Origin of the sequence: Pseudomonas koreensis (assembly GCF_036668835.1) — a bacterium.
GTDB lineage: Bacteria > Pseudomonadota > Gammaproteobacteria > Pseudomonadales > Pseudomonadaceae > Aquipseudomonas > Aquipseudomonas koreensis_I.
In genome coordinates this window covers 625,295-740,637 of record NZ_JAZEVW010000003.1, presented here as the reverse complement: position 1 = coordinate 740,637, position 115,343 = coordinate 625,295, and the positions used below count along the sequence as shown (strand labels likewise).

The following is a 115,343-nucleotide window of genomic DNA, read 5'->3' as shown; positions in this document are numbered from 1 at the left end:
AAGGCCCTGAAAAAGCACGGTCGCAACAACAAGGCAGCGATTGCCGAGTTGCTCGCACTGGCCGAGCTGTTCATGCCGATCAAACTGGTACCGAAGCAATTCGAAGGCCTGGTCGAGCGTGTTCGCAGCGCCCTGGATCGTCTGCGTCAGCAAGAGCGCGCAATCATGCAACTGTGCGTACGTGATGCACGTATGCCGCGCGCCGATTTCCTGCGTCAGTTCCCGGGAAACGAAGTCGACGAAAGCTGGTCCGACGCTCTGGCCAAAGGCAAGAGCAAGTACGCCGAAGCCATCGGTCGCGTGCAGCCGGACATCATTCGTTGCCAGCAGAAACTGATCGCGCTGGAAACCGAAACCGGTCTGACCATCGCAGAAATCAAGGACATCAACCGTCGCATGTCGATCGGTGAGGCCAAGGCCCGCCGCGCGAAGAAAGAGATGGTTGAAGCCAACCTGCGTCTGGTGATCTCGATCGCCAAGAAGTACACCAACCGCGGCCTGCAATTCCTCGATCTGATCCAGGAAGGCAACATCGGTCTGATGAAAGCGGTGGACAAGTTCGAATACCGTCGTGGTTACAAGTTCTCGACTTATGCCACCTGGTGGATCCGTCAGGCGATCACTCGCTCGATCGCCGACCAGGCCCGCACCATCCGTATTCCGGTGCACATGATCGAGACGATCAACAAGCTCAACCGCATTTCCCGGCAGATGTTGCAGGAAATGGGTCGCGAACCGACTCCGGAAGAGCTGGGCGAACGTATGGAAATGCCTGAGGACAAGATCCGCAAGGTATTGAAGATCGCCAAAGAGCCGATCTCCATGGAAACCCCGATCGGTGATGACGAAGACTCCCATCTGGGCGACTTCATCGAAGACTCGACCATGCAGTCGCCAATCGATGTCGCCACCGTTGAGAGCCTCAAAGAAGCGACTCGCGAAGTGCTGTCCGGCCTCACTGCCCGTGAAGCAAAAGTACTGCGCATGCGTTTCGGTATCGACATGAACACCGACCACACGCTCGAAGAGGTGGGCAAACAATTTGACGTAACGCGTGAGCGGATCCGTCAGATCGAAGCCAAGGCGCTGCGCAAGCTGCGCCATCCGACACGAAGCGAGCATCTGCGCTCCTTCCTCGACGAGTGATACCAGAACCCCCGGCCCAGGCCGGGGGTTTTGTTTATATGGCAGATTAAATTCTCCGCACCGCCCCTGCCCTGCATACCCCGTCTACACTCGAACCAATCATCCCCGAGCCATAACGAGAGCGTTATGCACAGATTGGCGCCCGTGCTTTTTTTGCTGTCACTGATGATCTGGACCGCAACGGCTGACGCGCTGACTCTGACCGATGAAGAACGCAGCTGGCTGACGGCGCACCCGGACTTGCGCCTGGGTGTCGACGCGTCGTGGCCACCTTTCGAGTTTCGTGACGATCAGAACCGCTATCAGGGCCTGGCCGCCGACTATATCGGCGTGATTCGCCAACGCCTGGCGATCAAATTGACGCCAATCGAACCGGTCAGCTGGACCGTGGTGCTGGAACAGGTGAAAAGCGGCAAGATCGATCTGCTGCCCGGCATCATGTCGACCCCTGAACGCCAGACCTACCTGTCGTTCACCCGTCCCTATCTGGATTTTCCGATCGTTATCCTCGCTCATATCGGTGGCGCGCAGCCGCGCAAGATTGGCGATCTGTACGGTTTGAAAATCGCTGTGGTGGAAAATTACGCGCCCCACGAACTGCTGCGCACTCATCATCCGGATCTTAATCTGGTGGCAATGCCCAACGTCAGCTCGGCGTTGCAGGCACTCGCCACCGATGAAGTCGACGCGGTCGTCGGCGATCTCGCGTCCAGTGTCTGGAGCTTGCGCCAGCTCAAGCTCGACGGCCTGTATGTCAGCGGTGAAACCCCTTATCGCTACCAATTGGCGATGGCCGTGCCGCGCGACAACAAAGTGCTTGTGGGGATTCTCGACAAAGTGCTGGCCGACATGAGCCCGGATGAGATCAGCAGTATTCAGGAGCAGTGGGTCGGGAACGTCCTCGATCATCGGACATTCTGGTCCGATCTGTTGATCTACGGTTTACCGGGGCTGCTGCTGTTGATGACGATCCTTGCCGTGGTGATCCGCATCAACCGCCGCCTCAGCTCGGAAATCTCCCGTCGCATCGATCTCGAACAGGAGCTGCGCAGCAGCGAATATCACTACCGTGGCTTGGTAGAAAGCTTGTCGGCCATTGCCTGGGAAGCGCGGATGAGCGACTTCACCTACAGCTATGTCTCGCCCCATGCCGAGGACTTGCTCGGCTATCCGCAATCTCACTGGCTGATACCCGGGTTCTGGCACAACATCATTCACCCGGCGGATCTGACCCGCACGCAAAACTATTGCAAAGAGGCCCTGCGTGAAGGTCGTGATCACATTGTCGATTACCGGGTCATCACTGCCGACGGCCGCTGTCTGTGGGTGCGCGACATCGTCAGCCTGATTGAACATGGTCACGAACCGGTGATGCGCGGTTTGATGATCGACATCAGCGAGATCAAGCGCACTGAAGAAGCGCTACGTCTCTCGGAGCAGAAATTCGCCTCGGTCTTTCAACAGTGCCCGGACATTTTGGTGATCGCGCGGCTGTCCGATGGCTGCCTGCTGGAAGTCAACGAAGCGTTTGAAGAGCAGATCGGACTGAAAGCCAGGGACGTCCTCGGGCAGACCGCGACCGATCTTAATATCTGGGGAATTCCCGGCGTCGGCCCGGGACTGCTCCAGCGATTGCAGGCGGGCAGCATCCGCAACCTGGAGATGCCTTTTCGTCGCAACAACGGCCAAGTGTTCACCGGTCTGATTTCCGCCGAGCCATTCGATCTGGACGCCACCGCGGCGCTGGTGGTCGTCGTCCGCGACATCACCCAGCTCAAGGAAACCCAGCAGCAGCTGCAAACCTCTGAAGAGAAATTCGCCAAGGCTTTCCACGCTTCACCGGATGGCTTGCTGCTGTCGCGCCAAAGCGATGGTCTGCTGCTGGAAGTCAACGAGGGCTTCAGCCGCATTACCGGCTTCAACAGCGCCATGTCAGTGGACCGCTCGACACTTGATCTGGGCATCTGGGTCAATCTCAATGAGCGCAAGCAGATGCTCGACCTGCTGCAACGCGACGGCTTCGTCCGCGATTTCACCTGCCATATCCGCCGCAGTGACGGGCAGATTCGCCTCTGCGAAGTGTCCAGTCGGCCGCTGCCGATCGGCGAAGAAGACTGCATGCTGACCATCGCCCGTGACATCACCGAGCGCCATCTGATGCAGGAAAAACTGCAGCAGGCCGCCACCGTGTTCGAAAGCACCGCCGAGGGCGTGCTGATCACCGATACCCAACAGCACATCAGCGCGGTCAACCGCGCCTTCACCGAGATCACCGGTTACAGCGAAAGCGAAGCTCTCGGCCATACCCCACGCCTGCTCGCTTCCGGCCTGCATGACAGCGCCTTTTACGCGGCAATGTGGCACCAGTTGACCGCCGAAGGTCACTGGCAAGGCGAGATCTCCAACCGGCGCAAGAACGGCGAGTTGTACCCAAGCTGGCTGACCATCAGTGCGGTGCGCAATCGCGACAAGTTCATCACCCACTTTGTCGCGGTGTTCGCCGACATTTCCAGCCTCAAGCATGCCCAGGCCAAGCTCGATTATCAGGCGCATCATGACCCGCTTACCGGTCTGCCGAACCGCACATTGTTCGAAAGTCGTTTGCAGATGGCGCTCAATGGTCAACAGGAGAACGGCGGTCAGGGCGCCGTGCTGTTTCTCGATCTCGACCGCTTCAAACACATCAATGACAGCCTCGGTCACCCGGTTGGCGACCTGCTGCTCAAGGGCATCGCCATCCGCTTGAAAGAGCAATTGCGCGATATCGATACCGTTGCACGTCTGGGCGGCGATGAATTCATCATCCTGCTGCCCGGCCTGCAGCAAGCCAGTGATGCCGACAATATCGCCAGCAAGCTGCTCAACTGCTTTGGCGCACCGTTCCAGGCGGGTGAGCATGAGTTTTTCATCAGCGCCAGCATTGGCACCAGCCTGTATCCGCGCGACGGCAGCGACGTCGCCACGCTGGTCAAGAACGCCGACGCGGCGATGTATCGCTCCAAGGCCAAGGGCCGCAACCGCGTCGAAAGCTATACGCGCGACCTCACCGCCCAGGCCAGCGAACGCATTGCGCTTGAACACGAACTGCGCCGGGCCATCGAGCGGGACGAACTGCTCCTGTATTACCAACCGAAAATCAGTCTGGCCGACCATCGTCTGGTTGGCGCCGAAGCGTTGATCCGCTGGCGTCACCCGACTTTTGGCGACGTACCACCCGAGCACTTCATACCGCTGGCCGAAGAAAACGGCATGATCCTGCAGATCGGTGACTGGGTGCTCGAGACGGCGTGCCGGCAGATGTTCGAATGGAATCAGGTCTACGACAGCCTCGGCCCGCTGTCGGTCAACCTCGCCGGCGCGCAACTGCGCCAGCCGAATCTGCTCGGACGCATTGAGCAACTGCTCAAGGACAACCGCCTCCAGCCGGATTTACTGCAACTGGAAATTACCGAGAATTTCATCATGAGTCAGGCCGAAGAGGCGCTGGCCGTGCTGCACCAGCTCAAACACCTCGGCGTGCAACTGGCGATCGACGACTTCGGCACCGGTTATTCCTCGCTCAGCTATCTCAAGCGTCTGCCGCTGGACATCCTCAAGATCGATCAGTCATTCGTCCGCGGCCTGCCCGACGACCCCCACGACGCGGCGATTGTCCGAGCCATCATCGCATTGGGCCGAAGCATGCAATTCACCGTCATCGCCGAAGGTGTCGAAACCCAGGCACAACAACAATTCCTCGCCGCCGAAGGCTGCGAACAGATCCAGGGCTACATCGTCAGCCTGCCACTGCCACCGGAAGAATTCGCCGCAACGTTTCTGCGTGTAACCGTATCGGATTTTTCGGATAGCACAGCCGAGAAACCGTCGCTATAATCCGCGACCTACTGAGGGCCTATAGCTCAGTTGGTTAGAGCAGAGGACTCATAATCCTTTGGTCCACGGTTCAAGTCCGTGTGGGCCCACCAAATTGAAAGCCGCGCTATATGCGCGGCTTTTTTGTGGGCGGGTGATCAGGCTGCTACCTCACAAACGCAAAGCTCGGAAGACTTCCCCGAGACTGTAGGTAAATTCTGAATTCGCGATATTGAGCGCTTTGATGCCTGTTGGGATTATGTTCCCAGGGATACTCTCCAGACGTCGCGGCTTATCAGCGACTAGGCTTGGAAACCCGTCGAAATCAGTGAACAGCAACAGCGCTTCGCTCTTTAGCTATGGCGCCCGTAAATAAGACGCCTTAGACGTGCCGGTTCCTGGTTTCCGTTTTCCAACCTACGCATGGTTGCCATTCGACTCAAACGAACGTGGTGACTCCCCACATCGCGCTCGTTGCACGTTCGGCGACAATCACTATGGAATGGAAAGACCTGCTTATTGGCGGACGCAAATACTGCATGGCGCATTTACAACCCTTTCAACTTGCGTTCGACGTCGCTGAGCACAGCTTGTCGTCAGATTTGAATTCGGCTTCCACTGTTTTACCGATGACAAAGGTAACGGCCAGCCGCTCAGACACAGAGGAGAGGTTCGGTATTTTTGTGCGGACCGCCATTACCGCAGCAGCCAGATTACAGACTACCTGCATAAACGTTTTTTCAAAGGTCTGGCTGTGCCCTTCTACGTAGAAAACAGTCAGCGCTACTACTGCCTTGATTTGCATGACTACGCGCTCTTTTTTTCGATCAGCAAGCCGCAGAACACGACGAACCGTCTGAAACTCCGAATCATTTCCGCCTACGAGGTCGCTGACTGGGGACGAGCGAAGCTGCCGAAAGGAAAACCTCATAACGTCCGCTACATTCTGGAAATGCGTAACGCGGGGAAATCCGTTTGAGAGAAAGCAAAAAGCCCCGATGCTTGCGCATCGGGGCTTTTTGTAAATCTCAATATCGGCCTGTCCTTTCACGGTTTCCCGTTTATCCCGCTCACTGGCTAGGAGTAGCTCGCGCCACCGAAATCAACACCCTTTGCTTGCAAAGTTCCGGTCTGTGCTGACGTGCCGATAATAGCCCTTGAACTTGACAAGAGCAACCGTCCCATCCGTTCGCATCTTCGTCGACGACGATAGGTGCCGCCGTATGCTCCAACGTGATTGACCCTGTAACATCCGAACCTCATTGCTCATGCTATCGGAGCCACCTTTGCCAGATACCCGCCCCCCCACCCTCGACGAAATCGACCGCCAGCTGATCGCCGCCCTGCAAATCAACGCTCGCGAAAGCGTGGCCATGCTCGCCCGGCAGCTGGGCATCGCGCGAACCACGGTGACTTCACGGTTGGCACGTCTGGAAAAGGCCAAAGTCATCACCGGTTATGGCGTGCGCTTGGGTCAGCGTGTGGTTGATGGTGGGTTGCAGGCCTATGTCGGGATCAAGGTGCAGCCGCGTTCCGGCAAGGAGGTGTTGCGTCGCTTGAGCGCGATGGCGCAGGTGCAGCAGTTGTGTGCGGTGAGTGGCGAGTTTGATTATGTGGCGTGGTTGCGGACCGATTCGCCGGAGCAGCTGGATCAGTTGCTGGATCAGATCGGCAGTGTCGACGGGGTGGAGAAGACCACGACTTCGATCATTTTGAGTAGCAAGATTGATCGGGGGCAGCCGGTTTGAATTTTCCCGCTGGGGTTTCTCGGTTGAATGTGCAGGCCTCTTCGCGGGCAAGCCCGCTCCCACAGTGATCGAAGTGAAGCCCGGAATCGTCGTTCTGCACAGCCTAATAGCAAAACGACGACACATTGCGTCTTATTAACGTGTTCCATGCTCCCTAGAATGGCTGGCATCTTTTCCTATACTCAGACGCGCATTCCGCGTCGGGTCGCCAGCAAGGTCAGCCATGAACAAGAACAATCGCCATCCTGCAGACGGTAAGAAACCAGTCACCATTTTCGGCCCGGACTTTCCGTTCGCTTTCGACGACTGGATCGAACATCCGGCCGGTCTGGGCAGTATTCCGGAGCACCATCACGGCGCTGAAGTGGCGATTGTCGGCGCGGGCATTGCCGGTCTGGTGGCTGCATACGAGTTGATGAAGCTTGGCCTTAAACCGGTGGTGTACGAGGCGTCAAAACTGGGCGGTCGTCTGCGCTCGCAAGCCTTCAACGGTACCGACGCCATTGTTGCGGAACTCGGCGGCATGCGCTTTCCGGTGTCCTCCACGGCGTTCTATCACTACGTCGACAAGCTCGGCCTCGAAACCAAGCCTTTCCCCAACCCGTTGACCGGCGCCTCCGGCAGCACCGTGATCGATCTGGAAGGCGAAACCTATTACGCAGAAAGCCTGAAGGATCTTCCTCCGTTGTTCCAAGAGGTGGCTGATGCCTGGGCGGATGCGCTGGAGGCCGGTTCGCAGTTCTCCGATATTCAACAAGCCATCCGCGACCGCGATGTGCCGCGCCTCAAAGAGCTGTGGAACAAGCTCGTTCCATTGTGGGACGACCGGACCTTTTACGACTTCGTTGCTACATCGAAAGCCTTCGCCAAATTGTCGTTCCAGCACCGCGAAGTGTTCGGTCAGGTCGGTTTCGGTACCGGCGGCTGGGACTCGGACTTCCCCAACTCGATGCTGGAAATCTTCCGTGTGGTGATGACCAATTGCGACGATCACCAGCATCTGGTGGTTGGCGGCGTCGAGCAAGTGCCGCAGGGCATCTGGCGGCATGTGCCGGAGCGCTGCGCGCATTGGCCCGCCGGCACCAGCCTGAAGTCCTTGCACCGTGGCGCGCCGCGTTCCGGCGTGAAGAAGATTGCCCATGCACCGGAAGGCCGTTTCGCGGTCACCGACAACAACGGCGACACCCGCGAATATGCCGCCGTGCTGACCACCTGCCAGAGCTGGCTGCTGACCACCCAGATCGAGTGCGACGAAACCCTGTTTTCGCAGAAGATGTGGATGGCGCTGGACCGCACGCGCTACATGCAGTCGTCGAAAACCTTCGTGATGGTCGACCGGCCGTTCTGGAAGGACAAGGACCCGGAAACCGGTCGCGACCTGATGAGCATGACGCTCACCGATCGCCTGACTCGTGGCACCTACCTGTTCGACAACGGCGATGACAAGCCAGGGGTGATTTGCCTGTCGTATTCGTGGATGAGCGACGCTTTGAAAATGCTCCCGCACCCGGTGGAAAAACGTGTTGAGCTGGCGTTGAACGCGTTGAAGAAGATCTACCCCAAGGTCGACATTGCAGCGCGGATCATTGGCGACCCGATCACCGTGTCGTGGGAAGCCGATCCGTATTTCCTGGGTGCCTTCAAAGGCGCCCTGCCCGGCCACTATCGCTACAATCAGCGCATGTACGCGCATTTCATGCAAGACGATATGCCGGCCGAACAGCGCGGGATCTTCATTGCCGGTGACGACGTATCGTGGACACCAGCGTGGGTCGAGGGCGCAGTGCAGACTTCGCTGAATGCGGTGTGGGGGATCATGAAGCACTTCGGCGGTTCGACACATAAAGCGAACCCGGGCCCGGGTGATGTGTTCAAAGACATCGGCCCTATCGCCCTGCCCGAGTAAGAGGATTCTTCGATGCGTGTAGCCCTTTACCAATGTCCACCGCTGCCACTGGAGCCCGCCGCCAACCTGCACCGCTTGCACCGGGTGGCGATGGAAGCCAACGGTTCGGACCTGCTGGTGCTGCCGGAAATGTTCATGACCGGCTATAACATCGGCGCCGAAGCGGTCAGCACCCTGGCCGAGGTCTACAACGGTGAATGGGCGCAGCAGATCGGCCGAATTGCCAAGGCTGCGGGCATGGCGATCGTTTACGGTTATCCCGAGCGCACCGCAGACGGGCAGATCTACAACGCCGTGCAGTTGATCGACTCGACGGGCGAGCGCTTGGCCAATTACCGCAAGTCGCATCTGTACGGTGACCTCGACCGATCGATGTTCAGTCCGGGAGAGGCGAATTTGCCGGTGGTCGAGCTGAACGGCTGGAAGCTCGGCTTTCTCATCTGCTACGACCTGGAGTTTCCGGAAAACGCCCGCCGTCTGGCGCTGGCTGGCGCCGAACTGATCGTGGCGCCGACAGCCAACATGATTCCGTTCGATTTCGTTGCCGATGTCACCGTGCGCTCACGCGCCTTCGAAAACCAATGCTATGTGGCTTACGCCAATTACTGCGGTCACGAAGGCGACATCCAGTATTGCGGACAAAGCAGCATTGCTGCTCCGGACGGCAGCCGCATTGCCTTGGCCGGTCTCGACGAAGCGCTGATCGTTGGCGAGCTGGATCGTCAGTTGATGAACGATTCGCGAGCCGCCAATCGCTACCTCAGCGATCGCCGCCCCGAACTTTACGCCGCGCTGAACCAGCGCTAATCCGCTAGCATTGGCACTTCACCGTTCTGGAAGTGCCCATGCCCGCGCCGACTCACCCCCGCTCTCACACTGAAACTCTGGCCAACGGCTTGCGCGTGACCCTGCGTCATGCGCCCGGCCTCAAGCGTAGCGCTGCCGCTTTGCGCGTGGCGGCCGGTAGCCACGACGTGCCGCTGGCGTGGCCAGGGCTGGCGCATTTTCTAGAACATTTGCTGTTTCTCGGGACCGAGCGTTTCCCGGCGGCGGAAGGGCTGATGGCCTACGTTCAGGGCCACGGCGGCCAGGTGAACGCCAGCACCCGCGAGCGCACCACCGACTTTTTCTTCGAATTGCCTGTGCGATCTTTGAACGGTGGGCTGGAGCGTCTGTCAGACATGCTCGCGCAACCGCGTCTGAATCTGGACGATCAATTGCGCGAACGGGAAGTGCTGCAAGCGGAATATGTCGCCTGGTCGCAGGATCCGACAGCGCAAAAGCAGCTTGCCCTGTACGAAGGTTTACCGGCAGAACACCCGCTGCGGGGTTTTCATGCGGGCAATCGCGACAGCCTGAAAGTCGAACTGCCGGCGTTTCAACAAGCGATGAAAGATTTCCACCAGCGTTTCTATCGCAGCGGGCAGATGACATTGAGCCTGACCGGGCCACAAAGCCTGGAACAGTTGCTTGCACTGGCCGAGCAGTTCGCCGCCGCGCTACCGACTGGGGATAAAGTCGCGCAGGCAGCGCGTGTGCCGTTGGCGGTGAAAAGTTATCAACAGGTCGACGGGGCGCACGGTAATTTGCTGTTTGCGCTCGATGCATTACCGCAATCTTCTGCTGAAGCGCTGGCGTTTCTCTGCCATTGGCTCAATAGCGCCAAGCCCGGTGGGTTGCTGGCGTATTTGCGCGAGCAAAACCTCGCTGAGGGATTGAAGGCGCTGCCGCTTTATCACTTCGATGGGCAGGCGCTGCTGCATCTGCAATTCAATGCGGGCGCCGAAACGTTGAGCGTCATTCACCAGCAATCGCTGGATTGGTTGAGCTTCTTCGCACAACAGGACTGGGCGCCGCTGCGTGAGGAATATGCAGCTGTGCAGCAACGGCAGCAGCAAATCGGCGGTGCGCTGCAACTGGCGCGGCTGGACAGTGAACAGTTGCAAAACGGCCTGCCTGATTGCGCCGTCGAAGCACTGAAAAACATTCTGCGCGAACTCGGTGCTGTGGATAACTTCAGCCCGCATTGGCACTTGCCAGCCGCCAACCCCTTCCTGCGCGCCGATGAGCCGCTGGCCAACGCCGGACTGATCCGCGGCCAGACCAGCGCGCACCGTGGCCTGCGCACGTTCGCTCAGGACCGCTCACGCGGCCGCCGCGAACGCTCGCCGATGCAGTTCAGCCAGGCATTGCCGGGCACCGGTGATGAAGGCGCGTTATATCTGCGCTGGCAACTCGCCGCCGCCGCCAGCGTTGACCTGCAAGCGCGACTGCAGCGCAGCCTTCAGCAGATCCGGCAAGACGCCGGCGAGGCCGGGGTCGAGGTGTCGTTCAGCGTAACGGGCAACCAATGGCTGCTGAAACTCACCGGCCTGCAAGAGCCCATGCCCGGCGTGCTGGAGCACGCGCTGAAATGTCTGACATCGGTCTCCACCGATTCCCCGCGTGGCGAGCCGGAAACGCCGTTGATGCCGATCCGCCAATTGCTCAAGGCTTTGCCGCAGAGTTGCCTGGAGCCTGTCGGCGCATCGGATGACGCTGCACCTTTGTGGACAACGGCACGTTGGGACGGCCTCGCGCTGGGGTTCAGCCCGCAAAGCCAATCTGCCATGGGCCTGGCCTTGAGTCGCATCCCCGGCCAACCGGACCATCATCTGTCTGCGCCTTGTGCCATCAACGGCCGATACCTCTGGCAACATATCGACACGGCGTCCACCGAACACGCCGTGCTGCTGCACTGCCCAAGCCCCAGCCGGGACGTGGCCGATGAAGCCGCCTGGCGCTTGCTCGCTCAATTGCTGCAGACGCCGTTCTATCAGCGCCTGCGCGTCGAGCTGCAACTGGGCTACGCGGTGTTCAGCGCCTTGCGTCAGATCCATGGCCGCATCGCGCTGGTGTTTGGCGTGCAATCGCCCAACGCGCAGCCTGACGAACTGCTCGAAAACATCCAGCAGTTCCTCAATAGCCTCCCAGCGCTGATTGAGCAGATGAATGAAGCCAGCCTCAGCCAGCAACGGCAGAGCCTTGCCGATCAATTCGATGCAACTGAGCTCGGCTTTAAAGAAGCGGCCGAGCTGCTCTGGCAGGCCCGGCTTGCCGGCCATTCGTCGGATTATCTCGAGCGGTTGGTCGCCGCCATTGCCGCGCTGGACCGCCCGACACTGCTCGGCGCCGCGCAACGCCTGCTCGACGCCGAAGGCGGCTGGCTCTGTCTCGCCAGCGCTCCGGCTCCCGCCGCCCCCTGGCAAGCGGCGAAATGATCATTACCGAGGCTGCAAGGAGCTTTCTCAAAGATTCACGGGTCATCGCGTTGAAATTTTGAGTAACATAGCCGCCTAACTAATTGGAACATCACCGCGCTGCCGTGGACTATACCTATGGATAGCGCTATCCCAACCCACAGAAGGAGACATCTCATGGCCTGGACCAAACCTGCTTACACCGACCTGCGTATCGGCTTCGAAGTCACCATGTACTTCGCCAGCCGCTGAGTTCTGCTTACGCACAATCGCAGTGCAACGCCTCGGCTCGCCGGGGCGTTTTATTTTCCGCGTTGAAATGATGGAGCGTTCATGTTCGTCCAGATTCTGGGTTCGGCCGCCGGTGGCGGTTTTCCGCAGTGGAACTGCAATTGCGTCAATTGCGCAGGCTTTCGCGCCGGCAGCCTGAACGCCAAGGCCCGCACCCAATCGTCCATCGCGATTTCCGATAACGGCGTGAACTGGGTGTTGTGCAACGCCTCGCCGGACATCCGCGCGCAATTGCAAAGCTTCGCCCCGATGCAACCGGGCCGCGCCCTGCGTGACACCGGCATCAGCGCGATCATTCTGATGGACAGCCAGATCGACCACACTACCGGCCTGCTCAGCCTGCGCGAAGGCTGCCCGCATCAGGTCTGGTGCACGGACATGGTTCACGAAGACCTGAGCACCGGTTTCCCGCTGTTCAAGATGCTCACCCACTGGAACGGCGGGCTGGACTGGAACCGCATCGAACTCGATCAGAGCTTCACCGTCGCCGCGTGCCCGAACCTGCGTTTCACCCCGCTGCCGCTGCGCAGTGCAGCACCACCCTATTCGCCGCACCGTTTCGATCCGCATCCGGGCGACAACATCGGTTTGATCGTTGAAGACCTGAACACCGGCGGCAAATTGTTCTACGCGCCGGGTCTGGGCAAGGTCGATGCGCCGCTGCTGGAAATCATGGCTGGGAGTGATTGCCTGCTGGTCGACGGCACGCTGTGGGACGACGATGAAATGCAGCGTCGTGGCGTCGGCACCCGTACCGGTCGCGAGATGGGCCATCTGGCGCAGAACGGCCCCGGCGGCATGCTCGAAGTGCTGGAACAGCTTCCCGAGCAACGCAAAGTTCTTATTCACATCAACAACACCAACCCGATTCTCGACGAGGATTCGGCCGAGCGCGCAGAACTCGCGCGGCGCAATGTTGAAGTGGCGTTTGATGGCATGAGTATTGTGTTGTAGCGACCGGCCTCTTCGCGAGCAAGCTCGCTCCCACACTGGATCTGTGGCGTACACAAATCCTGTGGGAGCGAGCTTGCTCGCGAAGGCGTCCGAACAGACACCAAAGATTTCCAGGGTTGTTTCCGGAGAACCGCAATGACCGACACCCCGCTGTCTCCCGCCGAATTCGAAGCGGCCCTGCGTGCCAAAGGCGCCTATTACCATATCTACCACCCCTACCATGTGGCGATGTACGAAGGCCGCGCCACACGCGAGCAGATTCAGGGCTGGGTCGCCAACCGCTTCTACTATCAGGTGAACATCCCCTTGAAGGACGCGGCGATCCTCGCCAATTGCCCGGATCGGGAAATTCGCCGTGAGTGGATTCAGCGCCTGCTCGACCACGACGGTGCTCCCGGTGAAGACGGCGGCATCGAAGCCTGGCTGCGTCTCGGTCAGGCGGTCGGCCTCGACCCGGATCAATTGCGCTCGCAGGAATTAGTGCTGCCCGGCGTGCGCTTCGCCGTCGATGCGTACGTCAATTTCGCCCGCCGCGCCAGTTGGCAGGAAGCCGCCAGTAGTTCGCTGACCGAACTTTTCGCGCCGCAGATCCACCAGTCGCGTCTCGACAGCTGGCCGCAACATTACCCGTGGATCGACCCGGCCGGTTACGAATACTTTCGCACCCGCCTCGGTCAGGCGCGGCGGGATGTCGAACATGGTCTGGCGATCACACTCGAACACTACAAGACCCGTGAAGGCCAGGAGCGCATGCTGGAAATTCTCCAGTTCAAACTGGACATTCTTTGGAGCATGCTCGATGCCATGAGCATGGCCTATGAACTGAACCGTCCGCCGTATCACAGCGTCACTGATCAACGGGTCTGGCATAAAGGAATCAGCTTATGAGTTTCGACCGCAGTAAAGTCCCGAGCTGGCGTCCCGGCTACCGTTTCCAGTACGAACCGGCACAAAAAGGCCATGTGTTGCTTTACCCGGAAGGCATGATCAAGCTCAACGAAACGGCCGCCCTGATCGGCGGTTTGATTGATGGCGAACGCGATGTCGCAGCAATCATCGCCAAACTCGACGAGCAGTTCCCCGGCGTGCCGGAACTCGGTGACGACGTCGAGCAATTCATGGAGGTTGCCCGTGAGCAACACTGGCTCATTCTTGGCTGATCTGCCGGCCAAACCTGAAGTCGGCCTGCCGCTGTGGCTGCTCGCCGAGCTGACATACCGCTGCCCGCTGCAATGCCCGTACTGCTCCAATCCGCTGGATTTCGCCGAGCAGGGCAAAGAGCTGACGACCGAACAGTGGATCAAGGTCTTTCGCGAAGCGCGGGAGATGGGCGCGGCGCAACTGGGCTTTTCCGGTGGTGAACCGCTGGTGCGTCAGGATCTGGCCGAGCTGATTCACGAAGCACGGCAGCTGGGTTTCTACACCAACCTGATCACCTCCGGCATCGGCCTGACTGAGCAGAAGATCAGCGATTTCAAAAAGGCCGGGCTCGATCACATCCAGATCAGTTTCCAGGCCAGCGACGAGCAAGTGAACAACCTGCTCGCCGGCTCGAAAAAAGCCTTCGCGCAAAAGCTGGAAATGGCCCGCGCGGTGAAGGCCCATGGTTACCCGATGGTGCTGAACTTCGTCACTCACCGGCACAACATCGACAAGATCGACCGCATCATTGAGCTGTGCATTGCGCTGGAAGCCGACTTCGTCGAGCTCGCGACCTGCCAGTTTTATGGCTGGGCGCACCTCAATCGTGTCGGCCTGCTGCCGACCCAAGAGCAACTGGTGCGCGCCGAGCGCATCACCAACGAATACCGGGCAAAACTGGAAGCCGAAGGGCACCCGTGCAAGCTGATTTTCGTCACCCCGGATTACTACGAAGAGCGCCCGAAAGCCTGCATGAACGGCTGGGGCAGTATCTTTTTGACGGTGACACCGGACGGCACCGCCCTGCCCTGCCACGGCGCGCGTCAGTTGCCGGTGCAATTCCCCAATGTGCGCGATCACAGCATGCAGCACATCTGGTACGACTCGTTCGGCTTCAACCGCTTCCGCGGTTACGACTGGATGCCCGAGCCGTGCCGCTCGTGCGACGAGAAGGAAAAGGACTTTGGTGGCTGCCGCTGCCAGGCGTTCATGCTCACCGGCGATGCGAGTAATGCCGACCCGGTGTGCAGCAAGTCCGACCATCACGGCGTAATCCTCAAGGCTCGCGAAGAAGCCGAGAGCGCCACGCAGACCATCGAACAACTGGCCTTTCGCAATGAACGAAACTCACGCCTCATCGCCAAGGGCTGAGCCCTTCAGCGCCGCGCAAGCCGTCGCCGCCGGCGTGGATTTTGCCGAGTTGCAGCTCGGCACCAACGGCCTGTTCTGGAATGAATATCGCCCGCAGGATGCCGCGTGCCGAATCTGGCACTGGCGCGATGGCGTGGCGCAATGTCTGACGCCGGATGGCTTCAGCGTGCGCAGCCGCGTGTACGAATATGGTGGTGGTGCGTTTTGTCTGACGCCTGACGGGGTGGTATTCGTCAACGAGGCGGATCAGCAGTTGTATCGACAAACCTTGAATGGTGCGCCTGAATCACTGACCTCCGGCGATTGCCGCTTTGGTGATTTGCAGTATGCGTTCGGCCAGATCCTGGCGGTTGAGGAGCAGCGCGATCAACATCGATTGGTGGCGATTGATCTGACTGACGGCGCTCGGCACGTATTGGCTGAGGGCGCAGATTTTTATGCATCGCCCCTCTTGAGCCCGGACGGCAAGCGCCTGGCGTGGATCGAGTGGAGCCGGCCGCATCAGCCGTGGACGTCGACTCGGTTGATGACCGCCCAGCATTTGCCCGATGGCGGATTCGCCTCGCCGCGCTGCGTGGCTGGCGATGACATTGAAGAGTCGATTCAACAACCGCGCTTCGATGCCGAAGGTCGCTTGTATTGCCTGACAGACCGCGGCGGGTTTTGGCAACCGTGGATGGAAACTTCCAACGGCTTGAAACCATTGACCGCAGCTCCCGCTGATCATGCACCGGCACCGTGGCAACTGGGTGGCTGCACCTGGCTGCCGCTAGGCGACGACTTTTTAGCCAGTTGGAGCGAAAGCGGGTTTGGTCGTCTGACCTTAGGCGACAAGGATTTCACCGGCGACTACAGCCGCTTCCGTCATCTGGCCGCAGATCAGCAACACATTTACTGCATTGCTGCCTCGCCGATCAGCCCCTCGGCGATCATTTCCATTGATCGAACGACGCACCAACTCGCCGTGCTCGCCGGCGGCGCAGCGCCGTTGCCCGCCGAACGCATCAGCCGTCCGCAAACCCTGCGCTATCCAAGCGGTTCGGGTGAAACGCATGGCTTCTTTTACCCGGCCATGGGCGCCGAGAAGACACCTCCATTGGTGGTGTTTATCCACGGCGGCCCGACATCAGCCTGCTACCCGATGCTCGACCCACGCATTCAATACTGGACCCAGCGCGGCTTTGCCGTCGCCGATCTCAACTATCGCGGCAGCAGCGGTTACGGCCGGCAATACCGCCAGGCTTTGCATTGGCGCTGGGGTGAAGTGGATGTCGAGGATGCGTGCAACGTCGTCGCGTATCTCGCCGACCAAGGCTTGATCGACGGGCAGCGCGCGTTCATTCGGGGCGGCAGCGCCGGCGGCTACACCACGTTGTGCGCGTTGGCGTTCATGCAAGTCTTCCGCGCAGGCGCGAGTTTGTACGGGGTCAGCGACCCTGTTGCATTGGGCCGGGCAACGCACAAGTTCGAAGGCGACTATCTGGACTGGCTGATCGGCGATCCCGAGCGGGACGCCGAACGCTACGCCGCACGCACGCCCTTGCTGCACGCAGACCATATCAGCGTGCCGGTGATTTTCTTTCAGGGTGAACTGGATGCGGTGGTCGTGCCGCAGCAAACCCGCGACATGGTCGCCGCACTTGAACGTAACGGCATCCCGGTCGAAGCCCATTACTATTGCGATGAACGTCACGGCTTCCGCCGCGCCGCCAATCAGGCGCATGCGCTGGAACAGGAGTGGCAGTTTTATCGGCGGGTGATGGGATTGGCGAACTGATCACCGCGCCCCGTTCAAAACCGAGTAGCCCCATTCGCGAGCAAGCTCGCTCCCACAGGGTTTTGTATTGATAACACGATCAAATGTGGGAGCGAGCTTGCTCGCGAAGGCGATCTATCTGGCGCCGCAGTCCTCAGCGCTTGGCGATGATATACACCGCATGCACGATCCCCGGAATGTACCCGCACAGCGTCAGCAGAATGTTCAACCAGAACGCCCCGCCAAACCCGACCTGCAGAAACACACCCAGTGGCGGCAACAGAATAGCGATGATGATGCGAATAAAGTCCATGGGGCAGCTCCTGAATGGGGGTTGGCTCACTTGAGCCATACAAGCTAATCGACCTGCGCCGTTCGTCAGGGTTCAGTGCTTCTGTCATTTCATCGCCACCCTCCTCAAAAAAACACCCCACGCCAAAAGCAATCAGGCGTGGGGCGTGCGTTATACCGCGAGACGGTTCTGGGAATCGGGTAGGAATGTCAGCTCAAACGGCAATCCCTTTGCGGCATTGCAGCTGTGCCGTGCGCACTCGCGAGAACGCGCGGCCCAGGCGCAGGAGCATTTCGTCGATGTTGGTTTTGCTTACGGTGAGGGCCGGGGTGAAGCGCAGGCAGTTGGACTGCGGGGCGTTGAGGAGCAGGCCTTCGCGTAGGGCCGCGTGGACTACAGCGTTGGCGCAATCGTCTGACAGGGTCAGTCCGTAGAACAAGCCTTGGCCGCGCAGGTCACCGTGCTCGTAGCGGTGTGCCAATCGCGCCAGGCCTTCGCGCAGATGCTGGCCGTTCTGTTTGACCTGCGCGAGAAAGCTGCGGTCCTGAACACTGTCGAGTACGACCAGGCCCGCCGCCGTCATCAAGGCGTTGCCGTGATGGGTACCGCCCAACTCACCGGCGTCAAAACAACAGGCCTTGCCCCGGGCCAGTAATGCCGCCAAAGGCACACCACCGCCGAGGCCTTTGCCGAGCACGACGATATCGGCGCGCACGCCGTAGGACTGTTCCGCGAGCAAACTACCGCAGCGGCCGATGCCGGTTTGCACTTCGTCAAGAATCAGCAGAATGCCCAAGTCACGGCACAGCCGTTCGACACCTTTGAGGTAATGCTCGGTGGCCGGAATCACTCCGGCATCGCTCTGGATCGGTTCAAGCATGATCGCCACGGTCTGCGCATCGATCGCCGCGTGCAGCGCCGGCAAGTCGTTGAACGGTACCTGATCGAAACCCGGCAGCAATGGCGCAAAACGGTTCGCCAGATTGCAACTGTCCGAGGCGGAGATCGTCGCCAGACTCCGGCCATGACAGCCCTGCTTGGCAACAATGATTCGCGAAGCACCGCCACGATGCAGTTGGCCCCACTTGCGCGCCAGTTTGATCGCCGCTTCACAGGCTTCGCTGCCGCTGTTGAGCAGATAGGCCTGATCGCTGCCGGTGCTGGCACACAGACGCTCGGCGAGGCTGAGCATGCCGCGATTGTGCAGATTGAAACCGGGGTTGATCAGCGCCTGCGCCTGGTTGGCGATGGCTTTGACCAGCGCCGACGGACTGTGCCCGAGACTGTTGGCCCCGCCGGCCTGAGAAAAATCGAGGTAGGCACGATCATGGCTGTCCCACAACCAGGAACCCTGCCCGCGCACGAACACTTGCTGTGGACGCTGGATGCTGGGCATCAGACGCTCGGCGCCGAGGGCACCGTCAGCCTCGGTTGCGCAGTTGTCCATAACAAGGTCATCGAGATCCGGCGCCTGGCGCCGAAGATTGAACATATTCATCGAAAAACACCTCGCTCGAGATGTTTTGAACTGCCTATGCAAACCCTGTCGAAGCGAACGCTGATCATCGCGCTTTCTGACCCTGCAAGCCCTGTGGATGCGGTTAGACTAGGCTCACCGGAGGCTTCGGGCCATTTCGATTTATCAGCCATTTCGATAAGCATTACTTATGGATTTCAAACAACTGCGTTATTTCGTCGCGGTGTACGAAGAAGGTCATGTCGGTCGCGCCGCCGAGCGGCTGTCGATCTCACAACCGGCGCTGTCGCAACAGATCCGCCAGCTTGAACAAAACCTCGACGTGACCCTGTTCGAGCGCAGCAGCAAGCGCCTGCTGCCGACGCTTGCCGCCCACACCTTGTACAACCACGCCTTGCAGCTGCTCGACGGTTTGCAACGGGCGCGCGAGGCGCTCGGCAACTTCAAGGGTCAGGCTTTGCGCACGCTGGCGATCGGCGTGCTGCAAACGGTGCACACCAGCTTGGTACCGCAAATGCTTGAGCGGGTACGCAAGGCGCAACCGCATCTGGTGGTGCAGATCTACGAGCTGACGGGACTGGAAATCGAACGGCGTTTGCTCAATGGTTCGCTGGACATTGGCATCAGCTATCTGCCCCCGCGCCAACCGGGTCTGCACGGCGTGATGCTTTACGAAGATGAACTGACCCTGGTGATTCCGGCAGACCATCCGTTGCGCGAATTCAAGAAAGTCTCGATGCGCCAGGCTGCCGGGCTGCCGATGTTGCTGCTGGGTGAGGAATTTCAGATCCGCCAGATCTGGCAGGCGCAACTGGCCAGCCTCGGTCGGCGCCCGCAGGTACAGGCCGAATTGAACAATATGGTGGGGATTCTCGACAGCCTGCCGCATACCCGACTGGCGACAGTGCTGCCGGGGCAATCACAGCGGCAGTACGAGGATGAGGATCTGCTGTGGAAACCGCTGAGCGAACCGCGAGTACCACTGAAGGTCGGCCTGGTGTGTCGCGATGTGCAACGCCAGCAGGCGTCACTCGCGCTGCTGCGCGGTTTGCTCGAGGAAGTACTGGAACGCGAAGTGAAACCGGCGCTGGATCCGCTGGCCTGAAAACTTTTCTTCAGGCAAAAGAAAACCCCGCCGAAGCGGGGCTTTGCAGACTGTTTCCCTGACATCCATTTCACTCCGCCACCCTGGCAGAATCCTACGTGTCCGTGTTGTTGCTTTGCGCTTCCTGCGCGACGTCCATGAAATGTAGATTAGCCGTGGATCCAATTGGCGACTATGGGAGAACAGCAGCACGTCATGTAAGCGAATGCTTACATGACGCTATCGCATCAGAATTGTGCGGCATCCAGCAGGAACAACGACTCGCTGCCGGCTTTCACTGAGGCGCTCAACGAGTGGATACGCGGCAGCAAACGGGCGAAATAGAAGCGTGCGGTACCCAGCTTGCTCGCATAAAAATCGTCCTGCGCTTCTTTGCCCAGTGCGGCCTTGGCCATCAGTGCCCACATGTAGGCGTACGCCGTGTAGCCGAATGCTTGCAAATATTCGACAGAGGCCGCGCCGATTTCGTTCGGATTATTTTTCGCTCGGTCCAGCAACCATGAAGTCAGCTCGTCCAGGGTATCGACTGCGTCGTTCAGCGGCTTGGTGAACTCGCTCAGATCGGCGCTCGCGGTAGCAGTGAAATGGCGGATCTCATCGGCGAACAATTGATAGAACGCACCGCCGCTGCCGACGATCTTGCGCCCGACCAGGTCCAGCGCCTGAATGCCGTTGGTGCCTTCGTAGATCTGCGTGATGCGCACGTCACGCACCAGCTGCTCTTGGCCCCATTCGCGGATGTAGCCGTGGCCGCCGAAAATCTGCTGGCCATGCACGGTGGTTTCCAGGCCCAGATCGGTGAGGAAGGCCTTGGCCACCGGTGTCAGCAATGCGACCAGATCTTCGGCACGTTTGCGCGTCGCCGGGTCTTCGCTGAACTTGGCGGTGTCGAGTTGCATCGCCACATACGTGGAGAACGCCCGGCCGCCTTCGTTCGAGGCTTTCATGGTCAGCAGCATGCGCCGCACGTCGGGGTGGACGATGATCGGGTCAGCAACCTTGTCCTTGTTCTGCGCGCCGGTTGGCGAACGGCTTTGCAGGCGATCACGCGCATATTCAACAGCGTTCTGGTAAGAACGCTCGCCGGTGGCCAGGCCCTGAATGCCGACGCCCAGACGCTCGTAGTTCATCATGGTGAACATTGCGGCCAGGCCTTTGTTCGGCTCGCCGACCAGATAACCCACGGCTTCGTCGAAGTTCATCACGCAGGTCGCCGACGCCTGAATGCCCATCTTGTGTTCGATCGAACCGCAGTTGGCCGGGTTGCGCGCACCGAGGCTGCCGTCGGCGTTGACCATGAACTTTGGCACGAGGAACAGCGAAATGCCTTTCGGCCCCGCCGGGGCGTCCGGCAGTTTGGCCAGCACCAGGTGGATGATGTTCTCAGTGAGGTCGTGTTCGCCGCCGGTGATGAAGATCTTGGTGCCGCTGACCTTGTAGGAACCGTCGGCCTGTGGCTCGGCCTTGGTGCGAATGATCCCCAGGTCGGTACCGGCGTGCGGCTCGGTCAGGCACATGGAACCGGCCCAGACCCCGGCGTACATGTTCGGCAGGTACGCCGCTTTCAGCTCTTCGCTGGCGTGGGCGTTGATCGACAGGCAAGCACCGGCGGTCAGCATCGGATACAGACCGAACGCCAGGCTGGCGGAGTTGACCATTTCTTCGACCTGAGCCGATACGGCCTTGGGCATGCCCATGCCGCCGTAGGCCGGATCACCGCCGACGCCGACCCAACCACCTTCGGCATAGGTCTGATAAGCCTCGGGGAAACCGGCCGGCGTGGTCACGGCACCGTCGGCCCAGTGGCAGCCTTCTTCGTCAGCGGCGCGGCTCAGCGGCGCGATGCTCTTGCTCGTGACCTTGCCGGCTTCTTCGAGAATCGCTTCAACGGTTTCGGCATCGACGGTCTCGGCCAACGCCGGGAGTTCGGCCCAGAGTTTGGCGACTTCGAACACTTCATTGAGGACGAAGCGCATATCGCGCAGCGGCGCTTTGTAGTCGGCCATGGCAAACCTCGCAGGATCTGGAATCGGGATTCGTGGAATGATGTTTTTCTGTGAGGCCGAGTGTACCTCAACAACTTTTGCGACACATAGGGTCAGGCCATGACTAATTTGTTATTTTTAGTCATCGATAATTCTTAATAAAGAAGCCCGCAATCAGCGGGCTCTTTTTTACCGTCAAGGCTTAAAGCGCAAACAGCTCCGCCGGCAATTTCATCAGGCAATCGCTGCCCGCCTCGATTGCTGCACGGTGCGCCGCGGTGCGTGGCAACAGGCGCTTGAAGTAAAACTCGGCTGTCGCCAGTTTGCCGCGCAGGAAATCCGCCTCGCCTGTGCCCTCATCCAGTTGTGCCTGCGCCACCAAGGCCATGCGCAACCACAGATAGCCGAGGATGATGTAGCCGCTGTACATGAGGTAATCGACAGACGCGGCGCCGACTTCGTCGGGATTCTTCATCGCGGCCATGCCGACCTTCACGGTCAGATCGCCCCACTGCTGATTCAGCTCGTTGAGCTGCACAACGAAAGCGCCCAATTGCGCATGCTCGGCGTTGGCGGCACAAAACTTGTGGACGATTTTGGTAAAGCCGCGCAGCAACTTGCCCTGGCTGCCGAGCACCTTGCGCCCGAGCAGGTCCAGCGCCTGAATGCCGTTGGTGCCTTCATAGATCGGGGCGATGCGGCAGTCACGCACCAATTGCTCCATGCCCCATTCGCGAATGAAACCATGGCCACCAAACACCTGCATGCCGTGGTTGGTCACCTCCAGCCCGGTGTCGGTCATGAACGCCTTGCAGATTGGCGTGAGGAACGCCAACAGGTCTTCGGCGTCCTGACGAGCCTCGGCGTCGCTGCTCAAATGCGCAGCATCAAGCAGCTGTGCGGTGAAGTAAGTCAGCGCTCGATTGCCTTCGTTGAAGGCTTTCATGGTCAGCAGCATGCGCCGTACGTCCGGGTGAACGATGATCGGATCAGCGGCTTTGTCCGGCGCTTTGGCACCGGTGAGCGAGCGCATCTGCAAGCGGTCGTTGGCGTACTTGACCGCGCCCTGGAAGCTCGCCTCACCCAGACACAAACCCTGCATGCCGGTGCCGAGGCGTGCATGGTTCATCATGGTGAACATGCAGTTCAGGCCCTTGTTCGCCTCGCCGATCAGATAGCCTTTGGCGCCGTCGAAATTCAACACGCAGGTGGCCGAGGCCTTGATGCCCATCTTGTGTTCGATCGAACCGCAGGAAACACCGTTGCGCTCGCCCGCTTCACCTGCTGCATCAGGCAGGAACTTGGGCACGATAAACAGCGAGATGCCCTTGGTCCCGGCCGGCGCATCCGGCAGTTTGGCCAGCACCAGATGAATGATGTTGTCGCTCATGTCGTGCTCGCCGGCGGAGATGAAAATCTTGCTGCCGGTGATCGCGTAGCTACCGTCGGCCTGCGGCACGGCGCGGGTCTTGATGATGCCCAGATCGGTGCCGCAATGCGCTTCGGTCAGGCACATGGTGCCGGTCCATTGCCCTGCGGTGAGTTTGCTCAGGTAGGTGTTTTTCTGTTCGCTGCTGCCGTGGGCGTGGATCGCCGACATGGCGCCGTGGGTCAGGCCCGGGTACATGCCCCAGGATGTGTTGCTGGAGCCGACCATCTCGCTGATCACCAGTCCCAGCGAACTCGGCAGGCCCTGGCCGCCGTAGGCCGGATCTGCGGCCAGACCGTGCCAGCCGCCCTCCACGTATTGTGCGAAGGCTTGCTTGAAGCCTGCAGGCGTTGTCACCACACCGTTGTCGAAATGGCAGCCTTCTTCGTCACCGCTGCGATTGAGCGGCGCGAGCACGTTCTCACAGAATTTCGCGCCCTCCTCAAGGATCGCGTTGATCATGTCCGGGCTGGCGTCATGGGCGCCGAGGGCAGCGTAATTGCTGTGAAAGTCGAAGACGTGGTCGATCAGAAAGCGCATGTCGCGCAGGGGAGCTTTGTACTCAGGCATGGTGGCTTCTCCGTCAGCAGATCGATTCAACCTACTGCCGGCCACCGCGCCCCACAATCATCGTGCAGGCGCTGAATGCGTCGTCATCACTCAACCCGCAGCGGTGTCCATGCGCACCGCGCCACGGCGGTTCTGCCCGAACGCCATTACGCAGTTACGCCCGGCGCCCTTGGCGCTGTACAGCGCTTGGTCGGCGGATTTGAGCACTTCTTCCGGCGTGCGCTGCTCGAGCCGCTCGGCGACGCCGATACTGACCGTGACCGACACCGCGGACGCTCCTGAACCTGCGCGGCGCTGCCGACCTTGCTGGTCGTCCTGCGGGCGGTTTTCCTGGTTGCGCAGCTGGATGCTGTAGGACGCAATCGACTCGCGAATCACCTCCAGATGCGGCATGCATTCCTCGAGAGTCTTGCCTGCGAACACCAGGGCAAATTCCTCACCGCCATAGCGATACGCCCTACCGCCACCGCTGATTTTCGCCAGTTTGCTGGCGACCAGACGCAACACCTGATCACCGACGTCGTGACCGTGGGTGTCGTTGAATTTCTTGAAGTGGTCGACGTCGCTCATCGCCAACACATAATTGCGCCCCAGGCGCTGCATGCGTTCGTTGAGCGCACGACGGCCCGGCAGACCGGTGAGCTCATCGCGAAAAGCCATTTGATAAGCCTCATGCGCAACGGCGGCGGCGATCATCAACATTACCTGACTGCACATGATGTTCAGGGTGAACGGCAGGATGAAGGTTTTCGGCAGCATCCAGAACACGCCGAGCAAGCCCACCAGTTGCGCCGCGTGCAAAGGACGGGGGTTACGCCAGTATTGCCACGCCAGCAAAAGGAAGGCCGAGATGAATACCGGGTAGGACAACTGGATCAGGCTCATCCACGCGCCGTGCAGCGCCGGCCAGCGGATTTCCGACAGCCACATCAACAGCGCCTGTGGGTAACTTTGTTCGAGCCCCAGCGCCACGCTGCCGAAGGCCAGCAGCACGGCGAATCGCGCCACCATGTCCTGAAACAGGTGCGTGCGTTCCTGCCACGCCGCAAACAGGCCGAACAAAAGCGGCAAAAGCAGACACACCAAATGAAACACCACCGCAGCGTCTTCACGGACCTTGCCGTTGTCGCGGTAATAATCAGTCTGGGTATCGAGCAGAAAGTAGGCGATGTACACCGTGAGCATCAGAAACAGTTCACGCTGACGTCGGTAAACCGCGCAATACGCACCGCCCAACAGCAGCACCAAGGTCGGTAGCACATTGAACAGGGAAGTGAAGAACACACTGAGGTCTTTGACGTACGCAGCCGCCAACCCCGCCAGCAACAATAGCAGTGAGGGGAGGAAGTGACTGAAACGTACAGCGGAAGAACGCGGCAAGGGTAAAGCTCCGACCCGTCATGGCAAAGAGATAGCATTGTGCCTGCAATGGCACCTGTGAAGCACTCACAATGTGATCCAGATCACATGCACCCTCTGTAACGGCAGCAGGCCTGAGTATCTGAGCAATTCAGCGAGATTTTTAGTACTGACGGGACGCTGGCCATCAACAATGATGGCCAGCGTCTGCAACTGCGCTTAGAGATCGTTGTTGAACGGCAGTAGTGGCCCCTCCGCCGGCGCCCGCCCCTCGGCACCGTAAGGCTTGAGGTAGAGCAAGGCATCCGTCGCTTGCCGGGTGGTGATCTTCGGACTGGCCGGACGCTGGGTCACGGCATTTTCATCACCGATCTCGCCCTGCGCGATGGCCAGCGATGGGTGATCGAACGGCGCCCGCTCCCACGCCACACGCGGATCGGTCAGACCGACTTCCATGAATTTCACCAACGCGTCGAGTTCGTCGGGCGTCAGGCTGAGGCTGGTCATGTCCGGGTCGAGGTTGGAAGTGTTGTGCTGATTGACCGCCGGGTGTTCGAAGCCGCTAGTGTTGTTGGCATCCTCGCCACGGCGGTCGCCGCCGCGATTGTAAAACTCCATCACCTGCTTGAGCGTTGCACGGCTGCCGTTGTGGAAGTACGGCCCGGTCAGCGCAATGTTGCGCAGGGTTGGGGTCTTGAAGGCGCCGTCAACCGAATCACGGAAACCGACGTTGGGTTTGAGCGAGGCGTCGCAGGGGATCGCGGCGCTGAGCGGGACTTCGAAGGTGCAGACGTCGACATCCAGCGGGTCGGGAATGCTGCCGCCCTGCAGCAGCTTGTTGTACTGGCGGCTGAATGACCACGGATTGCCCCAGGCATCGGTGCCGCCCAGCGCCAGGTCTTCGGAAGTCGGACGCACGCCGGTATTGTAGAAACCGTTGTCGTACAGGGTGGTCAGGTTGTCTGCCATGACCATGCGCTCGATACGCTCGCGCGGGTGCATCAGCAAACGGCTGGCGGCGTTGGTCAGTTCCGGCCCGCCGTGGCAGTTGACGCACTTGCCCTTGCCGAGAAACAGTTTCATGCCTTCCACTTGCTGGCCGTTCATGGCACTGGCGTCACCTTGCAGATATGCGTCGAGCGGCGCTTGATCCGAGACCAGCGTGGCTTCGTACATCTGAATCGCCAGGCCGAAGAATAGCGGGAAGTTGGCTTCCATCTGGGTATACGGCGCGCCCCCGACCAATACGTTCTGCGTAGCGTTCCACAGCCGAGGCTGGAAGGCATTTTTGATCAGTTCGCGATAGGTCGGACGCCGCGCGCCTGACACCGAGGCGAGCACCGAATCGGTGGAAGAGATGCGCTGTTGCTTGAGCATCAACTGGTCGAGCATGCGCCGGCCGATGTCAGCAAAGGTGCGTCCACCGCAGGACATTTCCACGGCGCTGCCCGGCGGGCCTACCGCTTGCGACGCAGCCGAGGCGTCATTGAGCGCCAGCCTGACTTTGCTGGCGACGGTGCTGCGCTCGCTGGTCACGTAAATGCCCGCATCAGGATCGCGATTGCCGAACGGCGAAAACCCGTTGAAGACGTTGTTGGCCCGACCGTCCCAGAAGTTGCGCACGTTGAACGCGGCGTTGATCACCGACGGCGCATTACGCCCGGTGCTGCGCCGCACATTGATGCCACCGACCTGAAAGATGCCATCGGGCTGTTGAGTGCATTTGTCGAACCGCGGCTGATTGGGTTTGACGAAGTTGGCGTCGAACACGCCTTGCGAGCCGACCACATCGTCGCTCGAATAGATGATCGGCGAGTTGCGCTCCAGTGGATTGCTCAACACATGGGTGGGGAAATCGGTTTTCTTCAACGTGTAGTTCGGCCCGCCTTTGCCGCCGGACAGCGTCGCATAGGACGCGACGTCGCCAGGAATGTCCGCTGCCACGAACGGCTTGTTGAAGATCGAGGCCACGTTGGCGTTGGTGTGGGCCTGGCCGGGGTTGAGCTGATTGGTGATGCGGTGATCGACGCCGGCGTGGTAGTGGCAGGACGCACAAGCCGTGGCGCCGTCGCTGCCGACTTCCATGTCCCAGAACAGCGCCTTGCCAAGCAGGATCGCGGCCGAGCGGTTGAGGACATAGTCGGTCATCAGATCGACCTTGCGCCCGCCTTCGGTCCCCGACGGATCGGGCGGAACCATGCCGCGCAAAGATTGCAGGCTCGGCAGTTCGGGTACGGGCGGATCTGCTTCGCCGGGCGTGGCGGCCATTGCAGCAAGCGCGGACAGCGAAAGCGGTAACCAGACGGTCAAACGAACAAGTCGGCAGATGTTCATGTGCTTCACCCTGACTGTAGTTGTTATGTATTCGCCGGGCGAGAGGCGTCGTGAACGGGACAGGATTCTCGAGAGCGCCGGTTACTGGGCGCAGTGCAATTAATTGGCCATATCGCTGAGAAACATTTTGAATCAATAAACCGGGGCGATGCCGGCGTACAGCCGACGTTTTCGCCGGGAAATGAGCCCCAGAATCGGGGGACAAAACCCGGCGCAAAAAAAAGCCGCCGCTCCCGAGGGAGCGGCGGCTTTTCAACAGACCTGCCTGGGCTTAGTAGCCGAGTGCGAAGTCTTCTTCTTTCATGTCCATCAGGTTGTTGGCGCCCGACAGCATAGTGGCCACGTGGGTGCGGGTACGCGGCAGGATGCGCTGGAAGTAGAAGCGCGCGGTTTGCAGCTTGGCGGTGTAGAACGCCGCGTCGCCAGTGCCTTCTGCCAGCTTCTCGGCAGCCAGGCGTGCCATGTCGGCCCAGAAGTACGCCAGGCAGGCATAACCGGAGTACATCAGGTAATCCACGGAAGCCGCGCCGACTTCTTCGCGATCTTTCATGGCGGCCATACCGACCTTCATGGTCAGCTCGCCCCATTCCTTGTTCAGTGCCGCCAACGGTGCGACGAATTCTTTGACGGCTTCGTTGCCTTCGTTGTTCTGGCAGAACTTGTGCACGATCTTGGTGAAGCCTTTTAGGGCTTCGCCTTGGGTCATCAGCACTTTACGGCCGAGCAGGTCGAGCGCCTGGATACCGGTGGTGCCTTCGTACAGCATCGAAATGCGGCTGTCGCGGACGTTCTGCTCCATGCCCCACTCAGCGATAAAACCGTGGCCGCCATAGATTTGCACGCCGTGGTTGGCGGCTTCGAAACCAACCTCGGTCATGAAGGCTTTGGCAATCGGCGTCATGAACGCCAGCAGTGCGTCGGCTTTCTTCTTCTCTTCTTCGTCGACGCCGTATTTGACGATGTCGACCTGTTTGGCGGTGAAGTACACCATTGCCCGGTTGCCTTCGGCGAAGGCTTTCATGGTCAGCAGCATGCGACGTACGTCCGGGTGGACGATGATCGGGTCAGCAGCTTTGTCCGGCGCTTTCGGGCCAGTCAGCGAGCGCATTTGCAGGCGATCACGAGCGTATTTCAGGCCGCCCTGGAAACCGATCTCGGCATGGGCCAGACCTTGCAGCGCGGTACCCAGACGTGCGGTGTTCATAAAGGTGAACATGCAGTTCAGGCCTTTGTTCGCCGGGCCGATCAGGTAACCGGTAGCGCCGTCGAAGTTCATCACGCAGGTGGCGTTGCCGTGGATGCCCATCTTGTGTTCCAGCGAACCGCAGGTGACTGCGTTGCGTGCACCGACGGTGCCATCAGCGTTCGGCATGAACTTGGGAACGATGAACAGCGAGATACCTTTGGTGCCAGCCGGTGCGTCCGGCAGGCGAGCCAGTACGATGTGGACGATGTTGTCGGCCATGTCGTGTTCGCCGGCCGAGATGAAGATCTTGGTGCCGGAGACTTTGTAGGAACCATCGGCCTGAGGTTCGGCCTTGGTGCGCAGCATGCCCAGGTCGGTGCCGCAATGCGGTTCGGTCAGGCACATGGTGCCGGTCCATTCGCCGGAGACCAGTTTGGTCAGGTAGGCGTCCTGCTGTTCAGGCGTGCCGTGCTCGGAGATGGTGTTCATCGCGCCGTGCGACAGACCTGGGTACATGCCCCACGACCAGTTGGCTTCGCCAACCATTTCGCTCACGGCCAGACCCAGCGACTCCGGCAGACCCTGACCGCCATGCGCCACGTCGTGCGCCAGGCTCGGCCAGCCGCCTTCGACGAATTGCTTGTAAGCCTCTTTGAAGCCGGTCGGGGTTTTCACGCCGGACTCGCTCCAGGTGCAGCCTTCCAGGTCGCCCACACGGTTCAGCGGTGCCAGTACCTGCTCACAAAACTTGGCGCCTTCTTCGAGAATGGCGTCAACCATGTCCGGAGTTGCGTCTGCGCAAGCCGGAAGGCTCTGATAGTGCGCTTCGTAGCCGAGCAGTTCGTCACGAACGAAGCGAATATCACGCAAGGGGGCCTTGTAGTCAGGCATAGCGATAAACCTCTGCTGATGTAACCGGGAATGAACGACCGCGTTGATTTGTTTATGACGGTCAAACAGTTGTTTGAAACATACGTTTACGCCGAAATGTTGTCAAGCGGCGATCTTTTGCCGTTCGTCTTCAGGTTACTTTCACAGGCGCGCGCAGCACATCCCCACAGACTCGAACGAGTCGTGGGCGCTGCGAAAAGATTAGTTGAGCAAGAAGGACTTACAACGAAAACGCCGCGACAAGGCGCGGCGTTCACCAGCAGAACGAGAAACGGATCAGGCGAAGGTGTCGATAATCGTCCCGAGCACTTCGTCGGAAGCCTTGGCCACCTTCACGCCCAGCTCTGCCTGGATCTTGCCTTGGGCCATCTCGACCATATTGCTGGCCAGATCCGATTGCTGAGCGCGATCCACACCGCGCAGACGATCAACCTGCACTTCGGACGACTGGCTGGTCACCGAACGTTCGATGGTGTTGTTGGCTATCTGGCTGGCGGCCTGGTCGATGCGGTTCTGCCCGCTCTGAATCGAGCTCAGACCTGCATAAAAAGCGGTACTGCCGGAGATTTCCATAACGGTTCTCATCCCTGGAAAGGATCAATAGGCGCCATTGAAGCAGAGCCGCCAGAAAAACACCCGTCAAAAACACTAATGGCACAGTGCCTGCCCATAGACAAAAGCTTAGTCGAGCAGATCCAGTTGCAAGTGCTCGGCGACCGCTTCGGCGCTCGGCGCCTTGAGTTTCGGCACGCGGCCCAGGCAGGGCGCGGGAATCCGCTCAGCCAATGTCGCCAGATTCTCTTCCAGCCGCGAAGTCTTCGGATCGATGATATTCGCCACCCACCCGGCCAATTGAAGACCATCGCGAGCAATCGCCTCGGCCGTGAGCAAGGCATGGCTGATGCAACCCAACCGCACGCCCACCACCAGAATCACCGGCAGCTTCAGCGCGATCGCCAGATCCGACAGATTATCCTGATCGGCCAACGGCACCCGCCAGCCGCCGGCACCTTCGATCAACGTGAAATCGGCGTTCATGGCAATAATCGCGCGCATCGGCGCCAGCAACGATTGCACGGTCAGCGCCACACCCGCTTCACGCGCCGCCAGATGCGGAGCGATAGCCGGTTCGAATGCCAGCGGATTGACCTGTTGATACGTCAGCGGCAGCGAACATTCAGCCAGCAGCGCCAGCGCATCGGCGTTGCGCAAGCCCTTGGGCGTAACTTCGCACCCGGATGCCACCGGTTTGCCCGCCGCCGTACTCAAGCCCGCCGAGCGCGCCGCGTGCAGCAAACCGGCGGCTACAGTAGTTTTGCCCACATCGGTGTCGGTGCCGGTGATGAAATAGGCTGCGCTCATACGGGTTTCTCCAACACGGCGTAGACCACCTGATAAGTCGCCGGCAATCCCGACGCCTTGCGGAACCGCTCGTAAGCCTCGACCAGCGCGAGTATCCGCGCGCGCCCGGTCAGACCACCCGGCCGTCCCGGATTGAGATTGTGCGCACCCAGCGCTTTCAACTCATGGGTCAGGCTGCGTACATCCGGGTAGTGCAACACCTGCGGCTGATTCGCCAGACTCAGCGTGCGCAGGCCGCTGGCCGCACACGCCTGCTCATAGCGAGCAAATTCGCGGAAGCGGTTGACGTGCACCAGCCCGTCGACCTGCCGCCAGCTATCACGCAACTCGAACAGCGTCCCTGTGCAAAGACTAGCAAATGCAAAAATTCCGCCCGGTTTCAGCACGCGAAAAGCCTCGCTGAGCACCGCCTCGACATCCGCACACCACTGCACCGCGAGGCTGGAGAAGATCAGCTCACAGGTCGAATCCTGCAACGGCAGGCGCTCCGCATCGCCGGCAATGAAATGCTCGGCGCCGCCCAGTGGTCGCGCATGGTTGAGCATGCCTTGGGCTATATCCAGCGCCAGCCCTTGGCCTTCGGTAAAGCGCGAACCCAGCGCGCGAGTGAAATAGCCGGTGCCACAGCCCAGATCCAGCCAACGTGCGGGGACGAAATCCAGCGGCAAGCGCGCCAGCAACTGTGTACCGACCTCACGTTGCAACTCGGCGACGCTGTCATAACTGGCCGCCGCTCGGGAAAAAGACGCGGCAACCTGACGCTTGTCGGGCAAGCCACCCGGCAGCACAAGAGACAAATCAGTCATCAGTGCACTCGTGTAGAAAAGCCTGGATTGCGCCCGCCAGTCCGTGGGGGTCCTCCAGAAGAAACGCATGGCTGGCCTGTTCGATCAGGCCAATTTCGATATCCGGCAACAACGTAAACAAGGCCCCGGCAGCTTCCGCCGGCACCAGACCGTCCTGGCCGGCGAACAGGTGCAACTGCGGGCCGCGAAACGCTTGCAGCGCCGCGCGGATATCCATCTGCGCGAGCAATTCCAGACCGGCCATCAATACTGCGGGCGAGGTGTTCGGTGCCGCGCCGAGCAGCAATCGGGACAAGCCGCGCGGATCTTGCGCACCCTGGGCACACAGCAGCGAAAAACGCTTGAGCGTCGCGCGCGGGTCGGCCTGGCAACCGGCCAGAAAGGCATCGAACGTTTCGCCCGGCATCGCACTCGGCCACTGCTCATGAGCCACAAAACAAGGATTGCTCGCCAGCGTCAGCACGCCGCAGCAATGCTCGCCACGGCGCGCCGCCAGTTCGGCCGCCAGCATGCCGCCCAGCGACCAGCCGCCAAGCCACACGTCTTGAGGGATACGCTCATCGAGTTCATCGAGCCAGTCCTGCGGATCACTGGAATCCAGCTCAGGCAACGGCTCGATGCTGACCGTCAGATGCTCGTCCAGCCCGTGCAATGCGGCCGCCAAAGGTTCCATTGGCGAGATGCCAAGGCCCCAGCCAGGCAACAGAATCAGACGATCACGCATGGTTTGGCTCCGACGAAAGCCGAGCGAAGCAATCGGCCAGTCCCTCTAACAATAGCTGTACCTGCGCCTCGCTGTGGGCGGCGGTCAGGGTCACGCGCAGCCGCGCGCTGCCGGCAGGAACGGTCGGCGGGCGAATCGCCGTGACCATCAACCCGCGCTCGCGCAGCATCTGCGACAGGCGCAGCGCACGCCCGGCATCGCCAACCAGAATCGGCTGAATCGGGGTGAAGCTGTCCATTAACTGCAGACCGATCTGCTCGGCGCCGTGGCGGAACTGGCGAATCAACGTCTGCAGATGTTCGCGACGCCAGTGTTCGCTGCGCAGCAGTTCGAGGCTTTTCAGCGTCGCGCAGGCCAACGCCGGTGGCTGGCTGGTGGTGTAGATGTACGGGCGGGCGAACTGGATCAGGCTCTCGATCAGCTCTTCGCTGCCGGCCGCGAATGCACCCGCTGTGCCGAACGCCTTGCCGAGGGTGCCGACCAGTACCGGCACGTCTTCCTGGCTCAGGCCGAAATGCTCGACGACGCCTGCGCCCGTCGCGCCGAGCGGGCCGAAGCCGTGGGCATCGTCGACCATCAACCAGGCACCTTTGGCCTTGGCTTCACGAGCCAGTGCCGGCAGATCGGCGATATCGCCGTCCATGCTGAACACGCCATCGGTGACCACCAGTGTATTGCCGGTGGCTTTCTCCAGACGATTGGCCAGGCTTTGCGCGTCGTTATGCAGATAGCGATTGAACCGCGCACCTGACAGCAGACCGGCATCCAGCAGTGAAGCGTGATTAAGACGATCTTCGAGCACTGTATCGCCCTGCCCGACCAGCGTCGTGACCGCGCCGAGATTGGCCATGTAGCCGGTGGTGAACAACAGCGCACGCGGCCGGCCGGTCAGATCCGCCAGCGCTTCTTCAAGCGCATGATGCGGGCCGCTGTGGCCGATCACCAGATGCGAGGCGCCACCGCCGACGCCCCAGCGCTCGGCCCCGGCACGCCAGGCTTCGATCACTTGCGGATGATTGGCCAGACCGAGGTAATCGTTGTTGCAAAAGGCCAGCAACGGTTGGCCGTCGACCACCACTAGCGGCCCTTGCGGGGATTCAAGCAGCGGGCGCTGGCGGTAGAGGTTGTCGGCACGACGGGCAGCAAGGCGTGCGGTGAGATCGAAAGTCATGCAGGCCTCGATTTTCAAATGACACAAACTCCCTGTGGGAGCGAGCCTGCTCGCTCCCACAGGGGTACTGCATTTTTTCAGGCGCATTCGCGCATTCAGACGGCAGCGTTGTAGAACTGCTCGCTGCTCTTCTGTTCGACCAGCGCCTGCTCGATCGCCGCCTGGTGCACTTCATCGGCGTGCTCTTCGCGCGCTTCCGGCTGGATGCCCAGGCGTGCGAACAACTGCATGTCCTTGTCTGCCTGCGGGTTGGCGGTGGTGAGCAACTTGTCGCCGTAGAAGATCGAGTTGGCGCCGGCGAAAAACGCCAGCGCCTGCATCTGCTCGTTCATCGCTTCGCGGCCGGCGGACAGGCGTACGTGGGACTGCGGCATGAGGATGCGCGCCACGGCGAGCATGCGGATGAAGTCGAACGGATCGATATCTTCAGCATTTTCCAGCGGCGTGCCGGCGACCTTGACCAGCATGTTGATCGGCACCGATTCCGGATGCTCCGGCAGGTTGGCCAGCTGGATCAGCAGATTGGCGCGGTCATCCAGCGACTCGCCCATGCCGAGAATGCCGCCGGAGCAGATTTTCATGCCCGACTCACGCACGTAAGCCAGCGTCTGCAGACGCTCGCTGTAAGTACGCGTGGTGATGATGCTGCCGTAGAACTCCGGCGAGGTGTCGAGGTTGTGGTTGTAGTAGTCGAGGCCAGCCTTGGCCAGCGCTTCGGTCTGCTCCTGGTCCAGTCGGCCGAGGGTCATGCAGGTCTCCAGGCCCATCGCTTTGACGCCTTCAACCATTTTCAGCACGTAGGGCATGTCCTTGGCCGAAGGATGCTTCCAGGCGGCGCCCATGCAGAAGCGCGTCGAGCCGATGGCTTTGGCGCGCGCCGCCTCTTCGAGGACTTTCTGCACTTCCATCAGCTTTTCTTTTTCGAGGCCGGTGTTGTAGTGACCGGACTGCGGGCAGTACTTGCAGTCTTCCGGGCAGGCGCCGGTCTTGATCGACAGCAGCGTCGAGACTTGAACGCGGTTGGCGTTGAAATGCGCGCGGTGCACCGTTTGCGCCTGGAACAGCAAGTCGTTGAATGGCTGTACGAAGAGTGCTTTGACTTCGGCCAGAGACCAATCGTGACGCAGGGTGGCGGTGGTGCTCGCGCTCATGGGCAATTCCTTGGTTATGCTTGGCTGGCGCCGGGGAAATGGAATACCCACAGGCGCTACACGGATGTTCGGCATATTTAAGGAAGTGACATGCGCTGTCAACCACGATACGAAGGACAGGTTTACATCTGTTTAAAAAACATACAGGCCTGTTTGTTGTGTGACGAGCCCGCAGAAGCAGAAATGCCAATCTGCGTGGCCTGCGAAACCGAGTTGCCCTGGCTTGGCAGCCATTGCCAGCGCTGCGCTTTGCCGTTGATCGTCAACGGCCTGACGTGCGGAGCGTGCTTGCTTGAGCCTCCGGCCTTTACGCAGGTCGCCGCGCCTTGGGTGTATGGCTTCCCGGTGGACAGTCTGATTACGCGCTTTAAACACTACGCGAAATGGCCGTTTGGCCACCTGCTCGCCGATGTTCTCGGGCAATACCTGCAACATCGCTTCGATGAAGACTTGCCAAGGCCCGATGCGTTGGTGCCGGTGCCACTGGCCCGTAAACGCTTGCGTCAACGCGGGTTCAACCAGGCGGCGATGCTCGCACGCTGGCTGAGCAAGTCGCTGGTGTTGCCTTGCGATGAACAGGTCTTGCGCCGTATCAAGGAGACGGATGCGCAGCAGGATCTCGATGCCAATGCGCGTAAACAAAATCTGCGCAATGCCTTCGATGTGGTGCCGGACGCGCAGGTTAGCGGCCGGCATTTCGCGCTGATCGATGACGTGCTGACCACTGGCGCGACGGCTCAGGCGCTGGCCCGCTTGTTGATAAATGCCGGCGCCGCGCGGGTTGATGTGTATTGCCTGGCGCGCACGCCAAAACCCGGAAGCTGAGCCGCTCGCAATCCCCTGTAGGAGTGAGCCTGCTCGCGATAGCGGTAGATCAGCCAGCATAGATGTCGCCATTGATGGCGCCATCGCGAGCAGGCTCACTCCTACAGGTTTTGTGCCCGGCTTGACTCCGGCGCTCGAAGCCGCCAGCTTCTGTAGCAACTGCCGCAATTAGTCTGGCCGATATGTCCCTACCCACCCTCCTCTCCCAGCACATCGTGCGCCGCCCCCAGCGCATTGCCCTGTTGCAACACATCGCCGAGCAGGGCTCGATCACCCGCGCGGCGAAAAGCGCGGGCCTTAGTTACAAAGCGGCGTGGGACGCCATCGATGAGCTGAACAACCTGGCGCACAAACCACTGGTCGAACGGGTCATCGGTGGCAAGGGCGGTGGCGGTGCCAAACTGTCCAGCGAAGGCGAACGTGTGCTGCGCCTCTATCAAAAGCTGCAAGCCCTGCAGGCCCAAGTGCTCGAAGCCGCAGAAGACGCCAGTGATCTGGATCTGCTCGGGCGCCTGATGCTCAGAACCAGCGCGCGCAATCAGTTGCATGGCAAGGTGGTGGCGATCGGCAGTCAGGGCCGCAACGACCTGATCCGCCTCGAACTGGCCGAAGGCCTGTGCCTCGATGCGCAAATCACTCACGACAGCACCCTGCACCTTGAGCTGCAGATCGGCACGCCAGTGGTCGCGCTGATCAAGGCCGGCTGGCTGGAATTGCTTGGCCGTGAGCAAGTCGCAACGCCGGGACACAATTTGCTAGACGGCATCATCGAGGCGATGCTCGATGCCGAAGACGGCCCCAGCGAAGTGCGCATTTCTTTGTCCAACGGCCACATCCTCTGCGCGTTGGCCGAACCGCTGGAGCTGCGCGAACGCGGCTTGGGCGTCGGCCAACCGGTGCGCGTACAGTTTTCGCCGACCAACGTGCTGATCGGCACGCCGCTCTGATCGGGCGCTGCCACGAAAGCGTCATCGTTGCTCATTAAGGTGGCTGCCAAAACCATGCAGGGAGCCTGAGATGAGCCTGTTAGAAGAAAACCAATCCACCGATCTGGAAAAAATGGTCGGCCTCAGCCGTCGCGGCTTCATCAGCGCCGGTGCGTTGTGCGGTGCCGCGATGTTTCTGGGCGGCAATCTGCTGAGCCGCAGCGTGATGGCGGCGAGTGTCAGCGCCGGCAACAGCCGTCTGCTCGGTTTTGAAAGCATTCCCGCCGCGACCAGCGACGCGATCAGCCTGCCCAAAGGCTACAAGTCTTCGGTGCTGATCAGCTGGGGCCAGCCGTTGCACAAGAACGGCCCGGCCTTCGACCCGAGCGGCAATGGCACCGCAGCCGCACAGGAAGTGCAGTTTGGCGACAACAACGACGGCATGAGTCTGTTCGCCTTCCCGGATGACCGCAACCGCGCGTTGATGGCGATCAACAACGAATACACCAACTACCGCTACCTCTACCCGCACGGCGGCATGCCGCAGTCGGCCGAAGACGTGCGCAAGGCGCTGGCCTGTGAAGGCGTGTCGGTGATCGAGGTGCAGCGCAAGAACGGCCAATGGCAGTTCGTCCAGGGCTCACGCTACAACCGGCGCATCCACGGCAATTCGCCGCTGCGCATCAGCGGCCCGGCGGCCGGTCATGATTTGATGAAAACCGCCGCCGACAAGCACGGCAAGAAAGTCCTCGGCACGTTCCAGAACTGCGCCAACGGCAAAACCCCGTGGGGCACCTACCTGACCTGCGAAGAAAACTTCACCGACTGTTTCGGCAGCAGCAATGCCCAGCAGCAGTTCGACGCCGCGCAAAAACGCTACGGCGTAACGACCGCCAGCCGCGAAATCAACTGGCACCCGTACGATCCGCGCTTCGACATGGCCAAGAACCCGAATGAGCTGAACCGTCACGGCTGGGTGGTCGAGATCGATCCGTTCGATCCGCAATCGACCCCGGTCAAACGCACCGCGCTGGGCCGTTTCAAACACGAAAACGCGGCACTCGCCGAGACCGATGACGGCCGAGCCGTGGTGTACATGGGCGATGACGAGCGTGGCGAATTCATCTACAAATTCGTCAGCCGCGATCGCATCAACCATCGCAACGCCAAAGCCAACCGCGACATCCTTGATCACGGCACCCTGTACGTGGCGAAATTCGATGCCGGTGACGGCAACCCCGATCACCCGAAAGGCCAGGGCCAGTGGATCGAACTCACCCATGGCAAGAACGGCATCGACGCCAGCAGCGGTTTCGCCGATCAGGCCGAAGTGCTGATTCATGCGCGCCTCGCCGCCAGTGTGGTTGGCGCCACACGCATGGACCGCCCGGAATGGATTGTCGTCAGCCCCAAGGACGGCCAGGTCTATTGCACCCTGACCAACAACGCCAAACGTGGCGAGGACGGCCAACCGGTGGGCGGCCCGAACCCGCGCGAGAAGAACGTCTACGGGCAGATTCTGCGCTGGCGCACCGACCGCGACGATCACGCCTCGAAATCCTTTGCCTGGGATCTGTTCGTGGTCGCTGGCAACCCCGGCGTGCATGCCGGTACGCCGAAGGGCGGCTCGTCCAACATCACCCCGCAGAACATGTTCAACAGCCCGGATGGTCTGGGTTTCGACAAGGCCGGACGTCTGTGGATTCTCACCGACGGCGATTCGAGCAATGCCGGCGACTTCGCCGGGATGGGCAACAACCAGATGCTCTGCGCCGATCCGAAAACCGGTGAGATTCGCCGGTTCATGGTCGGGCCGGTAGGTTGCGAGGTGACCGGGATCAGCTTCTCGCCGGATCAGAAAACCCTGTTTGTCGGGATTCAGCATCCGGGCGAAAACGGCGGTTCGACCTTCCCCGAGCATTTGCCCAATGGCAAGCCACGGTCGTCGGTGATGGCGATTACCCGTGAGGATGGCGGGATCGTCGGCGCCTGATATACCGCTTTCGCGAGCGGGCTCGCTCCCACAGGAAATTGCATTGCAAATGTGGGAGCGAGCCTGCTCGCGATGGCTTCAGCCCAGACACCAATCCCTAACTGCCTGCCATCTGCGCTAACATGCCGGGCCGGACGCGGCAGCCTGCTGCGCGCAGGAGTCAGCATGGCCCACCCGTTTGAAACCCTCACACCCGATCTCGTCCTCGATGCCGTTGAAAGCATCGGTTTTCTCAGCGATGCGCGGATTCTGGCGCTCAACAGCTATGAAAACCGTGTCTATCAGGTCGGCATCGAAGACTCCGAGCCGCTGATCGCCAAGTTCTACCGTCCGCAGCGCTGGACCAACGACGCCATTCTCGAAGAGCATCAATTCACCTTCGAACTGGCCGATGTGGACATCCCGGTGGTGGCGCCGCTGACTCACAACGGCGAAACCCTGCACGAGCATGCCGGTTTCCGCTTCACCCTGTTCCCGCGTCGCGGTGGCCGCGCGCCGGAGCCGGGCAATCTCGATCAGTTGTATCGCCTCGGCCAGTTGCTCGGGCGCATCCACGCGGTTGGCGCGACCAAACCGTTCGAACACCGCGAAGCCCTGGCCGTGCAGAACTTCGGCCACGCCTCGCTGAACACCCTGCTCGAAGGCAACTTCATTCCGAAAAGCCTGCTGCCGGCTTATGAGTCGGTCGCCCGCGATCTGCTCAAGCGCGTTGAGGATGCTTACGCCAACACCCCGCATCAGAACATCCGCATGCACGGTGACTGCCACCCCGGCAACATGATGTGCCGCGACGAGATGTTCCACATCGTCGATCTGGATGACTGCCGCATGGGCCCGGCGGTGCAGGACATCTGGATGATGCTCGCCGGTGATCGTCAGGATTGTCTGGGACAGCTGTCGGAGCTGATGGACGGTTACAACGAATTCCACGATTTCGACCCGCGTGAACTGGCGCTGATCGAACCGTTGCGTGCCCTGCGTCTGATGCATTACAGCGCGTGGCTGGCACGACGCTGGGACGACCCGGCGTTTCCGCATAGTTTCCCTTGGTTCGGCACCGAGCGTTATTGGGGCGATCAGGTGCTGGCACTGCGTGAGCAATTGGCGGCGCTGAATGAAGAACCGCTGAAGCTCTTCTGACTCCCCCATATTCGTGTGGGAGCGAGCCTGCTCGCGAATACGACTGGCATTCAACACTGATGTCGACTGAAATCACGCCTTTGCGAGCAGGCTCGCTCCCACAATTGTCCGCCGTTCACAATTTCCCGACCATTGCGGTACGGCATTCGTAGACAAATCTCCTTACAATCCCTCCTTTGTCAGCTGTCAAAGCAAGGATTCTGCATGCAAGCCGCCAACCCGCGTCGCGGGTACATTCTGGGCCTGAGTGCCTACATCATCTGGGGCCTGTTCCCGATCTATTTCAAAGCCATTGCAGAAGTGCCAGCGGTCGAGATCATCATTCATCGAGTGCTGTGGTCGGCGCTGTTCGGCGCGCTGTTGCTGATGGTATGGAAACACCCGGGCTGGCTGCGCGAGCTGCTCGACAACCCCAAGCGTCTGGCGATCCTGGCCTTGAGCGGTACGCTGATCGCAGCTAACTGGCTGACTTATGTGTGGTCTGTGAATAACGGGCGCATGCTCGAAGCGAGCCTGGGCTATTACATCAACCCGTTGATCAACGTGCTGCTGGGCATGGTGATTCTCGGTGAGCGGCTGCGGCGCATGCAGTGGCTGGCGGTGGGGCTCGCCGCGGTTGGTGTGGCGCAGCAGGTCTGGCAGGTCGGCAGTCTGCCGTGGGTGTCGCTGGCGCTGGCGTTGACCTTCGGTTTCTACGGCCTGATTCGCAAACAGGCACCGGTGAAAGCCTTGCCGGGGCTGGTGGTGGAAACCTGGATGCTGGTGCCGATTGCGATTGCGTGGTTGCTGTTCAACCAGACCGCGACAAGCGTGCAACCGGAATTCTGGAGCACCTCGCAAGCCTGGTGGCTGGTGGCCGCCGGCCCGGTGACGCTGGTGCCGCTGGTGTGTTTCAACGCCGCGACCCGGCATCTGCCCTACACCACCATCGGCTTCCTGCAATACATCGCGCCAACGCTGGTACTGTTGCAGGCGGTGCTGCTGTTTGGCGAGCACTTGTCGTCGAGCACGCTGGTTGCGTTCATGTTCATTTGGGCGGGTCTGGCGGTGTACAGCGTCGATGCGTGGATAAGTTTGCGTCGTCGCAGCTGATCAAAAAATGCACAAACATCCACAGGCCACGGTTCGCGTGGCCTGTACCGTTCCTTCCCAAGGTTATCCACAGCGTGATCCCCGCCGTTTGTGTGCAAGTCTCTGATTACTGGCGTTTTTTTGATCAATCGCAGCAAAGCCACGGCGGACGTGGCGTGGCGCTTGGTCTCTACAGGTTATCCACAGGCAGGTGCACGTTTAAACTGGATAACCCTGCGGCTTAAACTTCGGTGCGCAATACCAGCTCGACCATCAGATCATCGGCCAGGGTTTCCAGGCGCGCCTGCAATACATCCAGCGACAGCGTCAACGGCACGGCCAGAATCGCTTCGGCGTGAAACAGCGGCTCGCTGCTCATCGGCGCCGGACGCACTTCGGTGACAAGCCTTTCGAGATTGACGCCCTGCTCGCTCAACAGCCGCGTGATATCACGGACGATGCCGGGGCGGTCATTGCCGACCAGCTCCATGGCGATCGGCTTCCAGGTGCAGGATTGCTCGATGCCGCTTTCGGCGACCAGTACACGGATACCGTGCGCCGTCAGTGCTTGTAAGGCATCGACTAATTCATCGTAAGCCTCTGCCGGCACGCCGACTCGCAGGATCCCGGCGAATTGTCCGGCCATCCGTGACATGCGACTTTCCAGCCAGTTGCCGCCGTGCTCGGCGATGCATTGGGCGATGCGCTCGACCTGCCCGGGTTTGTCCGGGGCGAAAACGGTGAGTACGAGATGGTCCATGGCGCAGCCCTCTTGTCATGACTTTTGTTATCGAAGGGCAAGTATAGGCAAGGGCTTGTCTTGCGTTGGATGGACTGGCGCTTTCGCGTGCAGGCTCGCTCCCACAGGGGATCGCATTGTCAATGTGGGAGCGAGCCTGCTCGCGAATAGCCGCACCAGCGCGATATTGACGAAATAAATCGTGTACAACTTTCGATATTTAACTGGAACAATCCAATGCTTTTTTGAGAACATCCCGTTCCGCGACGTGACCGCAATGCGTCATGAGGTCGCAGAACGACGTAATTAGTCTGATTTTCACAAGCGCAACTCATCATGTAGTATGCCGCAGCGCGCACTACATAACGCCGGATCGATGTCCGCCCAGGCCTGTTCGCAACCCTGAAAGCCCCGTCAGCAAGGCCCCCAAGCCGTTGATTGGTCCTAGCCCAGCCGCCAGCAATGGCATGTACTGGTCGGCAGGTTTGTGGTTTAAATGGCCGAGGCTTCATTGTTTAAATTGAAGAGCTGAAAAGCGAAATAGCTGAGCAGAGTGAGGCAAGCAATGACTGAACACGTTCAAGTCGGTGGCCTGCAGGTCGCCAAAGTCCTGTTCGACTTCGTGAACAACGAAGCCATTCCCGGTACCGGCCTCACCGCCGAGCAATTCTGGGAAGGTGCCGACAAGGTTATTCACGACCTGGCGCCGAAGAACAAAGCCCTACTCGCCAAACGCGATGACTTCCAGGCGCGCATCGATGCCTGGCATCAGCAGCATGCAGGTCAGGCGCACGACACCGTGGCCTACAAAGCCTTCCTGCAAGAGATCGGTTATCTGCTGCCAGAAGCCGCTGATTTCCAGGCCACGACGCAAAACGTCGATGACGAAATCGCCCGTACCGCCGGCCCGCAACTCGTTGTACCCGTGATGAACGCGCGCTTCGCGCTCAATGCTTCGAACGCCCGCTGGGGATCGCTGTACGACGCCCTCTACGGCACCGATGCAATCAGCGAAGAAGGTGGCGCGGAGAAAGGCAAAGGCTACAACAAGGTGCGTGGCGACAAAGTCATCGCCTTCGCCCGCGCGTTCCTTGACGAAGCCGCGCCACTGGCCGCCGGCTCCCACGTCGATTCGACCGGCTACAAGATTGCTGACGGCAAGTTGCTGGTCACCCTCAAAAATGGCAGCGATACCGGCCTGCGTGACAACGCTCAGTTGATCGGTTTCCAGGGCGACGCCAATGCGCCGATCGCGATTCTGCTGAAACACAACGGCCTGCACTTCGAAATCCAGATCGACGCCAGCACCCCGGTCGGCCAGACCGATGCTGCCGGCGTCAAGGACATCCTGATGGAAGCGGCGCTGACCACCATCATGGACTGCGAAGACTCCGTGGCCGCCGTCGATGCCGACGACAAAGTGGTGATCTACCGTAACTGGCTCGGCCTGATGAAGGGCGACCTCGCGGAATCCGTGTCCAAGGGCGGCCAGACCTTCACCCGCACCATGAACCCGGACCGCACCTACACCGCGCCGAACGGCGGTGAAGTGACGCTGCACGGCCGCTCGCTGTTGTTCGTGCGCAATGTCGGTCACCTGATGACCATCGACGCGATCCTCGACAGCCAAGGCAACGAAGTGCCGGAGGGCATTCTCGACGGTCTGGTCACGTGCCTGGCAGCGATGCACAACCTCAACGGCAATACGTCGCGGCGCAACACGCGCACCGGTTCGGTGTACATCGTCAAACCGAAGATGCACGGTCCGGAAGAAGCGGCGTTCACCAACGAGCTGTTCGGTCGCATCGAAGACGTGTTGGGCCTGCAACGCAACACGCTGAAAGTCGGGATCATGGACGAGGAACGCCGCACCACGGTCAACCTCAAGGCTTGCATCAAGGCGGCCAGCGAGCGCGTGGTGTTCATCAACACCGGTTTCCTCGACCGCACCGGCGACGAAATCCATACCTCCATGGAAGCCGGCCCGGTAGTGCGCAAGGCCGACATGAAAGCTGAGAAGTGGATCGGCGCCTACGAAAACTGGAACGTCGATATCGGTCTGAGCACCGGCCTGCAGGGTCGTGCGCAGATCGGCAAAGGCATGTGGGCCATGCCCGACCTGATGGCGGCGATGCTCGAACAGAAAATCGCCCACCCGCTGGCCGGTGCCAACACCGCTTGGGTGCCATCGCCGACTGCTGCTGCGCTGCATGCGTTGCACTACCACAAGGTCGACGTGTTCGCCCGCCAGGCCGAACTGGCCAAACGTGCCCGCGCTTCGGTGGACGATATCCTGACCATCCCGCTGGCGGTCAAGCCGAACTGGACGCCGGAGCAGATCAAGAACGAACTGGACAACAACGCCCAGGGCATTCTTGGTTACGTGGTGCGCTGGATCGACCAAGGCGTCGGCTGCTCGAAAGTGCCGGACATCAACGACGTCGGCCTGATGGAAGACCGTGCGACGCTGCGCATCTCCAGCCAGCACATCGCCAACTGGCTGCGCCACGGTATCGTCAGCGAAGCGCAAGTGATGGAAAGCCTCAAGCGCATGGCGCCAGTGGTTGACCGGCAGAACGCCAACGACCCGCTGTACCGCCCGCTGGCACCGGACTTCGACAGCAACATCGCCTTCCAGGCGGCGGTAGAACTGGTGATCGAAGGCACCAGGCAGCCGAACGGTTATACCGAGCCGGTGCTGCACCGTCGTCGTCGCGAGTTCAAGGCTGCGAATGGTCTGTAACTTGCGCTGATGCTGGAAATTAAAAAGGCCCTGATCGAGAGATCAGGGCCTTTTTTATGCGCTCGGCGAAGGTTTGGCGTCGACGGCCAGATCGCTACCCTCACCCCAGCCCTCTCCCGGGGGGAGAGGGAGCCGACCGATGTGTATATCGATATGCGTCGACCAGTCAGATCAATGTCGATTATGGATTCGGTCGCGGACTTTCAGGTCGATGAATGGCTCAAATATTCCCGAATCAGTTCCCTCTCCCTCTGGGAGAGGGCTAGGGTGAGGGGCTTTTAAGGCTCAATGCCCAATTCGTGTTTCACCAACCCCAGCAACTTCCCTGTATCAATCGGCTTGAGCAGAAAATCCACCACGCTCAAATGCATCGCTTCGATCGCATCCTTCACGTCGGCATCGCCGGAAACAATGATGATCGGCATCGCCGCCCGCACCGACTCGCGCACTTGGCGAACCAGGTCCAGGCCATCGACATTACCCATGCGCAGGTCAGTGATGACCAGTCCGATCGAAGGCTTTTCTTCGAGCATTTTCAGCGCGGTTTCACCACTGGCCGCAGTCAGGCAGCGGATGCCATCGAGCGCAAGAATCTCCGACAGCAACTCGCGAGCGTCCTTGTCGTCATCGACGATCAGGACGCGCTGCGGTGGCAGATCGGGTTCGAGCATGACTGCGCTGAGCGCTTCGCGCTCGGCATCGCTCAAGATATCGTGGTCGGACATGGCGCTCTCTAAGTATTCGAATCAATCACCTGGCACAGTCGTCTGACATCGCCCGGCAGCGCTTCAATGTGCACTTCGTCGGATTTTTTTCCAAGGGGCTGAACAGCGGAAATTCCGACAGTGTGCGTAGGGTATCTCCGAAACCGCGCCGATGATGGCAAAACCTAGACTTACGTCCAATGGGCACCCCGAGCGCAGGGGTCGACCATGGCCGCAACGATCCGACAACAACAATTCAAAAAAGACTGCGGTAATGGTTATGAGTAAAGCGGACGCCTTCACCCAGGCAGGGAAAACCGCGGTTTTGCAGAACATTCAGGGCACCCTGCAATTCCTCCAGCGCTTCCCGCCCTTCAATCAGATGGAACACGCCCACCTCGCCTATCTGGTCGAGCAATGTCAGCTGCGGTTTTACGCCCAGGGCGAGAGCATCATCAAACCCGCCGATGGCCCGGTCGAACATTTCCACATCGTCAAACAGGGCCGAGTGGTCGGTGAGCGCCCGCACACCGCCAAGGGCGGCACCGAAACCACTTTCGAGATCACCACCGGCGAATGCTTTCCGCTGGCGGCGCTGTTGGGCGAGCGGGCCACGCGCACCGAGCACCTCGCCGGCGAAGACACCTTCTGCCTGCAATTGAACAAACTGGCATTCATCAAACTGTTCGCCCTCTCCAACCCGTTTCGCGACTTCGCCTTGCGCGGGGTCAGCAGCCTGCTCGATCAGGTCAATCAGCAAGTCCAGCAAAAAGCCGTGGAAACCCTCGGCACCCAGTATTCGCTGAACACGCGTCTGGGCGAACTGGCGATGCGGCATCCGGTGACGTGCGCACCCGACGCGCCGCTGCGCGAAGCGGTCAAGCTGATGCACGAGCAGCAGGTCGGCAGCATCGTCGTGGTGGATGAACACAAGGCGCCGCTGGGGATTTTCACCCTGCGCGATTTGCGTCATGTGGTGGCCGAAGGTGCTGCTGATTTCGGTGAGACCATCGAGCACCACATGACCCGCGCACCGTTTTATCTGTCGCCGGATCACAGCGCATTCGATGCGGCGATTGCCATGACCGAACGGCACATTGCGCACGTCTGTCTGGTGAAGGATCAGCGCTTGTGCGGCGTGGTCTCCGAGCGCGATCTGTTCTCGCTGCAACGGGTCGATCTGGTGCATCTGGCGAGGACCATCCGCAGCGCCCAGCGCGTCGAACAACTGGTGAGCCTGCGCGGAGAGATCGGCCAACTGGTCGAGCGCATGCTTGCTCACGGCGCCTCCTCGACGCAGATCACCCACATCATCACCCTGCTCAACGATCACACCGTGTGCCGGGTGATCGAATTGACGCTCGCCGAAAAAGGCGACCCCGGCGTGCCGTTCAGCTGGTTGTGTTTCGGCAGTGAAGGCCGCCGCGAACAGACGCTGCACACCGATCAGGACAACGGCATTCTGTTCGACGCCCGCGACGCCGCCCATGCCGCGGAGATTCGCGGCAAGCTGCTGCCGATCGCCCAACAGATCAACCACAGCCTGGCGCAATGCGGCTTTACCCTGTGCAAAGGCAATGTCATGGCCGGCAATCCCGAGCTGTGTCTGTCGCGGGCGGAATGGGCGCGGCGTTTCGCGGCGTTCATTCGTGAGGCGACGCCGGAAAACCTGCTCGCTTCGAGTATTTATTTCGATCTGCGGGTAGTCTGGGGCGATGAGAAAAGCTGCGAGCAAGTGCGGCGCGGGATTCTCGAACAGGTCGGCGACAACCGCTTGTTCCAACGCATGTTGGCCGAGAACGCCCTGCGCAATCGGCCACCGGTCGGGCGCTTCCGCGAGTTTGTGCTGGCGCGCAAAAATGGCGAGAAAGCCACGCTGGATCTCAAGATTCAAGGCCTGACGCCATTCGTCGACGGCGCACGCCTGCTGGCGCTGGCCAACGGCATCGACGCCAACAACACCCTCGAACGCTTCCGCCAGTTGGTGGCGAAAGAAGTCATCGAACCCCTCGACGGCGCGGCGTATGAAGAGGCCTATCACTTCATTCAGCAAACGCGCATGCAGCAGCATCAACTGCAGACGCGGGAAAATCTGCCGTACTCCAACCGCGTCGACCCGGACAGCCTCAACCATCTCGACCGGCGCATCCTGCGTGAATCCCTGCGTCAGGCCCAGCGCCTGCAAAGCAGCCTGGCCTTGCGGTATCAGCTATGAGCCTGTTCTCGTGGCTACGCCCGGCCAGCCCGCCAGTGTCGGCGCAGGTGCAACAACGCCTGACGCAATTACCGGTGGTCACCGAGCTGAGCGAGTGCACGCTGCGCGAACAGCGCTGGGTGGTGCTGGATCTGGAAACCACCGGGCTCAATCTGAACAAGGATCGCGTGTTATCCATTGGTGCCGTGGTGATCGAAGACGGCGCGATCGATTTCGCCCAGCAGTTCGAACGCACGCTGCAATGTCGCGAACTGAAGATCAGCCCCAGCGTGTTGATCCACGGTCTGGCGCCGAGCGCGATTGCCGCCGGCAGCGATCCGGCCGAGGCGTTGCTGGAACTGATGGAGTTTATCGGCGACAGCCCGGTGCTGGCGTTTCATGCGCCGTTCGATCAGCGCATGCTCGGGCGCGCGTTGAAGGAACATCTGGGGCACAAGTTGCAGCACGCGTTTATGGACGTGGCCGATATCGCACCACTGCTTTGCCCGCAGGCGCAGATTCGCGAGGCCGGGCTGGATGAGTGGATCGAGTGGTTCAAGCTCGAGGTGTTCGAACGGCATAACGCGAGCGCCGATGCGTTGGCGACGGCGGAACTGGCGCTGATCCTGTTCAGCCGCGCAAGGGCGCAGCAGATTCACAGTCCGCAGAATTTGCAGCAGCGCTTGAGTCAGTGGAAGCGGCGGCAGCAGGCGCCGTCCTTTTAGAAGCACTCTCACCCCAGCCCTCTCCCGGAGGGAGAGGGGGCCGACCGGGGGGTCTTCAGTCATGCATCGACCTGAAATATCGAGTCGATTATGGATTCAAAGCAAAGCGCTCAGGGCAACGTACCTCCCAAAGATCCCCCGATCAGTCCCCTCTCCCTCCGGGAGAGGGCTAGGGTGAGGGGCCGCCCTTGATTCATCTCCTGACCAGTGGCCAATTGCTAACCATTCCCACCTCTGCCAGAATCGCGAACAATTCGCGTTAGTTAATCTTTCCCAATCGGTGATGTCCGGTGTCGTCAGTCCCAAGCCCTCACAGTCAGCTTGTCGGTGCGCTGTATCGCGACCATCGCGGTTGGCTGCTGGCGTGGCTGCGGCGCAATGTGGCTTGCCCGCAGCGTGCCGAAGACCTGAGCCAGGACACCTTCGTGCGCCTGCTCGGTCGCGATGAGTTGCCAACACCGCGTGAGCCGCGCGCCTTTCTGGTGGCGATCGCCAAGGGCCTGCTGTTCGACTACTTCCGCCGCGCGGCGCTGGAACAGGCCTACCTCACCGAATTGATGCTGGTACCCGAAGCCGAACAACCGTCGGTGGAAGAGCAGCAAATGATCCTCGACGACCTCAAGGCCATCGACCGCTTGCTCGGCAAGCTCTCGACCAAGGCCCGTGCGGCGTTTCTGTATAACCGCCTCGACGGCCTCAGCCATGCCGAGATCGCCACCCGCCTCGGCGTCTCGGTGCCGCGTGTGCGTCAGTATCTGGCGCAAGGCATTCGCCAGTGCTACATCGCCCTCTACGGTGAGCCGACATGAACCCGGCCAGTTCCCGACCGGTGCCGGCGCATGTGCTGGATGCGGCTATTGCCTGGCAACTGACTCTCGATTCGAGCAGCCCGCTGGAGCGCGAGGAGTTCGCCAAATGGCACGCTGCCAATGAAGAACACGCTCGCGCCTGGCGCCAGTTGGGCATGCTCGATCAGCGTTTCAGTGTGGCCAAGGGTCCGGCGCGCAGTGCCTTGCTGCAATCACGCGAGGGCATTCGCCGGCGCGTGCGCAAACTCGGCAGCGGGCTGACCAGTGTGGTGGTGATAGTCGGTCTGGGGCTGTTCGCCAGTGAACGCTTTCTGCCGCTCGATTACTGGCTGGCCGATCAACGCACCGCAACCGGCGAGCAGCGCACCGTGCGCCTGGCGGACGGCACCGTGCTCAATCTCAATACCCACAGCGCAGTGGATGTGCGATTCGATGATCAGCGCCGGTTGATCATCTTGCAGGAAGGCGAAATCCTCGTTGAAACAGGTCATGGCGATGCGCGGCCGTTCATTGTCGAAACCCGCGAAGGCAGCATGCGTGCGCTGGGGACGCGGTTTCTGGTCAAGCGTGAAGAAGACGGCACGCGGTTGAGCGTGTTGCAGTCGGCGGTGGCCGCCCATGGGCAAGCCAATCCGCAGGAACAGATTCTGCGCGAAGGCCAGCAAGTGCTGCTGCGCCGCGATGGCCTTGGCGCGATCGCCGCGCTCAATCCCGGCGCCGACGCCTGGACCCGCGGCATGCTGGTGGTCGATAACGCGCGCCTCGGCGATCTGCTGGATGAACTCGGGCGCTATCGTCGCGGCTACCTTGGCGTGGCACCGGAGGTGGCGGACTTGCGCATTACCGGCAGTTTCCCGCTGCACGATACCGATAAAGCCCTGAGCGCACTGCTGCCGACGTTGCCGGTGCAGATCGAGCGGCATACGCCGTATTGGGTCACCGTGGCGAAGGCTGAGCCCAAGCCTGATTGATGTGGCGCCCCTCAGGCCGCTTTCGCGAGCAGGCTCGCTCCCACAAGGGAACGCATTGGTGGGAGCGAGCCTGCTCGCGAAGACGGCATCCGCCACGCAACAAATTTGCAGCAAAAAAATAATTTTCACTCGGCCCTATCACTTTTCCAATCTCGTCCGGCACACAGGCAATTGAGAAATATTTCCATTCAGGAGCCGCCGTATGTCCCGTTCGCTAGACACCTTGTTGCGCCCCAGTCTGCTGGCAGTCGCCATTGCGCTCAGCGCCCCGCTGATCAGCAGCCCGTTGCTCGCCGCCGAGCAAGCGTCCAGCGTGCGCGCCTACAACCTGCCGGCGGCGCCGCTGTCGACCACGTTGAACCAGATCGCAAGTCAGGGCGGCCTGGCGTTGTCGCTGAATCCGGCGCTGGCGGCGGGCAAGACCTCGGCACCGGTCAGCGGCCAGTACGATGCCGCCGGCGCCCTGCGCGCTGCCCTGCGTGGCACCGGCCTGCAACTGGAACAAAGCAGCGCCGGCACCTACACCCTGGTCGCGGTGCCTGAAGGTACGCTGGCCCTGCCGGAAACGGCGGTCATCGGCGTGGAAAATCTGGAAACCGCCTGGGGCCCGGTCGAGGGCTACACCGCCACCCGCACCGCCGCCGGCACCAAGACCGACACCGCACTGGTCGAAGCGCCGCGCTCGATCTCCGTGGCGACCCGTCAGCAAATGGACGACCGCAGCGTGCACAGCCTCGACGATGCCGTGCGCTACATGCCGGGCATCACCGCCAGCAGCTACGGCAGCGACACCCGCGCCGACTGGCTGCGTGTGCGCGGATTCGAACCGACCCAGTTCCTCGACGGCCTGCCGCTGCCCAAAGGCGTGTATGCCAACCCGAAACAGGAAACCTGGAACCTCGACCGCCTCGCCCTGCTGCGCGGCCCGGCCTCCTCGGTGTACGGCCAGACTCCGCCGGGCGGCCTGCTCGACATGGTCAGCCGCCGCCCGAGTGCTGACGCGAGCAACGAAATCCAGCTGCAATATGGCAGCGACAACCACCGCCAGATCAACTTCGCCAGCACCGGCAAGATCGATGACGCCGGGCAGTTTCTGTACGGCATCAGCGGCGTGGTGCGCGACAGCGGCACGCAGATCGACCACGTCGACAACAAGCGCTACAACATCGCGCCGAGCCTGACCTGGAACATCGACGACGACACCAAATTCACCCTCCTGAGCCAGTTCACGCGCGACGATACCGGCATCACCAGCCAGTTTCTGCCGATCCAGGGCACCAAAATCAATTCGCCGTTCGGTGACATCTCTCACCACAAGAACCTCGGCGATCCGGACTGGGAATATTACGACCGCACCTACTACGCGCTGGGCTACGCCTTCGAACATCGTTTGAACGATGTCTGGCAGTTCAAGCAGAACCTGCGCTACACCAAGTCGGATCTGTCGTTCCAGTCGCTGACGCCCGGCTCCTATCCATTCACCACGGTGGATGAGCAAGGCAACGTCGGTCGCACCAGCACCAGCGTCGAAGAAGACATCAGCCAGTTCGCCGTGGACAACAATTTCCAGGCCGATTTCGCCACCGGTGACATCCGTCACACCCTGCTGCTGGGTCTGGATCACCAGCGCAGCAATACCAACTACACCTCGATTTTCGGCGATGGCCTGACCACCAACGTGATCACCCCGATCTACGGCCAGCCAATCGTCCGTCCGGCGCGCTCCACGGCGTTTTATGACTACGACCAGAAGACCTACCAGACCGGCCTGTACGTGCAGGATCAGATGGCCCTCGATCAATGGCGCCTGACCCTCGGTGGCCGTGAAGACTGGGTGCACACCAGCACGAAATTCATCAACCAGGGCGACACCACCAATACCCAGCGCGACAAGAAATTCAGCGGCAACGCGGCCCTCAGCTACGTGTTCGACAACGGTTTCGTGCCGTACCTGTCGTACGCCGAGTCGTTCCAGCCAACCACCGGTGCCGACGCCACGTCCACCGGTTCGCTCAAGCCGACCGAAGGCAAACAATGGGAATTGGGTATCAAGTACCAGCCGCCGGGCAGCAAGACCCTGCTGACCGCCGCCGTGTATGACCTCACCCAGAAGAACGTCTCGGTCAACACGTTCGTCAACAACGTTTCGATCACCAGCCAGACCGGCGAAGTCAAAGTCAAAGGTCTGGAGCTGGAAGCGGTGTCCGACGTGACCGACAACCTGAAAGTCATCGCCGCCTACACCCTGGCCAAATCGGAAGTGCAAAATGGCGTCGACAAGGGCAATCGCCTGCAACTGATGCCCAACCAGCAAGCCTCGCTGTGGACCGATTACACCTGGCACAGCGGCGTGCTCGACGGCTTCGGCGTTGGCGGCGGCGTGCGTTACACCGGCAACACCTACGGCGACAAGGCCAACACCTGGCTGGGCAAGGCCGACGCCTACACGGTGTTCGACGCTTCGGTGCATTACGACCTCGGTCGCCTCGACAACAGCCTCAAAGGCGCGTCGCTGGCGGTCAACGCGACCAACCTGTTCGACAAGGAATACATTTCCACCTGCGACAGCTTCTATTGCTACTACGGCGACCAGCGCAGCGTCGTCGCCAGTGCCACCTACAAGTGGTAAGCGCGTGAGCTGAAACGGGCCCCATTACCAGGCCGTCCGCCGTGGACGGCTTCGGTGTTTTTGAAGGTCATGCAATGAAAAGTAAAACCATCCGCCGCTGGTCGTTCATTCACACCTGGACCAGCCTGATCTGCACGGTGTTTCTGCTGATGCTGGCACTGACCGGTCTGCCGCTGATTTTCAGCCACGAGATCGATCATCTGCTGGGCAACGCTCCCGAGTTGCGCGAGATGCCGGCCGATACGCCGCAGCTCAACCTGCAGCAACTGGTCGACGCCGCGCAGCAGCATCGCCCCGGCGAAGTCATGCAGTACTTTGGCTATGACGACGAAGACCCGAACGCCGCCTTCGCCATCATGGCGAAAACCGCCGACACCGAGCCGAACTCGTCGCACACCTTCATGCTCGATGCGCGCACCGGCGAGGCGCTGGAAACGCCCTCGGCCAACGGCGGCTTGATGCTGTTCATCCTGCGCCTGCACGTCGACATGTTTGCCGGATTGCCGGGCAAACTGCTGCTGGCGTTCATGGGGGTGTTGTTTGTGGTGGCGATCGTGTCCGGGACGGTGCTGTACCTGCCGTTCATGCGTCGCTTGAAATTCGGCACCGTGCGCCAGGACAAATCCACGCGGCTGCGCTGGCTCGACCTGCATAACCTGATCGGCGTCGTGACGCTGACGTGGTGCTTGGTGGTGGGCGTCACCGGGGTGATCAGCGCCTGCGCCGACCTGCTGATCGCGGCGTGGCGCAACGATGCGCTGACCACGCTGATTGCGCCGTACCGCGATGCGCCGCCGCTGACGCAAATGGCGCCAGCCACGCGTTTGCTCGACATCGCCGCGGAAGTCGCACCGGGGATGAAGCCGGATTTCATCGCCTTCCCCGGCACACGCTTTTCCAGCGAGCACCATTACGCGGTATTCATGAAGGGCGGCACGCACCTGACTTCGCATCTGCTGACGCCGGTGCTGATCGACGCCACCACTCTGCAAGTCACCGCCGTGGCCGAGCGCCCGTGGTACATGGACGCCATGGGCATGTCGCAGCCTTTGCATTTCGGTGACTACGGCGGCATGCCGATGAAAATCCTCTGGGCCACGCTCGATGTATTGACCATCATCGTGCTGGCCAGCGGCGTGTACCTGTGGGTGGTGCGGCGCAAAGCGGCGAACCGGGTGGCGGAAACCGCGGAGGCCTCGGCATGAAGCCCCGTCAGTCGAGCTTCTGGAAAGTCTTCAGCACACCGATCGTGATCGCCCTGCTCAGTGCGGCGGGGTTGTTTGCGGCGTTGCTGGGGGATGGCATCTGGGATGCGTTGAGCTGGATCGGGCTGGGTGTGCCGGCGTTTCTGGCGCTCAAGGGATTGCTGCAGCGCGGGTGATTTTTTATCGTCTGCCAAGGCCTCTTCGCGAGCAAGCTCGCTCCCACAGGAGAATACATTTCAAATGTGGGAGCGAGCCTGCTCCCGAAAGCACCCTGACATTCAACATCAAAGTCGACTGTCCCGACGTCTTCGCGAGCAGGCTCGCTCCCACATGGGTTCTGCGCTGGACTTGAGCAGGCTATGCTGCGGCCTCATTGTCCTGATCGAGACCTTGCCCATGTCCGCCCCCAGCATGACCCTTTACCACAACACCCTTTCCCCGTTCGTGCGCAAAGTGATGGTGTTGCTTCACGAAACCGGGCAGCAGGATCGCGTGGCGCTGCAAGACTGTGTGCTCAGCCCGGTCAGCCCGGACCCGGCGCTGATCGCCGACAACCCGTTAAGCAAGATCCCCGCCCTGCGTCTGGCCGATGGCAACGTCATCCATGACAGCCGCGTGATCCTTGAATATCTCGACCAGCAGCACGTCGGCAATCCGCTGATCCCGCGTGAAGGCTCGGCGCGCTGGCGGCGTCTGACCCTGGCCTCGATGGCCGACGGGATCATGGACGCCTCGGTGATGGTGCGTTACGAAACCGTGCTGCGCCCGGTGGAAAAACACTGGGAGCAGTGGCTTGACGCCCAGCGCGACAAGATCCGCCGCGCCCTCGCCGTGCTGGAAAACGAGGCGATCGCCGAGCTGACCAGCCACTTCGATGTGGCCGCCATCAGCGTCGCCTGTGCGCTGGGTTATCTGGATCTGCGCTTCCCGGACATGGATTGGCGCGCGGCCAATCCACAACTGGGCAACTGGTTTTTTGAGGTGAGTCAGCGACCTTCCATGGTCGCCACCCTGCCCAAGCCTTGATTCTGCGGCGCCTGTTCCGGCCTCTTCGCGAGCAGGCTCGCTCCCACATTGGATTTGAGTAGAGCCGAGAATTCTGTTTCAGCACAATCCCTGTGGGAGCGAGCCTGCTCGCGAATGCACCAACTCGGTTCTGGTGGCAGTGCTGCAAGAATCCGTGTCAGCAGAACCTCCAACTCCCGCTGCTCTTCGCGCAACCCAACCCCGCTCATTCCACCACCCCCAGATCAAATTCCAGCGGCTTCTCCGGTTTCTGCGCAAGGGCATACCAGTCCAGCCGACGCGTCAGCACCATGAACACCCCGAGGAGGCCGAACAGCAGCAGCGAGCCCATCAGCAGCGCGTAATCCTCAGCGCTCAGCAATCCATAAAGCAGGCCATACAACGCCGCCAGTCCCGCGGAAAAACTCAAGCCGTGACGCACGCTGCGCAGCACATGGCAGACGTAAAAGCCGATCAACAACACACAACCACCGGCCGACAGCAGATACGCCAGGGCGAAGCCAATGTGTTCCGACAGCGACAACAGCAACAGGTAAAAGAACGCCAGCGCCACGCCGACCAGCGCGTACTGCACCGGGTGCACCGCGAGGCTCTTGAGCACCTCAAAGAGGAAGAAACCGGCGAAGGTCAGGACGATGAACAGCAAGGCATATTTGATCGCCCGGTCGCTTTTCAGGTACTGGTCGACCGGGTCGATGAAGCTGACGCCAAAGCTGCGGCCGTTCAGTGCGTCGCAATCGCCGACGATGCAGCGGTCCATCGCTTCTTGCAGGTTGGTGGAGAAAAACGAGGTCTGCCAATCGGCGCTAAAACCCTCATCGTTGATTTCGCGCTTGGCCGGCAGGAAGTTGCCGACAAAGCTTGGGTGCGGCCAGTTGGCCTTGAGGCTGACACTGCTGGTCTTGCCCACCGGCAACACCTTCAACGAGCCGGTGCCTTGCAGGCGCAGGTCGAAGGCGAAGCTAAGTTGCGTGGCTTTGCCGGTGTCCAGCGCTGGCAGGGTTACGTGCACGCCTTCACCGATCCAGCCCACTTCCGACCCGGGAACGAAGTCCAGCCGCTGGCCGTCGATTTCCAGTTTCAGGGCGTTTTCGATGCCGCGGATATCGCTGATGCCCACCGCCAGGAACGGCGAGTCGAACTGGTAATCGGCGAAGTTCTCCTTGATACCCAATTGCGCCGGCAAGGCGAAATGGCCGTTGATACGGTTGTCAGCGTGGAACAGGCGCGCCTCGTAAATGCCGCGCTTGCGCAGCTCGGTTTCCACCTGTCCGTCGAGATCGAAACGCTCCGGCAGAAAGTACAAACGCCCACGTTCTTCGCCGACTTCCTCGTAGCGCTGATTGGTTTTTTCGTTGGTCTTCCAGGTGCGCACGACCTTGCGATACGGTACCACCATCACCGGCCCGCTCAGTTGCTGGCTGTAGCTGGAGCTGCGGGCGATGTCATCGAGCACACCGTCGCGCAGCTGTTGGCGCTCGTCGATCACGCCGTCGATCATCAGCAACGGTATGAGTAGCAGCAGGATCAGCAAGGCGATGGCGCCGAGCTTGAAGGTCAGATTTCGGTTCATGGGACTCTCCCTGTTTGGATGGGCAGAGTCTGTTGTGTCGGTGTGGGTGGTTTATGGGGAAAGTATGGAGATTGTGTGGAGAATGTACCGGCCCTATCGCGAGCAGGCTCACTCCTACAGGGGAACGCATTTCAAATTGTAGGAGTGAGCCTGCTCGCGATGGCCGCGACTCGGTCTCAAGGCAGGCGCAATGAAACTTCCACACCGTTTACAACATTACGAATGCTCAGCGCCCCACCATGCAACTTGACCACTTCTTCAACGAAGTTAAGCCCCAGCCCGGTGCTCTTGCGCCCACTGTCCGGGCGCGGCAATGAATAGAAGCGCTCGGTCAGGCGCGCCAAGGCGTAATCGGGTATCGGCGCGGTTTCGTTGAACAAACGCACCTCGATCTGATCGCCCACTCGCTCGGCACCGAAGCGCAACAGCCCCTGCGCCGCAGTGAAATCCAGAGCGTTTTCCAGCAGATTGCCCAGCGCCTGACGCAGCAGAAACGGCTCGCCAAGCAGCAACAGATCCTCGCCAATCGCTTGCTCGACACGCAACTGCTTGCCCTCGATCCGCGCAGCCTGCGCCCGCAGCAACTCAGCGACCAACAGCGCCAGCGGTACAGCCACACGCTCTTCCAGGCCTTGACGTTGTTCGACCTGCGCCAGATCGAGCAAGCGTTCGATCAATTGCTGCATCCGCGCACTTTCGCTGTCGATGTTGCTGACAAAGCGCAGGCGCTGAACCGCCGGCATCTCGCCTTGCAGCAACTCCGCCGCGCCCCGAATCGCCGCCAACGGGCTTTTCAGTTCATGGGTCAGCGTGTGCACATAGCGTTCGACATAGGCTTTGCCCTCAAGCTGAGTGCGCATCTGCTCTACTGCAGTGGCGAGCTGTTGCAGTTCGCCGCCGCGATAATGCGGCACTTCCACGCGCCGGCCTTCGCTCACCGCCTGGGCATAACCGGTCAGCCGGTGCAGCGCGCGGCTCAGCCACCACGACAGCAACGCGCCAAACAACAGGCCGAGGCCGATCAGCGCGGCGCCGTAAATCAGCAAGCGCCGCTCGGTGCGATCGACGTAGGGCTGCAACGAGCTGTTCGGTTTGGCCACGGTGACCACCCCGATGATCTTGCCGTTATCGCGGATCGGCGCGCCAACGTGCATCACCGAGGAGTTCGGATCGTCAGGATCGCTGCGGCTTGAGCGCGCGCCATATTCGCCGCGCAAGGTCAGATAGACGTCATTCCAACGCGAGTAGTCCTGGCCGACGGCGACGCCGCTGGAATCGAGCACGACCATACCTTTGGCGTCGGTCACGTAGATCCGGTGGTTGACCTGATTTTTCGGCAAACCCCAGATCGTCGCCTGCGGCTGGCGTTCGCCATAGGCGCGCAGCAGTTGCGGCCAGCGGTTTTCACTGAGGGTGCCGGCCTTGAAGTCGTCGCGCAGGATTTCCGCCATCAGGTTGGCGGTGTCGACCAGGGTTTCTTCGGTGGACTGGCGCACGCCGGGGCGGATTTCTTCCATCACCGTGTTGAGCACGAAATACCCGGTCAGGCCGACGAACAGCACATACACCAGAAAAATCCGCAGCCCCAGCGACATCAGCTGTGCCCCGGGCTGTAGCTGTAGCCGAGACCGCGATGGGTCTGGATCGGCTCGGCGTCGGCGCGCACCAGGCGCAGTTTGGCGCGCACGCTTTTGATGTGGCTGTCGATGCTGCGCTCGTAGCCGGCGTCGGCGGCCACGCCCAGCGCGTCGAGCAGTTGCTCGCGGCTGAACACCCGCTCGGGTTGTTCGAGCAGGCACTGCAACAGGCGGAATTCGTGACGGGTCAGGCTCAAGGTCTGACCGCGATAGCTGATCTGCACTCGATCGGCATCGATGCGAAACAGCGCCGAAGCGCCTTCGATCGCCGGGCGCGGCGCCATGCGTTTGAGGATTGCCTTCACCCGAGCGGCAACTTCACGCGGGCTGAACGGCTTGACCACGTAATCGTCAGCGCCGATTTCCAGGCCGACCACGCGATCGATCTCGGCATCCCGCGCGCTGAGAAACAGCACCGGTACTTCGCTGAAACGCCGCAGCTGTTTGCAGGTCTCGAAGCCGCTGATGTCCGGCAGGCCGATGTCGAGAATGATCAGGTCGGCCGGGGTCTGCCGCTGATATTCCAGCGCCACCGCGCCGAGGCTCAGCCACGTGGTGCTGAAGCCCTCGCTCTGCAGGGCGAAAATCAGCGTATCGGCAATCGCCGCTTCGTCTTCGACAATCAGGATATGAGGCATGGCGTCCGAGCCCGTGGGTTAAGTGCGCGAACGGTGCCCCAAGCCTGAGGTTACGTCAATGAGACCACTTAGCAGTCGGGCTTGTCGGCGGTGAAGCGCCGCGCCGGATTCACTGCTGCGCCAAACTCGCGCAAGGCCTTGGCACCGATCAGCAGCGGATAGTTGAAGTGGCTGCGGTCGGTCAGGTTGACCTCGACGGTGCGCTTGACGTTCCCCAGGCACAGTTCCAGATCGACCACCGGGCGCTTGGCGACGTCGGTGCTTTCACCCTCGTCCTCTTCGTCCGAGCGGCTCTTGATCTTGCTGATCCGCGCGACCTTGTGTTCGTAGACCTTGTTGCTGGCGTCCTTGGTGGCGAGGCGGAAACGCACCCATTCATCGCCATCGCGAGTGAAGGTTTCGATGTCCTTGGCCGACAGCGAGGCAGTCAGCGCACCGGTGTCCATCTTGGCCTTGAGCACTTCGCCGCCGATTTCCGGCAGCGCGATGTATTCGTAGCGCCCGTACAGGGTCGGCTCGGCGGCCATGACCGGCAGGGCGACGAGGGCAAACAGTGCAAGGAGGGATTTCACGTAGGGGGCTTCCTTGGAAATTGAAGGGCGGCAGGCTGGGATTTTAGACACCCGCTGAGTCATTCGTTCGCTTCTCGAACCGTTTCGCGAGCAGGCTCGCTCCCACATTGAAATGCATTCCCCTGTGGGAGCGAGCCTGCTCGCGAAGAGGCCAGTGAGTTCAATACGAATCTTGAGCCAAGCATACCGACCAAAAAGTGAAACATTCGTCACCACCGATTTGGCCTGTCGCGCGAAGCTGCTTATCATGGCCCGCCCCTGACACTTCGTAGAGTTGCCTATGCGCCGCCTGCTCACCGGCTGTTTCGTCACCCTGCTGCTGTTGCTCAACACCCTGATTCTGATCGGGCCGTTGATGGTGTTCGCTCTGCTCAAACTGGTCGCGCCGGGGCGCTGGCGCGATTATGCGTCCGCAGCGGTAATGTGGATTGCCGAGACCTGGGCCGAGATCGACAAGCTGATCTTTCAGCTGTGCATTCCAACGCAGTGGGACATTCGCGGCGGCGACGATTTGCGTCGCGACACCTCGTATCTGGTGGTCAGCAACCACCAATCGTGGGTCGACATTCCCGCGCTGATCCAGACCCTCAACCGACGCACGCCGTTCTTCAAGTTTTTCCTGAAGAAAGAGCTGATCTGGGTGCCGTTCCTTGGGCTGGCGTGGTGGGCGCTGGATTACCCGTTCATGAAGCGCTACACCAAGGCCTTTCTGGCGAAGAACCCGGAATTGGCAGGCAAGGATCTGGAGATCACCAAAGCGGCGTGCGAGCTGTTCAAGCGTCAGCCGGTAACGGTGGTGAATTATCTGGAAGGCACGCGCTACACCTTGGCGAAAAGCACACAGCAGACATCGCCATTCAATCACCTGCTCAAACCCAAGGCCGGTGGCGTGGCGTTTGTGCTGGCGGCAATGGGCGAACAGCTCGATGCGATGCTCGACGTGACGGTGGTCTACCCTCAAGAGAAGATTCCGGGGTTTTGGGATCTGATCAGCGGCAACGTGCCGCGGGTCATCATCGACATCAAGACCCGCGAACTCGACCCCGCGCTGTGGCAGGGTGATTACGAGAAAGACCCGGTGTTCCGCGAGCACGTCCAGAACTGGGTCAACCAGCTCTGGGCCGAGAAGGATCAGCGCATCGCCGAACTGCGCAACCAGCGCCGCTGACTCAGCTACCGGTGCCGGTGCCCCAGATATTGCCCAGGCTGCTCAGCAGCGAACCGCCGACACCTTGCTGACCGAGGTATTGCAGGAGCACCGGGGCAAACTGGCCGATCATGCCGCTGTCCATGCCCAGCGCGCTGAAAGCATTGTTCAGGTCGTTGGTGTCTTTCACATTGCCCAACGCATTTTCAAGACCCGCCGACTTGCCGGACGAACCAAGCAACGCACCCAACGCCGCCAGATTGCCGCTGCCACCGGATAACTTGTCGATGCCCGGCACTTCCTTGGCCAGCTGCGAATAGTCGGTGCTGCTCAACTGATTCTTCGCCAGGCCCAGCATCGCACTGGTACCGCCCACCGCTTGCTCCGGCGTCACGTCCAGCGCACTCAGCGCGCTGAGCAAACCGGCGGTTTCCGAGGTCGGCGCGGCAGTGGCGGCCTTGTCGCCACCCTGCATGCCCGAGACCGCACCGGCCACATCATTCAGGCTGAAACCGGCAAACACCGGGCCGGCGGCCAGGGTCAGGAGCGATGCCAGGGCAAAACCGCGTGAAATCTTCATTCAGACATCCTCTCGAGCTGTGAAAACCACCCGGTCGACGGGCAGTAAAACTGCCGGTTTGACCGGGTATCCAGGCGCATGTTCCGGCGCGGCGCATCCATTTTCATCTGGCCTGCGTATATAAAACGTGAAACCCGGACGCCGAGACGATGAATGGCACAACCGCTGTCGCTGAACTAGCCTGTGAACAGTTCGAGCCTCGCCCTCGTGCGCTCACGCTTGCCTGGAGAGTGGTCATTTCCATCGCCGACACCGATCAGTTGCGCCAGCTCCTCGCCCAATGCTCACAAGGGGATCGATGCGCCTTCGAAACGCTGTACCGCAGCGTCGGCCCGCGCCTGCATGGCGTGGCGCTGCGCTTCATGGGCCGCGCCGATCTGGCCGAAGAGGTGCTGCAGGAAAGCTTCGTGCGCATCTGGCACAACGCCTCGCGCTACGAGGCGCACTTGTCGGCGCCGCTGACCTGGATGATCAACATCACCCGCAATCAAGCCATCGACCAATTGCGCAAGCAGCGCGAGCGGCCGCTGAGCGAGGTTGAGCAAGACGCGCTATCGGATGAAAGCCCCTCGGCGCACGAACAATTGAACAGCGCCCGCGAAGCCCGCGCCCTCAAGCGCTGCCTGGAAACCCTCGACGGCATGCAGCGTCAATCGATCACTGTGGCCTATTTTCAGGGATTGTCCTGCACCGAACTTGCCGAACATCTGGCCACGCCCCTGGGAACCGTTAAATCGTGGATTCGCCGAGGCCTGGAACGTCTGCGCCGGTGCCTTGAATCATGAACTACCAGACCCCTGCCCTGCGCCGCGCCCTCGCTGCCGATTATGCAATCGGCTTGATGCCTGCGCCGGCGCGGCGGCGCTTTGAACAGTTGCTTATGGATGACGCGGCACTGCGCAGCGAACTGGCGCACTGGCAGGAAACCCTCATCTCTCTCACCGAAGCATTGCCGGAACGCCCCGTGCCGGACCGCGTCTGGCACGGCATCACCGCGCGCATCGAACCGCAAGTGCTGCACGTACCCGAGAGACGGCCGTTCTGGAATTGGCTGCGGCTCACGGTGGCGGCGTGCTCGATCGTCGCGCTGGTGTTTATTGGCTCGCTGTACAACCGAAACGACGCTCGCTACAGCGCCACGCTGTTTAGCACGGATGCAAAACCGGCGCTGAAGGTCGAAGCGCATGCGGATTATCTGCAGGTCGAACCGCTGACACTGGCGGCGGTGGATGCGGATCGCAGCCTCGAATTGTGGGCGATCCCGGCGGATGGCAAGCCGATTTCCCTCGGCGTTATTCCGGCGGGCGGCAAAGGTAAGGTTGAGCTGAGCGAGATGCAGAAAGCGTTGATCGGTAAGCCGATTGCGCTGGCAGTGAGCCTCGAACCGAAAGGTGGATCGCCGAGCGGACAGCCGACTGGGCCGGTGCTGTATCAAGGGACGTTGGCGGCCTTGTAAAGCCCCTCACCCTAACCCTCTCCCAGCGGGTGAGGGTCGCTGTTGACCCTGGCTTGGAAGAAAAACGGCGACCCTGAGGTCGCCGTTCTGCGTTGCAATAAAACCCTACGCCGCACTGAACAACTTATGCGGATCAATCACAAATTTCTTCGGTACGCCCGCATCGAACTCGCCATAACCTTCCGGCGCCTGGTCGAGGCTGATGACCTGCACGCCCACCACTTCGGCGATGTTGATGCGATCCCACATGATTGCCTGCATCAACTGGCGGTTGTACTTCATCACCGGGGTCTGGCCGGTGTGGAAGCTGTGGGATTTCGCCCAGCCCAGGCCGAAGCGAATGCTCAGGCTGCCCATTTTTGCGGCGGCATCCACGGCACCCGGATCTTCGGTGACGTACAGGCCCGGGATACCGATCTTGCCGGCAACGCGCACCACGCCCATCAGTGAGTTGAGCACCGTGGCCGGGGCTTCGGCCTTGACGCCGTCGTGGCCGTGGCCGCGTGCTTCAAAGCCAACGCAGTCCACCGCGCAGTCCACTTCCGGCTCGCCCAGCAGTGCAGCGATCTGTTCGTGCAGCGGGGTGTCCTTGGACAGGTCGACGACCTCAAAACCCTGAGCCTTGGCGTGGGCCAGGCGGATGGTGTTGACGTCGCCGACGATCACCACCGCCGCACCCAGCAGGCGCGCCGAGGCGGCAGCGGCGAGGCCGACCGGGCCGGCACCGGCAATGTACACGGTGCTGCCGGGGCCGACGCCGGCAGTCACCGCACCGTGGTAACCGGTCGGGAGGATGTCGGAGAGGCAGGTCAGGTCGCGGATTTTCTCCATGGCCTTGTCGCGGTCCGGCAGTTTCAGCAGGTTGAAATCGGCGTACGGCACCAGCACGTATTCGGCCTGGCCGCCGGTCCAGTCGCCCATGTCGACGTAACCGTATGCGCCACCGGCACGGGCCGGGTTGACGGTCAGGCAGACACCGGTGTGTTGCTCCTTGCAGGAACGGCAGCGCCCGCAAGCCACGTTGAACGGCACCGAGACCAGGTCGCCGATCTTCAGGTTTTCGACGTCGGAGCCTTTTTCGATGACCTCGCCGGTGATTTCGTGACCCAGTACCAGACCGGTCTGCGCCGTGGTTCGGCCGCGCACCATGTGCTGGTCGGAGCCGCAGATGTTGGTGGAAACAACACGCAGGATCACGCCATGTTCGATCTTCCTGCCGCGCGGGTCCTGCATTTTCGGATAGTCGATTTTCTGTACTTCGACCTTGCCAGCGCCGAGATACACCACACCACGATTGCCAGACATGCCATCACCTCTATATTTGTTGTTGGGTAGAGAGTGGATTGAGCTTCAAGCGGCAAGCTACAAGCCGCAAGAAGTGTGCTGACCGCTTTGTCTTGCGGCTTGAAGCTTGCAACTTGAAGCTGTTGTTAAAGAACGACGGTTCTGTTCGCGTTCAAAAACACTCTTCTTTCGATGTGATAGCCGACCGCCCGCGCCAGCGTCAGGCCTTCGATATCGCGCCCCTTGGCAATCAGATCCTCGGGGTAATGGCTGTGATCCACCGCCTCGACGCCCTGGGCAATGATCGGCCCTTCGTCCAGATCGTTGTTGATGTAATGCGCGGTCGCGCCGACCAGTTTCACGCCTTTGTTGTAGGCCTGGTGATACGGCTTGGCGCCCTTGAAACCGGGCAGCAGCGAGTGGTGAATGTTGATCGCCTTGCCATCGAGCTTGCGGCACAGCTCCGGTGACAGCACCTGCATGTAGCGGGCAAGGATCACCAGTTCGGCGCCGGCCTCTTCGATCACCTGCCAGACCTGCCGCTCCTGCGCCGGTTTGTCGTTGGGATCGAGGGGGAAATGGTAGTAGGGAATCTGGTGCCAGTCGGCCAATGGCTTGAGATCCGGATGATTGGAGACCACCGCCGCCACATCCATCGACAACTGGCCGATGCGCTGGCGATAGAGCAAATCGTTGAGGCAGTGATCGGCCTTGGACACCATGATCACCACTTTCGGCCGATAGTTCGGCGCGGTCAGCTCGAACAGCATGCCAAAGGCCTGCCCGCGTTCGGCCAGGCCGGCGCGGAAGGATTGTTCGTCAAAGCCATCGGGCTGGCGGAACTCCACGCGAATGAAGAAGCGCCCGGAGAGGCGATCGTCGAACGAATGGTGCTCAGTGACGTAGCAGCCCTGCTCGAACAGAAAACGCGTAACCGCGTCCACGGTGCCGAGGACGCTGGGGCAGTCGGCGGTCAGAATCCATGTGTCAGGGGCGCGGCTCATGGTGCGGTGACTCCTGTTCTTTGTGCGGGGTGTCAGGTTTTTCCCTCACCCTAGCCCTCTCCCAAAGGGAGAGGGGACTGACCGAAGTGTTCTTTCGAGCTCCATCGACCTGAAATATCGAGCCGAACTCAGGTTCGAAAACAACACAAATCTGCTCCCTTTCCCCCTCTCCCCATGGGGGAGAGGGCTGGGGTGAGGGGGTGGCTCTTGATCTTTCAGGCCTGAACGCTCAAACCGTACTCAGCCGAAGCATCCTGCAACCACAGCCACCAGTAATCCGAGAAGCTGCGGCGAATCAGCAGTTCCCAAGTGTCTTCCGCCGTGTGGCGAATCATCAGTTGCGACTTGGCGAACACCGTGCCGACCGCTTTGCCGACTGGAAAGTTGTTCGGGTGCACGTCGTAGCTGGTCGACTTCATCAGCACCTGACGCACGTTCGGCCCGCTCAATTCGAGGAGCTGCTGGCCGCCGCTGACATTGACGATGGCGATGTGCAGATCGCCCAGCGCTTCGCGCAGTTTCTGCTCGGCGGCGAACTCTTCACCGCTGGGCACGATCAGCAGCCATTCGTCCGGGCCCATCCATTGCAGGCTGGTTTCACCTTTTACGATGACGCTGAGGGCGCCGGGCAATTCAATGCCCAGCGCCTTGTGCACACCGGCGGCGAAGGCGGCATCGTGGCCGTCGCCACGAATGGTCAGGTGGCCGAGGAGTTTTTTCTCACGCACGATCACGCCGGCGTTCTTGCGGCCCTTGCCGACCAGGCTGGCGAGGTCGGCATGGTGCAGCGACGACTCGGCGCGGGCCCCGGTGGTCGGGCGTTGCTGGTACACATTGGCTGTGGTCATAAAGCACCTTTATCAATTCTGTTGGTTCCGGCCCTTGTGGTGGCTGTGACTCCGCCTTCGCGAGCAAGCTCGCTCCCACACTGGACTGATGCCTGACACAAATCCCATTAACAACCCGAAACCTGTGGGAGCGAGCTTGCTCGCGAAGGCAATATCCGCCACCCCACAGGGCCCGAAGCCGTCAGATGTTCTGGCGATCACCCTTCGGATCGAAGAACACCGAAGAAACGATTTCCGCCTCGATCACCCTGCCATCGGCCAGCGGTGCGAACACCCGCTCGCCCATGCGCTTGAGACCGCCCTTGACCACACCCATGGCAAATGAATAACCGAGGGAGTTGTGCGCGTAGCTGGAGGTCACGTGGCCGACCATGCTCATCGGGATCGCCTGCTTGGTGTTGAACACCAGCTGCGCGCCTTCCGGCAGCCATTGGGTCGGATCAATCGGCTTCAGACCCACCAGTTGCTTACGCTGATCACGCACGCAGTCTTCACGGTTCATCCCGCGCTGACCGATCCACGAGAACGGCTTGGTGCGGCCGACGCACCAGCCCATGTTCAGGTCGTCCGGGGTCATCGAACCGTCGGTGTCCTGGCCGACGATAATGAAACCCTTCTCGGCACGCAGTACGTGCATGGTTTCGGTGCCGTACGGCGTCAGGTTGTACTGCTTGCCGGCCTCGACGATTTTTTCCAGCACGCCCATCGCATAGTCGGCCTGGACGTTGACTTCGTACGACAGCTCACCGGTGAACGAGATGCGGAACACCCGCGCCGGCACGTCACCCACCAGACCTTCTTTCCAGGTCATGAACGGGAACGCTTCGTTGCTCAGATCAATGTCGGTCACGGCGCTGAGCAGCTTGCGGCTGTTCGGCCCGGACAGGGTCATGGTCGCCCAGTGGTCGGTGACCGAGGTGAAGTACACCTTCATCTCTGGCCATTCGGTCTGGTGGTACAGCTCCAGCCACTGCAGCACGCGGGCAGCGCCACCGGTGGTGGTGGTCATGACGAAATGGTTGTCGGCCAGACACGCCGTGACACCGTCGTCGAAGACCATGCCGTCTTCCTTGCACATCAAACCGTAACGCGCCTTGCCCACGTCGAGCTTGGTCCAAGCGTTGGTGTACACGCGGTTGAGGAATTCGCGGGCATCCGGGCCTTGAATGTCGATCTTGCCGAGGGTCGAGGCATCGAGCAGGCCGACGCTGTCGCGCACAGCCTTGCATTCGCGCTTGACCGCGGCGTGCATGTCCTCGCCGTTTTTCGGGAAGTACCATGGACGCTTCCACTGCCCGACGTCTTCGAATTCGGCGCCGTTCTTCACATGCCAGGCATGCAGCGCGGTGTAGCGCACCGGTTCAAAAATGTGCCCACAGTGACGACCGGCCACGGCGCCGAAAGTCACCGGCGTGTAGTTCGGGCGGAACATGGTGGTGCCCATCTGCGGGATGGTCACGTTCAGCGAACGGGCGGCAATGGCCAGACCGTTGACGTTACCCAGCTTGCCCTGATCGGTGCCGAAGCCCAGCGCGGTGTAGCGCTTGACGTGCTCGACCGACTCGAAGCCTTCGCGGGTCGCCAGTTCGATGCCACCAGCGGTGACGTCGTTCTGCAGGTCGACGAACTGCTTCGGCGCCCGTGCCGAGTTTTTCTCGTGGGGCACCTGGAACAGCGCCAGGGTGGGTTCTTCGACGCGGCTCAAGGCTTTCGGCAACACACCTTCGACGGTCTGGAAACCGGCTTCAGCGGCAGCGCGCACGCCACCTTCGAACCCGTCAGCCAGAGAATCACCGAGGGCGTAAACACCGTTGACGCCGCCGACACACACGCGTTTCTGCGGTGCCTCACCCGGTACGAAACCGAGGATGTCTTCACGCCAGATCGGCTTGCCACCCAGGTGCGAAGCCAAGTGCACCACCGGGCTGTAGCCGCCAGAACTGGCAACCAGATCGCAGTCGAGCCATTCGCCCGGGCTGGTCACCGCGTGAGCCTTGACGTCAATCGCGGCGACGCGGGCAGCGGTCACGCGTTTGCTGCCACGCACTTCGATCACCGCACTGCCGGTGAGGATGCGAATGCCTTTGGCGCGTGCCTCTTCGACCAGCGCACCGCGCGGATTGCTGCGCGCATCGGCGATGGCCACCACTTGCAGGCTGGCATCGAGCCAATCCAGAGCGACGCGATAGGCGTGATCGTTATTGGTCGACAGTACCAGTTTCTTGCCCGGCGCTACGCCATAGCGACGCACGTAGGTCGACACCGCACCGGCGAGCATGTTGCCCGGCACGTCGTTGTTGCCGTAGACCAGCGGACGCTCATGGGCACCGGTCGCCAGCACCACTCGCTTGGCGCGCACACGATGAATACGCTGGCGCACCTGACCGATCGGCGCGCGGTCACCGAGGTGATCGGTGAGGCGTTCGTGAATGGTCAGGAAGTTATGGTCGTGGTAACCGTTGACGGTGGCGCGCGGCAACAGCAGCACGTCCGGGGTGTTTTTCAGCTCGGCGAGGACGCTGGCGACCCACTCCATCGCCGGTTTGCCGTCGAGGCTTTCGCGCGAATCGAGCAGGCTGCCGCCGAACTCTTCCTGCTCATCGGCCAGGATCACTCGGGCACCGCTGCGCGCAGCGGCCAGGGCTGCGGCGAGACCGGCCGGGCCGGCGCCGACGATCAGCACGTCGCAGTGCTGGTTCATGTAGTCATAGGTGTCCGGATCGTTCTCGGTCGGCGAGCGGCCAAGACCAGCGGCCTTACGAATGTACTTCTCGTAAGTCATCCAGAACGATTGCGGGTACATGAAGGTTTTGTAGTAGAAACCCGGCGGCATCAGCTTGCCGCCGACCTTGCCGAGAATGCCCATCATGTCGTTGTTGACGCTCGGCCAGCCGTTGGTGCTGGTCGCGACCAGTCCTTGGTACAACGCCTGTTGCGTGGCGCGCACGTTGGGAATCTGTGTGGCTTCGGTGGCACCGATCTGCAGAATCGCGTTCGGCTCTTCAGCACCGGCGGCGAAGATGCCGCGCGGACGCGAGTACTTGAAGCTGCGGCCAATGATGTCGACGCCGTTGGCAATCAGCGCGGCGGCCAGGGTGTCACCCTCGAAACCTTTGTAGGTCTGGCCGTTGAAGGTGAAGCTCAGCACTTTGTTGCGGTCGATCCGTCCACCGTTGGACAGGCGATTGGTCTGGCTCATACCTTCTCTCCCAGCGCCGTCGTGGCGGTTTTCGCAGTGCCAGCCTTGTCGGTGAATTGTGGCTTCTCGCCGATCTTGTAGCTTTCGAGAATCTCGTAGGTCACGGTGTCGCGGGTGACGTTGAAGTACTGCCGGCAACCGGCGACGTGGTCCCACAACTCGTGGTGCAGACCGCGCGGGTTATCGCGGAAGAACATGTAGTCGCCCCACTCCTCGTCGGTGCAGGCGCCTGGATCCAGTGGGCGCGGAATGTGCGCCTGGCCGGATGCGTGGAATTCCTCTTCGGAGCGCAGTTCGCCGCAGTGAGGACAGAAGATATGCAACATAGGGATTTCTCCTATCAAGCCCCGTGAAAACGTAGCGAGCGAAGGCAAGACAAGGCAAAAACTGGCGAGAAAGCGGAGCTTAGTTTACTAAGTGAGCATTTCGAGCCAGTTTTTAACGCCGTATTGCCGAGCGCAGTAGTTTTCATGGGGCCTTTGTTAGTGGGCGACGGCAGCAGCGCCATGTTCATCGATCAGGGCGCCGTTGTGGAAACGGTCGATGGAAAAAGGTGCAGCCAACGGGTGCATTTCACCCTTGGCCAGACTCGCAGCAAACACGTTGCCTGAGCCAGGCGTGGCCTTGAAGCCGCCGGTGCCCCAACCGCAGTTGAAGAACATGTTCGGTACCGGGGTTTTCGAAATGATCGGGCAAGCGTCCGGGGTGGTGTCGACGATGCCGCCCCACTGGCGGTTCATGCGCACGCGGGACAACACCGGGAACATCTCGACGATCGCTTGCACGGTGTGCTCGATCACCGGGTACGAACCACGCTGGCCGTAACCGTTGTAGCCGTCGATACCGGCGCCGATCACCAGGTCGCCCTTGTCGGACTGGCTGATGTAACCGTGCACGGCGTTGGACATGATCACGCTGTCGATAATCGGCTTGATCGGCTCGGACACCAGCGCTTGCAGTGGATGGGATTCGATCGGCAGGCGGAAACCGGCCAGCTTGGCCATGTGCCCGGAGTTACCGGCAGTGACCACACCGACGCGCTTGGCGCCGATGAAACCCTTGTTGGTTTCAACGCCGATGCACACGCCGTTTTCCTTGCGGAAACCGATCACTTCGGTCTGCTGGATCAGGTCCACGCCCAAGGCATCGGCGGCACGGGCAAAGCCCCACGCCACGGCATCGTGACGGGCCACGCCGCCGCGACGCTGCACGGTGGCGCCCATCACTGGGTAACGGGTATTTTTCGAGCAATCGAGGTACGGAATTTCCTCCGCGACTTGCTTGGCGTTGAGCAACTCACCATCAACGCCGTTGAGGCGGTTGGCGCTGACGCGGCGCTCGGAATCACGGATGTCCTGCAGGGTGTGGCACAGGTTGTAGACGCCCCGCTGGGAGAACATCACGTTGTAGTTGAGATCCTGCGACAGGCCCTCCCACAATTTCATCGCGTGTTCGTAAAGGTGCGCCGACTCGTCCCACAGATAGTTGGAACGGACGATGGTGGTGTTGCGCGCGGTGTTACCGCCACCCAGCCAGCCTTTCTCGACCACGGCGACATTGGTGATGCCGTGTTCTTTCGCCAGGTAATAAGCAGTCGCCAGACCATGCCCGCCGCCACCGACGATGACCACGTCGTAGACTTTTTTCGGCGTGGGCGTGCGCCACATGCGCTGCCAGTTTTCGTGGTGGCTGAGCGAGTGTTTGAAGAGGCCGAAGCCCGAGTAGCGTTGCATAGTCATTTACTCCAGAACGCTCAGCGATAAACCGGGAAGTCTGCGCACAAGGCCGACACCTGTTGGGCAACATTGGCCTCGACATCGGCGTCACCGAGATTGTCGAGGATGTCGCAGATCCAGCCGGCGAGGGTTTCGCACTGGCTGACCTTGAAGCCACGGGTGGTCACCGCCGGGGTGCCGATGCGCAGGCCCGAGGTCACGAACGGCGACTGCGGGTCGTTCGGCACGGCGTTCTTGTTCACCGTGATGTGTGCACGACCGAGGGCGGCATCGGCGTCCTTACCGGTCAGGCCCTGGCGGATCAGGCTGACCAGGAACAGATGGTTATCGGTGCCGCCGGACACTACATCGTAGCCACGTTTGATGAACACGCTGGCCATCGCCTGGGCGTTGTCGATCACTTGTTGCTGATAGGCCTTGAAACCTGGCTCCAGCGCTTCCTTGAAGCACACCGCCTTACCGGCGATGACGTGCATCAGCGGGCCACCCTGAGCACCGGGGAACACTGCAGCGTTGAGCTTCTTCTCGATCTCTTCGTTGGATTTCGCCAGGATCAGACCGCCACGTGGACCGCGCAGAGTCTTGTGGGTAGTGGTGGTGACGACGTCAGCGTACGGCAGCGGATTCGGGTACAGACCGGCGGCGACCAGACCGGCGACGTGGGCCATGTCGACGAACAGCAGCGCGCCAACCTTGTCGGCGATCTGGCGGAAGCGCGGGAAATCCAGAGTCTTCGAGTAAGCGGAGAACCCGGCAACGATCATTTTCGGTTTGCACTCGACGGCCAGACGTTCGACTTCGTCGTAGTCGATCAGCCCGGTGTCGGTGTTGATGCCGTACTGCACGGCGTTGTAGAGCTTGCCAGAGGACGACACTTTCGCGCCGTGGGTCAGGTGGCCGCCGTGGGCCAGGCTCATGCCGAGGATGGTGTCGCCCGGCTGGATCAGCGCCAGGTACACCGCGCTGTTGGCCGACGAACCGGAGTGCGGCTGGACGTTGGCGTAATCGGCGCCGAACAGCTGTTTGGCGCGTTCGATGGCCAGCGCTTCGACTTTATCGACATGCTCGCAGCCGCCGTAGTAACGCTTGCCCGGATAGCCTTCAGCGTACTTGTTGGTCAGGCCACTGCCTTGCGCTTGCATCACGCGCTTGCTGGTGTAGTTCTCCGACGCGATCAGCTCGATATGATCTTCCTGACGTTGCTCCTCGGCATTCATCGCCGCCAGCAGTGCATCGTCGTAACCCTGGATCTGGTCTTGCTTGCTGAACATCGCGTCTCTCCCAGCGGCATCTGTGCGCCATTCGTCTCGGTAAGGCACCGGCAATCGCAGCGGTGCCCTTTGATGCGATGGTATGACCGGCACAGACAGCTCAAATGCCTGCGCGCGCCACGCAAAGGTGCGTTTACGACATGGCTGGAAATGACCTGCCAGGCGCAAACCTGCAAGCGCTGAAGATCCCTTGTGGGAGCGAGCTTGCTCGCGAAGAGGCCATGTCAGTCAACATCATTGTTGACTGACACGCCGCTTTCGCGAGCAAGCTCGCTCCCACAGGGGTCAGGCGATGATCTGGCGGACGGCGAGCAGCAGCAGGAAATGCGCGGGATACAGCGCATATGCCCAGCGCCGCATCGGCGGTGGCTGGACATGTCGCCCATGTCGCAACAGGAACATCCCCAGCATTGGCGCCAACAGACAAGTCGCCAGGCCGACAATCGCCACGCGATTGCCGAACCGCGCCGACTCGAGCAGCACCTGCCATTGATTCGCAGCGAGACAGATCAGCCCCGGCAGCAGACCGAGATACCAGGGGCGACTAAACATCAGCAGCATCGACAAAGGCAGCAGAACGCCAAAAAAACCAAACATCAGTCGTTCTGAAAAAACCGCCGCGGCCACCAGCGCAGCGGCTGCCAGCAGTCGCGATACCGACGAGGAGTCCTGCCAACCGCGCGCCACCAACAACCCCAACGCCAGCGTCGGCATCACGTTCAACGTGTCAGGATCAGGAATGTACAAGCGATACGGAATTTCACTGACGGCGCTGAACAGCAACAACCAGCCCAGATAGCGCCACTCCATTTTCCGCGAACCGTCGCGAGATAGATTCGCCGCCATCGCCAGGCAAAACCACGCAAACGCCAGTCGCCCTGGCACGTACAGCCAATCGGCGGAAAAGCCGACATATCGCAGGTGATCGAGGACCATACTCAATAGCGCCAGCCACTTGAGCAGATCCAGCGCACCGTCGCGTCGGCTCAGGTGCATAATCGGCCCATAAACTGGTAATTTCCTGCACCCGACATCGCATGTGCTCCCCGGAAGATCTTCGGTAAAGTGCGCATCTTCATTGACCACGAGCCTTCACAAGAGTCTCGATTACGGAAGCCGGCCATGACCGACAAGAGCCAACAATTCGCCAGCGACAACTATTCCGGTATCTGCCCGGAAGCCTGGGCTGCCATGGAACAGGCCAACCACGGCCACCAGCGCGCCTATGGCGACGATGAATGGACCGCCCGCGCGGCCGATCATTTCCGCAACCTGTTCGAAACCGACTGCGAAGTGTTCTTCGCCTTCAACGGCACCGCCGCCAACTCGCTGGCCCTGTCGTCGCTGTGCCAGAGTTACCACAGCGTGATCTGCTCGGAAACCGCCCACGTCGAAACCGACGAATGCGGCGCTCCGGAATTCTTTTCCAACGGCTCGAAACTGCTGATCGCCGGCACTGAAAACGGCAAGATTACCCCGCAGTCGATCCGCGAAGTCGCGCTCAAGCGCCAGGACATTCACTACCCGAAACCGCGCGTAGTCACCCTGACCCAGGCCACTGAAGTCGGCAGCGTCTATACCCCGGAAGAAGTCCGCGCGATCAGCGCCACCTGCAAGGAGCTGGGCCTGCACCTGCACATGGACGGCGCACGGTTTTCCAACGCGTGCGCATTCCTCGGCTGCTCGCCCGCTGATCTGACCTGGAAGGCCGGCGTCGACGTGCTGTGCTTCGGCGGCACGAAAAACGGCATGGCGGTGGGCGAGGCGATCCTGTTCTTCAACCACAAACTGGCTGAAGACTTCGATTACCGCTGCAAACAGGCCGGGCAACTGGCGTCGAAAATGCGCTTCCTGTCGGCGCCCTGGGTCGGCATTCTGGAAAACGGCGCCTGGCTCAAATACGCCCGCCACGCCAACCACTGCGCGCAACTGCTGGCCGAACTGGTCAGCGACATTCCCGGCGTCGAACTGATGTTCCCGGTTCAGGCCAACGGCGTGTTCCTGCAACTGTCGGAACCGGCCATCGCCGCCCTGACCGCAAAGAACTGGCGCTTCTACACCTTCATCGGCAAGGGCGGCGCACGCTTCATGTGCTCCTGGGACACCGAAGAAGAACGCGTCCGCGAACTGGCGCGTGACATCCGCGAGGTCATGTCGGCCTGACCCCCTCCCCAGCGCGAGCAGGCTCGCTCCCACAAGAGCTCGCCTGATCGCCCCCCTTCGTTCGCACCTGAAGACTTCGTCTACAGTGTTTGTCGAGTCTTTGCTCGCATAACAACAATCAGGAGCGTGCGCATGTCGCTACAAGGCAAAACCCTGTTCATCACCGGCGCCAGCCGTGGCATTGGCCGTGAGATTGCGCTGCGTGCGGCCAGGGACGGCGCCAACATTGTCATCGCGGCAAAAAGCGCCGAGCCCCACGCCAAGCTGCCCGGCACCATTCACAGTGTCGCAGCGGAGGTCGAAGCGACGGGGGGCAAGGCGTTGGCCTTGCAGGTCGATGTGCGTGACGATGAGGCGGTACGCCAGGCGCTGGCTCAGGCCAACGAGCATTTCGGCGCTATCGATGCGCTGGTGAACAATGCCGGGGCGATCAAACTGACCGGTGTGCAGCACATCGAACTCAAGCGCTTCGACCTGATGCACCAGATCAATACCCGCGCGGTGCTGCTGTGCAGTCAGGCTGCCCTGCCCTATTTGAAAAAATCTCGCGGGCACATTCTCAACCTGTCGCCGCCGCTGAATCTGGCCAGCAAGTGGTTTGCGCAGTTCAGCCCGTACACCGTGACTAAATACGGTATGAGCATGCTTACGCTGGGAATGAGCGAGGAGTTCGCCAGTTACGGCATCAGCGTCAATTCGCTATGGCCGCAGACGATGATTGCCACAGCGGCTATTGAGTTTCAGTTGGGGAACCGGGAGTCGTTCAAGCAGGCGCGGACGCCGGCAATTATGGCGGATGCGGCCCATGTGATTTTGGATAGCGGTGGACGGCAGATCACTGGGCGGTTGTTGATTGATGAGGAGATTTTGCGTGAGAGCGGTGTGACCGAATTCGATCAATACCGCTTTGATCGGGAAAGCGACGCGGCACTCATGCCAGATTTGTTTATCGGCTGAAAGCTCCTCACCCGAGCCCTCTCCCGAAGGGAGAGGGGACTGATTGGGGGATGCTCGAGGAATACGCCCATCTGAATTTGCCTTGCCGAATCCATAATCGATTCGATCTTCCAGGTCGAAGGATCACTCAAGACACCGCGGTCGGCCCCCTCTCCCTCTGGGAGAGGGCTGGGGTGAGGGTTGAGCCGTACGCTAAAGCCCGCCTCACTCAGAACTCAATCCGCACATCCCCCTTCGGCACGCTGCAGCAAGACAAGATGAATCCTTCGGCCTCGTCATCCTCGGTAATCCCGCCGTTGTGCTCCATCTCCACTTCGCCCCCCAGTTTCAGCACCTTGCACGTCCCGCAAATTCCCATGCCGCAGGCTTTCGGAATCATCAGCCCCAGCTTGGCCGCCGCCGCGTGCACGGTTTCGCCCGGTGCCACGCGGATGCTCTTGCCCGAGGCGGTGAATTCGACCTGATGGAGATCCGCCGCGTCGATTTCCGGCGCATCGGCTGCCTGCTCGGCCTGTTCCACCGCGTCGGCACGCGCTTCCGGTGGCGTGGCGCCGAACGATTCTTCGTGATAACGCGCCATGTCGTAGCCGGCGTTTTCCAGCAGGCGCTTGACCGCGGTCATGTACGGCGTCGGGCCGCAGCAGAACACTTCGCGCTCAAGGAAGTCCGGCACCATCAATTCCAGCATTTTGTGGTTCAGGTAACCGCGATACCCGGCCCACGGCTCACCCAAACCGTGCTTCTCACAAATCAGGTGCAGGCTGAAGTTGTCGATCCGCGACGCCATGTGTTCCAGCTCGCGGTGGTAAATGATGTCTTTCGGCGAGCGCGCGCTGTGGATAAAGGTCATGTCGACATTGGCGTTGGTGTCGTAGAACCAGCGCGCCATCGACATGCACGGGGTGATGCCGACGCCGCCGCTCAAATACAGAACTTTCGGGCTTGGGAAGTCGATCGCGTTGAACAGCCCGACCGGGCCATGCACCGCCAGCTCTTGTCCTTCATGCAGCGTGTCGTGCAGCCAGTTGGACACCTTGCCGCCCGGCACGCGCTTGATCGTCACCGAAAAGCTGTACGGCACCGAGGGCGAGCTGGAAATGGTGTACGAGCGCATGACCGGCTGGCCTTCGATTTCCAGCTCCAGGGTGACGAACTGCCCCGGCTTGAAAAAGAACATGATCGGCTGATCGGCCATAAAGCAGAACGTGCGCACATCCCAGGTTTCCTGGATGACTTTGACGCAACGGACAATGTGTCGGCCATTGGCCCAGGTCTGGGTGGTGACCGGATTCAGGAAGCTGTTGGACATGCTGTTCTCCACGGCCGACTGTCGGCCTCATGTCGGCGATTCTGCGTATAGCGCAGACCGTCCGTTTACCTATCCGCGACATTGACATACTTATCGCGACCAGCCCCCAACCACCGGGGCTTGCGCGTCGGGAACAGATTGCACCATGTCGCCCATGGATAAGGTTCGGGGCCGCCCCGGCCCCACACTCGCCCCAACACAAGACGACTTCTTTACACCTTGCGTAGCAACCGTTTTGCAGCACACCTGATCAGCCACTTTCGCCGGCCACGCAGAGGGCCATGAGGATTACATCGATGGACGTCACCGCAAAAATCAGCCTGGGCGATCCGCTGGAACCCGCACGCAAGGCCACCGCACAAATGTTGCAGGAGCGCGAGCGCACCTTCTCGCTACCGCAGCCGTTCTACAGCGACGAGCGCCTGTTCGATATCGACATGCAGGAGATCTTCCAGAAAGAGTGGTTGATCGCCGGCATGACCTGCGAGATCCCGGCCAAGGGCAACTACCTGACCCTGCAGGTCGGCAAGAACCCGATCATCGTCATTCGCGGCGCCGAAGGCGTGGTGCATGCGTTCCACAACGTCTGCCGCCACCGTGGCTCGCGCCTGTGCACCAGTGAAAAAGGCAAGGTCGCCAAACTGGTCTGCCACTACCACCAGTGGACCTACGAGCTGGACGGCCGCCTGCTGTTCGCCGGCACCGAGATGGGCGCCGACTTCGACATGAAGCAGTACGGCCTGAAACCGGTGAACGTGAAAACCGCTGGCGGCTACATCTTCATCAGCCTGGCGGAGAACCCGCCGGCCATCGATGACTTCCTGTCGACGCTCAACCATTACATGGAACCGTACGACATGGAGAACACCAAGGTGGCGATCACCACCACCTTGATGGAGAAGGCCAACTGGAAACTGGTGCTGGAAAACAACCGCGAGTGCTACCACTGCAACGCGTCGCACCCGGAATTGCTGAAAACCCTGCTGGAATGGGACGACGTCACCGACCCGCGTGCCGATCAGGCGTTCAAGGACCACGTCGCTGCCTCCGCCGCAGCCTGGGAAGCGGAGAAGATTCCTTACGCCCACGCCAGCTTCGGCCTGCGCAACCGCATCGTGCGCATGCCGCTGCTCAAGGGCACCGTGTCGATGACTCTCGATGGCAAGCAGGGCTGCGCCAAGTTGATGGGCCGCATCAAGAATCCGGATCTGGGCTCGATGCGCATCCTGCATCTGCCGCATTCGTGGAACCACTGCATGGGCGACCACATCATCGTCTTCACCGTATGGCCGATCAGCGCCCAGGAAACCATGGTCACCACCAAATGGCTGGTGCACAAGGATGCCGTTGAAGGCGTCGATTACGACGTCGAGCGCATGCGCCAGGTGTGGGATGCGACCAATGATCAGGACCGTCGGCTGGCGGAAGAGAACCAGCGCGGGATCAACTCGACGGCTTACCAGCCCGGGCCTTACTCGAAGACTTATGAGTTTGGCGTGGTCAACTTTGTCGACTGGTACAGCGAGCGGATGTTGAACAACCTTGGAGCGGAGCCTGCGCCTTATCTCAAAGGTGTACCGGTTCAGGGCTAAAAAGCAAAGGCATCGCGAGCAGGCTCACTCCTACAGTTTGGAACGCATTCCCCTGTAGGAGTGAGCCTGCTCGCGATAGCTGTTTCACATTCACCCCATCTCTAAACCTTGATCGCACAAATTCTGATCAACCACCCCGCCAGCCATACCCGGCAAGCCCCGGAGCCTTCCGCAAACAAGTTATCCACAGACCCGCCCACAGCAATTGGGGGTAACTGTGGATGAACTGAAAAATATCTCACTGATTTATGAAGAAAAACCGTGACTTATTCAGAATCATGGTTTCTGAAAACGGCTGATCACTTTTTAAACAGATCGCTAAAAGCCACGTATTTAGAGGGCTGTAGCGGGTAGCGAACACGTTATCCACAGAAGCGCCAACAGAGATCGGGGGTAACTTCGCTAGTTCTGTGGAAAGCGCGCGGGGCTGGGGAAAAGACCTCGTTCATGAGCCTCTTACTGCAGAAAGGCTTCATTTGATCAAAATATGATCACATCCTTGTAGGCCTTGTTCCATAGGGCTTTCAGCGGACGGCGAACATGTTGTCCACAGAAGCGCCAACAGAGATTGGGGGCAAGTTTTCGCAGGGTCTTGTAGAAAAACCTCTGAAAATCCGTAGGTTACGCTGATTACTTTCTGATCATCGCGCTGGAAGGCTTGATTGGCGTGGGTTGCAGGGAATGGCGAACACGTTATCCACAGATCCGCCAACAGGGATTGTGGGTAAGCAGCCTACCCTCACCCCAGCCCCCTCCCAAAGGGAGAGGGAGCCGACCGAGTCGACACGTAAAGGTACATCGAATAGAACGATCGAGGCGGTCTCAGGTTTGGCCAAACCAAGGCCACCGCAACGTCGCAGGTCGATGTAATTGGCCAATTCACCACGGTAGGTCCCCTCTCCCTCCGGGAGAGGGTTAGGGTGAGGGGCTTTTCAGCGGACCACACCCTCTTCGATCAGCAACTTGAGAATGGCTTCGGCACCAGCCTGCGCAGTTACACCTTTGAGCACCTGTCCACCGCCACCACTGGCCTTCGCCGTAGCGGCCTTCATCCGGTCTGCACCGCTCTTGGCCTTGATCACTTTCAGGCGTTTGGGCCGTGGCTTGGCCGGTTGCAGCGTGGCGACGGCCAGAAGCTGGTCCTCCACCACCTCGACATCATCAGCCTGTAACTCGCCACGTCGTGCCGGGCCATAAGCACTTTGCCGAGGCTTCGGCGCAGCGTTATCCACAGTCGCCAGAAACGGCAGCTTCACCTTCAAGCGTCGCCGCTGGCCGCGTGGCAACGCTTGCAGCACCAGCGCCGAGCCCTCGTTGATCGACTCGACCTGCGCCAGCCCGACCACCAATGGCCAGCCCAGCCCTTCAGCCAGCAGAAACGGCAACATTCCCGAACCTTCGCCGGTTTCCGCCTGGCTGCCAGCCAGCACGACCTGCGCACCCGCTTCGCGCAGGTACGCCGTCAGCGCCGGCAGCGCATCGGCGCCAGCCGGTTGTTCCAGCACATGCATCTGCTCAAGGCCCATGCCCAGATAAGCGCGCAGGGCCGGTTCGGCAATGTCGCCAGCGTGCAGCACTTGCAGGTTATCCCCAGCCAGTTGCAGGCCCAGTTCGACCGCGCGGGCATCCTGTTCGGCGCGACGTGGCCGGCCCGAGGTCGGGTGGGCGCCGATCGAAACCAGACTGATAACGTTCGTGTTCATAGGGTTTCCTTAAGCCGCATCGCGCTTGGCTTCGTTGCGGTAAGCGGCGACCGCTTCGATCAATGCTTGCAGTATCTCTGCGCTTTCGCCGATCACCGAGAGGTCGGCACGCTTGATCATGTCGCATCCCGGATCAAGATTGATTGCCACGACCTTGTCGCAGGCACCGATGCCTTGCAGATGCTGGATCGCCCCCGAGATCCCCACTGCGACATACACCCGCGCCGTGACCCAGGTGCCCGACGCGCCGACTTGCCGATCACGGGCCATGAAGCCATCGTCCACGGCGACCCGCGACGCGCCTTCGGTGGCTCCGAGTACGGCGGCGGTTTCGTGGAACAGCGCCCAGTCCTTCACGCCGTTGCCACCGGAAAAAATGAATTCGGCTTCGGCCATCGGGATCGCTCCCGGGTCCACCGCCACCGCCCCGAGATCGTCGATCCGCGACAGGCTGCGCGCCACGCTTGTGGATAACTCCACGGGCAAGGCCTCATGACGGGTTTCGCTGACCGGCTCGGCGCACTCGGCCGCCGCCAGAATCAACCGCGCGACCGGACGGGCGAGGTCTTGCAGCCCGGCGCCAGCGCGGCCGATGCATTCCTGGTCTTTGACTTGCCAGACCCGCGTTGCCGGGCGTTCGCCCAATGCTGCAGCAAAGCGTCGGCCGAGTTCACCTCCACCGCTGCGACTGTCAGGCAGCAGCCAGTGGCGCGGGTTGAACTGGTTATCCACAGCCCGCAGCCCTTGCACCCGTTGTTCCGGTGCATAACCGCTGAATTCGTCGCCTTCGAGCACCAGCAAGCGATCAACGCCCGCCGTGGCGAAAGCGCTTTCCTTATGCTCGCCAAACACCACCGCCAACACTGCACCGTCCGTACCCGCCAATTGATGGGCAAGACCCAACAAGTCGCGGTCGTGGCTGCTGAGGCGGCCGCCGACCATGTCCGGCACTACGCTGATGTAGAACGCGGGCGCTGGCACCTGATGCAATGGCAGCTGCACTTCAACCGTGGCCGAACGCTTGACCGCCCCGCCCTGCTGCGCGCCACTGCGGTCAATGCGTTTGATGCCGTTGGGGCCGATAAAACCGATACCGTGCAGATTCTTGCGAATGACGCCGTTAGGCCCCATCCAGCTGTGTTGCGCCGGTTGCATGGCCGCGTGCAACGGATGCAGACGGTTGCGCGCGATCCATTCGGCGCGCGGGTCGCGGCGGATAATGTCGCTCATCAATGCACCTCCGCAGGTTCACGTTTGGCCGGTGTCGCCGGTTTGCTCGGCGCGGCGTCTTCGAGCAGCGCGTCCGCGACCAGTTCGGCAATGTCCTTGATCAGCGGACGCGGTTCGACCACGCCTTCGAGCATCGCCGTGCACTGTGGACAACCCACGGCCACCAGTTCGGCGCCGGTCTCGCGGATGTCGTCCATGCGCATATCAGGAATGCGCTGCTTGCCCGGAATGTCAGTGATCGGCGCGCCGCCCCCACCACCGCAGCAACGCGAGCGAAAACCGGACCGTTGCATCTCTTTGACTTCGATGCCGAGCGCACGCAGCACTTCACGCGGGGCTTCGTACTCGCCGTTATAGCGGCCCAGGTAGCACGGGTCGTGATAGGTCACGCTGTTGCCTTTGTGCTGGCCGAGGTTGAGTGCACCAGCCTGAATGATCTCGGCCATGTAGGTGCTGTGGTGCTGCACCAGATAGTTGCCGTCGAAAGCGCCGTACTCGTTTTTCAACACATGGAAACTGTGCGGATCGCAGGTGACGATGCGGTTGAAGCTATATTTGGCCAAGGTCTGGATATTGCGCTTGGCGAGCAATTGGAACGTCGCTTCGTCGCCGAGCCGCCGCGCCACATCACCGCTGTCGCGTTCTTCGAGGCCGAGCACGGCAAAGTCGATTTTCGCCGCTTTCAGTACTTTGACGAAGGCACGCAGGGTGCGCTGGTTGCGCATGTCGAAAGCGCCGTCGCCGACCCAGAACAGCACGTCGGTGGTTTTTTTCTCGCTGAGCAGATTGAGGTTCAGATCCGCGGCCCAGTTCATCCGCCCGCCCGGTGCGAACCCGCCTGGGTTATCGGTGGCGATGAGGTTTTCGAGGACTTCGGCACCCTTGTTCGGCGTCGCACCTTTTTCCAGAGTCAGATGACGGCGCATGTCGACGATCGCATCGACATGTTCGATCATCATCGGGCATTCCTCGACGCAGGCGCGGCAGGTGGTGCACGACCACAGGGTTTCGGCATCGACCAGACCGTTGACGATCGGTTGATGCGGATTGCCACCGTGTTCGCCTATGGGTTTGCCGGGATACGGACTACCCGCGAATTTGGCATCGGTGCCGCCCGCGAGACCGACGACCATGTCCTGAATCAGTTTTTTCGGGTTCAGCGGCTGGCCGGCGGCGAACGCCGGGCACGCCGCTTCGCATTTGCCGCACTGCACGCACGCATCAAAACCGAGCAACTGGTTCCAGGTGAAATCCCTGGGTGTTTCCACGCCCAGCGGTGCGTCTGGATTGCTCAAATCCAGCGCTTTCAAACCAGTGGAGCGACCACCGCCAAAACGTTCCGGGCGACGGTGCCAGGCCAGGTGCAGCGCGCCGGCGAAGGCGTGCTTCATCGGCCCACCCCAGGTCATGCCGAAGAACAGTTCCGACACGCCCCACAGCACACCGACACCGAGAATGGCGGCGAGCACCCAACCGCCGAAGTTCTCCGGCAGGATCCCCGCCACCGGCAAGGTCACCAGAAAGAACGACGCCGAGAACGCGAGCAGGCTTTTCGGCAGGCGCATCCACGGGCCTTTCGACAGGCGCGCTGGCGGGTTGCGCCGACGCAGGTACATGAAGATCGCGCCGACGAACATCACCGCCGACATCAGCAACAAGGCGTAACCGAGGAGGCGGTGATGCAGGCCGAAGCCGTGCACCAGAATCGCCAGCACAATCGACGCCACCGCACCGCCCGCCGTGGCGACGTGGGTGTTGGCGATGTATTTGTCCCGCGCCACGACGTGGTGCAGGTCGACCATGTAGCGCTTGGGCATGGCCAGCAGACCGCCGAGCAGATCGACCTTCGCCCCCCGGCCACGACGCCACATGTTCATCCGCCGCAACGCGCCGAGGACAGCAAGGCCCAGGGCTGCGAACAACAGGATTGGAAGAAGGGTGTTCAACATCAGAGTCACCTCTGGCGAGCGGCAAGCTGCGAGCTACAAGCGGCAAGAAAGAGCAGCATGGACCGGCTGTGCTTTTACTTGCAGCTTGCAGCTTGTGGCTTGCAGCTGAGCCGTCAAAAATCCTTACAGAGCCGAAGTGCGTCGTAAATGGCGGCGTGGGTGTTGCGCTGTGCCACGCAGTCGCCGATGCGGAACAGCAAGTAGCCGTCGCCCGCCTCGCTCAGCGAAGGTTGCGGCTGGATCGCGAACAACGCTTCGACGTCGATCTGGCCCTTGTTGCGCGAACCCTCTTTGAGCGCGTAGTAGATTTCCTCATCCGGACGCACGCCATTTTCGACGACCACCTGATCGACCACCCGCTCCTCTTTCGCGCCGGTGTACTCGTTCTCCAGCACCGCCACCAGCTTGTCGCCTTCGCGGTAGACCTTCTCCAGCATCATGTCGCCGGTCATGATCACTTCTTTCGGGTACATGCTGCGGTAGTAGGTCGGGAACGACGTACCGCCGATGGCCACGCCCGGTTTGATGTCGTCGGTGACGATCTCGACCTGGCTGCCCTTGTCGGCGAGGAAGTCGGCGACCGACATCCCGGTGAACTCGCAAATGGTGTCGTAGACCAGCACGTTCTTGCCCGGCGCGACCTTCCCGTCGAGCACGTCCCAGCTGCTGACCACCAGCCCTTCAGCGGCGCCCCAGTGCTCGTTCTGCTCAAGGTACGGATGCCCGCCGACTGCCAGCACCACTACGTCTGGACGCAGGTCCATGATGGTGTCGGCATCCGCCGCCGTACCGAGACGCAGATCGACTTTCAAGCGCGCCAGTTCCAGCTGGAACCAGCGGGTGATGCCGGCGATCTGGTCGCGCTGCGGTGCTTTCGACGCGGTGGTGATCTGCCCGCCGATAAAGTCTTTTTTCTCGAACAGGGTCACATCATGGCCACGCTCGGCGGCAACGCGCGCTGCTTCCATCCCGGCCGGGCCGGCGCCGACGATCACAACCTTGCGTTTCGGCCCGGTGGATTTCTCGATAATGTGCGGCACGCCCATGTATTCACGAGACGTCGCGGCGTTCTGGATGCACAGCACGTCCAGACCCTGATACTGACGGTCGATGCAATAGTTGGCACCGACGCACTGTTTGATCTGGTCGATCTGGCCCATCTTGATCTTGGCGATCAGGTGCGGGTCGGCGATGTGCGCGCGGGTCATGCCGACCATGTCGACGTAACCGCCTTCAAGGATGCGCGTAGCCTGGTTCGGGTCCTTGATGTTCTGCGCGTGCAGCACCGGCACCTTGACCACTTCCTTGATCCCGGCAGCCAAGTGCAGGAACGGCTCCGGTGGATAACTCATGTTCGGAATGACGTTCGCCAGGGTGTTGTGGGTGTCGCAACCCGAGCCAACCACGCCGATGAAGTCGAGCATGCCGGTGTCGTCGTAATACTTGGCGATCTGCTTCATGTCCTCGTGGGACAAGCCGTCCGGGTGGAACTCGTCACCGCACAGGCGCATGCCCACGCAGAAATCGTCACCGACCTCGGCGCGCACGGCTTTGAGCACTTCCAGACCGAACTTCATCCGCCCTTCGAAGCTGCCGCCCCACTCGTCGGTACGCTTGTTGACGCGCGGGCTCCAGAACTGGTCGATCATGTGCTGGTGCACGGCCGACAATTCGACACCGTCGAGACCGCCGGCCTTGGCCCGGCGCGCGGCCTGGGCGTAGTTGCCGATCACCCGCCAGATCTCTTCCGGCTCGATGGTCTTGCAGGTAGCGCGGTGCACCGGCTCACGAATGCCCGATGGCGACATCAAGGTCGGCCAGTTGAAACCGTCCCAGCGCGAGCGACGGCCCATGTGGGTAATCTGGATCATGATCTTGGCGCCATGCTTGTGCATGGCGTCGGCCAGATTCTGGAAGTGCGGAATGATCCGGTCGGTGGACAGGTTGACCGAACTCCACCATTCCTGCGGGCTGTCGATGGCGACCACGGACGAGCCGCCGCAGATGGCCAGGCCGATGCCGCCCTTGGCTTTCTCTTCGTAGTATTTGACGTAGCGGTCGGTGGTCATGCCACCGTCAGTCGCGTAGACCTCGGCGTGCGCAGTGCTGAGCACGCGGTTGCGGATGGTCAGTTTGCCGATCTGGATCGGCTGGAACATTGCTTCGAAAGCCATTTCACGGTCCTCGGCTTACAACGGCTTGACGGTGAACAAGCCGTCATCGTGGCCCTCTTCGGAGCCTCCGTAGACTTGTTCGGCCACTGTGCGAATCTTGCTGCCACGGGCTTCGAGGATCTGGTCCATCGCGCCGGCAAACCAGCCGGTGAACATGTAGTCGACCTTGCGCCCGACCTTGCCGTAGACGTAGACGAACGCCGAGTGCTCGAGCTTGACGCTGGCAGTGCCTTTATCGAGGTCGATGTCCTGGATCTTGAACAGGCCCCAGCCGCGTTGCGACAGGCGTTTCATGTAGTGTTCGAACACCGCAACGCCTTCCAGTCCGTGGCATTCAGCTTCTTTTTCGCACCAGTGCCAGGCAGACTTGTAGCCGGCCTTGTAGAGGATTTCGGCGTAGGCGTCAGCGCCGAGCACTTCCTCGATGCCCATGTGGTTGTTGACGAAAAAGTGGCGCGGCACATACAGCATTGGCAAGGCGTCGGAGGTCCAGACACCGGTCTCGCTGTCGACTTCGATAGGCAATTGCGGGGCGATCTTGGCCATGGAAACTTAACTCCAGAAAAATGATGGTTCAGTGTTGGCCGCGGCCCTCACCCCAGCCCTCTCCCTCAGGAGAGGGGGCAGATCGGCGGCGGTCTTGAGAAAGCGTTATTCGCCCCAGACGTTCTTAAGAACGTTGACCCAGTTCTCGCCCATGATCTTGCGCACCACGCGCTCGGAATGGCCGCGTTTGAGCAGGGTTTCGGTGAGGTTGGGGAATTCGCCGACGGTGCGAATGCCCAGCGGGTTGATGATCTTGCCGAAGCTGGTCAGGCGGCGGGCGTAGCCCTTGTCGTGGGTCAGGTATTCGAAGAAGTCCTGGCCATGGCCTTGAGTGAAATCGGTGCCGATGCCGATCGCGTCCTCGCCGACGATGTTCATGGTGTATTCGATCGCTTCGGCGTAGTCGTCGATGGTCGAATCGATGCCCTTGGCGAGGAACGGCGCAAACATGGTCACGCCGACGAAGCCGCCATGGTCGGCGATGAATTTGAGTTCTGCATCGGACTTGTTGCGCGGGTGCTCTTTGAGACCCGACGGCAGACAGTGCGAGTAGCACACCGGTTTTTTCGATTCGAGGATGACTTCTTCCGAAGTCTTGGAACCGACGTGAGACAGGTCGCACATGACGCCGACGCGGTTCATTTCGGCGACGATCTCGCGGCCGAAACCCGACAGCCCTCCGTCACGCTCGTAGCAACCGGTGCCGACCAGGTTCTGGGTGTTGTAGCACATCTGCACGATGCCAACGCCGAGCTGCTTGAACACCTCGACATAGCCGATCTGGTCTTCGAAGGCGTGGGCATTCTGGAAGCCGAAGAGGATGCCGGTCTTGCCCTGCTCCTTGGCGCGCCGGATGTCGGCGGTGGTGCGCACTGGCATCACCAGGTCGCTGTTCTCGCGGATCAGCTTCTGGCTGGCGGCGATGTTGTTCACGGTCGCCTGAAAGCCTTCCCACACCGACACAGTGCAGTTGGCCGCCGTCAGACCGCCCTTGCGCATGTCTTCGAACAGCTCGCGGTTCCATTTGGCAATGATCAGACCGTCGATAACGATGCTGTCGGCGTGTAATTCCGCTGGGCTCATCAGGCGTCCCCTTATTGGCAATTCGTGCGCCGAATCTTCTGCCGGCGCTTTGGGGCCAGCATATGCCTAGGTGTCGGGGCGACCGGGTGCAAAAACGACAGGGGAATTGCCGAAAGCGTCAATCCGCGACAAACGGGACGACCTTTTTCCAGAAAGTGCAGTTCATTCCACTAAAGGCTTCGGGAAGAGGCTAGACCTTCGCCTAGCAGTACCATATCCGAACGGAAACACGCCCCATAACAGACGCTTTTATACGAATTACACTCGGAATAACATCGTGCGACAATGTCGAAACCGAAGCGATCAAAAACTGATCATGAAAGAACATAAATTTCCTCCCAAAACTGAAATCACGGAAGAAAAATCATACTATGATTAAGAAAAGTGGAGGTGGCGCCGCCACCAATAGCGGTATAGATTTCCAGCAACGCACTGCGGCATTTTTCACGCTGTCAATGGCACTCGACCTAGACTGCAGTAGAATTCTGGATCGAAATGATATAACAAAAATCGTTAAAGTTTCATTCGAGTCAGATGACGCAATCGATGACATAGTACTTACTCACGACAAATCCAAAAGCTACCTACAGGTTAAAAGAAAACTTTCTTTGTCCGATAACAAACAATCAGAATTCTACAAAACCATAGAGCAATTTGTAAGACAAAATAAAATATCTCAAAATAAAGAAGATTGTTTTTGCATTGCCACAAGCAGAGACTCCTCAAGAAAAATTCTTTCAGAATTAAAAAAACTGACTAAGTCCGCTCGACTCGCTCAGGACAACCTATCAAGCAGTCCTTTATCACAGAGCGAACATGCGGTCTTAGGAACAGTCTACAAATGTATCAATAAGGCATACGACGACAATAACCTAAAGCACCCAACAGATTTAGACAGAGAAAATCTTTTAGCAAAGATGCACATCATTGAACTCGATATCGAAAGCGGTGGGGCTTACGAAAATGCATTTTTAATATCTATCGCCACCCAACTCTCCACAAATCCAGATTTAGTCTGGAATATGCTTATATCCAAAACGCTTGACTGGTCAAAAAAACGTTCATCATTAGACGTTACCGGCATCAGATCCCAACTAAGCCAATTTATTAGTAGCAACCTCAACGAACCGGAACATCTTAAAGAAACAGAAGACTTTTTCAAGCTCGTTTTCGACCCAAACAACTACAGGATATGTTCAGGTAGAGAAGTACTGCTAATCAAGATGCTCGAAGAAGATGAGCACGTCACCCTGATATCTTTCGCCCGATTTGATGACAATGGAAAACCATATCTAAAATTTCATGACAGCTGTATCGAGTTAGGAGATGGCTCCACTCGAAAACTATATGGTCGATTTTCGACATTCAAAGGTGCCGAAAGATACCTCCTAGACAACAAAGACAAAAACAGCAAACTACTTATAGTAGAAACTGAAGACCAACATGACTTCGACAGCGACCAGATCGCCATTATTTATTCTGAGAAAGTCAGAAATAAAATGCTTGAAAATACCGAGCTTTCAAAGTGCATGCACTGTGGCTTAGGTCTTTCGCAAGATGCACTAAATGTAGAAATTGACGAGGAATACATTCCATTTGATGTGGGTCTGATTCACAAGGAATGCCAAAGAGCATCAGACCGAGTACTTGGCCGCTCAACAAATCCCGGTATGGAAAAGCATCCTGAACTAAAAGATTTCGATTACAAAAAGTGGTTTTCCTTGTTAACAAAAAGCCAGTCACTTTGGGCAAGCTACTCAAACCTGAACGAGCCGATAAAAAACATACTCTGGAACTCAAGCGCAGCATTTACACAAAAAGGAAACTTCTGCATTAAAGTTAGCCTTGCTGACGGCTCGATCAAATTTATATTGCAACGCGGAAAAGTTCATAGATTCACATCTGAAAACGCTGATGCTGCATGTGCTAATTTCAAGAGAATGCTCACAGAGGCCAAAAGAAAGAGAAACCCTCTTTGCTACTCTGAAAACGGAGAAATGTTCGCCACGAGAGATCAAATACTGGAGCATTCACGCTCATCTTTTGACGCTATAGATTGCACAGGTTTCGAAAAAACAACTTACACTCGTGGAATCTCAACATTTTACGACACATGCGAAAATTTTTACGCCCCTCTAATAGCACTAACAACACCTAAAGAAAAGCACATCCTATTTAATGAAACACTTTTCCTAATTACCAACCCAATGAAACTTGGAGCCTTCTTAAGCAACTGGAATTCAATAGGCTTCGACCCATCGCCTTACAGAATAAAAATAATAGAAACAGACTTCCAATTCGATGAACTGCTAATGTCGCTAATCACACAAAATCAAAAAATCCTAGTAGACCCATTATTCAATAGTGACACCTCCCTTGCGAGAGGATCTGAAGTTATGGAAATGGAGACATTCAAATTATCAAACGCAAAATTCGTACTGCATTTATTCTCTAACAAAGACGAACCAACGCAAACAATAATACTGAAAAACCAACACAGAGATCTAAGTTTTTTACTTTCTAGCGAGTGCAAAGTCACTCAGTGCGAATGCTTCGGCTGCCAGACTATAGGACTAATGACGAAACTTCATGGGAAGGACAATATCACTACTCATCAGACTGGCCCTATCAGTTCGGCTGTTGTCATTGATGAAGCAGCGATTGCTGTCGATGAAGACGTCTTATTCAGCCTAGTAATCAACTGGGCGCCTTGGGAGCTAAAAATCCAAGATGCCGTGTAGAGCAAATCAAACATTAACAAATGTGCCTTTTGGTAAAGGCACATACAACTACCTTGAAGCCTCCCATACCCGTGCCAAGCACAAAGGGCTGTAGGAAGGGGGTTACTATTGACTGGGAGTCAACTCCCAACTATTTTCTCTGATCCCCTACAAATGGGCACTCCCACTATCATGGGCTTTTGCCTACCCGTTAAATCCGCTGTGCTGAATGTAGAGCAATATAATGAAATCGATCTTCCTGGCTTTGGCACTCATTGCGACTGGCGTCCACGCCGCCGAAGAATCCGAGAACAACCCGTGCGACGCGGTGGAAAACGACATCCAGACCCTGGAATGCTCGGCCTACAGCCGCACTACGGCCGAAGACCTGCTCAAGGACAACTACGCCAGCCTCAACGAACGCATGCAGACTGCGTACGGCAAAAACCCGACGCAGCTGGCGGACATCACCGCCAAGTTGAAGACCGCACAGCAGCAATGGTTGAAGACCCGGGATGCGGATTGCGCGGTGGAAGCGTTCCCCGCTACGGCGGGAAGCAAAGCGTTCACCATTGCGCAGAACGATTGTGTGGCACGGATGAGTGATGAACGGTCGGAGTTTTTGGAGTCGATCGGGCAGGAATAACCATAGAAAGGATAAATCAGTGATTCCTCATGAAGTGGTCAGCCAAATGGTTGACGGCGCGACATCCATCCGCGCCTGGCGCGAACATCTCAATCTGACTCAGGAAGAGGTGGCGAAGCGCATGGGCATTTCGCAACCGGCATTTGCAGAGCAGGAAACAGTCGCCAAGCCACGCAAGGCCACCCGCGAGAAAATTGCCGCCGCGTTCGGTATTACAGCCAGTCAGCTCGAGCTTTAGGCTGCCCTCTATTCAAAGGAATTCCCATGAACATCTGCGGCATTGAAATCAAAGGCAGCGAAGCGATCATCGCCGTGGCTGCGCTCGACGGTTCGACTCTGAGCCACGTCCCTCTCACCACGAAAAAGATTGCGCTTGATGACGATGACGAGGCGGCGAACGTGCGGCGATTCGCGGCGCAGGTGGCGTCGTTTGTGCGTGAGCATTCCATCGACCGGATCGCGATCAAGAAGCGCAGCAAGAAGGGTGAGTTTGCCGGTGGGCCGACCACGTTCAAGATTGAGGGGGTTATTCAGCTGCTGGAAAGTTGCGAGGTGACGTTGTTGTCGCCGCAGACCCTTAATGCGCAGAACAAGAAATTTGACTTTGCCCTGCCGGAGACGCTGAACAAGTACCAGCATGAAGCGTTCAAAGCCGCCTGTTCAATGTTGATGAAAAGCCGGTAGCGGTGTCCACCTGTAATTTCTGACAGTAGACGGGAACTTTGAATGACGTAAGCATAGGTCTGGCTTCCAATCAAGATGCTCCAGACCCATGATGAGCGCTTCGACGACCAACATTCATCACAATACCCCCCTTCTCCGGGGGAGCGATCCGCGTGGCCTGACCGTCAGGACGGTGGCTTATGAGCGTCGTGATTCTGGTCCCGCTCAGGCACGCATCTCTCGCCAGGAGTTCGATGCACACGGACGCTTGAGTTCACAATGGGATTCCAGGCTTCTGGAAAGCGGGAGGGGGCCGAACCTTTCGACCATTTTCACGTTGTCGGCCCAACCAATACTCACGAGAAGCGTTGATAGCGGCTGGCGTTTGCTGCTTCTGGGCCCCGCCCATCAACTCCTGCGTGCGTGGGATGGTCGTCATAGTCAGCAACAGATCACGTACGACGGACTGCTGCGCCGAACTGAAGTGACGGAATACCTTGAAAATGAAGTGCCCTGTGTGACCGAGCGACTGACCTATGCCGATAGTCGCCCCGAACATGTTCGACACAATCAATGCGGTCAACTGATCAGCCAATTTGATTCAGCAGGACATCTTGAGATCGCGGAGTTCGATATACAGGGTCAACGACTGAGCGAAACCAGAAGATTCTTGCGCGACTTGCAGACACCAGACTGGTCATCCGACCCGGATGAAAACACCACAAGGCTCGAAATTGAACCAAACATCACTCGCAAGAGATACAACGCTCTGGGTGCCGTACTGAATCAGACCGATGCGCGAAACAACCAGCAGATAAGGCTCTACGGCGTCGCAGGACAACTTCAAAAGGTTCAGCTAAGACGCCCGGATCTACCCGTCAAGACATTGCTTAGCCACATCACTTACAGCGCATCAGGCAAGGTAGAAAAGGAGACGACAGGTAACGGCGTACAGACGACTCGCCTGTATGAACCCGAATCCGGCCGATTGATTCAATACACTGTCGCGGGTCCGGATCACAACTTTCAAAATCTTTTCTATCGCTACGACCGAGTCGGCAATATCTGCGAAATTCAGGACCTGGCACAACCGAAGCGTCACTTCCGAAACCAGCGGACTGCGGCTGTCAATACGTTCAAATACGACACCCGCTATCAACTGATCGAAGCCACAGGTCGCGAATCCGTACCCAATGCTCAGGGGCCGGCCCTTCCCGAATTGCATAAACCGACTATCGATCCCACTCGAATGGGTAACTACAAGCAGACATTTACCTACGACCCGGCGGGAAACCTGAAGACCCTTTGCCATGCAGGAAGTCACCCCTACACCGTTGAAATGGCCATTGATCCCGCAAGCAATCGCAGCGTGAAAAAACCTGACGTGGGTGAACCTGATTTCGCGGGCAGCTTCGACAGTAATGGCAACCTGCTGATGTTGTCGCCAGGGGCGGAAAAAATGCGATGGGACGCCCGTAACAGACTGAGTGAAGTCATTCAGGTCGCCCGTCGACAAAACCAGAACGACACTGAATCCTATTGGTATGACAGCGACGGCCAACGATTACGCAAAGTCATACATAGCAGGACCAGCGCCTTGATGCGAACAGTCGAAGTTCGTTTTTTGCCGGGACTGGATATTCATTACGGCCCTGACGGAGAAACCCGTCATGTGGTCAATATCGAAGCGAGCCACAGCCGGGTTCAGTCGCTTCACTGGCTCACTGACCCGCCGGAAGGCATGGCTAACAATCAGATTCGCTACAACCTGGTTGACAATCAAGGTTCCTGCACTCTTGAGCTGGACGAAGATGCAAGCTTGCTGACGCAAGAGGGCTATTACGCGTTTGGCGGTACGGCGTGGTGGGCTGCCCGCAGTGACGTCGAGTCCAGGCACAAAAGTATTCACTACAGTGGTAAAACACGGGATAGCAGCGGGCTGATCTACTACGGGTATCGATACTACGCCCCTTGGCTGTTCCGCTGGATTAATCCTGACCCTGAGGGGGCGGTCGACGGCCTGAACCATTTCCGGTTTTGTAGAAACAATCCCATTACCTACAGAGACTTCACAGGGGAGCAATCGGTCATCAATGGCGATGGACCGGACGATATCAAGTTGCCGAGCGATATGACCCCCGAGCAAGTCGAGACTATTCAATTATCCAAAGGCAAAGGGCCGATGTTAACGGGAACAATTGTGCGTCAGATCAGCCTGCCCAAACAGTTCAAGCTTGATGACATGAGCCGCGAAGCGTTCAAAAATGCGGGTCCTGGAACCGCCTTTACGGCGATCGCCAATGTCTACACGGGAGATATTTACCTTTCCCCACTGGAGTCAAACGCTCGTAGCATGCCACCCACCAATCGAACCCGAACCGAATCCTTCGTTACCCACATTCGCTTGGGCAAAGTACCTAACCCGCCAATTGCGCATCAGGGCGGTGGCGAGAACCCAAGTCATACTCAGTTGGCTCAACGTGTAGGTCTTGATCAAAAAGACGCTGTTGGTTTCGCCTTGAGCAGCGGTCTGAACCGCGGCATCTACAACATGACCTTCATGTCACGGTCCAGCCAAAACACTCCGCTTGTCGATGATGACTCGAATGACCGATTGAGTTATGTCGATCAAAAAGATCTGCAGAAATATAAATTCGTGACGGAAGGCAGCGGCGGAGTCCTCACCCGGACGCATCAAGTCAGCCTGCTGCCACCTATGTGGGGGAATGCCATTTATGGCTACTTGTCGGGAGAGTTGGGGGAAGACAATCATGACCAGAGCCCCAACGTGTTTGCCAGCAAAACGCGCTCCGAACCGATAGCGTTTGCGCCGCCACCGCCACCGCCGCTTCCAATGTCGATGGTACAGATACCGCGTCAGTCATTACGTCCTCGGGTGGTGCATTAGAAAAAAGCTTCTCCGGCACGCCTCAGGATATCGAGGGGCCGCACGCGGGCCGAAGCCTAGGCTTGCGCAGCCGTTCCTCGGCGGTCCTGCCGCGGGCAGCGGGCGAATTTTGCGCGGTAGCTGCGGGTGAAATACGACGGTGATTCAAAGCCACAGGCGATGCTGACTTCAAGCACGCTCATGTCGGTCTGGCGCAGTAGCTGCCGGGCCTTTTCCAGGCGCAGGCGCAGGTAGAAGTTGCTCGGTGTGTCATTCAGATGCAGCCGAAACAAACGCTCAAGCTGCCGCCGGGTCACCTTGATCAACTCCGCCAGTTGCAGCGTGGTAAGCGGTGGTTCGCTGTGCTGCTCCATCTCGCCAATCACTTGCACCAGCTTCTTGTTGCTGATGCCGTAGCGCGTCGCGACTTCCATGCGCTGGTGGTCCTTGCGTGGGCGGATGCGCCCCAGCACGAATTGTTCGCTGACCTGAATCGCCAGTTGCGGGCCGTGGGCCTGGGCGATCAGGTCGAGCATCAAGTCGATAGAAGCCGTGCCACCGGCAGAGGTGATCCGCCGCCGGTCGATCTCGAACAGCTCCTGGGTCACGCTGAGCTGTGGATAAGATTCCTTGAAGGCATCGATCGCCTCCCAGTGCAGCGTCAGGCGATGGCCGTCGAGCAGGCCAGCTTCGGCGAGGACGAAACTGCCGGTGTCGATACCACCGAGCGTCACACCGTCGTTGTCCAGCCGACGCAACCAGTGCTCCAGCGTCGGCGTGATGAACTTCATCGGTTCGAACCCGGCCACCACCAGCAAGGTCGCGCCCTTCTTCAACGATTCCAGCGCGGCATCGGCGTTGACCGACATGCCATTGCTCGCCAGCACTGGCCCGCCATCGGCGCTGAGCACATGCCAGCGGTACAACTCGCCGCGAAAGCGGTTGGCCACGCGCAACGGTTCGATCGCGGAGATAAAGCCGATGGCGGAGAACCCCGGCATCAGCAAAAAGTAGAAATCCTGGGACATGGGCGCACTCGGTTGGCGGACGCGTGGCTCGTTGATACGCCGATTATCGGCGGCGTTCAAGCGTGCAGGTCGCTACAGTGCAAATGCCAGTCGCCGCAGTGCGCTTTCACGGGTGCATAGCTGCGTAACTTGGCCTCACCGGCGCGCAGATGCCGGAAACCACAATAATCGAACTGCCGAGGAACCCGACATGAAACGACTGATCAGCAGCTGCGTTCTTGCACTCAGCGGTACCGCTTTTTTGAGCACCGGCGTCATGGCGGCCGAACCGGCGTCCTGCAAGAACGTGCGCATGGGCGTGGTCAACTGGACCGATGTGATCGCCACCAGTGCCATGACCCAGGTCCTGCTCGACGGCCTCGGCTACAGCACCAAACAGACCAGCGCCTCCCAGCAGATCATCTTCGCCGGGATCCGCGATCAGCGCCTGGACCTGTTCCTCGGTTACTGGAACCCGCTGATGACCCAGACCATCACCCCGTTCGTCGACGCTAATCAAGTCAAAGTTCTGGAGGCACCAAGCCTGAAAGACGCCCGCGCGACCCTCGCGGTGCCGACTTATCTGGCTGACAAGGGTCTGAAGACCTTTGCCGACATCGCCAAATTTCACAAGGAACTGGGCGGCAAGATCTATGGCATCGAGCCGGGCTCAGGGGCCAATACGCAGATCAAGGCAATGATCGCCAAGAACCAGTTCGGCCTCGGCAAGTTCCAGCTGGTGGAATCGAGCGAGGCCGGCATGCTCGCCGCCGTCGATCGCGCGGTGCGCCGCAAGGAAGCCGTGGTGTTCTTCGGCTGGGCGCCGCACCCGATGAACGTCAACATTCAGATGACTTATCTGACCGGTAGCGAAGACGCCCTCGGCCCGAACGAAGGCATGGCCACGGTGTGGACAGTGACCGCGCCGAAATACCCCGAGCAGTGCCCGAACATCGGCCGCCTGCTGACCAACCTGACCTTCACCGCCGAAGACGAGAGCCGGATGATGCAGCCGCTGCTCGATCATAAAGACGCCTTCGAATCGGCGAAGCAATGGCTCAAGGATCACCCTGAAGACAAGCAGCGCTGGCTCGAAGGTGTGACCACGTTCGATGGCAAACCGGCCGCTGAAAACCTCCAACTGACCAGCAAATAACCCCCACCCTCTCATCTCGGGAGAGGGAACCGGACGAAGCTTCGCAGCCCCGATAAGGGCTGCGGACAGACCCATCACGCCTGAAGGAAACCGCACCATGAACCACGACGTCATCATCACCTGCGCACTCACCGGTGCTGGCGACACGACCGCCAAGAGCCCGCACGTGCCGGTCACCCCGAAACAGATTGCCGCCGCCGCCGTCGAAGCCGCCAAGGCCGGCGCCACCGTCGTGCACTGCCATGTGCGCGATCCCCAGACCGGGAAGTTCAGCCGTGACGTCGCGCTGTACCGCGAAGTGATGGAGCGCATCCGCGAAGCGGACGTCGACATCATCGTCAACCTCACGGCCGGCATGGGCGGTGATCTGGAAATCGGCGCTGGTGAAAACCCGATGGAGTTCGGCCCGAACACCGATCTGGTCGGCCCGCTGACCCGACTGGCTCACGTCGAAGCGCTGCTGCCGGAGATCTGCACCCTTGATTGCGGCACCCTGAATTTCGGCGACGGCGACACCATTTACGTGTCCACGCCGGCACAACTGCGTGCCGGGGCCAAGCGCATTACCCAACTGGGCGTGAAGGCTGAGCTGGAGATTTTCGACACCGGTCACCTGTGGTTCGCCAAGCAACTGATCAAGGAAGGCTTGCTCGACAACCCGTTGTTCCAGCTGTGCCTGGGCATCCCGTGGGGCGCGCCGGCCGACACCACCACCATGAAAGCCATGGTCGACAACCTGCCCGCCGACGCGGTCTGGGCCGGTTTCGGCATCGGCCGCATGCAGATGCCGATGGCGGCGCAAGCGGTGCTGCTGGGCGGCAACGTGCGGGTCGGCCTTGAAGACAACCTGTGGCTGGACAAGGGCGTGCTGGCAACCAACGGCCAACTGGTGGAGCGCGCCACTGAAATCCTAAGCCGCCTCGGTGCCCGCGTGCTGACCCCGGCTGAAGGTCGCAAAAAGATGGGCCTGACCCAGCGCGGCTAACCCGAACTCACCTCAAAACCCTGTGGGAGCGAGCTTGCTCGCGAAGAGGCCGGTACATCCGAAGCATCTTCATCAGCAGTGCCACCGAATTCGCGAGCAAGCTCGCTCCCACAGGGATCTTCAAAACCTTCAGGAATTCGCCATGAGTTTTATCACCGAAATCAAAACCTTCGCCGCCCTCGGCAGCGGTGTCATCGGCAGTGGCTGGGTCGCCCGCGCCCTCGCCCACGGTCTCGACGTGGTGGCTTGGGACCCGGCGCCCGGCGCTGAAGCGGCGCTGCGCAAACGCGTGGCCAATGCCTGGGGGGCGCTGGAGAAAAACGGCCTGGCGCCAGGCGCTTCACAGGATCGGCTGCGTTTTGTCGCGACCATCGAGGAATGCGTGCGCGACGCCGATTTCATCCAGGAAAGCGCCCCCGAGCGGCTGGAACTGAAACTCGATCTGCACAGCAAGATCAGCGCAGCGGCCAAACCCGATGCGCTGATCGGTTCGAGTACCTCGGGCCTGCTGCCGAGCGAGTTCTACGAGAGTTCGACCCACCCCGAGCGCTGCGTGGTTGGGCATCCGTTCAACCCGGTGTATCTGCTGCCATTGGTAGAAGTGGTGGGCGGCAAGAACACCGCGCCCGAGGCCGTTCAGGCGGCGATGCAAGTCTACGAATCCCTCGGCATGCGTCCGTTGCACGTGCGCAAGGAGGTGCCGGGGTTCATCGCCGACCGTTTGCTCGAAGCGCTGTGGCGCGAAGCGTTGCACCTGGTCAACGACGGCGTGGCGACCACCGGCGAGATCGACGATGCGATCCGCTTTGGCGCCGGGTTGCGCTGGTCATTCATGGGGACGTTCCTGACCTACACCCTGGCCGGGGGTGATGCCGGAATGCGCCACTTCATGTCGCAATTCGGCCCGGCATTGCAGTTGCCATGGACGTATCTGCCAGCGCCGGAACTGACTGACAAGTTGATTGATGATGTGGTTGATGGCACCAGTGATCAGCTCGGACGCCACAGCATTTCGGCGCTGGAGCGCTATCGTGATGATTGTTTGCTGGCGGTGCTTGAGGCGGTGAAGACCACCAAGGAAAAGCATGGAATGAGTTTCAGCGAGTAATGCGTATGTCATGGCACCGCTGCCCTCACCCTAACCCTCTCCCGGAGGGAGAGGGGACTGACCGAGGTGTTTTTGCAAGCTACGCCGACTTGCACCACTGCGTCGAACTCTGGACTTGAAAAGCTCGAAAATCGGCTCCCTTTCCCCCTCTCCCCCTCGGGGGAGAGGGCTGGGGTGAGGGGGTAGCTCTTGATCTTGACGACCCGTCCACTGCCGGAACCCAAACCATGCCCCACCTCACCACCTACCAAACCAGAATCATCCCCGACTGGGTCGACTACAACGGCCACCTGCGCGATGCCTTCTACCTGCTGATCTTCAGCTACGCCACCGACGCGTTGATGGACCGTCTGGGCATGGACAGCAACGACCGCGAAGCCAGCGGCCACTCGCTGTTCACCCTCGAGCTGCACCTCAATTACCTGCACGAAGTGAAGCTCGATACCGAAGTGCAAGTGCGCACCCAGATCATCGGCCACGACAACAAACGCCTGCACCTCTACCACAGCCTGCACAAGGTCGGTGATGCCCAGGAACTGGCCGGCAACGAACAGATGCTGTTGCACGTCAACCTCGCCGGCCCGCGCTCGGCGCCGTTCAGTGCCGACACCTTGAGTCGCCTGCAAAACATCGTCGCCGAACAGCAGGACCTCGCCGCTCCCACTTACATCGGCCGCGTGATCGCGCTGCCGCCAGCCCGGTAAACCCCTCGACCATCAGGAGCTGCCATGCACACCGCTGCCGCTGTTGCCGATTTCCGTACTTATCCGTTGATCAGCGCGCTGAGCGGCGTGCAGGGTCTGGCGGATCGCGTTGTCCTCAAGTGGGCTGACGGCCGTGTCAGCCCGTTTCACCATGTGTGGCTGCGGGACAACTGCCCTTGCCAGCAGTGCGTCTACAGCGTGACTCGAGAGCAGGTTTTCGAGATTGTCGATGCGCCTGACGAGCTGCAACCGAGCGCCGCCTACGTTGACACCGAAGGCTGCCTGCGCATCGATTGGCAGGACGGCCACCTCAGCCGTTTCGATCCAGGCTGGTTGCGTGCTCACGCCTACGACGATCAGTCCCGCACCGAACGACTCGCCGCGAAACCCAAGCCTTTTCTTTGGCTTGGCGACCTGCAGTTGCCGGTGTTCGAATATTCAGCGCTGACGAACGACAACGCCGCCCTGTTGCAGTGGTTGCTCGCCGTGCGCGACATCGGCCTGACGCAAGTGCGCGGCGTGCCTACCGAGCCCGGTTCGCTGAAACTCGTCGCGCAGCGGATTTCCTTCATTCGCGAAAGCAATTTCGGTGTGCTGTTCAACGTGCAATCCAAAGCGGACGCCGACAGCAACGCCTACACCGCTTTCAACCTGCCGCTGCACACCGACCTGCCCACCCGCGAGTTGCAACCGGGGCTGCAGTTTCTGCATTGTCTGGTGAATGACGCTGAGGGTGGCGAAAGTATCTTTATCGACGGCTTCGCGATTGCCGACACGTTGCGCCAGGAAGATCCGCCGCTGTTTCAAGCGCTCTGCGATATCCCGGTGGAGTTTCGCAACAAGGACCGTCACAGCGACTACCGCTGCCTGGCGCCGATCATTGCCCTGGATGCGTTGGGGCGGGTCGCGGAGATTCGCATGGCGAACTTCTTGCGCGGGGCATTTGAGACGTCGGTGGAGCAGATGCCGTTGCTGTATCGCGCCTATCGGCGGTTTATCGCCATGACCCGCGAGCCACGGTTTCGGCTGACGCAGCGGCTCAATCCAGGTGAGCTGTGGTGCTTCGATAACCGGCGCACGCTTCACGCCCGCAATGCGTTCGACCCGGCCAGCGGGGCGCGGCATTTTCAGGGCTGCTATGTCGACCGGGATGAGCTGTTGTCGCGGATTCTGGTGTTGCAACGCTAGACCGCGTCATCGTTCTTCGCGAGCAGGCTCGCTCCCACATTCAACCGCATTCCCCTGAATGAACGCGGCCACCTGTGGGAGCGAGCCTGCTCGCGAAAGCGTCAGTGGGAACAGCCAGTCTCTGACTGATTCACAGACAAAAAAAACCCCGATCAAGCCGTGACAGGATCGGAGCTGAGGAGGGTACTGTCGAGGAGCTGCCAGGCGAGGGTGACCAAACCTTCGTGAAGCGAGCTGAGGCCAGTGTGCCTAGTCGACATTCTCGCCGGTTAGCCGAAAACGACCTGTTCATAGTCGTCCCGGCCACTGCGACAAAACGCCCTTGCCGCCTCCGGTCGCGGCCACCAGAATCGAGCCAGACCTACGATGCCACAGAAGGATTTGCGTGATGATGTACGCCGATTTGATTGATCAGGAAGACCTGTTGGGCCAGCTCAAGGCGCTGGGCATCCAGGTGCCGAGCGGCACCACCGCCGAACAGGCCTGCGAGTGTGCGGTGCGCGGGCTGGACAACGTGCGCGCCTTTGAACTGCGCAAGATGGTCAAGGACATGTACACCAGCGGCGCGAGTATTCAACCGGCGGTGCGCCAGGCGATCGACAAACAGTTGCTGCCGGCCCTCTCGGATTACCAACAATCCCACAGCGCCTGACAGGCCGCCATCGCTGGCAAGCCAGCTCCCACAGTGATCCGGGCGACACAAAATTTGTGTACTGCACAGACCCTGTGGGAGCTGGCTTGCCAGCGATGAAGCTGACTCGGTCTACAGCCTTACGCTGGCAAACGTCGATTCATTGCGCGCCTGGCTCAGCGCCGACATCGGTCCCGACAGCGGCGACATCACAATCGCCTGCGGCAGCGGCAGCATCGCCACTTGCTGGGTGGTGTTGGAGCCTACGCGTTCGTCACGCGGCGGAATGCCGAAGTACTCGCGGTAGCACTTGGAGAAGTGCGGCGTGGAGACGAAACCGCACACCGATGCCACTTCGATGATCGACATCGGCGTCTGCTTGAGCAGCTGCCGAGCGCGGATCAGTCGCAGCTTCAGGTAATAGCGCGAGGGTGAGCAGTGCAGGTATTTCTGGAACAGCCGCTCCAGCTGCCGACGCGACACCGCGACATACACCGCCAGTTCATCCAGATCGATCGGCTCCTCAAGATTGGCTTCCATCAGCGCGACGATTTCCTGCAGTTTCGGCTGGTTGGTGCCGAGCATGTGCTTGAGCGGCACGCGCTGGTGATCCTGCTCGTTGCGGATGCGCTCGTAGACGAACATTTCCGAGATCGCCGCCGACAGCTCGCGGCCGTGATCGCGGCTGATCAAGTGCAGCATCATGTCCAGCGGCGCGGTGCCGCCAGAACTGGTGAAACGGTTACGGTCGAGGGTGAACAGACGCGTACTCATGGCCACCCGCGGAAAGGCTTCCTGCATCGCCGCCAGACATTCCCAGTGCACGCTGCAATCGAAACCGTCGAGCAGGCCCGCGCAGGCCAATGCCCAACTGCCGGTGCACACCGCGCCGAGGCGCTTGGACTGCCGCGCCTGGCTTTGCAGCCAGGACACATGTTCACGGGTCACGGTGCGTTGAATGCCGATGCCGCCACAGACGATCACAGTGTCCAGGGGCGGGGCTTTGTGCATGGAAGCGTCTGGGGTGATTTGCAGACCGTCACTGGCCCAGACCTGGCCGCCATCGACGGTGAGGGTGCTCCAGCGATACAGCTCGCGACCGGACAACTGGTTGGCCATGCGCAGCGGTTCAACTGCGGACGCCAGAGAAATCAGCGTGAAATTGTCCAGCAGCAGAAAGCCGATGGATTGAGGCGCACGGTTCTGGGGTTGGGCCCCGGAGTTGAACGACGTCATCGCGGTATCTCCTCACACAAAGCGGGTGATGGCCTCAGGCGGAGGCTCTTGTTATTGCCAGCGTTCTCACGAGAGAAGCAGGCTTTGTTATGACAGAGCAATTGCCATGCCTGAAATTGGACGGCCATTCAATAACTCCTGAAAACGACCTGCCGACGTGTCTATTCGAGACCTGCGAACGTGGCATTTCGAAGTGCCATCAAGCGCCCACAGCGCCCTGCCCCGCCGTTTGTGAGCAGATCGGTAGCACTTGTGGGAACTGGCCTGCAGGGGTTTTGCACAGAGTGTCACCGCAAGCACAGGCGATGAACGGTCGGGTAGCGACTGATCAGTCACGACTGGCAACCACTCTTATCTGATTGCGACGCGCCAAAAGGTGGCGCGGGTGAATTGTGGTGTTCGTTTGGTGAGCAGTTTTGACTGGTCTGGCCCATTCGCGAGCAGGCTCGCTCCCACATTGGAACCTTAAGTTCACAAACTTTGTATTCACTGGAGATCTACTGTGGGAGCGAGCCTGCTCGCGAAGAATTCACCTAGGTGTTACTGACTGAATCAGCACTCAACCGCACTGACCGCCAACCCACCCCGGGAAGTCTCTTTATATTTGTCGTGCATATCCGCGCCAGTATCGCGCATGGTGCGGATCACCCGGTCCAGCGAAATAAAGTGCTGACCGTCGCCACGCAAAGCCATCTGCGCGGCGTTGATCGCCTTCACCGCCGCAATCGCATTGCGCTCAATGCACGGCACTTGCACCAGGCCGCCGACCGGGTCGCAGGTCAGGCCGAGGTTGTGCTCCAGACCAATCTCCGCCGCGTTGCACAACTGCTCCGGCGTCGCGCCGAGAATCTCCGCCAGCCCCGCCGCCGCCATGGCGCAAGCCGAACCGACTTCACCCTGGCAGCCAACTTCCGCGCCAGAGATCGAAGCATTCTTCTTGCACAGAATCCCCACCGCCGCCGCCCCGAGGAAGTAATCGACGACGTTGGCGTCGGTGACTGCCTCGCTGAACTTCATAAAGTAGTGCAACACCGCCGGGATAATCCCCGCCGCACCGTTGGTCGGCGCCGTGACCATGCGCCCACCGGCCGCGTTTTCTTCATTCACCGCGAGGGCGAACAGGTTGACCCATTCCATCGCGCTCAGCGTCGAGCCGATGACATTGGGCTTGTTAAGCTCCTGCAGGCTGCGGTGCAACTTCGCCGCGCGCCGGCGCACGTTCAAGCCACCGGGCAGAATGCCTTCGTGTTTCAAGCCTTGCTCGACGCAATCCTGCATCGCCCGCCACAGCTTCATCAGCCCGGCGCGGATTTCTTCTTCACTGCGCCAGACCTTTTCGTTGGCCATCATCAGTTCGGCAACCCGCAGGTTGTGCTTCTTGCACAGTTCGAGCAGCTCGACCGCGCTGGAGAAGTCGTAGGGCAACTCGGTACGGTCGAGATCGACCACACCGCTGCTGGCCTGCGCCTCGTCAACGACAAAACCGCCACCGACCGAATAGTAGGTGTCGCGATGCAATTCACCGCGATCACCCTCGGCAACGAGAGTCATGGCATTGGGATGGAACGGCAGGTTTTCATCGATCAGGCGCATGTCGCGCGCCCAGACAAACGGCACCGCCAGGCGGCCGTCCAGTAAAAGCGTGTGGGTTTCACGCAGCGCCTGAATGCGCGGGCCGATCTGCGACGGGTCAATGGCGTCCGGCCACTCACCCATCAAGCCCATGATCACCGCGTTATCGCTGCCGTGACCGACGCCGGTGGCCGACAGCGAACCGAACAGTTGCACCTCGATCCGGCGCACCTGCTCCAGCTGATGCTTGTCGCGCAACGCCTCGACGAACAATGCCGCGGCGCGCATCGGCCCCACGGTGTGCGAACTGGAAGGGCCGATGCCGATTTTGAACAGGTCGAAAACGCTGATAGCCATTGCTGCAGAGCTCCTGAGAATACCGGGCCGGGCGGCAAAAGCGCCCGCTGGCGGAGCTGCTACGCTCAAGCTGCGATCCGCCGAATGCCGGCATCATCGGGCTTTTGTCGGCGCGCACGGCGTCTGACACCGACGCACTCATGTCCAGCAGCGCCGTTACGTTTTCGCCCCGCAAATACGCCGTTTTTATGCAGATCAGAAGGTCATCGAGGGCGGAAAAAAGCTGTAAGCGACGTCACCGACACTGGAAGCGACCATCCCTGTACTGGATACGACCCTCCCTGTAGGCGTCAGATTTTCACTGGTACATGATCGGGATGACTCGATTGCCAGGCGCTGCGGTAGAGCTGTCTTCAGAACGCCACCCAACCGCAACCCATAAGTGCGGTGGTCCACAGTCGGAACACTGCCAAAAAAAACACCAAGGAGTCCATCCATGAAAGGTTCCCCGTCGTTGTTGTTGGCCGCCATGCTGAGTCTGCCGTTACTGGCGCAAGCCGCAGAACCGGCGCAATGCAGCCTCGTTAACTTCTCCGATGTCGGCTGGACCGACATCACCGCCACCACCGCCACCACCTCCGTGGTCCTCAACGCCCTCGGCTACAAGACCAAAACCACCATGATCTCCGTACCCGTGACCTACAAGTCGCTGGCCGACGGCAAGAACATGGACGTGTTCCTCGGCAACTGGATGCCGACCATGGAAAACGACATCAAGCCGTATCGCGATGCCGGCACCGTGGACACCGTGCGCACCAACCTCAAGGGCGCCAAGTACACCCTCGCCGTACCGCAAGCCCTGTATGACAAAGGCCTGCACGATTTCGCCGACATCGCCAAATTCAAGAAAGAGCTCGACGGCAAGATCTACGGCATCGAGCCGGGCAACGACGGCAACCGGCTGATTCAAAGCATGATCGACAAGGACGCCTTCGGTTTGAAAACCGCCGGTTTCAAAATGGTCGAATCATCGGAAGCCGGCATGCTCTCGCAGGTTGACCGTGCGCAGAAGCGCGACACCGCCGTGGTCTTCCTCGGCTGGGCGCCGCACCCGATGAACAAGCGCTTTAAAATTCAATACCTGACCGGCGGCGACGACTACTTCGGCCCAGACTTCGGTGCCGCTACTGTGGCCACCAACACCCGCAAGGGTTACGCCGAAGAATGCAGCAACGTCGGTCAGTTGCTGAAGAACCTGGAGTTCACCGTCGACATGGAAAGTGAACTGATGGGCAACATCCTCGACGACAAGATGAAACCTGACGCGGCCGCCAAGGCCTGGCTGAAAAAGAATCCACAGGTGCTCGATACCTGGCTCGCTGGCGTGACCACCATTGACGGAAAACCAGGCCTGGAGGCCGTGAAAGCCAAGCTCGCGCCTTGATCCGAGGGGCATCGCTTATGCCGGGCAGGCGTGCCTGCCCGGGCTGTTAATTTCCTTGCATGCGGACGTTCACTACCATGCTCATTGATCAGAAAATACCTTTAGGCCAGTACATCGCGGGCTTCGTCGAATGGTTGACGCAACACGGCGCCAACACCTTCGACGCAATCGCCGTGACCCTGGAAACGATGATCCACGGCGTGACGTTTGCGCTGACCTGGTTCAACCCACTGGTCTTGATTGGCTTGATCGCAATCATCGCCCATCTGATTCAACGCAAGTGGGGCCTGACCGCGTTTGTGATCGCCTCGTTTCTGCTGATCCTCAATCTGGGGTACTGGCAGGAAACCATGGAAACCCTCGCCCAGGTGCTGTTCGCCACCCTGGTCTGCGTGTTGATCGGCGTGCCGCTGGGCATCGTCGCCGCGCACAAACCGATGTTCTACACCATGATGCGGCCGGTGCTCGATCTGATGCAGACCGTACCGACCTTCGTTTACCTCATTCCTACCCTGACCCTCTTCGGGCTGGGTGTGGTGCCAGGCCTGATCTCGACGGTGGTCTTCGCCATCGCCGCGCCGATCCGCCTGACCTACCTGGGCATCCGCGATGTCCCGCAAGAACTGATGGACGCCGGCAAGGCCTTCGGCTGCTCGCGTCGCCAACTACTCTCACGGATCGAACTGCCCCACGCCATGCCGAGCATCGCCGCCGGTATCACCCAGTGCATCATGCTGTCGCTGTCGATGGTGGTGATCGCGGCACTGGTCGGCGCCGACGGACTCGGCAAACCGGTGGTCAACGCACTGAACACTGCTGATATCGCGCTGGGCTTCGAAGCAGGCCTGGCGATCGTACTGCTGGCGATCATGCTCGACCGTATCTGCAAACAACCCGACGCCAAAGCAGGGGGTGACGCATGAGCATTATTCGCTTCGAAGACGTCGACGTAATCTTCTCCAAGGACCCGCGCGAGGCACTCAAGCTGCTCGACCAGGGCATGACCCGCAACGAGATCCTGAAAAAGACCGGGCAGATCGTCGGCGTCGAAAAAGCCACGCTGGACATCAACAAGGGCGAGATCTGCGTGCTGATGGGCCTGTCCGGTTCGGGCAAGTCGAGCCTGCTGCGGTGCATCAACGGCCTCAACACCGTGAGCCGCGGCAAGCTGTTCGTCGAACATGAAAACCGCCAGATCGACATCGCTTCCTGCACGCCCGCCGAGCTGAAGATGATGCGCACCAAACGCATCGCCATGGTCTTCCAGAAATTCGCCCTGATGCCGTGGCTGACGGTACGCGAAAACATCAGCTTCGGTCTGGAAATGCAGGGTCGACCGGAGAAGGAACGCAAGAAACTGGTCGATGAAAAACTCGAACTGGTCGGCCTGACGCAATGGCGCAACAAGAAGCCGGACGAGCTCTCCGGCGGCATGCAGCAGCGCGTCGGCCTCGCCCGCGCGCTAGCCATGGACGCCGACATTCTGCTGATGGACGAACCGTTCTCGGCCCTCGACCCACTGATCCGTCAGGGTCTGCAGGACGAATTGCTGGAACTGCAACGCAAGCTGAGCAAGACCATCGTGTTCGTCAGCCACGACCTCGACGAGGCACTCAAATTGGGTAGCCGTATCGCGATCATGAAAGACGGCCGGATCATTCAGTACAGCGTGCCGGAAGAAATCGTCCTCAATCCGGCGGACGACTATGTGCGCACCTTCGTCGCGCATACCAACCCGCTCAACGTGCTCTGCGGGCGCAGCCTGATGCGCACGCTGGACAAGTGCAAACGCATCAACGGCTCGGTATGCCTCGATCCGGGCGGCGACTCATGGCTGGACCTGGCCGAAGGCAACACCATCAAAGGCGCGCGGCAGAACGGCTCGGTGCTGAACCTGCAAAACTGGGCCCCGGGGCAAGCGGTGGAAGGCCTCGAGCGCAAGCCAACGCTGGTGGACTCGAACATCGGCATGCGCGACGCGCTGCAGATTCGTTACCAGACCGGCAACAAGCTGGTGCTGCACGATGACAATCATGTGGTGGGGATTCTGGGCGACAGCGAGTTGTATCACGCGTTGTTGGGCAAGAATCTGGGTTAGCCGCAGGTGGGATAAAAAAAGGGATCGCGGTGAGCGATCCCTTTTTGTTGGGTCAGGAAAAAGCCCCTCACCCTGGCCCTCTCCCAAAGGGAGAGGGGACCGACCGGGGGATGCTGCAGATCTACACCGACCTGATCTTGCTTCACCGAATCCATAATCGACTCGATCTTTCAGGTCGATGTACAACGCCAGACACTTCGGTCAGCTCCCTCTCCCTCCGGGAGAGGGTTGGGGCGAGGGCAAGCTTTTGACTTTAGCTGTACACCCGCCCAAGCAACTGCCGATGACTCTCAAACTGATCCAGCACATCCCGGGTAATCTGCTCCGGCGTAAAGCCCATCAAGTCATAATCCTGGCTGCCGTTGTGCAGATACACCTCAGCCCGGTAATAACGCTGACGCGCCTCATCCGATTGCGCCGACTCAGTCGGAGTCGCCAGATAACCCTCCAGGCTGACCTCGTAAACGAAAGGGTTGCCCTCTTCCATCTCGACGCGCACGCCCATGCAACGCTTGGCTTTACCCAATAGCGTCTGCACTTCAATGCCCTGATTGCGCAATTGCGCCGCTGCATCTTCCAGCGCCGGTGTCACACGCTTGTCCATGAAACGCTGAACCACCGATTGGCTCGGTTGCAGATCCAGTTGGGTCAGACGCTCGCTGAAACCGCGACGCCCACGCTCAGCCAGTTGCGCCTGTTCCTGCTCGATCTGCACGTCCTGACGCATCGCCTTGTGCAGGCCGAACATGAAGCACACCAGCACCACCGAAAACGGCAGGCCGGCCAGCACCACCATGGTTTGCATGGCTTCGAAGTTGCCCGCAAACAGCAGGCCGATGGTCACCAGCGTAATCACTACCGACCAGAAAATCCGCAGCCAGTGCGGCGCATCTTCGTCGACGTTGCCGCCCTTGCAGGAAAGATTCGCCATCATCACCGCGCCGGAGTCGGCCGGGGTCAGGAACAGCACGAAGCCGACGAAGATCGATACACCGATGACGACTTTCGACGCCGGGTAATGCTCAAGCAATTGATAGATCGCCATCGACGGCTGTTCCAGCGCCGTCTTGCCCAGCTCCACCGCGCCGTGGTTCATCACCAGATCCAGAGCCGAGTTACCGAAGATCGACAGCCACGCCAGGGTGAAGCCCAGCGGAATCAGCAGCACGCCGGCGACCAGTTCACGCACGGTGCGACCACGGGAAATCCGCGCGATGAACATGCCCACGAATGGCGCCCAGGAAATCCACCAGGCCCAGTAGAACAGTGTCCACAGACCCAGCCAGCGATCGGACTTGGCGTTGTCGCCTTCATAGACGTACAGGTCGAACGTCTTCAGCACCACGCCGTTCAGGTAATCACCGATGTTCTGCACGAAGCCGTTGAGCAGGTGCAGCGTCGGGCCGAACAGCAGCACGAAAATCAGCAGGCCGCTGAACAACACAATGTTCAGGTTGGACAGACGCCGGATGCCGTTTTCCACACCGGACACGGCGGCGATGGTTGCCACGGTGCTCATGACGATGATCACGATCAGCAGGTTGGTGTTGCTGTGTTCCATGCCGAACAGGTTTTCCAGCCCTGACGACACTTGCAGCGAACCGATGCCCAGGTTGGTCACCAGACCCAGCAGGGTCACGAACATGCCGAAGCCGTCCACCGCGTGCCCGGCCGCGCCTTTGACCCAACGCTCGCCGACCAGCGGATACAGCGCCGAACGCAGCGCCAACGGCTGGTTATGCCGATAGGCAAAGTAAGCAACAGCGAGGCCGACCAGTGCGTAGATCGCCCAGCCATGCAGGCCCCAATGCAGGAAGGTCAGCTGCACCGCCTGACGCGCCGCCAGATTGCTGGCCGACGTGCCTTCCGGCGGATTGAAGTAGTGATCCAGCGGTTCGGACGCACCGAAGTACAACAGCGAAATGCCGATACCCGACGAGAACAGCATCCCCGCCCAGGCGCCGTAACTGAAATCCGGGGTGTCGTCCTTGCTGCCCAGTTTGAGTTTGCCGTACGAGGAAAACGCCAGACCGACCACGAACACCAGATAGGCGGCGATCACCACCATGTAGTACCAGCCGAAGCTGCGCGACAACCAGGCCTGAGCGATACCCAACAATCTGCCGGCCTCTTGCGGGGCGATGATCAGAATGGCGGTCAACAACAGAATCAACGCGGTCGAGGTGTAGAACACCCAACCGTTGACCGTCACCTTCTCGGGCGGGGTCTTTATTAGCGAGGCAGAACTCATGGCACAAATGCTCCAGGCAGTGCGAGAGAAGAACACAAGGCATCACGGAACCCGACCAATCGGTTAGTTGGCAGCCGACCGGCGGGTGATATAAAGACACTCCGAAAAAAGCCCGAACCTGCCGAAATGGCGCGCCGATCGCTTTCGTGGGACAGGTGTGCGGACGTTCATCCGAAACCTGGCCCCGAGCGTCTTGCCCTTTCAACACGTCCATCGAATCGCGCACCGCGCCATGCCCCACGCAGGTTTCGAGCCGTTTCAGGTGTCGGTTTTTATCGTCATTACACGTAGGAAAAAGCTGTAGGCAGCGACGAATTGTCGCAGATCTTATTCTTTGTTGATTGAACGTTCAATCAAAACAAAATAGACTGGCCCTCAATCCGATCGGCGTCATTCGCCCCTCGGAAGGCCTAAGGAGATGTGCAAGATGCCCAAGGTCGGTATGCAACCCATCCGCCGTCAACAACTGATCGAAGCCACGTTGCAAGCGGTCGATCAGGTCGGAATGGGGGACGCCAGCATTGCGCTGATCGCCCGTTTGGCCGGTGTCTCGAATGGCATCATCAGTCATTATTTTCAGGACAAGAACGGCCTGATCGCCGCCACGATGCGGTACCTGATGAGCGTCCTCAGCGAGAACGTCACCGCGCGCCGTCAGGCGCTGACAGATGACAGCCCACGGGCGCATCTGCAGGTGATCATCGAAGGCAACTTCGACGCCAGCCAGGTCAATGGCCCGGCAATGAAAACCTGGCTGGCCTTCTGGGCCACCAGCATGCACCAGCCGTCTTTGCACAGGTTGCAGCGGATCAACGATCACCGTCTGTATTCCAACCTGTGCTGCGAGTTCCGCCGGGTGTTGCCGCTCGAAGAAGCGCGCAATGCCGCGCGAGGCCTTGCAGCGTTGATTGACGGCTTGTGGTTGCGCGGCGCGCTGTCGGGAGATGCTTTCGACACGGCGCAGGCGCAACGGATCGCTTACGAATACATGGATTTCCAATTGGCCAAGCAGGCAGGTCAGAGCACACAGAAACCGCTCGACGCCTGAACCCCACCGTAGCGTCATCGCGGTGGTCAAGGCCAACAACCAATGCACTTGCGAGGACACTATGGCCCGTTTCGAACTGCAAAAACTCTACATCGATGGCGCGTACACCGACGCTGGCAGCGATGCCACCTTCGAAGCCATCAACCCGGCGAACGGTGAAGTCCTCGCCCAAGTGCAACGCGCCACCAAGGAAGACGTCGAACGCGCTGTGGTCAGCGCCGAAAAGGGCCAGAAAATCTGGGCTGCAATGACCGCCATGGAGCGTTCGCGCATCCTGCGTCGCGCCGTCGACATCCTGCGCGAGCGCAACGATGAACTGGCCGCGCTGGAAACCCTCGACACCGGTAAATCCTTCTCCGAAACCAAGTACGTCGACATCGTCACCGGTGCCGACGTGCTGGAATACTACGCAGGCCTGGTGCCCGCCATCGAAGGCGAGCAGATCCCGCTGCGTGATACCTCTTTCGTCTACACCCGTCGCGAGCCGCTGGGCGTGGTCGCCGGTATCGGCGCGTGGAACTACCCGATCCAGATCGCCTTGTGGAAATCCGCGCCAGCCCTGGCGGCCGGTAACGCGATGATCTTCAAGCCAAGCGAAGTGACCTCGCTGACCACCCTGAAACTGGCCGAGATCTACACCGAAGCCGGCGTGCCAAACGGCGTGTTCAACGTCCTGACCGGCAGTGGCCGTGAAGTCGGCACCTGGCTGACCGAGCACCCGCGCATCGAGAAAATCTCCTTCACCGGCGGCACCGACACCGGCAAGAAGGTCATGGCCAGCGCTTCGGCCTCGTCGCTCAAAGACGTGACCATGGAACTGGGCGGCAAGTCGCCGCTGATCATCTGCGACGACGCTGACCTGAATCGCGCCGCCGACACCGCGATGATGGCCAACTTCTACAGCTCCGGTCAGGTTTGCACCAACGGCACCCGTGTGTTCGTACCGGCGCACCTGAAAGCCGCGTTCGAAGCCAAGATCGTTGAGCGCGTTGCCCGTATCCGCGTCGGCAACCCGGAAGACGAAAACACCAATTTCGGTCCGCTGGTCAGCTTCGCCCACATGGAAAGCGTGCTGGCCTACATCGAGAAAGGTAAGGAACAAGGCGCACGCGTTCTGTGCGGCGGCGGTCGTCTGACCGACGGCGAATTCGCCAAAGGCGCGTTCGTGGCACCGACCGTGTTCACCGACTGCACCGACGACATGACCATCGTTCGCGAAGAAATCTTCGGCCCGGTCATGGCGATCCTCACCTACGAAACCGAAGAAGAAGTGATCCGCCGCGCCAACGACACCGACTTCGGCCTCGCCGCCGGTATCGTCACCCGCGACCTGAACCGCGCCCACCGCGTAATTCATCAGCTGGAAGCCGGCATCTGCTGGATCAACGCCTGGGGCGAGTCCGACGCGAAGATGCCGGTTGGCGGTTACAAGCAGTCGGGCGTGGGTCGTGAGAACGGGATCAGCTCTCTCAATAACTTCACGCGCATCAAGTCCGTGCAAGTCGAACTGGGTGATTACGCCTCAGTGTTCTGAGGAGCCACAAGCGGCAAGTTTCAAGCTGCAAGTAAAAGCAGTTTGGGCTTGCCGCCCTCCCCGATTTCGAAGCCACCGCTCGCTGCTTTTTCTTGCAGCTTGAAGCTTGTGGCTTGTAGCTCCCGCAGGAGAATTTATGACTAAAGAATACGACTACATCATCATAGGCGCCGGCTCTGCAGGTAACACACTTGCGACCCGTCTGACTGAAGACGAAGGCGTCACCGTTCTGCTGCTCGAAGCCGGTGGCCCCGACTACCGCCTCGACTTCCGCACGCAAATGCCGGCCGCGCTGGCGTTCCCGCTGCAGGGCCGTCGCTACAACTGGGCCTACGAAACCGATCCAGAGCCACACATGGACGGTCGCCGCATGGAGTGCGGTCGCGGCAAGGGCCTCGGTGGTTCCTCGCTGATCAACGGCATGTGCTACATCCGCGGCAACGCCATGGACTATGACGGCTGGGCGAAACTGCCGGGCCTGGAAGACTGGTCGTACCTTGATTGCCTGCCGTACTTTCGCAAAGCCGAAACCCGTGACATCGGCCCGAACGATTACCACGGTGGCGACGGTCCGGTCAGCGTGACCACGCCGAAAGCCGGCAACAACCCACTGTTTCACGCCATGGTCGAAGCGGGCGTGCAGGCCGGTTATCCGCGCACCGAAGACTTGAACGGTTACCAGCAGGAAGGCTTCGGCCCGATGGACCGCACCGTGACGCCGAACGGCCGCCGTGCTTCCACCGCCCGTGGCTACCTCGACGTCGCCAAAAAGCGCTCGACCCTGACCATCGTCACCCACGCCCTGACCGACAAAATTCTGTTTGAAGGCAAGCGTGCAGTCGGCGTGCGTTACCTGATCGGCGACGCTGAAGAGCGCGTGGAAGCCAAGGCGCGCAAGGAAGTCCTGCTGTGCTCCGGCGCCATCGCTTCGCCGCAGATTCTGCAGCGCTCCGGCGTCGGCCCGGCGAAATTGCTGGAAAGCCTCGACATTCCAGTGGTTCACGACCTGCCAGGCGTTGGTGAAAACCTCCAGGATCACCTTGAGCTGTACCTGCAATACGCCTGCACTCAACCAGTCTCGCTGTACCCGTCGCTGCTCTGGTACAACCAGCCGGCCATCGGTGCCGAGTGGCTGTTCAACGGTACCGGCATCGGCGCCAGCAACCAGTTCGAGGCCGGCGGTTTCATCCGTTCGCGTCCGGAATTCGAATGGCCGAACATCCAGTACCACTTCCTGCCGGTGGCGATTAACTACAACGGCAGCAATGGTGTGAAAGAGCACGGTTTCCAGGCGCACATGGGTTCCATGCGTTCGCCGAGCCGTGGCCGCATTCAGGTCAAATCCAAGGACCCGCGGCAGCACCCGAGCATCCTGTTCAACTACATGGCCACCGAGCAGGACTGGCAGGAATTTCGCGATGGCATCCGCCTGACCCGGGAAATCATGCAGCAGCCGGCGCTCGACGCGTTCCGTGGCCGGGAGATCAGCCCAGGGATCGACGTGCAAACCGATGAACAACTGGACAAGTTCATTCGCGAGCACGCCGAAACCGCGTTTCACCCGTCCTGCTCGTGCAAGATGGGCACCGACGAGATGGCCGTGGTCGATGGCGAAGGCCGTGTGCACGGCATGCAAAGCCTGCGCGTGGTCGATGCCTCGATCATGCCGATCATCACCACCGGCAACCTCAACGCGCCGACGATCATGATGGCCGAGAAAATCGCCGACAGGATCCGCGGCCGCAAACCGCTGCCGCGCAGCAATGCCGCTTACTACGTGGCCAATGGTGCGCCGGTCAAGGGCAAGCCGATGCGCGATATCACCCCGGTTACTCAGTAAGACGTCATACCGAGGCGCGGCCTTCGCGAGCAGGCTCGCTCCCACATTGGATCTGTGTCGTTCACAAATCCTCTGTGGGAGCGAGCCTGCTCGCGAAGGGGCCCTCAATTCAGCGCAAATCTCCCCGCTGCACAGCAAAACCTCCTACACCCCCTCTTCACTTGATCCTACCCCCACGCAGGCCTACTCTAGACCTCGCGCAACCGTTTCACCCCTCCCCGCCGACGCTGTGCCGCTTGCCCCTACAAGGAGGTTTCCGAATGTTCGATTTCCACCCCCAGCTCAAGCAGCGCTTCGCTGCCTTGCGCACGGGCGCCGAGTTTTTTTCCCTGCGCTATGTCCGCGAGTCCGGGCAGTACCTGTCGGTGCGCAAGAACGTCGCCGAACCGCCGAGCCTGAGCCGCGATGAAGGGGCGATGCTGACCGTGCGCGTCAACGGCGTCGAAGCCTATGCGGCGACCAACGACCTTTCGCAGCAAGGCCTGCAAACCGCGCTCGAGCGCGCCGAGCAGCAAGCCCGCCGGCTCAAGCCGCACGCCTTGCTCGACCTGCGCGATCAGCCGTTGAGCAGCGATCGGGCTGACTACTTTTCGCCCAACCTCGAACAACCCTTTCCGTCGCTGAGCGAATGCTATGAGTTACTCGGCGCGGAATCCGCCTCGGTGCCCAAGGATGAGCGCCTGGTGAACTGGCAAGTAAGCATCGGCATTACCTACGTCGAGCAGATCTACCTGAGCAGCGCCGGTGCCGAATTGCGTCAGGCCCAGCGCTTCGTCTACCCGAGCCTCGACGTCACCGCCTACGACGGCAACGACAGCCAGACCCGCAGCCTCGGCCGCGAGAACTTCGGCCAGCAGGGCGGCGCCGATGTGATCAGTCGTTGCGGCCTGGTCGGCGCCGGCCCGCAAGTCGCCGATCAGGCGCTGCAATTGCTGCTCGCACCGAACACCCCGCAAGGCCCGCGCGACCTGTTGTTGATGCCTGATCAGATGATGCTGCAAATCCACGAATCGATTGGTCACCCGCTGGAACTCGACCGGATCCTCGGTGACGAGCGCAATTACGCTGGCACCAGTTTCGTCAAGACCAGCGACTTCGGCAGCCTGCAATACGGCTCGAAGCTGCTCAACGTGACCTTCGATCCGGACATTCCCGAAGAACTCGCCAGCTACGGGCACGACGACGACGGCAGTCAGGCAAGCAAACAATTCCTGATCCGCGACGGCCTGTTGCTGCGCCCGTTGGGCGGGGCGCTGTCGCAATACCGCGCCGGTCTCGACGGCGTCGCCAACAGCCGCGCCTGCAGCTGGAACCGCGCGCCGATCGACCGCATGGCCAACCTCAATATCGAACCGGGCGACCAGCCGCTGAGCCAGCTCATCGAAGGCATCGAGCACGGCATTCTGATGAGCACCAACCGCTCGTGGTCGATCGATGATGCGCGCAACAAATTCCAGTTTGGCTGCGAATGGGGCCAGTTGGTCGAGAACGGTGAACTTAAAGGCGTGGTGAAAAATCCCAACTACCGGGCGATTTCCGCGCACTTCTGGAAAAGCCTGCGCGCCGTGGGCAACGCCGACACCGTCAAGGTGCTCGGTACGCCGAACTGCGGCAAGGGCGAACCGAACCAGGTGATCCGCGTCGGCCACGCTTCGCCGGCTTGCGTGTTCAGCAACATTGATGTGTTTGGGGGAGACGCCTGATGAGCACTTCGAAGAATCCGTCCGACGCCTTCAAGGTCATGGTCGATTGGCTGCGCGACAGCGTGCGCGAGCCGGAACAGTTCACCCTCAGCTACGCCGCCGAAGCCTCGGCGTTCGTGCGCTTCAATCACGCCAAGGTGCGTCAGGCCGGGCAAGTGCAACAGGCCAACATCGTCCTGAAGCTGATCAATGACGGTCGCCACGCCGACTTGCAAGTGACTCTGTCAGGTGACCAGGAAGGCGACCTG

91 protein-coding genes, 1 tRNA gene and 1 pseudogene (2 of these 93 running past the window's edge) are annotated in these 115,343 nt (G+C 60.2%); 53 read left to right on the top strand and 40 right to left on the bottom strand.

Annotation, left to right across the window (positions count from 1 at the left end):
* The 3 genes from rpoD to V6F91_RS12555 form a co-directional block, all read left to right on the top strand.
* Nucleotides 1-1,146, top strand: partial view of an RNA polymerase sigma factor RpoD gene (gene rpoD / locus V6F91_RS12565; protein ID WP_332764797.1) — the 3' portion only. The gene continues 702 nt to the left of window position 1, outside the view; the window shows 1,146 of its 1,848 coding nt (coding positions 703-1,848); its start codon lies beyond the left edge, outside the window; its stop codon occupies nucleotides 1,144-1,146.
* 126 nt (nucleotides 1,147-1,272) lie between these two features.
* A complete protein-coding gene (locus tag V6F91_RS12560; RefSeq protein ID WP_332764796.1) occupies nucleotides 1,273-5,019 on the top strand; it encodes a bifunctional diguanylate cyclase/phosphodiesterase in 3,747 nt (1,248 codons plus the stop codon).
* 15 nt (nucleotides 5,020-5,034) lie between these two features.
* Nucleotides 5,035-5,111 (top strand) — tRNA-Ile (locus V6F91_RS12555).
* A gap of 446 nt (nucleotides 5,112-5,557) precedes the next feature.
* On the opposite strand, the gene V6F91_RS12550 is transcribed toward V6F91_RS12555, so the two are convergent.
* Nucleotides 5,558-5,803 (bottom strand): hypothetical protein, encoded by a 246-nt coding sequence (locus tag V6F91_RS12550; protein ID WP_332764794.1) that lies wholly within the window; start codon nucleotides 5,801-5,803, stop codon nucleotides 5,558-5,560.
* 481 nt (nucleotides 5,804-6,284) lie between these two features.
* Between V6F91_RS12550 and V6F91_RS12545 the strand changes: the two genes are divergently transcribed.
* The 10 genes from V6F91_RS12545 (at nucleotide 6,285) to V6F91_RS12500 (ending at nucleotide 17,205) form a co-directional block, all read left to right on the top strand.
* Nucleotides 6,285-6,746 carry an Lrp/AsnC family transcriptional regulator gene (locus V6F91_RS12545; RefSeq protein ID WP_186649321.1) on the top strand — a complete coding sequence of 154 codons (462 nt, stop codon included), beginning with the start codon at nucleotides 6,285-6,287 and terminating at the stop codon, nucleotides 6,744-6,746.
* Between the two features lie 223 nt (nucleotides 6,747-6,969).
* On the top strand, nucleotides 6,970-8,652 hold the full coding sequence (locus tag V6F91_RS12540) for a flavin monoamine oxidase family protein (RefSeq protein WP_332764787.1): 1,683 nt from the start codon (nucleotides 6,970-6,972) through the stop codon (nucleotides 8,650-8,652).
* A gap of 12 nt (nucleotides 8,653-8,664) precedes the next feature.
* The gene (locus V6F91_RS12535; RefSeq protein WP_332764785.1) at nucleotides 8,665-9,459 is read left to right on the top strand and encodes a carbon-nitrogen hydrolase family protein; all 795 of its coding nucleotides are present in this window, start codon (nucleotides 8,665-8,667) and stop codon (nucleotides 9,457-9,459) included.
* 38 nt (nucleotides 9,460-9,497) lie between these two features.
* Entirely contained in the window at nucleotides 9,498-11,912 is a 2,415-nt protein-coding gene (pqqF, locus tag V6F91_RS12530) for a pyrroloquinoline quinone biosynthesis protein PqqF (protein ID WP_332764783.1), read from the top strand.
* A gap of 156 nt (nucleotides 11,913-12,068) precedes the next feature.
* Nucleotides 12,069-12,143 carry a pyrroloquinoline quinone precursor peptide PqqA gene (gene pqqA / locus V6F91_RS12525; protein ID WP_003444522.1) on the top strand — a complete coding sequence of 25 codons (75 nt, stop codon included), beginning with the start codon at nucleotides 12,069-12,071 and terminating at the stop codon, nucleotides 12,141-12,143.
* Between the two features lie 81 nt (nucleotides 12,144-12,224).
* Entirely contained in the window at nucleotides 12,225-13,136 is a 912-nt protein-coding gene (pqqB, locus tag V6F91_RS12520; protein ID WP_332764781.1) for a pyrroloquinoline quinone biosynthesis protein PqqB, read from the top strand.
* 135 nt (nucleotides 13,137-13,271) lie between these two features.
* Entirely contained in the window at nucleotides 13,272-14,024 is a 753-nt protein-coding gene (pqqC, locus tag V6F91_RS12515; RefSeq protein WP_090286883.1) for a pyrroloquinoline-quinone synthase PqqC, read from the top strand.
* Entirely contained in the window at nucleotides 14,021-14,296 is a 276-nt protein-coding gene (gene pqqD, locus V6F91_RS12510; RefSeq protein ID WP_332764778.1) for a pyrroloquinoline quinone biosynthesis peptide chaperone PqqD, read from the top strand. Before pqqC ends, pqqD begins: the two co-directional genes overlap by 4 nt.
* On the top strand, nucleotides 14,268-15,428 hold the full coding sequence (gene pqqE / locus V6F91_RS12505) for a pyrroloquinoline quinone biosynthesis protein PqqE (protein WP_332764776.1): 1,161 nt from the start codon (nucleotides 14,268-14,270) through the stop codon (nucleotides 15,426-15,428). The genes pqqD and pqqE overlap by 29 nt, the downstream gene beginning before the upstream one ends.
* On the top strand, nucleotides 15,394-17,205 hold the full coding sequence (locus V6F91_RS12500; RefSeq protein WP_332764774.1) for a S9 family peptidase: 1,812 nt from the start codon (nucleotides 15,394-15,396) through the stop codon (nucleotides 17,203-17,205). The genes pqqE and V6F91_RS12500 overlap by 35 nt, the downstream gene beginning before the upstream one ends.
* A gap of 133 nt (nucleotides 17,206-17,338) precedes the next feature.
* On the opposite strand, the gene V6F91_RS12495 is transcribed toward V6F91_RS12500, so the two are convergent.
* Nucleotides 17,339-17,497 carry a YqaE/Pmp3 family membrane protein gene (locus V6F91_RS12495; RefSeq protein ID WP_003228885.1) on the bottom strand — a complete coding sequence of 53 codons (159 nt, stop codon included), beginning with the start codon at nucleotides 17,495-17,497 and terminating at the stop codon, nucleotides 17,339-17,341.
* A gap of 193 nt (nucleotides 17,498-17,690) precedes the next feature.
* Nucleotides 17,691-18,974 carry an aspartate aminotransferase family protein gene (locus tag V6F91_RS12490; RefSeq protein WP_332764772.1) on the bottom strand — a complete coding sequence of 428 codons (1,284 nt, stop codon included), beginning with the start codon at nucleotides 18,972-18,974 and terminating at the stop codon, nucleotides 17,691-17,693.
* Between the two features lie 169 nt (nucleotides 18,975-19,143).
* Here V6F91_RS12490 and V6F91_RS12485 point away from each other — a divergent pair, with 169 nt between their 5' ends.
* Nucleotides 19,144-20,058, top strand: coding sequence for a LysR family transcriptional regulator (locus V6F91_RS12485; protein WP_332764770.1), 915 nt, complete (start codon nucleotides 19,144-19,146; stop codon nucleotides 20,056-20,058).
* Between the two features lie 227 nt (nucleotides 20,059-20,285).
* Here V6F91_RS12485 and V6F91_RS12480 read toward each other — a convergent pair whose 3' ends face one another.
* The 11 genes from V6F91_RS12480 to bioB all read right to left on the bottom strand — a co-directional run bounded on the left by V6F91_RS12480 (nucleotide 20,286) and on the right by bioB (nucleotide 35,026).
* Nucleotides 20,286-22,064 carry an acyl-CoA dehydrogenase C-terminal domain-containing protein gene (locus V6F91_RS12480; protein WP_332764769.1) on the bottom strand — a complete coding sequence of 593 codons (1,779 nt, stop codon included), beginning with the start codon at nucleotides 22,062-22,064 and terminating at the stop codon, nucleotides 20,286-20,288.
* Between the two features lie 181 nt (nucleotides 22,065-22,245).
* The gene (locus tag V6F91_RS12475; RefSeq protein ID WP_332764767.1) at nucleotides 22,246-24,042 is read right to left on the bottom strand and encodes an acyl-CoA dehydrogenase C-terminal domain-containing protein; all 1,797 of its coding nucleotides are present in this window, start codon (nucleotides 24,040-24,042) and stop codon (nucleotides 22,246-22,248) included.
* Nucleotides 24,043-24,132: 90 nt separating this feature from the next.
* Complete coding sequence (locus V6F91_RS12470; protein ID WP_332764765.1) at nucleotides 24,133-25,422, bottom strand: GGDEF domain-containing protein; 1,290 nt, start codon at nucleotides 25,420-25,422, stop codon at nucleotides 24,133-24,135.
* 198 nt (nucleotides 25,423-25,620) lie between these two features.
* Nucleotides 25,621-27,735 carry a cytochrome-c peroxidase gene (locus V6F91_RS12465; RefSeq protein WP_332764763.1) on the bottom strand — a complete coding sequence of 705 codons (2,115 nt, stop codon included), beginning with the start codon at nucleotides 27,733-27,735 and terminating at the stop codon, nucleotides 25,621-25,623.
* 271 nt (nucleotides 27,736-28,006) lie between these two features.
* On the bottom strand, nucleotides 28,007-29,812 hold the full coding sequence (locus tag V6F91_RS12460) for a phenylacyl-CoA dehydrogenase (RefSeq protein WP_332764761.1): 1,806 nt from the start codon (nucleotides 29,810-29,812) through the stop codon (nucleotides 28,007-28,009).
* 276 nt (nucleotides 29,813-30,088) lie between these two features.
* Nucleotides 30,089-30,385, bottom strand: coding sequence for a pyrroloquinoline quinone biosynthesis protein PqqE (locus tag V6F91_RS12455; RefSeq protein WP_208939508.1), 297 nt, complete (start codon nucleotides 30,383-30,385; stop codon nucleotides 30,089-30,091).
* Nucleotides 30,386-30,493: 108 nt separating this feature from the next.
* The gene (gene bioD, locus V6F91_RS12450) at nucleotides 30,494-31,174 is read right to left on the bottom strand and encodes a dethiobiotin synthase (protein ID WP_332764758.1); all 681 of its coding nucleotides are present in this window, start codon (nucleotides 31,172-31,174) and stop codon (nucleotides 30,494-30,496) included.
* Nucleotides 31,171-31,980, bottom strand: coding sequence for a malonyl-ACP O-methyltransferase BioC (gene bioC, locus V6F91_RS12445; RefSeq protein WP_332764756.1), 810 nt, complete (start codon nucleotides 31,978-31,980; stop codon nucleotides 31,171-31,173). The genes bioD and bioC overlap by 4 nt, the downstream gene beginning before the upstream one ends.
* Nucleotides 31,973-32,704, bottom strand: a complete 732-nt coding sequence (locus tag V6F91_RS12440) for an alpha/beta fold hydrolase (protein ID WP_332764754.1) — start codon at nucleotides 32,702-32,704, stop codon at nucleotides 31,973-31,975. The genes bioC and V6F91_RS12440 overlap by 8 nt, the downstream gene beginning before the upstream one ends.
* Nucleotides 32,697-33,875, bottom strand: a complete 1,179-nt coding sequence (gene bioF / locus V6F91_RS12435; protein WP_332764752.1) for an 8-amino-7-oxononanoate synthase — start codon at nucleotides 33,873-33,875, stop codon at nucleotides 32,697-32,699. The genes V6F91_RS12440 and bioF overlap by 8 nt, the downstream gene beginning before the upstream one ends.
* A gap of 95 nt (nucleotides 33,876-33,970) precedes the next feature.
* Nucleotides 33,971-35,026 carry a biotin synthase BioB gene (gene bioB, locus V6F91_RS12430; RefSeq protein ID WP_090286921.1) on the bottom strand — a complete coding sequence of 352 codons (1,056 nt, stop codon included), beginning with the start codon at nucleotides 35,024-35,026 and terminating at the stop codon, nucleotides 33,971-33,973.
* 90 nt (nucleotides 35,027-35,116) lie between these two features.
* On the opposite strand from bioB, the gene V6F91_RS12425 reads away from it, so the two are divergent.
* From V6F91_RS12425 to rarD, 5 genes are all read left to right on the top strand, one after another.
* On the top strand, nucleotides 35,117-35,851 hold the full coding sequence (locus V6F91_RS12425) for a ComF family protein (protein ID WP_332764749.1): 735 nt from the start codon (nucleotides 35,117-35,119) through the stop codon (nucleotides 35,849-35,851).
* 182 nt (nucleotides 35,852-36,033) lie between these two features.
* The gene (locus V6F91_RS12420) at nucleotides 36,034-36,798 is read left to right on the top strand and encodes a TOBE domain-containing protein (RefSeq protein WP_332764747.1); all 765 of its coding nucleotides are present in this window, start codon (nucleotides 36,034-36,036) and stop codon (nucleotides 36,796-36,798) included.
* A 70-nt stretch (nucleotides 36,799-36,868) separates the two neighbouring features.
* The gene (locus V6F91_RS12415; RefSeq protein WP_332764745.1) at nucleotides 36,869-38,770 is read left to right on the top strand and encodes a PhoX family phosphatase; all 1,902 of its coding nucleotides are present in this window, start codon (nucleotides 36,869-36,871) and stop codon (nucleotides 38,768-38,770) included.
* A gap of 165 nt (nucleotides 38,771-38,935) precedes the next feature.
* A complete protein-coding gene (locus tag V6F91_RS12410) occupies nucleotides 38,936-39,910 on the top strand; it encodes a serine/threonine protein kinase (protein ID WP_332764744.1) in 975 nt (324 codons plus the stop codon).
* A gap of 204 nt (nucleotides 39,911-40,114) precedes the next feature.
* A complete protein-coding gene (rarD, locus tag V6F91_RS12405) occupies nucleotides 40,115-41,002 on the top strand; it encodes an EamA family transporter RarD (protein ID WP_090286931.1) in 888 nt (295 codons plus the stop codon).
* Nucleotides 41,003-41,222: 220 nt separating this feature from the next.
* On the opposite strand, the gene V6F91_RS12400 is transcribed toward rarD, so the two are convergent.
* On the bottom strand, nucleotides 41,223-41,741 hold the full coding sequence (locus V6F91_RS12400) for a glycine cleavage system protein R (RefSeq protein WP_203419758.1): 519 nt from the start codon (nucleotides 41,739-41,741) through the stop codon (nucleotides 41,223-41,225).
* A gap of 544 nt (nucleotides 41,742-42,285) precedes the next feature.
* Here V6F91_RS12400 and V6F91_RS12395 point away from each other — a divergent pair.
* Nucleotides 42,286-44,463, top strand: coding sequence for a malate synthase G (locus tag V6F91_RS12395; RefSeq protein ID WP_332764741.1), 2,178 nt, complete (start codon nucleotides 42,286-42,288; stop codon nucleotides 44,461-44,463).
* Nucleotides 44,464-44,741: 278 nt separating this feature from the next.
* Here the strand turns inward: V6F91_RS12395 and V6F91_RS12390 are convergent, their stop codons facing one another.
* The gene (locus V6F91_RS12390) at nucleotides 44,742-45,188 is read right to left on the bottom strand and encodes a response regulator (protein WP_332764739.1); all 447 of its coding nucleotides are present in this window, start codon (nucleotides 45,186-45,188) and stop codon (nucleotides 44,742-44,744) included.
* 253 nt (nucleotides 45,189-45,441) lie between these two features.
* Between V6F91_RS12390 and V6F91_RS12385 the strand changes: the two genes are divergently transcribed.
* The 8 genes from V6F91_RS12385 (at nucleotide 45,442) to V6F91_RS12350 (ending at nucleotide 54,726) form a co-directional block, all read left to right on the top strand.
* Nucleotides 45,442-47,382, top strand: coding sequence for a DUF294 nucleotidyltransferase-like domain-containing protein (locus V6F91_RS12385; RefSeq protein WP_332764737.1), 1,941 nt, complete (start codon nucleotides 45,442-45,444; stop codon nucleotides 47,380-47,382).
* Nucleotides 47,379-48,086, top strand: a complete 708-nt coding sequence (locus tag V6F91_RS12380; protein ID WP_332764735.1) for a 3'-5' exonuclease — start codon at nucleotides 47,379-47,381, stop codon at nucleotides 48,084-48,086. Before V6F91_RS12385 ends, V6F91_RS12380 begins: the two co-directional genes overlap by 4 nt.
* Nucleotides 48,087-48,376: 290 nt before the next feature.
* On the top strand, nucleotides 48,377-48,895 hold the full coding sequence (locus V6F91_RS12375; RefSeq protein WP_332764733.1) for an RNA polymerase sigma factor: 519 nt from the start codon (nucleotides 48,377-48,379) through the stop codon (nucleotides 48,893-48,895).
* Complete coding sequence (locus tag V6F91_RS12370; protein ID WP_332764731.1) at nucleotides 48,892-49,866, top strand: FecR domain-containing protein; 975 nt, start codon at nucleotides 48,892-48,894, stop codon at nucleotides 49,864-49,866. The genes V6F91_RS12375 and V6F91_RS12370 overlap by 4 nt, the downstream gene beginning before the upstream one ends.
* Before the next feature lie 202 nt (nucleotides 49,867-50,068).
* Nucleotides 50,069-52,495, top strand: a complete 2,427-nt coding sequence (locus tag V6F91_RS12365) for a TonB-dependent siderophore receptor (RefSeq protein ID WP_332764729.1) — start codon at nucleotides 50,069-50,071, stop codon at nucleotides 52,493-52,495.
* Nucleotides 52,496-52,569: 74 nt separating this feature from the next.
* Nucleotides 52,570-53,700, top strand: coding sequence for a PepSY-associated TM helix domain-containing protein (locus tag V6F91_RS12360; RefSeq protein ID WP_332764727.1), 1,131 nt, complete (start codon nucleotides 52,570-52,572; stop codon nucleotides 53,698-53,700).
* Nucleotides 53,697-53,876: a hypothetical protein gene (locus V6F91_RS12355; protein ID WP_332764725.1), complete on the top strand. Its 180-nt coding sequence runs from the start codon at nucleotides 53,697-53,699 to the stop codon at nucleotides 53,874-53,876. The genes V6F91_RS12360 and V6F91_RS12355 overlap by 4 nt, the downstream gene beginning before the upstream one ends.
* A 220-nt stretch (nucleotides 53,877-54,096) precedes the next feature.
* Nucleotides 54,097-54,726, top strand: coding sequence for a glutathione S-transferase (locus V6F91_RS12350; protein WP_332764723.1), 630 nt, complete (start codon nucleotides 54,097-54,099; stop codon nucleotides 54,724-54,726).
* Nucleotides 54,727-54,931: 205 nt separating this feature from the next.
* On the opposite strand, the gene creD is transcribed toward V6F91_RS12350, so the two are convergent.
* From creD to V6F91_RS12330, 4 genes are all read right to left on the bottom strand, one after another.
* Nucleotides 54,932-56,299 (bottom strand): cell envelope integrity protein CreD, encoded by a 1,368-nt coding sequence (gene creD / locus V6F91_RS12345; protein WP_332764722.1) that lies wholly within the window; start codon nucleotides 56,297-56,299, stop codon nucleotides 54,932-54,934.
* Between the two features lie 176 nt (nucleotides 56,300-56,475).
* Nucleotides 56,476-57,894 (bottom strand): two-component system sensor histidine kinase CreC, encoded by a 1,419-nt coding sequence (creC, locus tag V6F91_RS12340; protein ID WP_332764721.1) that lies wholly within the window; start codon nucleotides 57,892-57,894, stop codon nucleotides 56,476-56,478.
* Complete coding sequence (creB, locus tag V6F91_RS12335) at nucleotides 57,894-58,574, bottom strand: two-component system response regulator CreB (RefSeq protein ID WP_332764719.1); 681 nt, start codon at nucleotides 58,572-58,574, stop codon at nucleotides 57,894-57,896. The genes creC and creB overlap by 1 nt, the downstream gene beginning before the upstream one ends.
* A 68-nt stretch (nucleotides 58,575-58,642) precedes the next feature.
* Nucleotides 58,643-59,146: an ATP-dependent zinc protease gene (locus V6F91_RS12330; RefSeq protein ID WP_208939485.1), complete on the bottom strand. Its 504-nt coding sequence runs from the start codon at nucleotides 59,144-59,146 to the stop codon at nucleotides 58,643-58,645.
* A 280-nt stretch (nucleotides 59,147-59,426) separates the two neighbouring features.
* On the opposite strand from V6F91_RS12330, the gene V6F91_RS12325 reads away from it, so the two are divergent.
* Nucleotides 59,427-60,314: an acyltransferase gene (locus V6F91_RS12325; protein WP_332764715.1), complete on the top strand. Its 888-nt coding sequence runs from the start codon at nucleotides 59,427-59,429 to the stop codon at nucleotides 60,312-60,314.
* A gap of 1 nt (nucleotide 60,315) precedes the next feature.
* Here the strand turns inward: V6F91_RS12325 and V6F91_RS12320 are convergent, their stop codons facing one another.
* Nucleotides 60,316-60,873, bottom strand: a complete 558-nt coding sequence (locus V6F91_RS12320; RefSeq protein WP_332764713.1) for a DUF2780 domain-containing protein — start codon at nucleotides 60,871-60,873, stop codon at nucleotides 60,316-60,318.
* A gap of 149 nt (nucleotides 60,874-61,022) precedes the next feature.
* Between V6F91_RS12320 and V6F91_RS12315 the strand changes: the two genes are divergently transcribed.
* Nucleotides 61,023-61,658, top strand: coding sequence for a sigma-70 family RNA polymerase sigma factor (locus V6F91_RS12315; protein WP_332764711.1), 636 nt, complete (start codon nucleotides 61,023-61,025; stop codon nucleotides 61,656-61,658).
* Nucleotides 61,655-62,329: an anti-sigma factor gene (locus tag V6F91_RS12310; protein ID WP_332764709.1), complete on the top strand. Its 675-nt coding sequence runs from the start codon at nucleotides 61,655-61,657 to the stop codon at nucleotides 62,327-62,329. The genes V6F91_RS12315 and V6F91_RS12310 overlap by 4 nt, the downstream gene beginning before the upstream one ends.
* 105 nt (nucleotides 62,330-62,434) lie before the next feature.
* Here V6F91_RS12310 and fdhA read toward each other — a convergent pair whose 3' ends face one another.
* The 8 genes from fdhA to V6F91_RS12265 form a co-directional block, all read right to left on the bottom strand.
* Nucleotides 62,435-63,634 (bottom strand): formaldehyde dehydrogenase, glutathione-independent, encoded by a 1,200-nt coding sequence (gene fdhA / locus V6F91_RS12305; RefSeq protein WP_332764707.1) that lies wholly within the window; start codon nucleotides 63,632-63,634, stop codon nucleotides 62,435-62,437.
* 125 nt (nucleotides 63,635-63,759) lie between these two features.
* Complete coding sequence (gene purU / locus V6F91_RS12300) at nucleotides 63,760-64,617, bottom strand: formyltetrahydrofolate deformylase (protein WP_039757644.1); 858 nt, start codon at nucleotides 64,615-64,617, stop codon at nucleotides 63,760-63,762.
* Nucleotides 64,618-64,832: 215 nt separating this feature from the next.
* Nucleotides 64,833-65,465: a sarcosine oxidase subunit gamma gene (locus V6F91_RS12295; protein ID WP_332764704.1), complete on the bottom strand. Its 633-nt coding sequence runs from the start codon at nucleotides 65,463-65,465 to the stop codon at nucleotides 64,833-64,835.
* A gap of 181 nt (nucleotides 65,466-65,646) precedes the next feature.
* Nucleotides 65,647-68,664: a sarcosine oxidase subunit alpha gene (locus V6F91_RS12290; RefSeq protein WP_332764703.1), complete on the bottom strand. Its 3,018-nt coding sequence runs from the start codon at nucleotides 68,662-68,664 to the stop codon at nucleotides 65,647-65,649.
* Nucleotides 68,661-68,990 (bottom strand): sarcosine oxidase subunit delta, encoded by a 330-nt coding sequence (locus V6F91_RS12285; protein ID WP_090286971.1) that lies wholly within the window; start codon nucleotides 68,988-68,990, stop codon nucleotides 68,661-68,663. The genes V6F91_RS12290 and V6F91_RS12285 overlap by 4 nt, the downstream gene beginning before the upstream one ends.
* A 156-nt stretch (nucleotides 68,991-69,146) precedes the next feature.
* Nucleotides 69,147-70,397 (bottom strand): sarcosine oxidase subunit beta, encoded by a 1,251-nt coding sequence (locus tag V6F91_RS12280; RefSeq protein WP_332764702.1) that lies wholly within the window; start codon nucleotides 70,395-70,397, stop codon nucleotides 69,147-69,149.
* A gap of 20 nt (nucleotides 70,398-70,417) precedes the next feature.
* The gene (gene glyA / locus V6F91_RS12275; protein WP_024014589.1) at nucleotides 70,418-71,671 is read right to left on the bottom strand and encodes a serine hydroxymethyltransferase; all 1,254 of its coding nucleotides are present in this window, start codon (nucleotides 71,669-71,671) and stop codon (nucleotides 70,418-70,420) included.
* Between the two features lie 285 nt (nucleotides 71,672-71,956).
* Nucleotides 71,957-72,667: a TraX family protein gene (locus tag V6F91_RS12265; protein WP_332764909.1), complete on the bottom strand. Its 711-nt coding sequence runs from the start codon at nucleotides 72,665-72,667 to the stop codon at nucleotides 71,957-71,959.
* Between the two features lie 126 nt (nucleotides 72,668-72,793).
* Between V6F91_RS12265 and V6F91_RS12260 the strand changes: the two genes are divergently transcribed.
* Complete coding sequence (locus V6F91_RS12260) at nucleotides 72,794-73,834, top strand: low specificity L-threonine aldolase (RefSeq protein WP_090286977.1); 1,041 nt, start codon at nucleotides 72,794-72,796, stop codon at nucleotides 73,832-73,834.
* A gap of 132 nt (nucleotides 73,835-73,966) precedes the next feature.
* Nucleotides 73,967-74,791 carry an NAD(P)-dependent oxidoreductase gene (locus V6F91_RS12255; protein ID WP_332764697.1) on the top strand — a complete coding sequence of 275 codons (825 nt, stop codon included), beginning with the start codon at nucleotides 73,967-73,969 and terminating at the stop codon, nucleotides 74,789-74,791.
* Nucleotides 74,792-74,999: 208 nt separating this feature from the next.
* Here the strand turns inward: V6F91_RS12255 and gbcB are convergent, their stop codons facing one another.
* A complete protein-coding gene (gene gbcB / locus V6F91_RS12250; RefSeq protein WP_332764695.1) occupies nucleotides 75,000-76,100 on the bottom strand; it encodes a glycine-betaine demethylase subunit GbcB in 1,101 nt (366 codons plus the stop codon).
* A gap of 296 nt (nucleotides 76,101-76,396) precedes the next feature.
* Here gbcB and gbcA point away from each other — a divergent pair, with 296 nt between their 5' ends.
* A complete protein-coding gene (gene gbcA / locus V6F91_RS12245; protein ID WP_016772823.1) occupies nucleotides 76,397-77,692 on the top strand; it encodes a glycine-betaine demethylase subunit GbcA in 1,296 nt (431 codons plus the stop codon).
* A 932-nt stretch (nucleotides 77,693-78,624) separates the two neighbouring features.
* Here the strand turns inward: gbcA and V6F91_RS12240 are convergent.
* From V6F91_RS12240 to V6F91_RS12215, 6 genes are all read right to left on the bottom strand, one after another.
* On the bottom strand, nucleotides 78,625-79,395 hold the full coding sequence (locus tag V6F91_RS12240) for an electron transfer flavoprotein subunit beta (RefSeq protein ID WP_332764693.1): 771 nt from the start codon (nucleotides 79,393-79,395) through the stop codon (nucleotides 78,625-78,627).
* Nucleotides 79,396-79,404: 9 nt separating this feature from the next.
* Nucleotides 79,405-80,625 carry an electron transfer flavoprotein subunit alpha/FixB family protein gene (locus V6F91_RS12235; protein WP_332764691.1) on the bottom strand — a complete coding sequence of 407 codons (1,221 nt, stop codon included), beginning with the start codon at nucleotides 80,623-80,625 and terminating at the stop codon, nucleotides 79,405-79,407.
* Complete coding sequence (dgcB, locus tag V6F91_RS12230) at nucleotides 80,625-82,574, bottom strand: dimethylglycine demethylation protein DgcB (protein WP_332764689.1); 1,950 nt, start codon at nucleotides 82,572-82,574, stop codon at nucleotides 80,625-80,627. Before dgcB ends, V6F91_RS12235 begins: the two co-directional genes overlap by 1 nt.
* Nucleotides 82,575-82,687: 113 nt before the next feature.
* Complete coding sequence (gene dgcA / locus V6F91_RS12225) at nucleotides 82,688-84,748, bottom strand: dimethylglycine demethylation protein DgcA (RefSeq protein ID WP_332764687.1); 2,061 nt, start codon at nucleotides 84,746-84,748, stop codon at nucleotides 82,688-82,690.
* 15 nt (nucleotides 84,749-84,763) lie between these two features.
* Nucleotides 84,764-85,294 (bottom strand): DUF5943 domain-containing protein, encoded by a 531-nt coding sequence (locus V6F91_RS12220; protein WP_005792152.1) that lies wholly within the window; start codon nucleotides 85,292-85,294, stop codon nucleotides 84,764-84,766.
* Nucleotides 85,295-85,399: 105 nt separating this feature from the next.
* Nucleotides 85,400-86,377 (bottom strand): dipeptidase, encoded by a 978-nt coding sequence (locus V6F91_RS12215; RefSeq protein ID WP_090286988.1) that lies wholly within the window; start codon nucleotides 86,375-86,377, stop codon nucleotides 85,400-85,402.
* Nucleotides 86,378-86,748: 371 nt separating this feature from the next.
* On the opposite strand from V6F91_RS12215, the gene V6F91_RS12210 reads away from it, so the two are divergent.
* From V6F91_RS12210 to V6F91_RS12190, 5 genes and pseudogenes are all read left to right on the top strand, one after another.
* Nucleotides 86,749-89,118 carry a hypothetical protein gene (locus tag V6F91_RS12210; RefSeq protein ID WP_332764683.1) on the top strand — a complete coding sequence of 790 codons (2,370 nt, stop codon included), beginning with the start codon at nucleotides 86,749-86,751 and terminating at the stop codon, nucleotides 89,116-89,118.
* A gap of 223 nt (nucleotides 89,119-89,341) precedes the next feature.
* A complete protein-coding gene (locus tag V6F91_RS12205) occupies nucleotides 89,342-89,743 on the top strand; it encodes a lysozyme inhibitor LprI family protein (RefSeq protein WP_332764681.1) in 402 nt (133 codons plus the stop codon).
* A gap of 10 nt (nucleotides 89,744-89,753) precedes the next feature.
* Nucleotides 89,754-89,981 (top strand): annotated as a pseudogene (locus tag V6F91_RS12200) (helix-turn-helix domain-containing protein); the annotation flags it as partial.
* Between the two features lie 26 nt (nucleotides 89,982-90,007).
* Nucleotides 90,008-90,427, top strand: coding sequence for a DUF3010 family protein (locus V6F91_RS12195; RefSeq protein WP_332764679.1), 420 nt, complete (start codon nucleotides 90,008-90,010; stop codon nucleotides 90,425-90,427).
* An 88-nt stretch (nucleotides 90,428-90,515) separates the two neighbouring features.
* A complete protein-coding gene (locus V6F91_RS12190) occupies nucleotides 90,516-93,314 on the top strand; it encodes an RHS repeat-associated core domain-containing protein (RefSeq protein ID WP_332764677.1) in 2,799 nt (932 codons plus the stop codon).
* 56 nt (nucleotides 93,315-93,370) lie between these two features.
* On the opposite strand, the gene V6F91_RS12185 is transcribed toward V6F91_RS12190, so the two are convergent.
* Nucleotides 93,371-94,321 carry a GlxA family transcriptional regulator gene (locus V6F91_RS12185; RefSeq protein ID WP_332764675.1) on the bottom strand — a complete coding sequence of 317 codons (951 nt, stop codon included), beginning with the start codon at nucleotides 94,319-94,321 and terminating at the stop codon, nucleotides 93,371-93,373.
* A 190-nt stretch (nucleotides 94,322-94,511) separates the two neighbouring features.
* Here V6F91_RS12185 and V6F91_RS12180 point away from each other — a divergent pair, with 190 nt between their 5' ends.
* From V6F91_RS12180 to V6F91_RS12155, 6 genes are all read left to right on the top strand, one after another.
* Nucleotides 94,512-95,456 (top strand): choline ABC transporter substrate-binding protein, encoded by a 945-nt coding sequence (locus V6F91_RS12180; protein ID WP_332764673.1) that lies wholly within the window; start codon nucleotides 94,512-94,514, stop codon nucleotides 95,454-95,456.
* Between the two features lie 97 nt (nucleotides 95,457-95,553).
* Entirely contained in the window at nucleotides 95,554-96,441 is an 888-nt protein-coding gene (locus V6F91_RS12175) for a 3-keto-5-aminohexanoate cleavage protein (protein ID WP_332764671.1), read from the top strand.
* 142 nt (nucleotides 96,442-96,583) lie between these two features.
* Nucleotides 96,584-97,549 (top strand): L-carnitine dehydrogenase, encoded by a 966-nt coding sequence (locus V6F91_RS12170; protein ID WP_332764669.1) that lies wholly within the window; start codon nucleotides 96,584-96,586, stop codon nucleotides 97,547-97,549.
* A gap of 227 nt (nucleotides 97,550-97,776) precedes the next feature.
* Nucleotides 97,777-98,253 (top strand): thioesterase family protein, encoded by a 477-nt coding sequence (locus V6F91_RS12165; protein WP_332764667.1) that lies wholly within the window; start codon nucleotides 97,777-97,779, stop codon nucleotides 98,251-98,253.
* Between the two features lie 24 nt (nucleotides 98,254-98,277).
* Entirely contained in the window at nucleotides 98,278-99,441 is a 1,164-nt protein-coding gene (locus tag V6F91_RS12160) for a gamma-butyrobetaine dioxygenase (RefSeq protein WP_332764665.1), read from the top strand.
* 388 nt (nucleotides 99,442-99,829) lie between these two features.
* Entirely contained in the window at nucleotides 99,830-100,093 is a 264-nt protein-coding gene (locus tag V6F91_RS12155; protein ID WP_016772808.1) for a hypothetical protein, read from the top strand.
* A gap of 111 nt (nucleotides 100,094-100,204) precedes the next feature.
* Here the strand turns inward: V6F91_RS12155 and V6F91_RS12150 are convergent, their stop codons facing one another.
* Nucleotides 100,205-101,308 carry a GlxA family transcriptional regulator gene (locus V6F91_RS12150; RefSeq protein WP_007949927.1) on the bottom strand — a complete coding sequence of 368 codons (1,104 nt, stop codon included), beginning with the start codon at nucleotides 101,306-101,308 and terminating at the stop codon, nucleotides 100,205-100,207.
* Between the two features lie 552 nt (nucleotides 101,309-101,860).
* The gene (locus tag V6F91_RS12145) at nucleotides 101,861-103,237 is read right to left on the bottom strand and encodes an L-serine ammonia-lyase (protein ID WP_332764660.1); all 1,377 of its coding nucleotides are present in this window, start codon (nucleotides 103,235-103,237) and stop codon (nucleotides 101,861-101,863) included.
* Nucleotides 103,238-103,673: 436 nt separating this feature from the next.
* Between V6F91_RS12145 and V6F91_RS12140 the strand changes: the two genes are divergently transcribed.
* From V6F91_RS12140 to choV, 3 genes are all read left to right on the top strand, one after another.
* Entirely contained in the window at nucleotides 103,674-104,621 is a 948-nt protein-coding gene (locus tag V6F91_RS12140) for a choline ABC transporter substrate-binding protein (RefSeq protein WP_332764658.1), read from the top strand.
* Nucleotides 104,622-104,698: 77 nt separating this feature from the next.
* Entirely contained in the window at nucleotides 104,699-105,544 is an 846-nt protein-coding gene (gene choW / locus V6F91_RS12135) for a choline ABC transporter permease subunit (protein WP_332764656.1), read from the top strand.
* Nucleotides 105,541-106,719 carry a choline ABC transporter ATP-binding protein gene (gene choV / locus V6F91_RS12130; protein ID WP_034153601.1) on the top strand — a complete coding sequence of 393 codons (1,179 nt, stop codon included), beginning with the start codon at nucleotides 105,541-105,543 and terminating at the stop codon, nucleotides 106,717-106,719. Before choW ends, choV begins: the two co-directional genes overlap by 4 nt.
* 253 nt (nucleotides 106,720-106,972) lie before the next feature.
* Here choV and betT read toward each other — a convergent pair whose 3' ends face one another.
* A complete protein-coding gene (betT, locus tag V6F91_RS12125; RefSeq protein ID WP_423815327.1) occupies nucleotides 106,973-108,970 on the bottom strand; it encodes a choline BCCT transporter BetT in 1,998 nt (665 codons plus the stop codon).
* 427 nt (nucleotides 108,971-109,397) lie between these two features.
* Here betT and betI point away from each other — a divergent pair, with 427 nt between their 5' ends.
* From betI to V6F91_RS12100, 5 genes are all read left to right on the top strand, one after another.
* The gene (betI, locus tag V6F91_RS12120; protein WP_203419794.1) at nucleotides 109,398-110,018 is read left to right on the top strand and encodes a transcriptional regulator BetI; all 621 of its coding nucleotides are present in this window, start codon (nucleotides 109,398-109,400) and stop codon (nucleotides 110,016-110,018) included.
* Nucleotides 110,019-110,079: 61 nt separating this feature from the next.
* Nucleotides 110,080-111,552 (top strand): betaine-aldehyde dehydrogenase, encoded by a 1,473-nt coding sequence (gene betB / locus V6F91_RS12115; RefSeq protein WP_332764652.1) that lies wholly within the window; start codon nucleotides 110,080-110,082, stop codon nucleotides 111,550-111,552.
* A 136-nt stretch (nucleotides 111,553-111,688) separates the two neighbouring features.
* Complete coding sequence (gene betA / locus V6F91_RS12110; protein ID WP_332764650.1) at nucleotides 111,689-113,392, top strand: choline dehydrogenase; 1,704 nt, start codon at nucleotides 111,689-111,691, stop codon at nucleotides 113,390-113,392.
* Between the two features lie 260 nt (nucleotides 113,393-113,652).
* Nucleotides 113,653-115,095, top strand: a complete 1,443-nt coding sequence (locus V6F91_RS12105) for a TldD/PmbA family protein (RefSeq protein WP_332764648.1) — start codon at nucleotides 113,653-113,655, stop codon at nucleotides 115,093-115,095.
* On the top strand, nucleotides 115,095-115,343 hold the 5' portion of the coding sequence (locus tag V6F91_RS12100; RefSeq protein WP_332764645.1) for a TldD/PmbA family protein. Its footprint extends 1,089 nt past the window's final position; 249 of the gene's 1,338 nt are visible here — the first part of the coding sequence; its start codon is at nucleotides 115,095-115,097; its stop codon lies off the right edge, out of view. Before V6F91_RS12105 ends, V6F91_RS12100 begins: the two co-directional genes overlap by 1 nt.

What these genes read in the sequence shown, in the direction of transcription:
- V6F91_RS12105 (WP_332764648.1), top strand. Translation starts at nt 113,653, where the DNA reads ATGTTCGATTTCCACCCCCAGCTCAAGCAGCGCTTCGCTGCCTTGCGC.
- betT (WP_423815327.1), bottom strand. Translation starts at nt 108,970, where the DNA reads ATGAGTTCTGCCTCGCTAATAAAGACCCCGCCCGAGAAGGTGACGGTC.
- V6F91_RS12240 (WP_332764693.1), bottom strand. Translation starts at nt 79,395, where the DNA reads ATGAACACGAACGTTATCAGTCTGGTTTCGATCGGCGCCCACCCGACC.
- V6F91_RS12165 (WP_332764667.1), top strand. Translation starts at nt 97,777, where the DNA reads ATGCCCCACCTCACCACCTACCAAACCAGAATCATCCCCGACTGGGTC.
- V6F91_RS12320 (WP_332764713.1), bottom strand. Translation starts at nt 60,873, where the DNA reads ATGAAGATTTCACGCGGTTTTGCCCTGGCATCGCTCCTGACCCTGGCC.
- V6F91_RS12500 (WP_332764774.1), top strand. Translation starts at nt 15,394, where the DNA reads ATGAACGAAACTCACGCCTCATCGCCAAGGGCTGAGCCCTTCAGCGCC.
- V6F91_RS12440 (WP_332764754.1), bottom strand. Translation starts at nt 32,704, where the DNA reads ATGCGTGATCGTCTGATTCTGTTGCCTGGCTGGGGCCTTGGCATCTCG.
- V6F91_RS12195 (WP_332764679.1), top strand. Translation starts at nt 90,008, where the DNA reads ATGAACATCTGCGGCATTGAAATCAAAGGCAGCGAAGCGATCATCGCC.
- V6F91_RS12205 (WP_332764681.1), top strand. Translation starts at nt 89,342, where the DNA reads ATGAAATCGATCTTCCTGGCTTTGGCACTCATTGCGACTGGCGTCCAC.
- V6F91_RS12355 (WP_332764725.1), top strand. Translation starts at nt 53,697, where the DNA reads ATGAAGCCCCGTCAGTCGAGCTTCTGGAAAGTCTTCAGCACACCGATC.
- V6F91_RS12475 (WP_332764767.1), bottom strand. Translation starts at nt 24,042, where the DNA reads ATGCCTGAGTACAAAGCTCCCCTGCGCGACATGCGCTTTCTGATCGAC.
- V6F91_RS12550 (WP_332764794.1), bottom strand. Translation starts at nt 5,803, where the DNA reads ATGCAAATCAAGGCAGTAGTAGCGCTGACTGTTTTCTACGTAGAAGGG.
- V6F91_RS12185 (WP_332764675.1), bottom strand. Translation starts at nt 94,321, where the DNA reads ATGTCCCAGGATTTCTACTTTTTGCTGATGCCGGGGTTCTCCGCCATC.
- V6F91_RS12410 (WP_332764744.1), top strand. Translation starts at nt 38,936, where the DNA reads ATGGCCCACCCGTTTGAAACCCTCACACCCGATCTCGTCCTCGATGCC.
- dgcB (WP_332764689.1), bottom strand. Translation starts at nt 82,574, where the DNA reads ATGTTGAACACCCTTCTTCCAATCCTGTTGTTCGCAGCCCTGGGCCTT.
- choW (WP_332764656.1), top strand. Translation starts at nt 104,699, where the DNA reads ATGCTCATTGATCAGAAAATACCTTTAGGCCAGTACATCGCGGGCTTC.
- V6F91_RS12485 (WP_332764770.1), top strand. Translation starts at nt 19,144, where the DNA reads ATGGATTTCAAACAACTGCGTTATTTCGTCGCGGTGTACGAAGAAGGT.
- V6F91_RS12295 (WP_332764704.1), bottom strand. Translation starts at nt 65,465, where the DNA reads ATGACCACAGCCAATGTGTACCAGCAACGCCCGACCACCGGGGCCCGC.
- betB (WP_332764652.1), top strand. Translation starts at nt 110,080, where the DNA reads ATGGCCCGTTTCGAACTGCAAAAACTCTACATCGATGGCGCGTACACC.
- V6F91_RS12260 (WP_090286977.1), top strand. Translation starts at nt 72,794, where the DNA reads ATGACCGACAAGAGCCAACAATTCGCCAGCGACAACTATTCCGGTATC.
- V6F91_RS12400 (WP_203419758.1), bottom strand. Translation starts at nt 41,741, where the DNA reads ATGGACCATCTCGTACTCACCGTTTTCGCCCCGGACAAACCCGGGCAG.
- purU (WP_039757644.1), bottom strand. Translation starts at nt 64,617, where the DNA reads ATGAGCCGCGCCCCTGACACATGGATTCTGACCGCCGACTGCCCCAGC.
- choV (WP_034153601.1), top strand. Translation starts at nt 105,541, where the DNA reads ATGAGCATTATTCGCTTCGAAGACGTCGACGTAATCTTCTCCAAGGAC.
- V6F91_RS12290 (WP_332764703.1), bottom strand. Translation starts at nt 68,664, where the DNA reads ATGAGCCAGACCAATCGCCTGTCCAACGGTGGACGGATCGACCGCAAC.
- V6F91_RS12385 (WP_332764737.1), top strand. Translation starts at nt 45,442, where the DNA reads ATGGTTATGAGTAAAGCGGACGCCTTCACCCAGGCAGGGAAAACCGCG.
- V6F91_RS12455 (WP_208939508.1), bottom strand. Translation starts at nt 30,385, where the DNA reads ATGGAAATCTCCGGCAGTACCGCTTTTTATGCAGGTCTGAGCTCGATT.
- V6F91_RS12350 (WP_332764723.1), top strand. Translation starts at nt 54,097, where the DNA reads ATGTCCGCCCCCAGCATGACCCTTTACCACAACACCCTTTCCCCGTTC.
- V6F91_RS12390 (WP_332764739.1), bottom strand. Translation starts at nt 45,188, where the DNA reads ATGTCCGACCACGATATCTTGAGCGATGCCGAGCGCGAAGCGCTCAGC.
- V6F91_RS12490 (WP_332764772.1), bottom strand. Translation starts at nt 18,974, where the DNA reads ATGAATATGTTCAATCTTCGGCGCCAGGCGCCGGATCTCGATGACCTT.
- V6F91_RS12480 (WP_332764769.1), bottom strand. Translation starts at nt 22,064, where the DNA reads ATGGCCGACTACAAAGCGCCGCTGCGCGATATGCGCTTCGTCCTCAAT.
- fdhA (WP_332764707.1), bottom strand. Translation starts at nt 63,634, where the DNA reads ATGTCTGGCAATCGTGGTGTGGTGTATCTCGGCGCTGGCAAGGTCGAA.
- V6F91_RS12420 (WP_332764747.1), top strand. Translation starts at nt 36,034, where the DNA reads ATGTCCCTACCCACCCTCCTCTCCCAGCACATCGTGCGCCGCCCCCAG.
- creC (WP_332764721.1), bottom strand. Translation starts at nt 57,894, where the DNA reads ATGTCGCTGGGGCTGCGGATTTTTCTGGTGTATGTGCTGTTCGTCGGC.
- bioB (WP_090286921.1), bottom strand. Translation starts at nt 35,026, where the DNA reads ATGAGCGCGAGCACCACCGCCACCCTGCGTCACGATTGGTCTCTGGCC.
- dgcA (WP_332764687.1), bottom strand. Translation starts at nt 84,748, where the DNA reads ATGGCTTTCGAAGCAATGTTCCAGCCGATCCAGATCGGCAAACTGACC.
- creB (WP_332764719.1), bottom strand. Translation starts at nt 58,574, where the DNA reads ATGCCTCATATCCTGATTGTCGAAGACGAAGCGGCGATTGCCGATACG.
- gbcB (WP_332764695.1), bottom strand. Translation starts at nt 76,100, where the DNA reads ATGTCCAACAGCTTCCTGAATCCGGTCACCACCCAGACCTGGGCCAAT.
- V6F91_RS12560 (WP_332764796.1), top strand. Translation starts at nt 1,273, where the DNA reads ATGCACAGATTGGCGCCCGTGCTTTTTTTGCTGTCACTGATGATCTGG.
- V6F91_RS12380 (WP_332764735.1), top strand. Translation starts at nt 47,379, where the DNA reads ATGAGCCTGTTCTCGTGGCTACGCCCGGCCAGCCCGCCAGTGTCGGCG.
- creD (WP_332764722.1), bottom strand. Translation starts at nt 56,299, where the DNA reads ATGAACCGAAATCTGACCTTCAAGCTCGGCGCCATCGCCTTGCTGATC.
- betA (WP_332764650.1), top strand. Translation starts at nt 111,689, where the DNA reads ATGACTAAAGAATACGACTACATCATCATAGGCGCCGGCTCTGCAGGT.
- gbcA (WP_016772823.1), top strand. Translation starts at nt 76,397, where the DNA reads ATGGACGTCACCGCAAAAATCAGCCTGGGCGATCCGCTGGAACCCGCA.
- V6F91_RS12365 (WP_332764729.1), top strand. Translation starts at nt 50,069, where the DNA reads ATGTCCCGTTCGCTAGACACCTTGTTGCGCCCCAGTCTGCTGGCAGTC.
- V6F91_RS12280 (WP_332764702.1), bottom strand. Translation starts at nt 70,397, where the DNA reads ATGCAACGCTACTCGGGCTTCGGCCTCTTCAAACACTCGCTCAGCCAC.
- betI (WP_203419794.1), top strand. Translation starts at nt 109,398, where the DNA reads ATGCCCAAGGTCGGTATGCAACCCATCCGCCGTCAACAACTGATCGAA.
- V6F91_RS12465 (WP_332764763.1), bottom strand. Translation starts at nt 27,735, where the DNA reads ATGAACATCTGCCGACTTGTTCGTTTGACCGTCTGGTTACCGCTTTCG.
- V6F91_RS12495 (WP_003228885.1), bottom strand. Translation starts at nt 17,497, where the DNA reads ATGGACTTTATTCGCATCATCATCGCTATTCTGTTGCCGCCACTGGGT.
- V6F91_RS12540 (WP_332764787.1), top strand. Translation starts at nt 6,970, where the DNA reads ATGAACAAGAACAATCGCCATCCTGCAGACGGTAAGAAACCAGTCACC.
- V6F91_RS12160 (WP_332764665.1), top strand. Translation starts at nt 98,278, where the DNA reads ATGCACACCGCTGCCGCTGTTGCCGATTTCCGTACTTATCCGTTGATC.
- V6F91_RS12175 (WP_332764671.1), top strand. Translation starts at nt 95,554, where the DNA reads ATGAACCACGACGTCATCATCACCTGCGCACTCACCGGTGCTGGCGAC.
- pqqD (WP_332764778.1), top strand. Translation starts at nt 14,021, where the DNA reads ATGAGTTTCGACCGCAGTAAAGTCCCGAGCTGGCGTCCCGGCTACCGT.
- V6F91_RS12370 (WP_332764731.1), top strand. Translation starts at nt 48,892, where the DNA reads ATGAACCCGGCCAGTTCCCGACCGGTGCCGGCGCATGTGCTGGATGCG.
- V6F91_RS12425 (WP_332764749.1), top strand. Translation starts at nt 35,117, where the DNA reads ATGCGCTGTCAACCACGATACGAAGGACAGGTTTACATCTGTTTAAAA.
- pqqB (WP_332764781.1), top strand. Translation starts at nt 12,225, where the DNA reads ATGTTCGTCCAGATTCTGGGTTCGGCCGCCGGTGGCGGTTTTCCGCAG.
- V6F91_RS12220 (WP_005792152.1), bottom strand. Translation starts at nt 85,294, where the DNA reads ATGGCCAAGATCGCCCCGCAATTGCCTATCGAAGTCGACAGCGAGACC.
- V6F91_RS12215 (WP_090286988.1), bottom strand. Translation starts at nt 86,377, where the DNA reads ATGAGCCCAGCGGAATTACACGCCGACAGCATCGTTATCGACGGTCTG.
- bioF (WP_332764752.1), bottom strand. Translation starts at nt 33,875, where the DNA reads ATGACTTTCGATCTCACCGCACGCCTTGCTGCCCGTCGTGCCGACAAC.
- V6F91_RS12360 (WP_332764727.1), top strand. Translation starts at nt 52,570, where the DNA reads ATGAAAAGTAAAACCATCCGCCGCTGGTCGTTCATTCACACCTGGACC.
- V6F91_RS12170 (WP_332764669.1), top strand. Translation starts at nt 96,584, where the DNA reads ATGAGTTTTATCACCGAAATCAAAACCTTCGCCGCCCTCGGCAGCGGT.
- V6F91_RS12325 (WP_332764715.1), top strand. Translation starts at nt 59,427, where the DNA reads ATGCGCCGCCTGCTCACCGGCTGTTTCGTCACCCTGCTGCTGTTGCTC.
- pqqC (WP_090286883.1), top strand. Translation starts at nt 13,272, where the DNA reads ATGACCGACACCCCGCTGTCTCCCGCCGAATTCGAAGCGGCCCTGCGT.
- bioC (WP_332764756.1), bottom strand. Translation starts at nt 31,980, where the DNA reads ATGACTGATTTGTCTCTTGTGCTGCCGGGTGGCTTGCCCGACAAGCGT.
- V6F91_RS12310 (WP_332764709.1), top strand. Translation starts at nt 61,655, where the DNA reads ATGAACTACCAGACCCCTGCCCTGCGCCGCGCCCTCGCTGCCGATTAT.
- V6F91_RS12190 (WP_332764677.1), top strand. Translation starts at nt 90,516, where the DNA reads ATGATGAGCGCTTCGACGACCAACATTCATCACAATACCCCCCTTCTC.
- bioD (WP_332764758.1), bottom strand. Translation starts at nt 31,174, where the DNA reads ATGAGCGCAGCCTATTTCATCACCGGCACCGACACCGATGTGGGCAAA.
- V6F91_RS12535 (WP_332764785.1), top strand. Translation starts at nt 8,665, where the DNA reads ATGCGTGTAGCCCTTTACCAATGTCCACCGCTGCCACTGGAGCCCGCC.
- rarD (WP_090286931.1), top strand. Translation starts at nt 40,115, where the DNA reads ATGCAAGCCGCCAACCCGCGTCGCGGGTACATTCTGGGCCTGAGTGCC.
- V6F91_RS12180 (WP_332764673.1), top strand. Translation starts at nt 94,512, where the DNA reads ATGAAACGACTGATCAGCAGCTGCGTTCTTGCACTCAGCGGTACCGCT.
- V6F91_RS12145 (WP_332764660.1), bottom strand. Translation starts at nt 103,237, where the DNA reads ATGGCTATCAGCGTTTTCGACCTGTTCAAAATCGGCATCGGCCCTTCC.
- V6F91_RS12210 (WP_332764683.1), top strand. Translation starts at nt 86,749, where the DNA reads ATGATTAAGAAAAGTGGAGGTGGCGCCGCCACCAATAGCGGTATAGAT.
- V6F91_RS12235 (WP_332764691.1), bottom strand. Translation starts at nt 80,625, where the DNA reads ATGAGCGACATTATCCGCCGCGACCCGCGCGCCGAATGGATCGCGCGC.
- V6F91_RS12395 (WP_332764741.1), top strand. Translation starts at nt 42,286, where the DNA reads ATGACTGAACACGTTCAAGTCGGTGGCCTGCAGGTCGCCAAAGTCCTG.
- V6F91_RS12150 (WP_007949927.1), bottom strand. Translation starts at nt 101,308, where the DNA reads ATGACGTCGTTCAACTCCGGGGCCCAACCCCAGAACCGTGCGCCTCAA.
- V6F91_RS12140 (WP_332764658.1), top strand. Translation starts at nt 103,674, where the DNA reads ATGAAAGGTTCCCCGTCGTTGTTGTTGGCCGCCATGCTGAGTCTGCCG.
- V6F91_RS12315 (WP_332764711.1), top strand. Translation starts at nt 61,023, where the DNA reads ATGAATGGCACAACCGCTGTCGCTGAACTAGCCTGTGAACAGTTCGAG.
- V6F91_RS12265 (WP_332764909.1), bottom strand. Translation starts at nt 72,667, where the DNA reads ATGCACCTGAGCCGACGCGACGGTGCGCTGGATCTGCTCAAGTGGCTG.
- V6F91_RS12460 (WP_332764761.1), bottom strand. Translation starts at nt 29,812, where the DNA reads ATGCCTGACTACAAGGCCCCCTTGCGTGATATTCGCTTCGTTCGTGAC.
- pqqF (WP_332764783.1), top strand. Translation starts at nt 9,498, where the DNA reads ATGCCCGCGCCGACTCACCCCCGCTCTCACACTGAAACTCTGGCCAAC.
- glyA (WP_024014589.1), bottom strand. Translation starts at nt 71,671, where the DNA reads ATGTTCAGCAAGCAAGACCAGATCCAGGGTTACGACGATGCACTGCTG.
- V6F91_RS12285 (WP_090286971.1), bottom strand. Translation starts at nt 68,990, where the DNA reads ATGTTGCATATCTTCTGTCCTCACTGCGGCGAACTGCGCTCCGAAGAG.
- V6F91_RS12155 (WP_016772808.1), top strand. Translation starts at nt 99,830, where the DNA reads ATGATGTACGCCGATTTGATTGATCAGGAAGACCTGTTGGGCCAGCTC.
- V6F91_RS12415 (WP_332764745.1), top strand. Translation starts at nt 36,869, where the DNA reads ATGAGCCTGTTAGAAGAAAACCAATCCACCGATCTGGAAAAAATGGTC.
- V6F91_RS12255 (WP_332764697.1), top strand. Translation starts at nt 73,967, where the DNA reads ATGTCGCTACAAGGCAAAACCCTGTTCATCACCGGCGCCAGCCGTGGC.